Origin of the sequence: Chryseobacterium sp. Bi04 (genome assembly GCF_918698085.1) — a bacterium.
In the GTDB taxonomy this organism is placed as follows: Bacteria; Bacteroidota; Bacteroidia; order Flavobacteriales; family Weeksellaceae; genus Chryseobacterium.
This window is the reverse complement of record NZ_CAKKLP010000006.1, coordinates 173,015-280,276: the sequence shown is the minus strand read 5'-3', so window position 1 is coordinate 280,276 and position 107,262 is coordinate 173,015. Positions and strand designations below refer to the sequence as shown.

The 107,262-nt window shown below is 35.9% G+C and carries 103 protein-coding genes, 2 pseudogenes and 1 riboswitch (1 of these 106 running past the window's edge); of the genes and pseudogenes, 47 read left to right on the top strand and 58 right to left on the bottom strand.

What is annotated here, in order from left to right; translation table 11 throughout:
* Positions 1 to 188: 188 nt before the first annotated feature.
* The 5 genes from LQV47_RS12410 to LQV47_RS12390 all read left to right on the top strand — a co-directional run bounded on the left by LQV47_RS12410 (position 189) and on the right by LQV47_RS12390 (position 6,531).
* Positions 189 to 2,609: a TonB-dependent receptor gene (locus tag LQV47_RS12410; RefSeq protein ID WP_230037306.1), complete on the top strand. Its 2,421-nt coding sequence runs from the start codon at positions 189 to 191 to the stop codon at positions 2,607 to 2,609.
* A gap of 196 nt (positions 2,610 to 2,805) precedes the next feature.
* Complete coding sequence (locus LQV47_RS12405; protein ID WP_230037304.1) at positions 2,806 to 3,375, top strand: cob(I)yrinic acid a,c-diamide adenosyltransferase; 570 nt, start codon at positions 2,806 to 2,808, stop codon at positions 3,373 to 3,375.
* Positions 3,365 to 4,009, top strand: coding sequence for a thiamine diphosphokinase (locus LQV47_RS12400; RefSeq protein WP_230037302.1), 645 nt, complete (start codon positions 3,365 to 3,367; stop codon positions 4,007 to 4,009). Before LQV47_RS12405 ends, LQV47_RS12400 begins: the two co-directional genes overlap by 11 nt.
* 129 nt (positions 4,010 to 4,138) lie before the next feature.
* Positions 4,139 to 5,014, top strand: coding sequence for a tyrosine-protein phosphatase (locus LQV47_RS12395; protein ID WP_230037300.1), 876 nt, complete (start codon positions 4,139 to 4,141; stop codon positions 5,012 to 5,014).
* Between the two features lie 122 nt (positions 5,015 to 5,136).
* A complete protein-coding gene (locus LQV47_RS12390; RefSeq protein WP_230037298.1) occupies positions 5,137 to 6,531 on the top strand; it encodes an arginine decarboxylase in 1,395 nt (464 codons plus the stop codon).
* Positions 6,532 to 6,638: 107 nt separating this feature from the next.
* Here the strand turns inward: LQV47_RS12390 and LQV47_RS12385 are convergent, their stop codons facing one another.
* Positions 6,639 to 7,298, bottom strand: a complete 660-nt coding sequence (locus LQV47_RS12385) for an HAD family phosphatase (protein ID WP_230037296.1) — start codon at positions 7,296 to 7,298, stop codon at positions 6,639 to 6,641.
* 186 nt (positions 7,299 to 7,484) lie between these two features.
* Here LQV47_RS12385 and speB point away from each other — a divergent pair, with 186 nt between their 5' ends.
* The 3 genes from speB to LQV47_RS12370 all read left to right on the top strand — a co-directional run bounded on the left by speB (position 7,485) and on the right by LQV47_RS12370 (position 9,932).
* The gene (gene speB / locus LQV47_RS12380; protein ID WP_230037294.1) at positions 7,485 to 8,342 is read left to right on the top strand and encodes an agmatinase; all 858 of its coding nucleotides are present in this window, start codon (positions 7,485 to 7,487) and stop codon (positions 8,340 to 8,342) included.
* Between the two features lie 68 nt (positions 8,343 to 8,410).
* Positions 8,411 to 9,253, top strand: coding sequence for a methylated-DNA--[protein]-cysteine S-methyltransferase (locus tag LQV47_RS12375; RefSeq protein WP_230037292.1), 843 nt, complete (start codon positions 8,411 to 8,413; stop codon positions 9,251 to 9,253).
* Positions 9,254 to 9,320: 67 nt separating this feature from the next.
* The gene (locus tag LQV47_RS12370; RefSeq protein WP_230037291.1) at positions 9,321 to 9,932 is read left to right on the top strand and encodes an alpha-ketoglutarate-dependent dioxygenase AlkB; all 612 of its coding nucleotides are present in this window, start codon (positions 9,321 to 9,323) and stop codon (positions 9,930 to 9,932) included.
* Positions 9,933 to 10,024: 92 nt separating this feature from the next.
* Here the strand turns inward: LQV47_RS12370 and LQV47_RS12365 are convergent, their stop codons facing one another.
* The 7 genes from LQV47_RS12365 to LQV47_RS12335 form a co-directional block, all read right to left on the bottom strand.
* Entirely contained in the window at positions 10,025 to 11,884 is a 1,860-nt protein-coding gene (locus LQV47_RS12365) for a CocE/NonD family hydrolase (protein ID WP_230037289.1), read from the bottom strand.
* A 172-nt stretch (positions 11,885 to 12,056) separates the two neighbouring features.
* Positions 12,057 to 14,774, bottom strand: coding sequence for an outer membrane beta-barrel protein (locus tag LQV47_RS12360; RefSeq protein ID WP_230037286.1), 2,718 nt, complete (start codon positions 14,772 to 14,774; stop codon positions 12,057 to 12,059).
* 90 nt (positions 14,775 to 14,864) lie between these two features.
* A complete protein-coding gene (locus tag LQV47_RS12355; RefSeq protein ID WP_230037284.1) occupies positions 14,865 to 15,284 on the bottom strand; it encodes an SH3 domain-containing protein in 420 nt (139 codons plus the stop codon).
* A 6-nt stretch (positions 15,285 to 15,290) separates the two neighbouring features.
* Complete coding sequence (locus LQV47_RS12350) at positions 15,291 to 15,779, bottom strand: BON domain-containing protein (RefSeq protein WP_230037282.1); 489 nt, start codon at positions 15,777 to 15,779, stop codon at positions 15,291 to 15,293.
* 175 nt (positions 15,780 to 15,954) lie between these two features.
* Positions 15,955 to 16,866, bottom strand: coding sequence for a hypothetical protein (locus LQV47_RS12345; protein ID WP_230037280.1), 912 nt, complete (start codon positions 16,864 to 16,866; stop codon positions 15,955 to 15,957).
* A gap of 10 nt (positions 16,867 to 16,876) precedes the next feature.
* Complete coding sequence (locus tag LQV47_RS12340) at positions 16,877 to 17,719, bottom strand: hypothetical protein (RefSeq protein ID WP_230037278.1); 843 nt, start codon at positions 17,717 to 17,719, stop codon at positions 16,877 to 16,879.
* Positions 17,720 to 17,729: 10 nt separating this feature from the next.
* Positions 17,730 to 18,572: a hypothetical protein gene (locus LQV47_RS12335; protein WP_230037276.1), complete on the bottom strand. Its 843-nt coding sequence runs from the start codon at positions 18,570 to 18,572 to the stop codon at positions 17,730 to 17,732.
* A gap of 647 nt (positions 18,573 to 19,219) precedes the next feature.
* Between LQV47_RS12335 and LQV47_RS12330 the strand changes: the two genes are divergently transcribed.
* Both LQV47_RS12330 and LQV47_RS12325 read left to right on the top strand, forming a co-directional pair.
* The gene (locus LQV47_RS12330) at positions 19,220 to 20,470 is read left to right on the top strand and encodes a cation:dicarboxylase symporter family transporter (protein WP_230037274.1); all 1,251 of its coding nucleotides are present in this window, start codon (positions 19,220 to 19,222) and stop codon (positions 20,468 to 20,470) included.
* 10 nt (positions 20,471 to 20,480) lie between these two features.
* Positions 20,481 to 21,203: a phytanoyl-CoA dioxygenase family protein gene (locus tag LQV47_RS12325; protein ID WP_230037271.1), complete on the top strand. Its 723-nt coding sequence runs from the start codon at positions 20,481 to 20,483 to the stop codon at positions 21,201 to 21,203.
* A gap of 45 nt (positions 21,204 to 21,248) precedes the next feature.
* On the opposite strand, the gene LQV47_RS12320 is transcribed toward LQV47_RS12325, so the two are convergent.
* The gene (locus LQV47_RS12320; RefSeq protein ID WP_230037269.1) at positions 21,249 to 22,016 is read right to left on the bottom strand and encodes a hypothetical protein; all 768 of its coding nucleotides are present in this window, start codon (positions 22,014 to 22,016) and stop codon (positions 21,249 to 21,251) included.
* Positions 22,017 to 22,029: 13 nt separating this feature from the next.
* The gene (locus tag LQV47_RS12315; RefSeq protein WP_230037267.1) at positions 22,030 to 24,831 is read right to left on the bottom strand and encodes a GH92 family glycosyl hydrolase; all 2,802 of its coding nucleotides are present in this window, start codon (positions 24,829 to 24,831) and stop codon (positions 22,030 to 22,032) included.
* Positions 24,832 to 24,926: 95 nt separating this feature from the next.
* Here LQV47_RS12315 and LQV47_RS12310 point away from each other — a divergent pair, with 95 nt between their 5' ends.
* Positions 24,927 to 27,269, top strand: a complete 2,343-nt coding sequence (locus LQV47_RS12310; RefSeq protein WP_230037265.1) for a TonB-dependent receptor — start codon at positions 24,927 to 24,929, stop codon at positions 27,267 to 27,269.
* Between the two features lie 153 nt (positions 27,270 to 27,422).
* On the opposite strand, the gene LQV47_RS12305 is transcribed toward LQV47_RS12310, so the two are convergent.
* Entirely contained in the window at positions 27,423 to 27,878 is a 456-nt protein-coding gene (locus LQV47_RS12305) for a hypothetical protein (protein ID WP_230037263.1), read from the bottom strand.
* A gap of 147 nt (positions 27,879 to 28,025) precedes the next feature.
* Between LQV47_RS12305 and LQV47_RS12300 the strand changes: the two genes are divergently transcribed.
* Together LQV47_RS12300 and LQV47_RS12295 are read left to right on the top strand one after the other, a co-directional pair.
* Complete coding sequence (locus LQV47_RS12300; RefSeq protein WP_230037261.1) at positions 28,026 to 29,132, top strand: Mrp/NBP35 family ATP-binding protein; 1,107 nt, start codon at positions 28,026 to 28,028, stop codon at positions 29,130 to 29,132.
* 48 nt (positions 29,133 to 29,180) lie between these two features.
* On the top strand, positions 29,181 to 29,429 hold the full coding sequence (locus LQV47_RS12295) for a NifU family protein (RefSeq protein WP_002977212.1): 249 nt from the start codon (positions 29,181 to 29,183) through the stop codon (positions 29,427 to 29,429).
* A gap of 160 nt (positions 29,430 to 29,589) precedes the next feature.
* Here LQV47_RS12295 and LQV47_RS12290 read toward each other — a convergent pair whose 3' ends face one another.
* The 5 genes from LQV47_RS12290 to ppk1 all read right to left on the bottom strand — a co-directional run bounded on the left by LQV47_RS12290 (position 29,590) and on the right by ppk1 (position 36,906).
* Entirely contained in the window at positions 29,590 to 32,628 is a 3,039-nt protein-coding gene (locus LQV47_RS12290; RefSeq protein ID WP_230037259.1) for a choice-of-anchor I family protein, read from the bottom strand.
* Positions 32,629 to 32,760: 132 nt separating this feature from the next.
* The gene (locus tag LQV47_RS12285; RefSeq protein ID WP_209804973.1) at positions 32,761 to 32,913 is read right to left on the bottom strand and encodes a hypothetical protein; all 153 of its coding nucleotides are present in this window, start codon (positions 32,911 to 32,913) and stop codon (positions 32,761 to 32,763) included.
* On the bottom strand, positions 32,910 to 33,563 hold the full coding sequence (locus LQV47_RS12280; RefSeq protein WP_230037257.1) for an NAD-dependent epimerase/dehydratase family protein: 654 nt from the start codon (positions 33,561 to 33,563) through the stop codon (positions 32,910 to 32,912). Before LQV47_RS12280 ends, LQV47_RS12285 begins: the two co-directional genes overlap by 4 nt.
* 389 nt (positions 33,564 to 33,952) lie before the next feature.
* On the bottom strand, positions 33,953 to 34,837 hold the full coding sequence (locus LQV47_RS12275; protein WP_230037255.1) for an exopolyphosphatase: 885 nt from the start codon (positions 34,835 to 34,837) through the stop codon (positions 33,953 to 33,955).
* Positions 34,834 to 36,906: a polyphosphate kinase 1 gene (gene ppk1 / locus LQV47_RS12270; RefSeq protein WP_230037253.1), complete on the bottom strand. Its 2,073-nt coding sequence runs from the start codon at positions 36,904 to 36,906 to the stop codon at positions 34,834 to 34,836. Before ppk1 ends, LQV47_RS12275 begins: the two co-directional genes overlap by 4 nt.
* Before the next feature lie 615 nt (positions 36,907 to 37,521).
* On the opposite strand from ppk1, the gene dnaK reads away from it, so the two are divergent.
* A complete protein-coding gene (dnaK, locus tag LQV47_RS12265) occupies positions 37,522 to 39,423 on the top strand; it encodes a molecular chaperone DnaK (protein ID WP_209804968.1) in 1,902 nt (633 codons plus the stop codon).
* A gap of 117 nt (positions 39,424 to 39,540) precedes the next feature.
* On the opposite strand, the gene LQV47_RS12260 is transcribed toward dnaK, so the two are convergent.
* The 5 genes from LQV47_RS12260 to LQV47_RS12240 form a co-directional block, all read right to left on the bottom strand.
* The gene (locus LQV47_RS12260) at positions 39,541 to 40,164 is read right to left on the bottom strand and encodes a hypothetical protein (protein WP_230037251.1); all 624 of its coding nucleotides are present in this window, start codon (positions 40,162 to 40,164) and stop codon (positions 39,541 to 39,543) included.
* A gap of 43 nt (positions 40,165 to 40,207) precedes the next feature.
* Positions 40,208 to 40,582, bottom strand: coding sequence for a hypothetical protein (locus LQV47_RS12255; RefSeq protein WP_230037249.1), 375 nt, complete (start codon positions 40,580 to 40,582; stop codon positions 40,208 to 40,210).
* 494 nt (positions 40,583 to 41,076) lie between these two features.
* Positions 41,077 to 41,430, bottom strand: coding sequence for a cupin domain-containing protein (locus LQV47_RS12250; protein ID WP_230037248.1), 354 nt, complete (start codon positions 41,428 to 41,430; stop codon positions 41,077 to 41,079).
* Positions 41,431 to 41,452: 22 nt separating this feature from the next.
* Positions 41,453 to 41,869 carry a DoxX protein gene (locus LQV47_RS12245; RefSeq protein ID WP_230037246.1) on the bottom strand — a complete coding sequence of 139 codons (417 nt, stop codon included), beginning with the start codon at positions 41,867 to 41,869 and terminating at the stop codon, positions 41,453 to 41,455.
* 88 nt (positions 41,870 to 41,957) lie between these two features.
* Positions 41,958 to 42,746: a helix-turn-helix transcriptional regulator gene (locus LQV47_RS12240; protein WP_230037244.1), complete on the bottom strand. Its 789-nt coding sequence runs from the start codon at positions 42,744 to 42,746 to the stop codon at positions 41,958 to 41,960.
* A 518-nt stretch (positions 42,747 to 43,264) separates the two neighbouring features.
* Between LQV47_RS12240 and LQV47_RS12235 the strand changes: the two genes are divergently transcribed.
* Entirely contained in the window at positions 43,265 to 44,374 is a 1,110-nt protein-coding gene (locus LQV47_RS12235; RefSeq protein WP_230037242.1) for a heparan-alpha-glucosaminide N-acetyltransferase domain-containing protein, read from the top strand.
* A gap of 135 nt (positions 44,375 to 44,509) precedes the next feature.
* A complete protein-coding gene (locus LQV47_RS12230; RefSeq protein ID WP_230037240.1) occupies positions 44,510 to 45,028 on the top strand; it encodes a thioredoxin family protein in 519 nt (172 codons plus the stop codon).
* A 343-nt stretch (positions 45,029 to 45,371) separates the two neighbouring features.
* Here the strand turns inward: LQV47_RS12230 and LQV47_RS12225 are convergent, their stop codons facing one another.
* From LQV47_RS12225 to LQV47_RS12215, 3 genes are all read right to left on the bottom strand, one after another.
* Positions 45,372 to 45,767, bottom strand: coding sequence for a hypothetical protein (locus tag LQV47_RS12225; RefSeq protein WP_230037238.1), 396 nt, complete (start codon positions 45,765 to 45,767; stop codon positions 45,372 to 45,374).
* 262 nt (positions 45,768 to 46,029) lie between these two features.
* Positions 46,030 to 46,386, bottom strand: a complete 357-nt coding sequence (locus LQV47_RS12220; RefSeq protein ID WP_230037236.1) for a hypothetical protein — start codon at positions 46,384 to 46,386, stop codon at positions 46,030 to 46,032.
* Between the two features lie 12 nt (positions 46,387 to 46,398).
* Entirely contained in the window at positions 46,399 to 46,560 is a 162-nt protein-coding gene (locus tag LQV47_RS12215; protein ID WP_230037234.1) for a hypothetical protein, read from the bottom strand.
* Between the two features lie 437 nt (positions 46,561 to 46,997).
* Between LQV47_RS12215 and LQV47_RS12210 the strand changes: the two genes are divergently transcribed.
* Both LQV47_RS12210 and LQV47_RS12205 read left to right on the top strand, forming a co-directional pair.
* Entirely contained in the window at positions 46,998 to 48,011 is a 1,014-nt protein-coding gene (locus LQV47_RS12210; protein ID WP_230037232.1) for a nucleoid-associated protein, read from the top strand.
* A gap of 59 nt (positions 48,012 to 48,070) precedes the next feature.
* Positions 48,071 to 49,030 carry a hypothetical protein gene (locus LQV47_RS12205; RefSeq protein ID WP_230037230.1) on the top strand — a complete coding sequence of 320 codons (960 nt, stop codon included), beginning with the start codon at positions 48,071 to 48,073 and terminating at the stop codon, positions 49,028 to 49,030.
* A 101-nt stretch (positions 49,031 to 49,131) separates the two neighbouring features.
* Here the strand turns inward: LQV47_RS12205 and LQV47_RS12200 are convergent.
* Positions 49,132 to 49,242 (bottom strand): annotated as a pseudogene (locus LQV47_RS12200) (succinate dehydrogenase/fumarate reductase iron-sulfur subunit); the annotation flags it as partial.
* A gap of 243 nt (positions 49,243 to 49,485) precedes the next feature.
* Between LQV47_RS12200 and LQV47_RS12195 the strand changes: the two are divergent.
* The 3 genes from LQV47_RS12195 to LQV47_RS12185 all read left to right on the top strand — a co-directional run bounded on the left by LQV47_RS12195 (position 49,486) and on the right by LQV47_RS12185 (position 53,303).
* Entirely contained in the window at positions 49,486 to 51,678 is a 2,193-nt protein-coding gene (locus LQV47_RS12195; RefSeq protein ID WP_230037228.1) for an ATP-binding protein, read from the top strand.
* 26 nt (positions 51,679 to 51,704) lie between these two features.
* Positions 51,705 to 52,256 carry a biliverdin-producing heme oxygenase gene (locus LQV47_RS12190; RefSeq protein WP_230037226.1) on the top strand — a complete coding sequence of 184 codons (552 nt, stop codon included), beginning with the start codon at positions 51,705 to 51,707 and terminating at the stop codon, positions 52,254 to 52,256.
* 120 nt (positions 52,257 to 52,376) lie between these two features.
* Complete coding sequence (locus LQV47_RS12185) at positions 52,377 to 53,303, top strand: malate dehydrogenase (protein WP_209805069.1); 927 nt, start codon at positions 52,377 to 52,379, stop codon at positions 53,301 to 53,303.
* A 254-nt stretch (positions 53,304 to 53,557) separates the two neighbouring features.
* Here the strand turns inward: LQV47_RS12185 and LQV47_RS12180 are convergent, their stop codons facing one another.
* The 23 genes and pseudogenes from LQV47_RS12180 to LQV47_RS12080 form a co-directional block, all read right to left on the bottom strand.
* Positions 53,558 to 54,016 carry a hypothetical protein gene (locus LQV47_RS12180; protein WP_230037223.1) on the bottom strand — a complete coding sequence of 153 codons (459 nt, stop codon included), beginning with the start codon at positions 54,014 to 54,016 and terminating at the stop codon, positions 53,558 to 53,560.
* Positions 53,991 to 54,515 (bottom strand): hypothetical protein, encoded by a 525-nt coding sequence (locus LQV47_RS12175; RefSeq protein ID WP_230037221.1) that lies wholly within the window; start codon positions 54,513 to 54,515, stop codon positions 53,991 to 53,993. The genes LQV47_RS12180 and LQV47_RS12175 overlap by 26 nt, the downstream gene beginning before the upstream one ends.
* Before the next feature lie 2 nt (positions 54,516 to 54,517).
* Positions 54,518 to 54,952: an RHS repeat-associated core domain-containing protein gene (locus LQV47_RS12170; protein ID WP_290368651.1), complete on the bottom strand. Its 435-nt coding sequence runs from the start codon at positions 54,950 to 54,952 to the stop codon at positions 54,518 to 54,520.
* 132 nt (positions 54,953 to 55,084) lie between these two features.
* Entirely contained in the window at positions 55,085 to 55,210 is a 126-nt protein-coding gene (locus LQV47_RS22505) for a hypothetical protein (protein ID WP_290368648.1), read from the bottom strand.
* The gene (locus LQV47_RS12165) at positions 55,207 to 55,782 is read right to left on the bottom strand and encodes a hypothetical protein (RefSeq protein WP_230037217.1); all 576 of its coding nucleotides are present in this window, start codon (positions 55,780 to 55,782) and stop codon (positions 55,207 to 55,209) included. Before LQV47_RS12165 ends, LQV47_RS22505 begins: the two co-directional genes overlap by 4 nt.
* Positions 55,754 to 56,806 carry an RHS repeat-associated core domain-containing protein gene (locus LQV47_RS12160; protein ID WP_230037215.1) on the bottom strand — a complete coding sequence of 351 codons (1,053 nt, stop codon included), beginning with the start codon at positions 56,804 to 56,806 and terminating at the stop codon, positions 55,754 to 55,756. Before LQV47_RS12160 ends, LQV47_RS12165 begins: the two co-directional genes overlap by 29 nt.
* A gap of 65 nt (positions 56,807 to 56,871) precedes the next feature.
* Positions 56,872 to 57,171: a hypothetical protein gene (locus LQV47_RS12155; protein ID WP_230037213.1), complete on the bottom strand. Its 300-nt coding sequence runs from the start codon at positions 57,169 to 57,171 to the stop codon at positions 56,872 to 56,874.
* Position 57,172: 1 nt separating this feature from the next.
* On the bottom strand, positions 57,173 to 57,439 hold the full coding sequence (locus tag LQV47_RS12150) for a hypothetical protein (RefSeq protein ID WP_230037211.1): 267 nt from the start codon (positions 57,437 to 57,439) through the stop codon (positions 57,173 to 57,175).
* A complete protein-coding gene (locus LQV47_RS12145) occupies positions 57,396 to 58,091 on the bottom strand; it encodes an RHS repeat-associated core domain-containing protein (protein WP_290368650.1) in 696 nt (231 codons plus the stop codon). Before LQV47_RS12145 ends, LQV47_RS12150 begins: the two co-directional genes overlap by 44 nt.
* Before the next feature lie 294 nt (positions 58,092 to 58,385).
* Positions 58,386 to 58,913 carry a hypothetical protein gene (locus LQV47_RS12140; RefSeq protein ID WP_230037207.1) on the bottom strand — a complete coding sequence of 176 codons (528 nt, stop codon included), beginning with the start codon at positions 58,911 to 58,913 and terminating at the stop codon, positions 58,386 to 58,388.
* Positions 58,914 to 58,915: 2 nt separating this feature from the next.
* The gene (locus tag LQV47_RS12135; protein ID WP_290368649.1) at positions 58,916 to 59,635 is read right to left on the bottom strand and encodes a JAB-like toxin 1 domain-containing protein; all 720 of its coding nucleotides are present in this window, start codon (positions 59,633 to 59,635) and stop codon (positions 58,916 to 58,918) included.
* Positions 59,636 to 59,644: 9 nt separating this feature from the next.
* A pseudogene (locus LQV47_RS22500) lies at positions 59,645 to 59,761 on the bottom strand (RHS repeat-associated core domain-containing protein); the annotation flags it as partial.
* A gap of 101 nt (positions 59,762 to 59,862) precedes the next feature.
* A complete protein-coding gene (locus LQV47_RS12130) occupies positions 59,863 to 60,339 on the bottom strand; it encodes a hypothetical protein (RefSeq protein ID WP_230037203.1) in 477 nt (158 codons plus the stop codon).
* 5 nt (positions 60,340 to 60,344) lie between these two features.
* Positions 60,345 to 63,956, bottom strand: a complete 3,612-nt coding sequence (locus tag LQV47_RS12125) for a DUF6443 domain-containing protein (protein WP_230037201.1) — start codon at positions 63,954 to 63,956, stop codon at positions 60,345 to 60,347.
* Between the two features lie 5 nt (positions 63,957 to 63,961).
* On the bottom strand, positions 63,962 to 67,099 hold the full coding sequence (locus tag LQV47_RS12120; RefSeq protein ID WP_230037199.1) for a hypothetical protein: 3,138 nt from the start codon (positions 67,097 to 67,099) through the stop codon (positions 63,962 to 63,964).
* Positions 67,100 to 67,104: 5 nt separating this feature from the next.
* Positions 67,105 to 68,772 carry a T9SS type A sorting domain-containing protein gene (locus LQV47_RS12115; RefSeq protein WP_230037197.1) on the bottom strand — a complete coding sequence of 556 codons (1,668 nt, stop codon included), beginning with the start codon at positions 68,770 to 68,772 and terminating at the stop codon, positions 67,105 to 67,107.
* A gap of 284 nt (positions 68,773 to 69,056) precedes the next feature.
* Positions 69,057 to 69,974, bottom strand: a complete 918-nt coding sequence (locus LQV47_RS12110; protein WP_230037195.1) for an alpha/beta hydrolase — start codon at positions 69,972 to 69,974, stop codon at positions 69,057 to 69,059.
* Between the two features lie 165 nt (positions 69,975 to 70,139).
* Positions 70,140 to 70,694 carry a putative glycolipid-binding domain-containing protein gene (locus LQV47_RS12105; protein WP_230037193.1) on the bottom strand — a complete coding sequence of 185 codons (555 nt, stop codon included), beginning with the start codon at positions 70,692 to 70,694 and terminating at the stop codon, positions 70,140 to 70,142.
* 54 nt (positions 70,695 to 70,748) lie between these two features.
* Positions 70,749 to 71,321, bottom strand: a complete 573-nt coding sequence (locus tag LQV47_RS12100; protein ID WP_230037191.1) for a Crp/Fnr family transcriptional regulator — start codon at positions 71,319 to 71,321, stop codon at positions 70,749 to 70,751.
* 10 nt (positions 71,322 to 71,331) lie between these two features.
* Positions 71,332 to 72,402: a tetratricopeptide repeat protein gene (locus LQV47_RS12095; protein WP_230037189.1), complete on the bottom strand. Its 1,071-nt coding sequence runs from the start codon at positions 72,400 to 72,402 to the stop codon at positions 71,332 to 71,334.
* A gap of 59 nt (positions 72,403 to 72,461) precedes the next feature.
* Positions 72,462 to 72,998, bottom strand: a complete 537-nt coding sequence (locus tag LQV47_RS12090) for a GNAT family N-acetyltransferase (protein WP_230037187.1) — start codon at positions 72,996 to 72,998, stop codon at positions 72,462 to 72,464.
* Positions 72,999 to 73,022: 24 nt separating this feature from the next.
* Positions 73,023 to 73,412, bottom strand: coding sequence for a VOC family protein (locus LQV47_RS12085; protein ID WP_230037185.1), 390 nt, complete (start codon positions 73,410 to 73,412; stop codon positions 73,023 to 73,025).
* Between the two features lie 14 nt (positions 73,413 to 73,426).
* A complete protein-coding gene (locus LQV47_RS12080) occupies positions 73,427 to 74,212 on the bottom strand; it encodes a hypothetical protein (RefSeq protein WP_230037183.1) in 786 nt (261 codons plus the stop codon).
* Between the two features lie 104 nt (positions 74,213 to 74,316).
* On the opposite strand from LQV47_RS12080, the gene pafA reads away from it, so the two are divergent.
* From pafA to LQV47_RS12065, 3 genes are all read left to right on the top strand, one after another.
* Positions 74,317 to 75,963: an alkaline phosphatase PafA gene (pafA, locus tag LQV47_RS12075; protein WP_230037181.1), complete on the top strand. Its 1,647-nt coding sequence runs from the start codon at positions 74,317 to 74,319 to the stop codon at positions 75,961 to 75,963.
* Between the two features lie 169 nt (positions 75,964 to 76,132).
* Positions 76,133 to 76,311: riboswitch (cobalamin riboswitch) on the top strand.
* A 31-nt stretch (positions 76,312 to 76,342) separates the two neighbouring features.
* Positions 76,343 to 78,184 carry a TonB-dependent receptor gene (locus LQV47_RS12070; RefSeq protein ID WP_230037179.1) on the top strand — a complete coding sequence of 614 codons (1,842 nt, stop codon included), beginning with the start codon at positions 76,343 to 76,345 and terminating at the stop codon, positions 78,182 to 78,184.
* Between the two features lie 16 nt (positions 78,185 to 78,200).
* On the top strand, positions 78,201 to 79,262 hold the full coding sequence (locus LQV47_RS12065; RefSeq protein WP_230037177.1) for a hypothetical protein: 1,062 nt from the start codon (positions 78,201 to 78,203) through the stop codon (positions 79,260 to 79,262).
* 155 nt (positions 79,263 to 79,417) lie between these two features.
* Here LQV47_RS12065 and LQV47_RS12060 read toward each other — a convergent pair whose 3' ends face one another.
* The 9 genes from LQV47_RS12060 to LQV47_RS12020 all read right to left on the bottom strand — a co-directional run bounded on the left by LQV47_RS12060 (position 79,418) and on the right by LQV47_RS12020 (position 86,934).
* Positions 79,418 to 80,836, bottom strand: a complete 1,419-nt coding sequence (locus LQV47_RS12060; RefSeq protein WP_230037175.1) for an HD domain-containing protein — start codon at positions 80,834 to 80,836, stop codon at positions 79,418 to 79,420.
* 38 nt (positions 80,837 to 80,874) lie between these two features.
* Entirely contained in the window at positions 80,875 to 81,222 is a 348-nt protein-coding gene (locus LQV47_RS12055; RefSeq protein ID WP_230037174.1) for a nuclear transport factor 2 family protein, read from the bottom strand.
* A 96-nt stretch (positions 81,223 to 81,318) separates the two neighbouring features.
* Positions 81,319 to 81,867, bottom strand: a complete 549-nt coding sequence (locus LQV47_RS12050) for an L-threonylcarbamoyladenylate synthase (RefSeq protein WP_230037172.1) — start codon at positions 81,865 to 81,867, stop codon at positions 81,319 to 81,321.
* A gap of 350 nt (positions 81,868 to 82,217) precedes the next feature.
* Entirely contained in the window at positions 82,218 to 82,646 is a 429-nt protein-coding gene (gene tnpA, locus LQV47_RS12045; protein WP_230037170.1) for an IS200/IS605 family transposase, read from the bottom strand.
* Between the two features lie 610 nt (positions 82,647 to 83,256).
* Entirely contained in the window at positions 83,257 to 83,769 is a 513-nt protein-coding gene (locus LQV47_RS12040; protein WP_230037168.1) for a DinB family protein, read from the bottom strand.
* Positions 83,770 to 83,847: 78 nt separating this feature from the next.
* Positions 83,848 to 84,294, bottom strand: a complete 447-nt coding sequence (locus tag LQV47_RS12035) for a GNAT family N-acetyltransferase (RefSeq protein ID WP_230037166.1) — start codon at positions 84,292 to 84,294, stop codon at positions 83,848 to 83,850.
* 72 nt (positions 84,295 to 84,366) lie between these two features.
* Complete coding sequence (locus tag LQV47_RS12030; protein WP_047492187.1) at positions 84,367 to 85,506, bottom strand: cystathionine gamma-synthase; 1,140 nt, start codon at positions 85,504 to 85,506, stop codon at positions 84,367 to 84,369.
* 88 nt (positions 85,507 to 85,594) lie between these two features.
* The gene (gldC, locus tag LQV47_RS12025; RefSeq protein ID WP_123857252.1) at positions 85,595 to 85,918 is read right to left on the bottom strand and encodes a gliding motility protein GldC; all 324 of its coding nucleotides are present in this window, start codon (positions 85,916 to 85,918) and stop codon (positions 85,595 to 85,597) included.
* A 32-nt stretch (positions 85,919 to 85,950) separates the two neighbouring features.
* Entirely contained in the window at positions 85,951 to 86,934 is a 984-nt protein-coding gene (locus LQV47_RS12020; RefSeq protein WP_230037164.1) for a gliding motility protein GldB, read from the bottom strand.
* 51 nt (positions 86,935 to 86,985) lie between these two features.
* Between LQV47_RS12020 and LQV47_RS12015 the strand changes: the two genes are divergently transcribed.
* The 8 genes from LQV47_RS12015 to LQV47_RS11980 all read left to right on the top strand — a co-directional run bounded on the left by LQV47_RS12015 (position 86,986) and on the right by LQV47_RS11980 (position 91,409).
* Positions 86,986 to 87,624: a leucine-rich repeat domain-containing protein gene (locus LQV47_RS12015; RefSeq protein ID WP_230037162.1), complete on the top strand. Its 639-nt coding sequence runs from the start codon at positions 86,986 to 86,988 to the stop codon at positions 87,622 to 87,624.
* Between the two features lie 9 nt (positions 87,625 to 87,633).
* Positions 87,634 to 88,155 carry a GNAT family N-acetyltransferase gene (locus LQV47_RS12010; protein ID WP_230037160.1) on the top strand — a complete coding sequence of 174 codons (522 nt, stop codon included), beginning with the start codon at positions 87,634 to 87,636 and terminating at the stop codon, positions 88,153 to 88,155.
* Positions 88,156 to 88,162: 7 nt separating this feature from the next.
* Entirely contained in the window at positions 88,163 to 88,693 is a 531-nt protein-coding gene (locus tag LQV47_RS12005; RefSeq protein ID WP_230037158.1) for an N-acetyltransferase, read from the top strand.
* Between the two features lie 12 nt (positions 88,694 to 88,705).
* Positions 88,706 to 89,500, top strand: coding sequence for an NAD(+) synthase (nadE, locus tag LQV47_RS12000; protein WP_230037156.1), 795 nt, complete (start codon positions 88,706 to 88,708; stop codon positions 89,498 to 89,500).
* A 29-nt stretch (positions 89,501 to 89,529) separates the two neighbouring features.
* Positions 89,530 to 90,045: a ribonuclease domain-containing protein gene (locus tag LQV47_RS11995; RefSeq protein WP_230037154.1), complete on the top strand. Its 516-nt coding sequence runs from the start codon at positions 89,530 to 89,532 to the stop codon at positions 90,043 to 90,045.
* Positions 90,046 to 90,100: 55 nt separating this feature from the next.
* Positions 90,101 to 90,409, top strand: coding sequence for a GIY-YIG nuclease family protein (locus LQV47_RS11990; protein ID WP_230037152.1), 309 nt, complete (start codon positions 90,101 to 90,103; stop codon positions 90,407 to 90,409).
* 62 nt (positions 90,410 to 90,471) lie between these two features.
* Complete coding sequence (locus LQV47_RS11985; RefSeq protein WP_230037150.1) at positions 90,472 to 91,095, top strand: Zn-dependent protease; 624 nt, start codon at positions 90,472 to 90,474, stop codon at positions 91,093 to 91,095.
* Positions 91,092 to 91,409 (top strand): barstar family protein, encoded by a 318-nt coding sequence (locus LQV47_RS11980; protein ID WP_230037148.1) that lies wholly within the window; start codon positions 91,092 to 91,094, stop codon positions 91,407 to 91,409. The genes LQV47_RS11985 and LQV47_RS11980 overlap by 4 nt, the downstream gene beginning before the upstream one ends.
* A gap of 150 nt (positions 91,410 to 91,559) precedes the next feature.
* Here LQV47_RS11980 and LQV47_RS11975 read toward each other — a convergent pair whose 3' ends face one another.
* Positions 91,560 to 92,042, bottom strand: a complete 483-nt coding sequence (locus LQV47_RS11975; protein ID WP_230037146.1) for a cytidine deaminase — start codon at positions 92,040 to 92,042, stop codon at positions 91,560 to 91,562.
* 100 nt (positions 92,043 to 92,142) lie between these two features.
* On the opposite strand from LQV47_RS11975, the gene namA reads away from it, so the two are divergent.
* The 15 genes from namA to LQV47_RS11900 form a co-directional block, all read left to right on the top strand.
* The gene (gene namA, locus LQV47_RS11970) at positions 92,143 to 93,195 is read left to right on the top strand and encodes an NADPH dehydrogenase NamA (RefSeq protein WP_230037144.1); all 1,053 of its coding nucleotides are present in this window, start codon (positions 92,143 to 92,145) and stop codon (positions 93,193 to 93,195) included.
* A 20-nt stretch (positions 93,196 to 93,215) separates the two neighbouring features.
* Positions 93,216 to 93,500 (top strand): DUF2752 domain-containing protein, encoded by a 285-nt coding sequence (locus tag LQV47_RS11965; RefSeq protein WP_230037142.1) that lies wholly within the window; start codon positions 93,216 to 93,218, stop codon positions 93,498 to 93,500.
* Positions 93,501 to 93,731: 231 nt separating this feature from the next.
* Positions 93,732 to 94,136 (top strand): type VI secretion system tube protein TssD, encoded by a 405-nt coding sequence (gene tssD, locus LQV47_RS11960; protein ID WP_047492225.1) that lies wholly within the window; start codon positions 93,732 to 93,734, stop codon positions 94,134 to 94,136.
* Positions 94,137 to 94,274: 138 nt separating this feature from the next.
* On the top strand, positions 94,275 to 96,203 hold the full coding sequence (locus LQV47_RS11955; RefSeq protein ID WP_230037140.1) for a phage baseplate assembly protein V: 1,929 nt from the start codon (positions 94,275 to 94,277) through the stop codon (positions 96,201 to 96,203).
* A gap of 1 nt (position 96,204) precedes the next feature.
* On the top strand, positions 96,205 to 96,375 hold the full coding sequence (locus LQV47_RS11950) for a hypothetical protein (protein ID WP_230037138.1): 171 nt from the start codon (positions 96,205 to 96,207) through the stop codon (positions 96,373 to 96,375).
* A gap of 67 nt (positions 96,376 to 96,442) precedes the next feature.
* The gene (locus LQV47_RS11945; RefSeq protein WP_230037136.1) at positions 96,443 to 97,996 is read left to right on the top strand and encodes a DUF2235 domain-containing protein; all 1,554 of its coding nucleotides are present in this window, start codon (positions 96,443 to 96,445) and stop codon (positions 97,994 to 97,996) included.
* Positions 97,997 to 98,198: 202 nt separating this feature from the next.
* Positions 98,199 to 99,146, top strand: a complete 948-nt coding sequence (locus LQV47_RS11940; RefSeq protein ID WP_230037134.1) for a DUF2931 family protein — start codon at positions 98,199 to 98,201, stop codon at positions 99,144 to 99,146.
* A gap of 98 nt (positions 99,147 to 99,244) precedes the next feature.
* Positions 99,245 to 100,204: a DUF2931 family protein gene (locus LQV47_RS11935; RefSeq protein ID WP_230037132.1), complete on the top strand. Its 960-nt coding sequence runs from the start codon at positions 99,245 to 99,247 to the stop codon at positions 100,202 to 100,204.
* Between the two features lie 154 nt (positions 100,205 to 100,358).
* Positions 100,359 to 101,402: a LysM domain-containing protein gene (locus LQV47_RS11930; RefSeq protein ID WP_230037130.1), complete on the top strand. Its 1,044-nt coding sequence runs from the start codon at positions 100,359 to 100,361 to the stop codon at positions 101,400 to 101,402.
* Between the two features lie 13 nt (positions 101,403 to 101,415).
* Complete coding sequence (locus LQV47_RS11925) at positions 101,416 to 102,459, top strand: hypothetical protein (RefSeq protein WP_230037129.1); 1,044 nt, start codon at positions 101,416 to 101,418, stop codon at positions 102,457 to 102,459.
* 2 nt (positions 102,460 to 102,461) lie between these two features.
* Positions 102,462 to 102,974 (top strand): DUF4280 domain-containing protein, encoded by a 513-nt coding sequence (locus tag LQV47_RS11920; protein WP_230037127.1) that lies wholly within the window; start codon positions 102,462 to 102,464, stop codon positions 102,972 to 102,974.
* Entirely contained in the window at positions 102,959 to 105,751 is a 2,793-nt protein-coding gene (locus tag LQV47_RS11915) for an OmpA family protein (RefSeq protein ID WP_230037125.1), read from the top strand. Before LQV47_RS11920 ends, LQV47_RS11915 begins: the two co-directional genes overlap by 16 nt.
* A 1-nt stretch (position 105,752) precedes the next feature.
* Positions 105,753 to 106,358: a hypothetical protein gene (locus LQV47_RS11910; protein ID WP_230037123.1), complete on the top strand. Its 606-nt coding sequence runs from the start codon at positions 105,753 to 105,755 to the stop codon at positions 106,356 to 106,358.
* Between the two features lies 1 nt (position 106,359).
* Positions 106,360 to 107,079, top strand: coding sequence for a hypothetical protein (locus LQV47_RS11905; RefSeq protein ID WP_230037121.1), 720 nt, complete (start codon positions 106,360 to 106,362; stop codon positions 107,077 to 107,079).
* Between the two features lie 63 nt (positions 107,080 to 107,142).
* A protein-coding gene (locus LQV47_RS11900) for a hypothetical protein (RefSeq protein ID WP_230037119.1) crosses the window boundary here: on the top strand, positions 107,143 to 107,262 show its 5' portion. It continues 651 nt past the right edge of the window; the window shows 120 of its 771 coding nt (coding positions 1–120); its start codon is at positions 107,143 to 107,145; its stop codon lies beyond the right edge, outside the window.

Sequence of the window (107,262 nt, the reverse complement as noted above, 5' to 3'; positions counted from 1 at the left end):
ATATAAATTTGTTGCTATATTTCTTTTTTAGACTATTAATAAGCAATTTTATACTTTGTAAATCAGTTTTTTGTTTTTGTAAATAAATAATGTTTTGTTAATTATTGAATATAATTCTTATTATTTATTTTGTTTTTATGTTTAGTGTTTAATTTTTTTCTAAATTTATTTAATTATTAATACTTGACATGAAAAAGAAAATCTTTAAAAAAAAAATCTATGCATTAGTTTTAAGCGGAGCTGGTACTATGGCATATGCTCAGGAAACTGTAAAAGAAAACAATATAGATGAAGTTGTGGTTACTACGGGGAGAACTAAGCCCAGGACCATAATTACCTCTGCAATTCCTATTGATAATATTTCAGCTGTACAGCTAAAATCTACAGGGCAGGTTACCTTTGATAAAGCTTTGACGTATGCTGTACCCTCTTTTAATTCATCACAGCAAACCGTTTCTGATGCAACAGCTCATTTTGATCCTGCAGATTTAAGAGGATTAGGGCCTTCCAGAACATTAGTTTTGGTGAATGGGAAAAGAAAAAATCAAAGTGCTTTAATTTATGTAAATGATACACCGGGAAAAGGTGAGGTAGGTACGGATCTGAAAAGTATTCCGTCTGCCGCTTTACAGAATGTAGAGGTATTGAGAGATGGTGCATCTGCACAATATGGTTCTGATGCTATTGCAGGAGTAATTAATATTATTCTTAAGAACAGTGTTGGAAAAAGTACAGTCAATCTTTTTTCAGGTATTACTTCAGAGGGAGACGGTTTTAATATCGGAGCAGATTTTAATACAGGCATCCGGGTTGCAAAAAATGGAAGTTTGAACCTTACATTGGGATATTCTTCCCAAAATAAAACGAACCGTGCAGGATCTACTACAAAAGATGAACTTTTTGGGGTAGAGAATGCCTGGACGCAAGCCAATCCTGGATTAGGAATGACTATAGGACAGCCAGAGACAAAAGTTGCCAATATGTTTGTAAATTTTGAATTGCCAACAGGTGAAACGGGCAAATTCTATGCTTTTGGAGGGACAACTTACAGGAATGGGACAAGCTATAGTTTGTATAGAACCCCCTATTGGGTAACTTCAGATTTTGGTTTATTAACTCCAAAAGGACAGCCTTATAATGGATTTCAACCAGAATTTAAAACAGATGTTTATGATTATAACTTAACCTCCGGGTGGAAAGGCATGTTTGGAAAATGGAGTTTTGATGGGAGTGCAACCTTTGGCTCTAATGCTGTAGATTATGTTGTAGGAAATACCATTAATACGTCTTTGGGTGCAAATTCACCAACCCGTTTTAAGGCAGGTGGACATCAGTTTAGTAATATTATAGGAAACATAGATATCAACCGAGATTTTGGTGCGCTTGTTTTAGGAGCTGGTGTTGAAGTACGCAATGAAAACTATCAGGCAAAGGCAGGAGAGGAAGCATCCTATATAGGAACTGGAGCAGAATCATTTCCAGGGCTGCAGCCTCAGAATGAAGTCAATGAAAATCGTCAGAATATTGGAGCTTATGTGAATGCTGAATGGGATATTACAAAAAACTTATTACTTGGAGGAACCGTGAGGTATGAAAACTTTAGTGATTTTGGAAATAATGTTTCCTGGAAAGGAAATGCAAGATATAAGTTGTTAGATGATAAATTAGTGTTCCGTGGGTCTGTTTCTACAGGATTCCGTGCGCCTTCATTACACCAAATTTATTATTCTAATGTTCAAACCAAAATTACAGGGAATACAGTAGCTAATCAGGGTACTTTTAATAATGACTCTCAAATTGTAAGATCTGATCTTGGGGTACCAAAATTAAATGCTGAAAAAGCCTTTAATATTACTGGAGGATTTGCCGTAAAACCTTTTAAAAACCTTACTATTACAGCAGATTATTATAGAATAAAAATTAAAGACAGAGTACTTTTCTCAGGAGATATTGGTTACAAAACCGGTGCTCCTGGTAGTCCGGATACAACAAACCCTGTGGAAGTAATATTAGACAATAATAAAATAACCTCCTTGAAGTTTTTCACCAATGCTGTAAATACAGTTACTCAGGGAGTAGATTTTGTAGCTAATTATTATACTTCTGCTATTGGTAAAGGAAGATTGGGAATTATTGCTGCTTTCAATTATAACGAAACTAAAATAGTAGATAATATTGCTGTTCCACTTATCTTGGCTGAAAATGGTTACTCAGAAAACTTTTTTGATAGAAAAGAACAATCCAGAATTACTTCTGCAAGGCCAAAAACAAAAACTATTCTTAGTCTTTCATATGACATTTCAAAGTTTAACTTTAATCTTAATAATACTTATTTTGGTTCTGTTACATGGCAGCATGCAGCTGATCCTGCCAAAGATCAGACATTTTCTGGTAAGGTCGTTACAGACATAGTTTTAACATATAAAATCACGAATGACCTTAAAGTTTCCGGAGTAGTAAATAATTTATTTAATATTTATCCGGATATAATAGACAGTAAAGGAGATATAGTAACAGATCTTGGAGGAAGGTTCAAATATCCTTGGGAGGTCAATCAGTTTGGATTTAACGGAACAATTTTTCAGCTCAATGTTAATTATACTTTTTAATCTATAAATAAGGGAATTAACATTTGCTTTGTCATGCTTAACAAAGAGTAAACCATATCGAAAGGTATAAAACCTACCTATGCAAATATTAACTGACATTAATTCCTAATGTCAGTTAATATTTTTTTCAGATAGAATAGGGATTTATTACTATGTTTTACTTTTCAAATTGTACAAAAAAAAGTATTTTAGTAGTATGAAAATTTATACAAAAACAGGAGATAAAGGCCAAACGGCACTATACGGCGGAACAAGAGTTTCCAAAGCGAGTGCAAGAGTGGACAGCTACGGAAATATAGACGAGTTGAATTCATTCATCGGAATTTCAAAAAGTCATATTGAGGATGAAGAGGTTCTAAGACAATTGAAAAAAATTCAATTTGATTTATTCACAGTAGGTTCTGAAGCTGCAACACCAGTGGATAAATTGATGCTGGCAAATGGAAAATCACGTCTTCCTATCATTATTTCAGAAACAGAAATTGAAGAACTGGAGCAGTGGATGGATTCTTTTGATGAAAAACTGGAACCGCTTCAGTATTTTATCCTTCCCGGTGGAGGAAAATCCGCCACTTTCTTACATGCAGCAAGAACCATCTGCAGAAGAGCGGAACGTTCATTGGTATTCTTAAATGAGGCTGAAGAAGTACGTCCTGAACTTATTAAATATTTAAACAGATTATCAGATTATCTTTTCGTATTGGCAAGATACATCTCAAAATTGAACAACGAACCGGAAGAATACTGGAACCCGAATGAGAGATAAAGTATTACTTTTCATCAATGGAGAGGCTCCGAAATCTTTACCCAATCCTGAAAATTATGGTTTAATTGCCTGCACAGACGGGGCTTTTCACTATCTTAAAAGAATGGGTTTTCCCTTAGATAAGCTAGATTTTATTTCAGGTGATTTTGATTCGCATTCGGGATCAGATGAAGATATGTATGAAGAGAAATTTATTCTCACATTGGATCAGGATAAAACAGATTTTCATAAGGCATTGGAAATTATTCTGGAAAAAGGATTTTCTGATATAGATGTTTTTGGGGCAAGTGGAGGAGAACAGGATCATTTCCTTGGAAACCTTAGTGTTGCTTATGCATTTAAAGACCGTATGAGCCTCAGGTTTTACGATGAGTTTTCAGAATACTATTTTATCCCTAAAAATTTCACATTGGAAGGAGTGAAAAATAAGATGATTTCTCTTTATCCTTTTCCGTCAGCAGGTAATATAACAACTACAGGACTGAACTGGCCTTTAACCAATGGAGATTTAAGCATTACTACAAGAATAGGAACCCGGAATTTTGCTGTTAAAGATGAAGTTTCAGTGCAATATGAGTCAGGAGATCTGCTCATTTTTGTAGGGAGTAATGAAATAGAATATCCTTCAATATAGTAAAGCAGTCTTTTTACCGATAATGGAAATGGGCTTTAGCCTGCTTACCCGTAAATAACCATTCCAAAGCGTTGGGTATTAAAGTTTAAAAATTTTTTGTAACTTTTGTGGTGAAACAAAAAAGAACTATTGAATAAGTTTATCAAAATATCACTGGTCAGTCTTTCATTATGCAGTGCTTTTTCCTGTAAAACACTGCATAATGAAACACCGGAGTATGGGAAAAATGAAACGGAGAAAGTTATCAAGATCAAAAAAGTGATTAACTTCCGGACAGTAGGAAATATTAAAAATACGGATGGCCGTACCTTAAAACATGGCTTTTTTTACCGAAGCGGGCATCTTCATCAGCTCAAAAAAAGCTCTTTTGATGACATTCAAAGCCTGGGAATAAAAGAAATTATTGACCTTAGAAATTCTAAAGAAATTGCTCAGAAACCGGATCATCTTCCGGCAGAAATTAAGTACAAGAATTATTCTGCCTTTGAAGACCAGGGCGATCAGCTGGATCAGGCTAAAAAACTGGTGTTAAAAGGAAAAGTAAACGGTTCTGATGCAGATAAAAGAATGGTAGATTTCTATCGGGAATATGTCACAGAAAATCCGGAAACGATAAAGACCATTATTACAGAGATTTTAGAATCTAATGAACCTGTTCTCTACCACTGCACTGCCGGGAAAGACAGAACGGGGATTACTACAGCCTTGATCTTAACGATATTGAAATTTGATAAGGAAACTATTTACAATGAATACCTTTTATCCAATACCTTTAGAAAAGATCTTGTTCAGAAAAGACTCCGGCTGGCCAATAATTTACATTTTCTTTATCCAAAAATGGACATAAAAGTCCTGGAAAAGCTGAGCTGGGTTGAAAAAGGATATCTTGATGCAGCTTTTGGGGAGATTAATAAAAAGTACGGCTCAATGGATGTTTACATTCAGCAGGCCTTAGGGATCTCTGAAGCAAAAAGGAAGGAATATATTGAAAAGTTTACGTATTGATTATCAGATAGAAAAATATTTAGAAGAGACGATCAGGGTATTATAGAAAATTATAATAAATTTAACGCCCAAAAATCAAACTTTTTTAGCAATTTTGCATTTCTTAATTCACTTGTTTAGAAATGAAAATAAAGTACTCGGAACTTATTGATCAGACGTTATATTTCCCTACAGAGGAGTTTAATGTTTCTGAGAACAATTTGTTGTTCCACGATGTTCCATTAATGGATGTCGTAGAGCAATTTGGCACTCCGCTAAAGATTAGCTATCTGCCGAGAATTTCTCAAAATATTCAGAAAGCCAAAAGCTGGTTTAAAGAAGCTTTTGAAAAAACCGGATATAAAAAGAATTACACCTACTGCTACTGCACAAAATCCAGTCATTTTAACTTTGTACTGGAAGAAGCCCTTAAAAATGAAATTTCTATAGAGACTTCTTCTGCCTATGATATGGATATTGTAAAAGCTCTTTATGAAAAAGAGAAAGTAGATAAAAATATTGAAGTGATCTGTAATGGATTCAAAACGGATGATTACCTGATGAAGATTTCAGAGATGATCAATAATGGTTTTGAAAATATTACTCCGATCCTGGATAACTACCGGGAGTTGGATAAACTTACGGAAAGTATAGATTCTACTTTTAATATAGGGATCAGAATAGCTTCGGAAGAAGAACCGAAGTTTGAATTTTATACCTCGAGACTAGGGATAGGATATAAAGATATTATTCCTTATTACAGCCAGAAAATTGCTGAACACCCGAATGCAAGATTGAAAATGCTTCACTTCTTCATTAATACGGGGATTAAAGATACTTCATACTACTGGAACGAACTGTACAAGTGTCTTCGTGTATATGCACGTTTGAAGAAAATTGCTCCTGAAGTGGATTCCCTGAATATTGGAGGTGGTTTTCCTATTAAAACTTCTTTGAATTTTGATTATGATTACCAGTATATGGTAGAGGAAATTGTTTCTCAAATCAAGAAATTCTGTGAAGAAGAAGGAGTGGAAGAACCCAATATTTATACTGAATTCGGAAGCTTTACAGTTGGAGAAAGTGGGGCGAACCTTTATAAAATTATTTCTCAGAAACGTCAGAACGACAGAGAAAAGTGGAATATGATCGACTCTTCTTTCATGACTACACTTCCTGATACCTGGGCAATTTCAAGACACTTCATTATGCTTCCGCTCAACCGTTGGGAAGATTCTTATGAAAGAGTATTCCTGGGAGGGCTGACATGTGATTCCGATGATTATTACAACTCTGAACAGCATACCAATGCCATTTACCTTCCTGTTTTCAGTGATATAAAACCTTTATACATAGGATTTTTCCATACCGGAGCTTATCAGGAAACCATTGGAGGTTACGGTGGGGTACACCACTGCCTGATGCCTCAGCCGAGGCACGTCCTGATTCAAAAGGATGAGAACGGTGAGCTGCAGTATGAAATTTTCCGTGAAAAGCAGGAGCCAGAAGATGTGTTAAAACTTCTTGGTTACAAATAAATCTGTTATCAATAAAAACAGGCTTTAAGCTCTTTTGCAAAAAACAATTGGCTCAGTTAAAACCTATATAAAGCAAAAGCTCTCAAAATTTTTGAGAGCTTTTTATTTTAGAAATATTTTGAAACTTTATCCAGTTCTAACTCTTCGTAATCGGAAACTACAGTATCCGCTAATGTATAATCCTGATTTTTAGAATGTGGACTTCTGTAAGCGGCACAGAAGATTTCAGCTCTGTGTGCAGCAAGAATTCCATTGGTAGAATCTTCAATTACCATACAGTTTTCTACTGGTTCACCTGCCATTTCTGCCGCCAATAAGAAAACTTCAGGATGGGGTTTTGATTCTTTTAAATCTGCACCACTGATCTTCCCACTGAAGTAATTTTCAAGTTCGAATTTATCAAAAACCATATTGATAGTCGTCATGGTTGCAGAAGAAGCTAAGATCAGCTTTATCCCGTTTTCATGGTAATGCTCAATCAGTTTTCTTACCCCCGGAATTAAATCAAATTCGTCATCGTTATAGAAATAATCCTTAAAATGGGATCTTTTGATCGCTGAAATAGCTTCATGGGTCTGGCTTAAATGATATTTCTTAATTAATGCTTCACAAACTCTTTTGGTAGAAGCTCCGGTAAAAGACGTATATAAATCTTCGGAAACTGCAATTTCCAATTCATCAAAGGTTTTGAAATAAGCTTTTCTATGCAATGGTTCTGTATCTACAATAACTCCATCCATATCGAAAAGAACGGCTTTTAAAGGCATATTTTGAAAGTTTTTACAAAAATAACTTTAAAAATTTAAACATTAAATGATTTCAGGATTTAAAACTTGGCATAAGGGTAAAATTCATAACAAATCACCAATTATTTATAACTCAACTACTATTTTGTATCTTTGCAGAATCTTTTTAATTTTTCAATCATTTAATTTTTTAATTAATAATTATATATGAAAACATACGCAGGAATTCCCGAAGAAAACGCAACGTTAGAGAATTCGAAAGTAATGTTGGTAACTGTTCCTTATGATGGAACTTCAACATGGGGAAAAGGAGCTGATAAAGGCCCTGAGTTATTCTTAGATGCTTCTGAAAATATGGAGCTTTATGATATTGAAACAGGAACTGAACCTTACCTTGAAGGAGTATATTTAGCGGGTGAAGTTTCTGAAAACTCCAGCCCTGAAGCCATGACAGAAGCTGTTTATCAAAAAACAAAAGAGCTTTTGCAACATGAAGGAAAAGTATTTACCCTTTTCGGTGGAGAACACTCTGTGTCTATCGGATCTATCCGTGCTGTAGGGGAGAAATATGAAAATTTAACTGTTCTTCAGTTGGATGCTCATACAGATTTACGTCCTGAGTTTCATGGATCAACTTCTAACCATGCTTGTGCTGTTTTTGAAGCGAATCAGAAACATAACTTAGTTCAGGTGGGAATCCGCTCTATGGATGCTGAGGAAGTTGAATATCTGCCTGAAGGAAGAGTATTCTTTGCTCATGAAATAGCGAACAATGAAAACTGGGTTAATGATGTATTGGAAAAAGTATCAGGAAATGTGTATATCACCATTGACTTAGATGCTTTCGACCCTTCTATTGCACCATCTACAGGAACTCCGGAACCGGGTGGATTACAATGGTATCCAACATTGGAATTATTAAGAAAAGTATTTGAAAAATGTAACGTAGTGGCCTTTGATATTGTAGAATTAATGGATTCTCCAATGGCTAAGCCAACAGCTTTCTTGGCGGCTAAGTTATATTATAAGATGCTTGCGTACAACAATATTTATAACAACAACTAAATTCCGCAAGAATCGGATTTTTTCTGCCGTATATTCTTAGGAAATTTGTGAGGTAAAACAGAATAAAAATGTCCACACAAAATCAAATAGATTATAACAGAATTGCCAAAGCGATAGAATATATCCAGAGCAATTTCAGGCTTCAGCCAAGTTTGGAGGAAGTGGCAGAGAATATTCACTTGAGTCCGGCCCATTTTCAAAAGATCTTTACAGATTGGGCAGGAACAAGTCCGAAAAAATTTTTGCAGTTCATCAGTCTTGAACATGCTAAAAATTTATTGAAGGAAGAAAAGGCAAGCTTATTTGACACCGCGTATGAAACAGGGCTTTCCAGTACCAGCAGGCTTCATGATCTGTTTGTGAAAATAGAAGGAATGTCCCCTGCGGAGTATAAAAACGGAGGGAAAAGTCTTGTCATTAATTATAGCTTTTCAGAAAGCCCATTCGGGAATATAGGAGTGGCTTCCACAGAAAAGGGAATCTGCTATATGGCTTTTGAAAACGATAAAGAATCAGTATTAGGGAATTTGAAACATAAATTTCCTAATGCTTCTTTTCTTGAAAAACAGGATACACTTCAGAAGAATGCATTGTCCATATTTGATAAAGACTGGACAAAGCTCAATACCATCAAACTTCATTTAAAAGGAACCGATTTTCAGCTTAAAGTTTGGGAAAGCTTATTGACTATTCCGATGGGGAAACTGTCTACATACGGTACTTTGGCTGAAAAGATTGGAAACCCAAAGGCTTCCAGAGCTGTAGGAACTGCCATCGGAAGTAACCCGGTAGCATTTCTTATTCCGTGTCACCGTGTTATTCAGTCTACCGGACATCTTGGCGGGTACCGATGGGGTAGTGAGAGAAAACAGATGATTGTAGGCTGGGAGAGCTCACAACTTTACTCCTAAGTGTTTTGGCCACCATAACCTATTTACAAAAACATTACGTAATTTGTATTAACAAAAACAAAAATCAATGCTCAGTCTCTTCGACGAAACACCGGATTATCCCTTAAGTCTCCTTCCACACGATGGAACTGCTCTTTACTATGGAAAAGTTTTCTCAAAACAGGAATCTGACTTTTACTACGACTATTTGTTCCATCAGATTCCCTGGGAACATGATGAAGCAATGATATTCGGAAAACTGATTTTAACCAAGAGAAAGGTGGCATGGTTTGGCGAGAAAGCTTTTGAATACACCTATTCAAAGAGAACAAAATATGCAAAATACTGGACCCCTGAGCTATTGGAATTAAAAAAGAAGTGTGAAGAAGTGACAGGTGAAACGTACAATTCATGCCTTCTTAATTTATACCATGACGGAAGCGAGGGAATGGCTTATCACAGTGATGGAGAAACCGACCTTAAGAAACATGGCGCTATTGCTTCTCTTACTTTTGGAGCGGAGAGAAAGTTTTTATTTAAACATAAAACAACAAAAGAAAAGGTGGAAATCTTCCTTGAACAGGGAAGTCTGCTGGTTATGAAAGGAACAACTCAGGATTATTGGCTTCACAGGCTTCCTCCAAGTACAAAAGTAAAAACACCCAGGGTGAATCTTACCTTCAGAACCATTGAAGATTAGAAAAAATCACACCTATTGATCAGATGCACAATATCAGCTCAATCTGCAGGTGATAAAAAATAAAAGCTGTTCGGACGAACCGCTTTTTCTCTTTATTTTAAAACCTCAGCTTCAATAGAGCTGTCATCATAAATTTTAATTAATGCCTTAGTATAATCTTCCTTAGTAGCAAAATTAGGATTATCCAGGAACTTCTGCGGATTAACAGCAAACAGAGGAAACCAGGTACTGCTGATCTGGATCTGGATCTTATGTCCTTTTTTGAAAGTATGAACCACATCCTGAAGCCTGAAGTTGACCGCTGTTTTCTGATTCGGAACTAAAGCTTCACCTTTTTCTCTTGTATTTCTGAATCTTGCCGGCATAATTTCACTTCTTACCATCTGATGGTAGTTTCCATAGATTACGCCGTCTTTCTTTTCAGCAGGTTTGAAATCTTCAGGGTATACATCAATCAGTTTTACCGCAAAATCGGCATCTGTAGAAGTGGATGCAATATTCAGTTTGGCCATAATCTCTCCGGCAAATGCAATATCTTCTGTCAGAACATCTGTAGTGAACGTCAGTACATCGGGTCTTCCTACTGCAAATCTCTGATCTTCCGACATATAATTTTTAGGCGTAAAGCCGTTAAAATCTTTTAAGTGATCGGAACTTAAAACCGGGTTTTCAGGATCACTGTAATATTCTGAATATCCTGAGCCGGAAGTTTTCTTTAAGGTTTTGTTCGATAAATAGAAATTAACTTTCTGTGCATTTTTAGGAGGATAAGAAGCAAATTCTTTCCATTCTTTGGCTCCGGTATCATACATTAAGGCTTCAGGAAGTTCTGCATCTTCTTTTGTATTTCCTTTCAGATAGTGGTTAAAGAATTTGGTCTCAATATTTTTCTCATAGTAAGTGGCAATGCTGTCTCCGAAATAGGTTTCACTGTGGAAATGTTTTCCCTGTTCCTGAGACCAGCCGCCGTGAGAGAAAGGCCCCATTACAATAGTGTTTTTCGCTTTTGGACTTGTTTTTTCAATTGTTTTGTAAATATTCAAAGGACCGGAAAGGTCTTCAGCATCAAACCATCCGCCCACGGTCATTACAGCATGGTTGATATTTTTCAGGTGAGGAAGAAGATTTCTCTTCTGCCAGAATTCATCATAATTGGTATGATTCATAATTTCGGTCATGAAGAAATTGTCTTTGTAATACTTTTCATAGCCATCTTTCAGGGTGCCAAGCTCTCTGTAGAACTTTAATCCGTCTTCAGAGGTTTGCTTAACGAAAGAATCCATATACCATGCTTTATTCTCTGCTTTTGTCTTTTGAACTCCAAAAACAGGGAATGTTCTGAAATAGCCCAGCATAAATCTTCCGTTATGAAGGAAATCGTCATTCCAGAAATCAGAAATCGGAGCCTGGGGAGAAGAGGCTACCAAAGCCGGATGTTGGGCCAATGTACCCACAGCAGTATAAAAGCCCGGATACGAAGTTCCAAACTGTCCTGCTTTCCCATTGTTATCTTTAACGTTTTTCAAAAGCCATTCTATCGTATCATAGGTATCTGTACTTTCATCCACATCTTTTTTTGTTTTACGCTCTACCTGAGGGGTCATATTGGTAAAAGTACCTTCGCTCATATATCTTCCACGGACATCCTGATAGACGAAGATGTATTTGTCTTTCATCAGATAGGAGTTCGGGCCTACCTTTGTTTTATATTCATTTTCTCCATAAGGAGCTACGCTGTAGCAGGTTCTCTGCATCAGGAAAGGATATTTGTTTTTATTTGAGATATCTTTCGGAATATAGACAGATGTGAAAAGTTTCACCCCGTCACGCATAGGAATATAAAATTCTTTCTTGGTGAAATTATCTTTAACGAAATTGTCTTTCTGTTCCGTTTTTTGAGCTTTCCCAAGAAAGAAAAAAAGAATACATAACACTGAAATATGGATTTTCATAAAAAAAATTTACGGCTAAATTAAAAATAAAAATAAAGCCACCATGTTTTATCTCAAGAATCTTCTTGAAAATACCCATCAATTCAGATATTTGCTGTGTTTATGGAAGGGGAAACTCAGTTCTTCAAGTGAGATGCTCATAAAAATCATATTTTTTTTAAAAAATACAATATTATTTATTTTTCGGTTTTTTACCTGCAAATTTATTAAGTTTCATACTCAGCGAAAACATAATATAGCGCTTTAGAATCAGATCTTCACGGTCTTCAAAATAAGAATCAGTGATCGTTCTCCTTACACTTTGATTTTGATTTAAGACATCATAAATTTTTACTTTTGCCGTCAGCTGCTTTTTGAAAAAAGAATATCCCAGACTGGTGTTCCAAAAATAGAAATCCTTTTTGAATCCGGGAGCAATATTGGAACTGGTATTGTACTCGAAGTCATTTCCGAAAACAAGCCTGTTTTGAAAGAGGTAGTTGGTAAGTTCCAGCTTTAAAGACTGATTCATTGTATTTACCTGGTCTATATTATAATTGGAATATTTTGAGAAATTATATCCAATTTTATAGGAGGGTTTAATACTAAACTTTTCCTTAATTTCAAAGCTCAGATTCAATCCCGGATTCATACTATATGAGTTGCTTTTAAAAGCCTGTCCATTGATAAAACCATTATTGTAGGTATAATTCATATTGAATCTTGGGCTAATGGTGAGTTTTTTGTCCTGCCACTTGAAAATCTTGGTTAAACCTGTACCAATGGTAACATTTTTATTTCCGCTTACATTATCATAAGTAACAATCTGTTTTCCGGCCTCATCATATTTGGTGTAATTGATGACGTCATTATTTCTGTAGGTAAAGCCTATATTGATATAGTAGTTGAAATTTTTGATAATATTAAACCTGTTAAAGGAAAGGTTAGTGTTAGTCATCCAGGTGTTTTTCAAATCAGGATTTCCTGTATAGGAGATCAGCGGATCGGATTCATCTTTATAAGGAGTCAGTTGTTCTGCCCCAGGAATATTGAAGCTTGAAGAATTGTATAAAGTAAGGTTTGTACGTTCTGAAAAAGTATACTGAAAATTTACTGTATATCTTGGAAGCACAAAATTTTTCTGAAGATCATATGACTGTCCTTTGAAAACAGAACTTACCTTCATATCTGAGATATCAAGATTTACACCGCTCCAGATATTATACTTCTTTTTGAAGAGAGAAAAAGAAAGCTCAGGAGAAACCTGGTTAATTCTTTGATTCATACTGTTTGAAAGCAGTGTATTGTATTTGGAATATTGTCCTGTAACAGGATCAAAATCACTGAAATCTCTCGAATCTCGTGACAATTTTGAACTGTATTCCAATTGAAGGCTTACCATTGCGGAATCTGAGATAGGTTCTGTATACCCTGCGCTGAAACTGTAATTGTTACTTTGTGATTTATTCTTCTGTAGCTGATCCCGGTTGTCTGTGGTAAGGCCGGATTCATTGTAGAATGTATTTTGCGACTGATTGATATTATCACTGTTGGACTCAGAAATACTGGTGTTGATGGTGGCCGAAATTGACCTTCCTTTTTTTCTTAAGTTTTTCGAAAAATAAATAGTAGGACTAAAAGCATTACTTTCTCCACGGGTACTGCTGGAAGATGTACTTTCATTAAGCAGCTTATCATCCCTTAAAGTGGATGACTGAGATCTGCTGAAGCTGAAATTTTCAGATTTTGAAAAAGATGGAGATATATAAATATTGGTCAGAGAATCCAGTTTTATCCGTGCTGAACTGTCAAAATTATATGCTCTGGATTCAGTGTCACCATTGCTTTCAGAATTGGTTTTGAGTGTATAGCTGGGAAGAAGGGTCGTTCTTGAAACTTTAGACCGGGTTTCCATAGTAGAATTGGAGTATTTTAGACTGAGATTATCCAGATCTGCATCTTTTCCGAGCTTATCATTGTAGTTAAGTCCAATAGTGGTAGATCTTTGAATCCCATTGCCACCTGTTTGAGTACCTGAGCCTCTGATACGGCCCATATTATCAAAAACATCATCAGCAGAAACGCTTTTCGAATTGATATTGTTGGAAGAAGCTAAAAGACTGATTTTAGTGTCTCCTTTAAAATAACTTAGAAGCGTACTGCCTTCATACCGCTTATCAGAGCCGTAGCCAAGGGTAATCCTTGAAAGAAATCCTTTGTTCTTCTTTTCATCAATAGTAAAGTTGATCGTAGTATTCTGAGATTTTGGAGGTTTCCCACTAAGCTCTTCTTCTTTTGTTTTTGTGGTGGTAAACTGAATATTTTTAATAATATCTGCCGGAAGATTCTGTAAAGCCATTTTACCATCTTTATCAAAGAATGGTTTTCCATTGACCATAACCTGATCTACATCTTTCCCATTAACTGTAATTTTATCGTCATTACCGACTTCTACTCCGGGAATTTGCTTTAAAAGCTCCAGAATTTTGCTGTCAGGGCGTACCTTAATCGCTGATGCATTGAATTCTATGGTGTCATTTTTTATTTTTACGGGAGAGACTGTAATTTTGACCTCATCAATATTGATCACGGCTTTTTTCTCAAGTTCTATAGTACCCAAAGATAAAGACTGGTCAATTTTTTCAAATTTCCTGGAATAGGAAAGGTTTCCAGCGTCAATTCTGAGAACAGACGGTTCTTTTGCCTCATCAATTTTTAATGAAAATTTTCCCTCCTTATTGGTAGCAGTATAATTGACAATAGATGAATCTTTTGTCTTCAGCAGATATACCGTTAGATTTTCTACAGGTTTTTTTTCCAGGTCCGATACTATTCCGTCAATATGCAGTTTCTGGGCATGTACAATCACGATATTGCATACGAAAAGCAATAGCAGTAAGATTTTCTTCATTTAGCTTTTTCAAAGGGTAAAAATAAAAAAACATCCCAATATAGGGATGTTTCTCAGTATATTTCTGAAATTAATTTTCGTAAAATTAAATTATGCTCTCAAATATCTTGAATACGCATATCCTTCCTGACCGTCAGCAGTTTTCACTTTCCACCAGTCGTCAGAAGTCTGCTCAATTAAAGTTACTGAAGAACCTTTTGCTGCTTTTCCTACAACAGCAGCTTCCGTAGAAGGCTCTTGTCTGATATTCAGGTTAGAATCCTCTGTTGCTATTGTCAGAGAAGCACCTGCAGCAAGACCTGCTACCTGTACATCAATATTGATATCTGAAGAAGAATAGGTAGAGTCAATAGCACCTAAAGCGTTCCATACTGCATCTTTTGCAGCGGTGCTTGAAGCATTTCCGGAAACATAAAGTATTCCGTCCTGCTCCTGAACCTGAAGGTTTGAAATTCCTGCAGACTGAGCTGCTGAAACTACACTTGAATATTTATTTTGTAATTCGCTCATCTTAAATTATTTTACAGTTAGGTTATTGTTATATTTTCCAATTTTCAGGGCATCTACAGATTCTTTGATCTTTCTTGCCTGTAAACCTGAAACATTTCCTGTAAGAGTAAGCTGTCCGTTTACAACTTCTACTTTTACAGTTGGAAAATCTTTTACAGCATCCTGAACTTTTTTCTGAACAGCAGGGTCTACAGCTGATGCAGTTTCCACTGGTGCTGCAGGCGCAGGTGCTGCTATAGTAGACATATCCATTACGTCTTTTACTCCACTGATCGCTTTTAATTGTGTGATCATTGCATCCTTAGACTGCTGATCTGCAAAAGTTCCGCTTAAGTGAGCTACACCTTCTTTTACTTCAACAGAAGCATTGGGATTAGAAGTTACTACAGTTGTAGCCTGAGTCTGAAGATCGGCATCAGATACTTTCTTTTTACAAGAAACTGCTCCGAAAGATACAGCTACAGCTAATGCAGCCATTGCGATAGTTTTTTTCATATTGTATATTTATTAATGTTGTTATACAATCAAATGTAATAATAAAATTTGTACCAAAAGAATAAAAAATCAATAAATGTTTCTTAAATTTTTTACAATATTTTATATATCAGGGATTTAATTTTAAACGTATAAATCTTTTCTAAGGTACTTCCGGTTAATTACAGAATGTTTTTTACTGTTCAACTATGGTAAGAGAATTATAGGCTCCGTTTCCTGAAATATCAAATTGGCTGACTGTTCCGTCAAATGCTACTGTAATCCAAACAAAAGGTCTTAATTTATCTCCTTTATTTAAATATACACTTACTGTACAAGCCGAGCCTACAGGTACTGCATTAGGGCTCCCTCCCGTATCGGAAGCATATCCGTTATTGGTTTTTACCCTTTGAGTGATAGTACCCGCCGGATTTCTAACTTCCCAAATGGCTTCTGTTTGATTGTTAGCCCCTGTATTCACCTGACTGGATTGTAATGCGTAAGTAAAAGTCGCAAAGTATACACCATCACGTGGTGCTATAAATTCACCTGTAGCCGGTGTAAAATTAGCCGTTGGTACCCCTGAATCAGAATCTAATTTTTCAGCCCAATTAGTTAAATAGGAAGATCTTCTTTGAACCACACCAGATTTAGTCCCTATTTCCGAAGGTACCGCACTTTCAAATACATAGGTATCCTGAGTAATCTTACTTGCCATTACGATAATACGGGGTTTTCCTTTAGGAAAAAAACTAACCCAACTGGAACCGTCGGAAAATTCTAAATAGCCTTTTACCCCAATGGCAGGACTTGCAACATATCGTAATGTGCCTGCGCCTGCCTCGGCAGCTGTTTTCGTTGTATTCCCGATAGCCACAGAGCCATTGGTACCACTGCGAAGATCCATGGCTACTTTTGGATTGGCAACGAGTACCCCCATTCTTCCGGAATTATCAACTACAATATTGCCTGCATTTGTTTTAATTTCTACAGGATTTGCCGGATTGGGTACTCCAATTCCTATTTGAGCATTGATACAGGTCACTGTAAGTGATACAGTAAGTAAAGTACTAATACATCTTTTTATTTTATTTTTTGATACCATCATTACCTGTTTTTTATAATTCGCTGATGCTTAAATTATTCAATTTGCTGTCATTTAGTGTGTTTCGCGCGCTGCCGATATTATGCCTTACGCTAAACTTTATAGTATCATCTTTCTTAAGATTGAAAATAGCATTACAATTTCCACTTATATAATTACTTACTGCACCAGCCTGAAAAGCAGGATAAGAATTTATTGTTTTAAATACCGGAATATTATTAGAGCTTTGGCTGCTTTCTATTGCCGTTTCTATAAATGTATTTTTAGGGATATTCCCATTAGCCAATGTGATGCTAAAAGAAACCAAATAGAACCCATCGCGTGGAGCTTTGAAAATTCCGCTGGAAGGATCGAAATCTCCGCCGGTACCAGCACCTAAATCAACTGTTTCTGCCCAACCGGTAATCACTGTTGATGTAGAAGTTGGAATGCTCTGGGTAGCGCTTTTATTAGCATTTACAAGGGCCTTAGTGGGAGGAGTAAGTGGTAATGCTATCCATTGCTCACCATCAGAATACTCTAAAAATCCACCGGAATTGTAACGTATAGCCCCTCCACCTGCTGCTGCAGGGCTTTGGGTATTAGTGCCCAGGCCAATAATTCTCTCGTTACCCGCAGATCGGAGGTCAACCTTAGTAACCGGATTTAAAAGGCCAACACCTAACTGCCCTGTTGATGTAACAACGATGTCATTAGATATTTTTGTGGCATCAGGTGCAGAGCCATCATCTTTTCCTGCGTCAATATGTAACGGTTGTGTAGGATTCGGAATAAAAAAACCTACCTGTGCACTTATTTTAATTATAGAGAAAAGTAAAGCACAAGTGAATAATTTATATATTATATTGATTTTCATACTCTATATCTTAATGTTCTATTATTGTTAAATTATTAAACCCATCATCTGGATTTGCAGGATTTGAAGAGTCAGTTGTAACCCTAAGAGGAATAGCACTTGAAGAAAGGTTTTGATATAATCTGACGCTCACCCTGGTTCCTGCATCCAACGTAAGAGTAACAGTACTTGATCCTCCAGCCTGTGTGGAGCGTGTAGCATTAGCATCATCAGATGAACCGGTCATAGATTGACCGAAAGTTTTATAGACACTCGCCAGAACGGTGCTTGTAGCAGGATTATAAAACTGGGATTCTACTCTGGAACCATCAGTAATAACAGTACCGTTAAAGTTAAATGTTAGTAAAAAAGTATAGGTTCCGTTACGGGGAGCAGTAAATTCTCCTGAACTAGGATTAAAGCTATTACTCATGTCGCGTACCTCATTCCAATTAATAATAGTGGTTGCCGAAGCTGTTGGTATTGATTGGCTTGCAATCTTACGAACCACTATCACTGCCTTTTGAGGGGCAACATAAGCTTTATGCCACACCGTACCATCAGAGACTTCAATTTTGGCTCCTACTGGTGTATTATTTACATCATAGCGTACGGCACCTGCACCTGCTGCGCTTGCCGGCATAGTGGTAGTACCTATACCCAGAGAATTTTCATTTGCCGCTGATCTCATATCTAGCTGAACCTGAGGAGTAAGAACTCCCGCTCCAATAAAGCCCGTTGCTTTATTTATGATAATATCATTGGAAAGCTGTGTGGGTGTTGGTATTCCTGAAGTTGGATTATCCTTGGCTCCGTCTACGTGAAACATTCCTTGTGGATTATTTGTTCCTATACCAATTTGTGCATTAAACACATTTATAAAAAAACAAAAGGGAAGTAGCAATATTTTGCGTGTTTTTTTTTCCATATTCTTGTGTAAAATTTGAAGTAATTAATTAAATTTAATAGGTTGTTAATCATTACTTATCAACCAGTTTATTTTAAAAATTTTATAAACTGGTTTTAAAAATCAAAAAATGTACATTAATCTGATGAATAATATTTTGATTTAATTGATGCAATACCTTTAAACTATTGCATTAGAGGGAATACGCAAAGTTTAAAGGTTAAAATTAATTGTACAGCATGTTCTTAAAATCAGATATGGTACTCATCGTAATAAATTTAATTTCTTGTAATTAATGTGTTTTTAGAATCTTTTCAATGTAAACGTTGTGTTCTAACTGTTTTGTAATATATTTTATGCAAAACTGATGATTTTTTGCAGTCAATCAAAAAATAGTGAATCGATATATTTCGAGATACTTGTAGATTTTAGTACTGAAATAATATCCTTTTAGTTGACTGATGATTAGTTGAATACATTATGACCAATCTTTTCTTTTTTATATTTCCTGAATAGCCGAAAGGTTATTAAAATCCTCCCCAAAAATTAATCCGTTTTGAAGAAAATCTTATGCCAACTGAAAAACCATTATATTTGCGCAAATTGAACTATATATGAAAGGACAGAATAAACTTTTTATAGCAATTATCATTGCACTTATCCTGGGAGTAGGAATTGGAGGAATAGTACATGTAAAATATCCGGAAAGTGCGGAACCTTTTTCCAAGAATATAAAATTATTGGGAACTGTTTTTATCAGATTGGTACAGATGATCATTGCACCACTGGTATTTACCACTCTGGTTGTTGGGATAGCCAAAATGAGTGATATCAAAATGATTGGAAGGGTAGGAACAAAAGCCATGCTTTGGTTTATTTCTGCTTCTCTGGTTTCCCTTTTTATAGGGCTGATGCTGGTAAACTGGCTGGAACCGGGGCATGTTACAAAGTTGCCTATCCAGGACGTTGCTTCTGCTGAAGACCTTCTGAAAAGCAGTAAAAGTTTTTCTATGGAAGACTTTGTGAAACATATGATTCCTAAAAGTTTATTCGAGGCTTTTGCAACCAATGAAGTATTGCAGATTGTAGTATTTGCTATCATGTTTGGTGTGGCTTTGGCCAATCTGGGCGAAGAATATGCTCAGCCTGTAGTTAAACTTTTCGATATTATTGCCCACGCTATCCTTAAAATGGTGGGATATATCATGTGGTTTGCTCCTTTTGGAGTATTAGGAGCTATTGCAGCGGTAGTGGCTACCAATGGATTTGAAATATTTAAAGTCTATGCCATTTACTTAAGAGACTTCTTCTTTGCATTAGGAGTTCTATGGCTGGTTCTTTTACTGGTAGGGTATCTGATCTTAGGAAACCGTCTTTTCGATTTGTTGAAAAGAATTAAAGAGCCTTTATTGATTGCGTTTTCTACCACAAGTTCGGAAGCTGTATTCCCAAAATTGGTGGAAGAGCTTGAAAAATTCGGATGTAACAGCAGAGTAGTATCTTTTATTCTGCCTTTAGGATATTCTTTCAACCTGGATGGAAGTATGATGTATATGACATTTGCCTCTATCTTCATTGCCCAGATCTACGGAATCGAAATGACACTGGGACAGCAAATCACGATGCTGTTAGTATTAATGCTTACTTCAAAGGGAATTGCCGGTGTTCCAAGAGCTTCACTGGTGATTATTGTGGCCACCTGTTCCATGTTTGGTATTCCACCGGAAGGGATTGCTTTAATTCTGCCAATTGACCACTTCTGTGATATGGGAAGAAGTATGACAAACGTATTAGGAAATACGCTGGCTACTTCTGCAGTCTCTAAGTGGGAAGGACAGCTAACTGAGCCCTTAGATAAAATTTAAAGATTTATCAATGAGTTTAAAAAACTTAGAAATATATAAAAGCCATATTCTTGAATATGGCTTTACTGTTATAAACACTATTTTTTCAGAGGAGGAAGTTGGCGAAATAATCAATGTTCTCAACAACATAGACACCTCAAGAGAGAACTTCAGAAAATCTGAAGACCTGTTTGCCATAAGACAGTTTTTAAAGGAACTTCCGGAAATTAAAGACCTCATCTTTAATGAAAATATTAAAAGAGTAGTTAATGAAATCTTTGGCGGAAAATATTTTGTGGTAAAAAGCATTTATTTTGACAAACCTGAAACCTCCAACTGGTACGTGGCCTATCATCAGGATCTCACTATTTCTGTGGATAAAAAACTGGAATTACAGGGGTTTGGACCCTGGACTACAAAACAAAATCAGTTTGCCGTTCAGCCTCCGTTGAATATTTTAGAAAATATCTATACCCTCAGGATTCATCTGGATGATACGGATGAAAATAATGGAGCCCTAAAAGTGGTTCCAAAATCCCATTCCAAAGGAATTTACAGACCTGAAACAATTGATTGGAATGTAGAAACTGAAGAAATAGGCAATGTGGAAAAAGGGGGGATTATGATTATGAAACCTCTTACCCTTCATGGTTCCAACAGGACAACCAACGGAAGGAAAAGAAGAGTGATACACATAGAATTTTCTGACATGGAACTTCCGGAAGTCCTGCAATGGTCTGAAAGAATGAATTGATAAAAAACAACCCCTCTTCAAATTCTTAAGAGGGGTTGTTTAGCTCTAATCACTGTACACTACTTCACTGTCAGGGTCTTCAATACTTTCCTTATCGTAACAGAAAAACAGTAGAAATTCTTTTTGTTCAGCTTCTGATGAAGTCCTTGATACGTCAACTTTAAATTTCGTTTTCAGAATATTTTTGATAGTTTCCTCTTTACTGCCAAAACCTGCAATAGGTGTAACTTCCTGAATTTCGGATAAATTATTCACTTTTACTTTATAAACTGCAAATTGCTGCTTTGGGCTGAAATCGCTGATCTTAGATAAATCAGATTTATTACCGGTTGGAGTTTTCTCGTAGCAGGTAGCAAACTGCAGATCTTGAAAACCTGATTTATTTTCTTCTAAATAAGAAATCTTTTTACCCAAATGTTCAAACCTTGAATGCTCATTTTCTGTTGCTATATTTTGTAGTTTAGACTTTGGAGTACAAAATGTGACGAAATGATCATTACCGGATTTATCTAAAAAGATCAGGTATCTTTCTTTAGGTTTAAGATTCATTTCACATGCTGCAGATGATGATTTTCCAATCACCCCGCTTACCCTGATTGTTTTGAATGCTTTTCCCTTAAAAACTTTTTCGAACTGAATATCAGCTTTATACATTCTGTATTCTTTACTTTGACCATATACTTTTACTATTTTGATAACACCTATTACATCAGCATCCTGATAGTTTTGAGAAAGGGACATGCCCATACAGCTGCAGGCAGATACTTTTGCAATACTTAAAAGTAAAAAAATAAATAACGATAGTTTTTTCATTGATAGTATAGTTTTATTTTGCGGAAATTTCATCAATAAAAATATAAGCCTCACCTCCGGCTCCCTGATGCCATTCCGGAAGTTTTCCGGAATAATAAGCTTTTACTTTGAGATATCTGGCTTCGGTAGGAAGTATTTCCGTTGTAAAGTCTTGTATCTGAACTTTTTCATCTTTAGGATCGATCATATTATCTATTGTTTTCAAAAGAATAAAGTCTTTACCGTTCATGGAGACATAATATTCTACTTTTTTGGGCATCAGGATCCAGGCTTTACTGTCCTGAAGATAGGTAGAAGATAGCTTTGTGATCTGCTGAGGAGATTGGAAATCAATAATTGCTTCAAAATTCTGCCCCTGATATCCATGCCATTCCCCTTTTCGCCAGTTGATATCCCCTCTTATTCCATCAATTAATGCCAGTTTTCCATTAGCTGTATACTGAGGAGTAGCTTTTGAAAGGATGTTGATATCCCAATAATTCGGTCTTCTGTTAAAATTGGCTACTGTCGCAGAGCTTTTCTCACCATTTTTCTCGGCATAAGCGATAACCTGAGTCGTTTTCGTGATAGAGAAAGGTCCTTTATAAGGAATGAATGTTTTTCTTTTATTGGCTTCACTTTCATCCATAGTCATATAATACACTTTATCACCGGGGTGTAATGGAGTAATCTCAACCTTTGTGGAAAAGTCAAAAATACGGTCAGCTGAAATGATCGGGGAAGCTGTAATCTGATCATATTTGAAATCTTTAAATGATTTTACATTCTCAAATCCCAGTTTTTTAAGTGCTGCCTTACCTGTATTTTTAGTAATGGTTTTCGTAGTTCCGTCTTCAAGATGAATGGTAACCTCATCAAAATAAGGAGTAGTGGTTTCCCATTCGGGTAATCCCGGGGTTACAGCGTAAATTCCCATTGAGCTTAGCACATACCAGGCACTCATCTGACCGCAGTCTTCGTTTCCAATAAGTCCGTCCGGTGTATTTTTATAGAAATTATCAAGGATGTATTTAATTTTAGCATCTGTTTTTTCAGGTTTATCTACAAAATTGTAGAGATAAGCAATATGATGACTCGGTTCATTTCCCTGCGCATACTGGCCCATTAACCCTGTAATGTCTACCTGCTCTCTGCCTGTTGTTTTATCCGGAGCGGTGAAGATGGCATCAATGAACTTTTCAAATTTCTCCTTTCCGCCATGAGCTGCAATAAGACCCGGAATATCCTGTTGCACGGAATACGAATAATGCCATGAATTTCCTTCCGTATAATTATTGTTTACCTCTCTCGGATCGAAAGGTTCATACCATTTTCCATTCTTTCTGGGTTGCATAAATCCGTTCGTAGGATTATAGAGGTTTTTCCAGTTTTGAGAACGTTTCATGAAATACTGATAATCTTCTTTCTTACCCAAAATTTTAGCCATTTGGGCAATACACCAGTCATCATAGGCATATTCTACCGTTTTGGAAACACTCTCAGACTCATCATCGATGCTGATGTAATTATTATGCTTGTAGGCATTCAACCCAAAAATATCCAGCATCGCAGAATTTTTAGACGCCAGAAAAGCTTTTTCGTAATCAAACCCCTGGATTCCTTTAGCCATAGCATCGGCAATTACAGAAACAGCATGATAACCGATCATGCATTCCGTTTCATTGGAAGACAGTTCCCATACAGGAAGTTTTCCTCCCTGTTCAGATTGTTTGACGAAGGTATTGACGAAATCGGCAGTTCTCTTTCTGTCGATTAAAGTCATCAGAGGATGTGCTCCCCTGAAGGTATCCCAAAGCGAAAATACAGTGTAGTAATCGAAGTCTTTGGCTGTGTACAATTTATTGTCACGGCCTCTGTATTTTCCATCAGCATCCATATTGATATTAGGCTGTGTGAAAACATGGTACAATGCCGTATAAAAAACAGAAAGTTTGTTTTTATCATCAGACTTTACCTCTATTTTTGAAAGCTCTTTGTCCCAATCCGTTTCAGCCTGTTTTTTTACTGTTTCAAAATCATTCGTCTGTCCTTCTGCCAGCATGTTTTTTTCTGCCCCTTCATAGCCTGTAGGAGAAATGGAAACTTTTATATTGATTTTTTCTCCTTTTTTAACATCAGCAGAAAAGGCCAACGCCAGTTTTGTTCCGGTATACAGGTTGGCTTCCTGTTTTCCGTTAACTTCCTTCTTAGAGATTTTCACAGGCTTAGAAAATTCAATTCTGGAGTAGATATACTGATTGGTTGCCCAGGCTTCACTTCTCCTGAAAACTTCAATGGTTTTATTGTCAATGATTTTTACTTCACCTTCCAGTAACTTGTCTCTATGGTTGAGGTCCAGAATAATATTAGCATTTCCGGCATTATTGAAAGTATACTCATGGTAACCAACTCTTTTGGTCGTGGTAAGGCGGACGTTGATGTTGTTCTTATCTAATTTTACAGTATAGAATCCGGCAGTAGCTTTTTCGTTCTTATGTGAAAATTTTGAAGAATAGTCTTTACTATTCAGACTCGGATTGCCCATCGTAGGCATGAGCATAATATCTCCGTAATCAGAAACCCCGGTTCCATTCAGGTGAGTATGGGAAAAACCATAGATCACCGAATCCGAATAATGATATCCGCTGCATCCGTCCCAGCTTCCGTCTATTCTGGTATCCGGAGAAAGCTGTACCATCCCGAAAGGAACTATAGCCCCGGGAAATGTATGACCATGACCTCCTGTTCCTATAAACGGATTGACATACTGTGAATAGTTCTGAGCGGAAATAAGCTGGGTCATAAATAAAGAAAACGTGATGAGCCTTTTTTTCATATTCTAATTTTATAATAGCGAATATATTGAAAAACGGTAAAACAGATGTAATAAAAGAAGGGTATAGCTTGTCCTATAAAAAACGATAATAATTCATGAAGAAAATATTTCTGTCAGGAATACTCCTGCTTCCGGCAATTGCTTTTTCACAAAGTATAACGGGAAAGATCACACAAACCGGAAATGACGTTTCCTACGTTGAAGTGGTAGCTGCCAAAGGTGAGAAGAAACAGACTGTTATTTCGGATGAAAAAGGAAATTATTCACTGAAGCTTTTGGAGAAAGGAAATTACCACATACAGCTTATACAAGAGGGTGTGGAAGTATTCAATAAGGATATTACGGTAAATGGAGACCTGAAACAGGATTTTTTTATTGAAAAAAAGAAAGAAAAACAGATTGAAGGGATTAGTCTTACCGCCAGAAAAAAACTGATTGAGAGAAAGGCTGACCGACTGGTTTTCAATGTTGCCAATTCCTTTGCCTCACAGGGAATGGATGGGGCAGATGCCCTTGCAACCACACCATTGGTTAAAATAGATGATAATACAGGAGTTTCCATTGTTGGAAAAAGTGGAGTGTCAGTAATGGTGAACGACAGGATACTGAACTTTTCACCTACTGAGCTTGTGACCTATCTGAAAAGCCTTCGATCTGAAAATATCGAAAAAATAGAAGTTATTACGTCGCCTCCTGCAAAATATGAAGCACAGGGAAACAGCGGACTGATCAATATTGTGTTAAAGAAGAATCAGAATCTGGGATGGAGTGGGAGCCTTACAACAAGTCTTCAGCAGCAAACTTATACAGGGACTTCCAATAGTGTAACGGTCAATTATCAGAACGAGAAGTTACGTTCTTCATTGAAATTAAGACAGAATAAATATGACAAACATTCATACGAAAATTACTGGATAGAAGGGGCCGATGGTCTTAAAAGTAATGATAACAGAAAAGATTTTGGTCACGGGCTGGGCGCTAACGTAAGCGTTGATTATCAGTTGAGCAATAAATCAAATGTAGGCTTTATCTATGATTATGGATTCGGCCACTCCAATATGAATATCACCAATACGTCGAACTATTTTCAGAATGACAACTATACGAATACACTGCTTACCTATGCAGAACACAGAGCGACAGGTAAGCAGCATACAGCCAGTGCCTATTATGATCTGAAGTTCGGGAAACAGGATCATAAGCTAAGTATTACAGGAAATTATTTCTCCAATGTTCCTGAAACGACCATTGATTTTACAACAACGGAGAGTCTGGGAGACCGTTTTGTGGTAAAATCTCCTTCAACGGTAAATTATAAAATCTATTCCGGGCAGGCTGATCTTACTTTACCCTATCAGTTTGCAAAAACCGAAACAGGCGTGAAGTTCACTAATTTTGATAATAATTCCAATATATCCTATCAGAATCTCATCAATGGAAATTATGTGACAGATCCATTAAAAAGCAATCAGTTTGAATATAATGAGAAAAACTATGCTGCCTATATCAGCCTTGAAAAATCATTCAATGAAAAATGGTCTGCAAAAGCAGGTCTCCGCTATGAATACTCTGTTGTTAACGGAAATTCTTTAACCTCAGGACAGCAGACAGAGAATTCTTATGGAAAATTCTTTCCAACGGCTTATGTTACCTATAAAAATAATGAAAACCATACCTTCAATCTTAATTATTCCAAAAGGATCAACAGGCCCGGATTCCGGGCGATCAATCCATACCGCTGGTACATCAATATCAATTCTTACTTTACCGGAAATCCATTTCTGAAGCCTTCTATCAATCATAATTTTGAATTTTCCTATGTCTACAAGGGAAAACTCTCAGCATCTGCTTATTTTCAGAGAACTTTGGACGCGTTTGGTCAGCTGGCCAACCTGAAAAATGAAAACAGGATCAGTACTTTTGAAAACTACTACAATCAAAACAGTATGGGAATTTCACTCAACTATTCAGATACTTTTTTCAAAAGATGGGAAGCTAATTATTCAGCTAATTATTCTTATATGAATACGGATGTTTTTGCAACCGATGCCGTTTCCAGAAAAGGAAACAGCTATGATTTCGATGTTCAGAATACTCTATCACTTAATAGGAACAAAACCATTCAGCTGATTCTCAATTATTGGTTCCGGTTACCTTCAAATTCAGGGAATGTATATATGGATTTTGCCGGAAATTTTACGTCAGGGCTTAAGTTGAGCTTTATGGAAAGGAACCTTCAGGTGAATGTAATGGTTTCCGATATTTTTAAGCAGGGAAAAAGTGTTGGCAAAATTTATTATACAACAGGAACCCATTCTTACAATAATTATTATGATGCCAGAAGACTGACAGTATCGGCTACCTATACTTTTGGAAATAAAAAGGTAAAAGGAGCCAGCCGTAATGTAAATTTTGATGAAAAGAACAGAGCAAATTAGGAAAGAAAGCTTGAAAAAGTCAGTTGTTATTGGACTTGATGGCTGAAAATTATTGGATATTCTTTTAAATTCAAACCTTATAGGTTTCCAAAACCTATAAGGTTTAGCATAAGGTTAGCAAAAATAGCTTTCAAAAAAAATCCGGAATAATATCTATACTTCTCCCTCAAAGAAATCTTGAAGATATTCTTCTTTACAGGCTTCTTCCCTTGAGGAACCCAGGTATTTTTTCCATGCCCGGGATTCATAATATACAATTCCCATTTCCCAGACACAGTAAGTGGGGAGATGGGTTTTATTTCTGTTCCAGATTTCAAATGTTCCTGAGCCGTCATGGTATACACTTTCCCATAATTCATTTTCACTTCGCCATGTGCAGACCAAAAGAAGGTAGTTTTCACCACACCGGTGCATGATGACAAAGCCAAGGTCATCTATTTCCTGAAAATTTTCTTCGGCATTTTCTATCGCGAGCTGGGCCTTACGGATGTCTTGAGAAGAAATTTCTGAAAGGTTTCCGGCAAGGTCATACCATTTGAACCTGGTCTTTCCAACGTTGAAAATTCCTTTGTGAGAAGCATATTTGGATGGGTAAGCAGTATTTCTCATACATTATTTTGTGTGAAGGATAAAAAGTCAGAATAAAAAAAAGGACAAACAAATTTTTAATCATCTGATTTATCACCTGATATTATAGATTTTATTGATTCTAAATTACCGAAAAAATCCGTAAATTTGTAAACAATTTATATTTATATGTTGACGAAAGAAAAGGTTCAAAATTTCCTTAAAGAAATAGAAGTAGACGATTTAGTGAATAATTTTCAGATTATGGGTGAAGATGTTTATATTGACATGACCGCTCATTCGCCTGCAATGCATGAAAAGAAAAAACTGGAGGCTGCAATGAAGCAGGCTTTTGCCAGTGAGTTTGGAGAAAATGTTCATTTAAAACTTAAAATCGTTTCTCCGGAGCCTAGTGAAATTCAGCAAAGCCAGATCAAAGGAAAACAAATTCCCGGGATTCAAAATATTATCGCTATTGCTTCCGGAAAAGGAGGAGTAGGAAAGTCTACTGTTTCTGCAAATATGGCAGTGACATTGGCTAAAATGGGCTTTAAAGTTGGGTTATTGGATGCTGATATTTACGGACCATCAGTACCTACCATGTTCGATACAGAAGGAGCAAAACCCATTTCTGTAGATGTAGGTGGTAAAAGCATGATGAAACCTATTGAAAATTATGGGGTGAAAATGCTTTCTATAGGATATTTCTCAGGAGCTAATCAGGCTGTTGTATGGAGAGGTCCTATGGCTTCAAAAGCATTGAACCAGATGATCAGAGATGCTGCATGGGGAGAGTTGGATTTCTTATTAATAGATCTTCCTCCGGGAACTGGTGATATTCACTTATCAATTATCCAGGAAGTTCCTGTTACAGGAGCGGTGATTGTGAGTACACCTCAGCATGTTGCACTGGCAGATGTAAGAAAAGGTATTGCGATGTTCCAGATGGAAAGTATTAATATTCCTGTTCTTGGATTAATAGAAAATATGGCGTATTTTACACCGGATGAACTTCCTGAGAATAAATACTATATCTTTGGAAACCAGGGAGCACAGTATCTTGCTGAAGATCTTGGAATTCCTGTATTGGGAGAAATTCCTTTGATCCAGAGTATCAGAGAAGCCGGAGATGTAGGAAGACCTGCAGCGCTTCAGGAGGGCTCTAAAATTGCAGAAATCTATACAGAAACGGCAAGAAAAATGGTTGAAAGCTTAGTAGAAAGAAATAAGAATATTCCTCCTACTGAAGCGGTAAAGATTACCACAATGGCAGGATGCTCACCCAAAGCAAAATAATAATAACTTTCAATTACATTTGAAAAAACCGAATTGAACTGAAAAAATATGGAAACAAATATAACGCACGAAGATACAGTAACACGAGTAATGGAAGCTCTGGAAAGCATCAGGCCGTTTTTGAATAAGGACGGAGGTGATATTGAGCTTATTGATGTGAAAGATAACCAGGTTTTTGTGAAACTTTTAGGTAACTGTTCCGGATGTTCATTGAATTTTTCAACTCTTAAATTAGGTGTTGAAAATACCATTAAACAGCATGCCCCGGAAATTGAAAAAGTAATCAACGTAGAGTAAAAACTACATCGGAGATATTTTTAAGACAGATCTTTTTTTAAGGTCTGTCTTTTTTATTGGTTGATATAAAGCAGGTTTGTCATATGAATTATTTACATTAAGCATAAAAGTAAAAGCTCCAGGTATTTCCGGAGCTTTTGAATTCAATAATAAATGTAAATTACTTTACCATAATTCTCTTAAGATGTCCTTCAGAAGTTTTCACAAGGTAAGCTCCTGTAGAAAGACCGGAAGTGCTGATGGTTAAGGCATTCTTTTCTTTTCCGATCAGCTTTCCTGACATATCATACAGCTCATAATCCTGTTTTCTGTTAAAGTAAAGAATATTTCCTTTGTTTACAGGATTGGGGAATACATTGAATGTTGCTGTTTCAGATTTTATTTCGCCGGTTCCCAGGGTGGGTGATGGGCCTACTTCATAGATAGATAAGGTACCACTGATCTCATTGGCAACAATAACATAGCCTTTATGGATTGTCATATTTTCAGGGGCGATATAGATAATACCTTCAGGTCCGTTATCTCCACCATAGGCAGAAGTAGAACGGGAATGCTTATAATCTGTAAAAGTAGGGTTATCAGGATCTGTAATATTGTAAACCATTACTCCTCCTGTTCTTTCCAGCGTAATGAAAGCGAAGGTTTGTCCGTTGATTGTTCCTAAGGCTACCCCTTCCGGTTCCGGACCTTTTGCACGGCTTCTGTTTTTAACGGCATTGGATTCATTATCAACATTGAAAAGCAATGAATAATGGGCGGCAATATATCTTTCAAACTGATCTCCACTGTCATAAGCTCTTTGTTTTGTATCTGTATTGAAAATAGAGAATGAACGTGCCCCTAATGCTGAGATTTCTTCAAAATCTGTATCTCCATCTGTATTTCCAGTAGCCGATGAAACCCTAAATCTACCCAAATTATGAGTAGCTTTTAATAGAGCGGCCTGAGGAAAAATAGCAGGATCTAAAGTATAATTATTAGCACCTACTGTAGTTCTTTCGCTGTATCCTGAAAGATCTTTTTCATCCCCTTCATTGGCTGTTACAATATAATGGGTATTTCCTACTTTATAGTTCTGTACAGCATCAGGAGTGTAATAAGCTTTTACGGGCCAGTTGGCAATTAATACTTCTCCATTATTATCGGAGGCATCAAAGCCATTACCCGGGAGGCTCATATCTTTTTTGCCCAATCCCCAAATCCCTGTAATAGATTGGGTGGTAAGGTCAATTTCTGCAATGGCATTGTTTTCCTGAAGCGTTACCCAGGCTTTTTGACTGTCTGCACTTACTGTGACATATTCAGGCTCTAAATCCTGAGAAAGGGTATTGTTGGTTCTTACTTTTCTTAATCCGGTTGCTGCTAAGGCTGAAACCTGAGCATCAAAACTGTTGAAATTAAGAGTAGTCACATGAGTTTGCGTAAGGTTACCAATTCCTCCTGAAATATCAATGATGCTTATGGTGCCCTCAGGATCTACGGTGTAAGCATCATTTGGCTCTCCTTCATTAGCCGTAATCACCTTTGTTCCGTCGGGAGTGAAGGTAATCATATCCGGTAAAGCTCCTACAGTAACTTGCTTCAGGAAATTTCCGTTATTATCAAAAAACACTACGGAACCGTTCTGTTGCGGATTGGTATTTGGAGATGCTGCAGCTATGATTCCGTTTTTCACGGCGATACTTGTAATTCCGCCATAGGGAGCCATATTGACTGTTTTGATAACCGAGGGAGTGGAAGGATTACTGAAATCAATAATATCAAACACATCTGTAATAGAGCTGATTGTAAATAAACGCTGTGTGGAAGGATCGTGAACTACAATTTCTGTGGAACTGTTATTATTTCCTGAAGGATCAAAACTTCCGATATAATTCAGCTGTATCTGATTAGACGGAGCCGGGGCCGGTTTATCATTGTCTATAATATAAACTGTTGCAGAATGATCTCCCGAAATGGTTGCTCCGGTTGGATTTTCGAGGCTTACCACAAAATATTCTGCCTGCTGTTCTTCCGTTGCATCATCAATAATAGGAATATTGACAGTATAACTTGTTGTGGAAGGTGTAATAGTGATGGTCTGGTTGGCTAAACTAAAATCATTGCTGTCAGCTGTGCTGAATGGGGCAGGCTTAACAACTAAATTAACTGTCGCCGTTGAGGGGTTGGCTACGTTAATTTTGAATGCCAGGTTTCCTGTATTTTCATTGACTTTTATGAAATTCTTATCCAATGAAATTGTAGTTCCGGCAGCTGTAAAGGTGCTGGAAGTCGCTGATGTAACTCTATTATCACTGAAATCTTCAATGGTATTCGGTGTAAGCGCTGCATAATAAGTCTGCCCCGGCACTAAGCCGGAAGTTGGGATGATGGTGATGATATTGTTGCTGAAAGCTGTACTAAAGGGAACTTGTGTACCAGTAGAGTTTCCCAGACGAAGCTCTACCAGGTTTTGTGCATTAGAATCGTTAATCGCGGAATTATCTGCCAATCTTACATTTTCATTAAAAGAAATAGTAGGGTGAACAGTTGTAGAAGCATTATTTGTGTTGTTTGTAGGGAAATACGTGACTGTGGGAGGAGGAGTGTCAACGCCTCCTGTTGAAGTTGCATCTACAGTAAAATTATCAAAACGGTTGTTTCCGCCTGTTCCTCCTCCTGTTGCAGAGAATTCAACTTTTAATTTAAAATTCGGGTTATTGGAAACACCTGCTACCGCTGAGAAATCAAAACTAATGAGCTGTGGATTGGCATCCTGAGGATTTACAGTCTGATAGGGAGTAAAGGTAGTTCCATCTGTAGAATAAGACCATGCCTGTGTTCCTGCTCCCTGGCCTGATCTTCTTGTCGTGAATTTTATATTCACATTGTCATACCCTGTTGTAGGAAGGTTAAATTGTAATGCACCCCCAATAGGGTTATTAAATCTTAAATGAGTTCCGGAGAGATCCCCATTTCTGGCATTCAGATTACCAATATCGAAGTTTTGTCCTGTACCATTTGCAAAATCTATGACACTGCTGCCACCCGCCAACGCATTCAGTGAGCCGTTAGCCAGTGTGGAAGAAGGTGTAGTGATGGAAGCTGCAGAAGCATTGTTATTAAAATTCCAGTAATGAATAAGGGTCTGTCCGAAAAGCCCGCTTTGAAAGAAGAATGCGGCAATGACAGATCCTTTTAATAAGTAGTTGTTGATCATTTTTTACTTTTATTAGATAAATGCAAAAATGAACTTTATGTTTGTCAACTATCTTAAGGGAATTTTAAGAAATGTTTAAAAAATAGGTTTGTAAAATATTAAATATATGATAGAGGTTAATAAATCATGGAATTATTTATTGACAGACTGACCGGAAAAATTGAGGATACTTCCGGATTTACTTCCTTCCAGAGGGTGTTGCTGCATATAGAAAAATCCTGACACTGCAGTCAGGAGTAAGAGTACAAAAATAACCAGAACAATTCTTTTTAACATGTCTCTCATATCGCTAAATTTTTAATATCTCTAATCTCTAAAGTGGAAGTTGGGTATCCTTTTTGTACAGCATTGATCATTGCTCTTCCCACTTCGTGTAAAGATAATGATTTTGACGGTAAAAAAACAGGAAAAAACCAAATAAAAGGTTTGAAAAACCATTTTACATTCAATTGGCCTTCAATAGGTTTCATAAAACCGGGACGAAAGTTGTAAACATCTTTAAAATTCATCTTTTTTAAAGCATTTTCTGTTTTCCCTTTCACTCTTGCCCACATCATTTTTCCACTTTCCGTACTATCAGTCTGAGCTCCTGAAACATAATTAAAGACCATTTGCGGATTTTGATTCAGGACAGCTTTTGCTATATGAAGGGTGGTATCGTAGGTAATTTTAGTATAATCTTCCTCGCTCATTCCAACGCTGCTGATACCGGCACAGAAAAAACAGGCGTCATAGCCTTTCAGTTTTTCATCATTGATATCTATTGACAAAAAGTCAGAAACAAGATATTCCTTTAGTTTTGAATGCTGCTTTCCTGAAGGTTTTCTGCTTATGCTCAATATTTCAGAAACGTTCGGGTTTTCCAGGCATTCCATTAAAACACCTTCACCTACCATTCCGGTAGCTCCTGTAAGAATTATTTTGATCGGAGTCATTGTATTGCTATTGATAGTTGTAAGACGAATGAGAGATAGGAATTACTTTAAAGTTAGGGATTTTAATTTAAAGAATAAAAAATAAGTAATAAAGAGTAAAGAGTAAAGAGTAAAGAGTAAAGAGTAAAGAGTAAAGATATTGCTGTTAAAATTCAATAGGAGCGGACTTTAGTCCGCTTTCATCTGGAAACATATCTCCTCTGGCTTCAGCCAAAACTTAATTTTAGATAATAAATAAACATTCCCAGCCCTGATTGCAGCGGCATCCTTTTTCCGGAATGGCTGTAAAGCGGCTGCAGAAAAAGATACAGCGGAAAGCAGGAAATAGCTTCTGAAAAACGAAAAACCGGAACAATAGAGCCCGGTTTTCAAATATTATGCTGTGAAAATTATTTTTTATGCTGTAACTGGCTGTATATATTCTGGATCAATCCATCGGCCACAGAAATCTTAGGAACGAAAATCCTATTGATATCTGACCAGGACATTATATTATTGAAAATACGCAGGGCAGGAACTAAAACATCTGCTCTGTCTTCTCTCAGGCTGTAGTTTGTCATCCTTTCATCTACTGAAAGTTCATTAAATTCCTTATATACCTTTTTAAGATGAGATAAAGACATTGGTTTGCCTTCTTTTGTTTTGCTCATGGAGAAAATCTTGTTGATATTTCCTCCTGAACCTATAGCCACAATCGGCTTTTTACTGATAATATTTTTTTTGATCTCCTCTTTCATCTCTTTCCAGTTGTCTGCGGTGACCAGATTATTAAGCAGGCGGATTGTCCCGATATTGAAGGATCTTTCATAGAGCATTTTACCGTTTTCGTAGAAGGTAAGTTCTGTAGAACCTCCGCCTACATCAATGTATAGATAGGCAAAATCTTTATCAAGCCCTTCAGCTACATGGTTCTCATAAATCAGGGTAGCTTCTTCATCTCCGGAAATAATTTCTATATTGATTCCTGATGTTTCCTGAACCTGTCTGATGATTTCATTACCGTTTGCTGCATCACGCATGGCACTTGTAGCACAGGCTCTGTAATGGTCTACTTTATAGATATTCATAAGGTCGCTAAAGATCTTCATGGCATCAATGACCATTTTCTCTCTTTCGCTGCCTATTTTGCCAATGGTGAAAACATCCATCCCCAATCTCAGAGGGATTCTCAAAAGATTGAGCTTAATGAATTCAGGTTTTCTATTATTTATTTTTACTTCATTAATAAGAAGTCGGGCTGCATTACTTCCTATGTCTATCGCTGCGATCTTCATTTTTTATTAGTTTTAGCTTTTAAATATTTATAGGTTTCTATTTGAGAACGGCATTCTTTCTTGTCATTTCTTACATATTCATTGCTCAGTTTCTTATCTAAAATCCTTGCCTTTACATTGTCACTAAGCTGAATATTCAGTATGTCTTTTAATTCTTTTTTAAGGTTTTTGTCTGTAATTCTGGCTGCAGCCTCAATTCTGTAATCAAGATTTCTGGTCATCCAGTCTGCAGAGGAAATATACATATCTTCACTCCCTTTATTATAGAAATACATTACTCTGGCATGTTCCAGATATTCATCAACGATACTTATCGCTTTTATTTTTTCTTTAAAATCTTTTTGGTTAACGGCACAATAGATTCCTCTTACGATGAGCCTTGTAACCACTCCTGCCTTTGCGGCCTCATACAGTTTTTCGATCAGGGATCTGTCGCTGAGAGAATTGGCCTTAACAATAATTTCGGCTCTTCTTCCTGCTTTAGCTTCTTCAATCTCTTTATCAATATGATGAACAATCTTTTCACGCATAAATTGTGGGCAAACCAATAAATTTTTGCAGGTTTTCAGTACCGGGAGATAATCATCTTTTGGTTTTTTCAATACACTGAATACTTTATTAATGTCTGCCATAATGCCACGGTCAGTGGTCAGCAATAAATGGTCTCCGTAGATTTTTGCTGTTTTTTCATTGAAATTTCCAGTGCTGACAAATCCATATTGGATGGTTTTATTGTGGGCTCTTTTTTTGATGACACAAAGCTTGGCATGAACCTTTTTGTTCGGAAGTCCTACCAGTACTGTAATTCCTTCAGGTTCCAGCATATCCTTCCATTTCAGATTGGATTCTTCATCAAATCTTGCCTGAAGCTCCAGCATGACCGTTACTTCTTTGCCATTTCTTGCAGCATAGATCAGGGCATTAATGATTTTGGAGCTGCTTGCCATGCGGTAGGCGGTGATCTGTATAGATTTTACATCCGGGTCCATTGCGGCTTCACGCAGAAGATCGATTACCGGATTGTATTTATGATAAGGGAAGCTGAGAAGGACATCGTCTTTTAAAATAACATCTGTCACTCTTTCTCCATGTTCAAAAGCCTGATGGGTAAAAGAAGTTCTTTCTACCGGTCTTTCATAGGTTTCAAAAACATCAGGAAAGTCCATGAAATGCTTGAAGTTATGGATTTTTCCTCCCGGAATAATACTGTCTTTTTTAGTAAGGTTAAGCTTTCTGATCAGGAGCTCCAGCAGGGCCTTATCCATATCTTTATCAAAAACAAAACGGGTGGGTTTTCCTTTTCTTCTGTTTTTGAGACCTTTTTCTATTTTTTCTGCAAAGTTGGTACGGATGTCATTATCCAGGTCCAGTTCAGCATCTTTTGTAACTTTAAAGGCATTGGCTGCAAATTCATCATAGCCAAAATATGAGAAAATGTGAGGTAGATTGAACGTGATGACATCTTCCAGCAGCATTACATTTTTCTCTTCAGGATCTTCGGTAGGAAGGAGTACAAATCTTCCGACAAAGCGGGAAGGTATTTCAATAATGGCATAATTGCTGGAATACTGCCAGTCTTTTTTTCTCATGGCAACACCCAGATAAAGGCTTTTGTCCCTCAAATAAGGCATGGGAGTGTTTTCATGAAGCAAAATAGGAATTACATTAGATTCTACCACTTCATCAAAATAGTTTCTGACAAATTCTTTTTGCTTTGCGGTCAGATTTTTAGAATTTTTAATGAAAACTTTATGATCAGCCATCTCTGCCTGAATTTTTTTCCAGGTTTTATCGAAATTCAACTGATGCCTCATTACAATATCATTAATGTGCTGAAGAATTTTGGAAGGGGGCTGATAGAAAGATTCAGCGATCACTTTTTCCTTAAAATCCATGGCACGCTTTAATCCGGCAACACGTACTCTGAAGAATTCATCCAGGTTGTTGGAAAAAATTCCGAGGAAACGTATTCTTAAATGAAGAGGAACTTTCTCATCCATAGCTTCCTGTAAAACTCTTTCATTGAAGGCAAGCCATGTAATATCTCGCGGATTAAAGTGTAATGACATTCTTAAATGTATATAATTTATCAAAAATAATAATTCGTAAAGTTTCTGACTCTATTTATAAGGTTAAACTTTGATTAATTTTTAAAGAAGAGTGAATTATTGCTTTTTGGTTGATAATAATTATCTGTAGATGATCGTGAATCAATATATTTTTATTTTATAATAATTAAATTTCATGAAAAAAACAATTGTACTGAGCTTATTGCATGGGACAACAAAATATAACCCAATCATATGCAGCAGTTTGATGCTGTAATAAAGCTGAAAGCACAGTATGTTTTTGAGCATTATCCGGCTTCTGTAAGATATTATTCTGGAAAGATAATATATAAAAACATCAGGATCTATGTTTTTCAATACTTTGAGTTTGAAGGATGCTTGTAGCATATAACTTCAATGAGAATATAATAGGCTATATTTTAAATTTTCCTTCACAGATCCGGGGAGATTGGCTGCTGTTTAGCTGAAAAAATTTCCATATTAATCTATAGAAAACCTCGATATACCGGGGTTTTTATTTTTATTGTGTCATTTTGTCATAATTCTTTGAATGGTACAGATATTGAGAAATTGAGAGTATAAATTAAACTTAAAAATTAGAAAAAATAAAATATTATGAGTAAAATAATTGGAATTGACTTAGGTACAACCAACTCTTGTGTTGCTGTTATGGAGGGTAAAGACCCTGTTGTTATCCCAAATGCTGAAGGTAAAAGAACAACACCTTCTATTGTAGCATTTACAGAAGATGGTGAAAGAAAAGTAGGTGATCCTGCAAAAAGACAGGCTGTAACGAATCCAAAGAAAACTGTATACTCTATCAAAAGATTTATCGGAACTCATTTTAAAGAAGATGCTAAAGAAATTTCAAGAGTACCTTATGAAGTAGTAAGCGGACCAAACGATACGGTAAAAGTAAAAATTGACGATAGAGAATATACTCCACAGGAAATTTCTGCAATGACGCTTCAGAAAATGAAGAAAACTGCTGAAGATTACCTTGGACAAGAAGTAACAAGAGCGGTAATTACTGTTCCTGCCTACTTCAATGACGCGCAAAGACAGGCTACTAAAGAGGCTGGTGAAATTGCAGGTCTTAAAGTAGAAAGAATTATCAATGAGCCTACAGCTGCAGCGTTAGCTTATGGTCTTGATAAAAACCATAAAGATCAGAAAATCGCAGTATATGATCTTGGTGGTGGTACTTTCGATATCTCTATCCTTGATTTGGGAGATGGTGTATTTGAAGTATTGTCTACAAACGGAGATACTCACTTAGGAGGTGATGACTTTGATGATGTGATCATCAACTGGATGGCTGATGAGTTCAAAGCTGAGGAAGGTGTAGATTTAAAAACTGATGCTATTGCTCTTCAAAGATTGAAAGAAGCTGCTGAAAAAGCAAAAGTTGAGTTATCTTCTTCTGCTCAGACTGAAATCAACTTACCATACATCACAGCTACAGCTACAGGTCCTAAACACTTAGTGAAGTCTTTAACTAAAGCTAAATTTGAGCAGTTATCTGCTGATTTAGTAAGAAGATCTATGGAGCCGGTTGCTAAAGCATTAAAAGATGCAGGTTTATCAACTTCTGATATTGACGAAGTAATCTTGGTAGGAGGTTCTACAAGAATCCCTATTATCCAGGAAGAAGTAGAAAAATTCTTCGGTAAAAAACCATCTAAAGGTGTTAACCCGGATGAGGTTGTTGCTATTGGTGCAGCTATCCAGGGAGGTGTATTGACGGGAGACGTAAAAGACGTATTACTTCTTGACGTTACACCACTTTCTTTAGGTATTGAAACTATGGGTTCTGTATTCACTAAATTAATTGAAGCGAATACTACAATTCCAACTAAAAAGTCTGAGGTGTTCTCTACAGCTTCTGACAATCAGCCAGCGGTAAGCATCAGAGTAGGACAGGGAGAAAGATCTATGTTCAACGACAACAAAGAAATCGGTAGATTTGATCTTACAGATATTCCACCAGCACCAAGAGGAGTTCCTCAAATTGAAGTAACTTTCGATATTGATGCCAACGGTATCTTAAGTGTATCTGCTAAAGATAAAGGAACAGGTAAGGAGCAGACTATCAAAATTCAGGCTTCTTCAGGTCTTTCTGATGAGGAAATTGAAAGAATGAAAAAAGAAGCTCAGGAGAACTCTGCAGCGGATGCCAAGAAAAAAGAGGAAGTTGAAATCTTCAACAAAGCAGACGGATTGATCTTCCAGACTGAAAAGCAATTGAAAGAATTCGGTGAAAAGCTTTCTGCTGATAAAAAGGCAGCTATCGAAGCAGCTCACACAGAATTGAAAACAGCTTTTGAAGCTAAAAATGTTGATGATGTAAAAGCTAAAACTGAAGCTTTAGATGCAGCATGGATGGCAGCTTCTGAAGAATTGTATGCAGCAGGTCAACAGCCGGGTGCTGATGCAGGAGCAGGAGCTCAAAATCCTGGAGGTAACAATGCAGGAGGTGAAGATGTACAGGATGCAGACTTCGAAGAAGTAAAATAATTTTTTTAATATTATAATAAACCCCCAGTTTTTACTTGGGGGTTTTTTTAGTTTCAGAATGTCTCTATTCCGGAAGAGTGATCAACTAATAGAGATCACCAATTCTTTATTCGGAATTTATAATTTTACAGCAGGTGATTCTAATATTTTAACAGTTGAATTGGCGATAGTTTTTATGATTCCTTTCTCATCCATAGGAATAGAACTATCTCTTAGTAAACCTTTGGTGATATCACTGTTATTTATTTCATACCTATAGCCCGGTGTACATAAAACATAAGTACCATTTACAGTTATTGGAACTGTGTAATTCACTTCCGAGCTTTGCATCTTTGTAAATACTTTAATGCTTTTTTTACTATTAGCAGGTATCTTTGTTTTATAGGAGCTGGTTAAGGTTTTTTCGTTTGTAGTATCTTCTCCCCAAGACTTCTCTCCACCCACTATCCATTCTACAGTAACTTGCCCTTCAAGAACTAATGGAACACCTGCTTTATAAGTTACAGAGGTTTTCAGGCTACCTGAATATTTTGTATTCCAAGTGTATTTATAACCTGTTTTATAAGAATAGGTTACCGTAATTTCACTGTCTTCATTACTGCTATTCATTACTTCTGTTGAAAAAACTTCATCAGGTAATTCCAACTGATTAGGATTAGCTACAAGTTCCGGTTTTCCTAACTTTACATAAGTGTCTGCTTTCCACCAGTTTTTTTCTTCTTTAATATTCTTACGATTCAAAGCAAAATCACGGGTAAAAAGTACGGCATCAGGATTAGGATTTTCACCTCCGGGGGTTAAAGATTTCAGCTGTTTTTATGATCTCTTGTATCTCAGCCCTGCCATTGTTAGTATCGCTCAAATCCCACCCCATTTGTGATAAGAATTTTTCTGTAAAAGGAATTTTGATGTCCGATTGTTCCATAGATTTTGCGGATGTGGAAATTTTAAGACTTTTTTTGAGGTCTGGCATCAAATCAATTTCTTTTACCAATGTCCAACCTCTAGCTAGCAATTCCTTTTCTGTTTTATTTCCAGCATTTTTAGAGCTAATAGGTTTTTCATTTTCTAACATGCCAGTACTGTCAGTTCGTGAACAGGAAACAATAGATAATACTGTGACCCCTATATATAGAGATCTTAAATAATTTTTTTTCATAGTATTTTAGCTATGAGGTAACAACCCTTTTAAATTGTGTTTATAGTATAAAAGAGGAAAATAAAAGAAATTAACTTGTTATAATAAAGCTTATTTTAGAATCATACTTACCTTACAAAATAAAATCAGTATGGATTTTTATAATACCTGCATTTTATACTTACAAATGTAGTATATAATTCTCATTCATTTGAAAAATAAATTAAGTTAAATTGTTTATTTACAGTATGTTGTGTTTTATTATAATTTTGTTTTAAAATAAACATGCTTAGTTGTTATTATAAGTAGAACTTATTTATATCCTAGCTTTTTCGGTATTATTTTTTATTTCAAATTGGAGATAGGCTTCGAAGAAGTAAAATAATAAAGATTACCATTTAATTATATCAAATCTGAAGTAGAAGGTTTTTTTGTACTTCGGATTTTTTTGTTGTTAGCGAGTTAATTGTAGCAATTGTCATATGAAACTCCTTCCACTAGAGAAGATAGCCCAATTAAAGTATTTCCACTTCTTCAGGAACGATAAAGAGAATAGTACAGCCATTTTCAGAGGTTACGGAATGCTTAAAAGTGGGCGGTGTATACAGATAATCTCCTTTTTCCAATGGAGTACCTGCAATATGAGCATTCCCTTCTAAGATGTAAAGTTCTTCCCCTGCAGGATGATTGTGGTAAGGGTAACTTGCTCCGGGTTCAAATTTTAATACAATAGTTGTAGAGCGGTTTTTCTCCGGATCAAATTTCAGAGATTTCACAAAAATGCCCTCGTAGTGAATTCCTTTTTCAATGAGAGGCTGCCATTCTTTCTGTTCTGTTTTTACGATATAATCGTGAATGTTTGTGTTCATTATAATATATTTTAAATTGTTATTACTGTAAAAGTTGTTCCAAGGTCCATTTGTAATGGGAGAAAGTACTCAGCAGGAAGGCTCCGGCGCTGAATACAAAAACCGAATAATCCAGAGGTTCTTTAACCCCAAAAGAAATACTCATGGCAACAGCAAATAATAGGGTGAGTATGGATGCACAAAGGGAAACTTTGTTTATACGGTATCCTACAAGAAGTAAGATCCCGATAGATAGCTCGGCAACTGTTGATAATACTGCAATTGCTGGTACCAGATACTGAGGCAAAAAAGAATTGGTTTCCGCGGTATAGTGTACAAAGTTTTTCCAGCCGGAAGATTGAGAACCCCAAAGATTCAATCTGCTTGCTGTGGCCGATAAAAATCCTGCTGATAATGCTATTCTTAATAGAAAAACGGCTATGTCCTGTTGAATTTTCATACTTATTTGAGGTCTTAATTATAAGTACAAAGTTCAGGGAAAGAGACCTCCTAAAGAATAGACAATTCCAGGAAAAGCATATAATATCTTAGTTTTTTACTGCCTTCTGATAATCTTTTGGAGAGTGGGAAGTATGCTTCTTAAAGAAATTAGAAAAATAAAAAGGATCATTAAACCCAAGCTGGTAAGCAATTTCTTTTACGCTCAGCTTTTCATAAAGTAATAATCTTTTCGCTTCGGAAACGATAAGGCTATAGATGACATTTTGTGCTGTTTTATGGGTATGGAGTTTTGAAACTTCATTCAGTTTAGCTTCGGTAGTTCCCAATATATCTGCAAAACGGGCTACCGGATAATTGTCAGCAAAATGACTCCGTACGCTTTCGAGAAATTTTAAAAACAGAGCGTTGGGTTTCCATATTTCATCTCCGTTTGCCATTTTACTGCGGTTGATTTCCACCAATAATAATTCAATTAAAGAATGGGTGGAGATCAGATATTGGTAGGGTTTTTCTTCAATTTCTTTTTCAATCCGGCTGAGTGTTTCTGTAAAAAATGATGGATGCTGAATACTAATCATTTCATTCATTCCGAAATGGCAAAAAAGACCGTTGTGGAAAATAAGTTCAATATCACGGTCACTTTTACTGAAAAAATCCAGGGTAAATTCCAGGGCAGTCAGTTCTCCTTCTACCATGATTAGCTGATGGAACTGTCCTGAAGTAATGGTGATGGTTTGACCGGCTTTCAGGATAAAGGTGTTTTCATCAATCAGAATTTCTGCATTTCCGCTTTCACACCAGAAGAGTGTATATTTTATAACCCGTCTTGGCTCCGGATGGCCTGCCTGATGTGAATATCTTTTTATTTCAATCATAATATGAATGTGGGTATATAGATAAATTCTGATTTTCTGCCTTTGGTTTAGCTGAGTCCAAATTACAAAATCGCTAATATAAAAATATTAGGTATAAATTATTTTTTAAACTTTTTTATGAAGAAGATAAGATCTTTATGAAATCGGTAGGTTAGTTTTGAAAACAATTAAAGCTTTCATTAAAGCTATAAAATACTCACTGATAATTTTGTTAAAGTATTTAATTGTCTAGTATTCAGTATGTTGTTGATTTTGATGAAAATAATATTAATAAAATCAATTATTTACTTTTAATTTATATATTTGTTTTTATTTAGAATAAATAAAAAATATTGTTATAAAAATAAAAATACAGACAATCCATGTAAAATAAGGAATTCATGACCAAGTGGATGGGTTGTTATCAAAAAAATAAACGAAGGAAAGTTTTACATCACTACAAAAATGGCAGCAGGATAACCTCAAAAGTGTAATTCCCCATGCGATGTGCAGCGTTCGCTTTAAAAACTAAAAAAATTATGGAACAGCAAAGTAAAAGAATTCTGGCACTGGATTTAATAAAAGGAATGAGTGTTATAGGAATGGTCATTATACATACCTTACTCATATTTGCGAATGTAAAATCGCAATCGGAGTCGGTTATTGGAAGTTTTATTGTGTTTTTGGGAAGAGGAACTTCCATTTTTCTGATCTGTATGGGAGTAACGTTTATGACGTCGAGTCATCAAAGCCTTAAAAGTTCAATACAACGGGGTGGCCTGCTTTTATTAGCCGCTCTTTTCATGAATTTCATGAAATTTATGATTCCTGTGCTGTTTGGTTTTGCTCCGGATAATTTTATCCAGAAGTACGGATGGCATGCTCCAATAGAACAGCAATATGTATATCTGGTGCTGTTGGGAGATATTTTACAATTGGCAGGAATGTCTTTAGTCTTTGTTGGTTTTATTCGGAAATATGTACACAACAAATACATTATTCTGGCTATAGGATTACTGGTAGCACTGGTTTCCAGAGAAGTGAGCGGAATCAATATAGATTATCCTGTTATTAATTATGTCTTAGACCTTCTTTTTAATAATGACTATCCCGCCTATGTCTATTTTCCGGTTTTCCCATGGATGTCTTTTATTATTATCGGGATGTTTTTTGGTAAATGGTTTCTGGAACTTAATTATAACAGCAAACAACTGTTTAAAAATATGTTATATGTAGGACTGCTGTTTATAGCCATTGGTGCTCCTTTGGTTTTCTTTTATGGTGAATACCATTATAATGGTTTTTATCACATGGGACCGGGAGGTGTTATTTATTTTGCAGGATGGACATTAGTTTTTCTATGGCTTATTTTTAGGATCACCCTAAATATGAAAGAAAATAATGCGGTCAGAATTTTAAAATACTGCAGTAAAAACCTGACCTCAATGTATATGATACAGTGGATATTAATTTCCTGGGGTAAAGGTATCTTCGGATATAGACAACATGGAATTGGGTACGTACTTGTACTGATCCTGTTTTATATTGTTCTTACCTTTGCAGTTCAGATCTCATTGGATATACTAAGAAAGAAGAAAACATTAGTTCTCTTTAGAAGAGCTTCGATGGATGAAACGGCTTTGAAATAATACTGAAGATTTAATGGGGTTTCAGAAAAAAGGGATATCTCACCGGATATTAACTTTTACAAGAAATACATTAACCGGATCACTATATTCCTTGTAAAATACCTACATTCGTATAGATAAAAAACAAAAATAGTAATGAGATATTCTAAAATTATTGTGGTGGCAGCCTTAGTGTTGTTTCAGTTAGGAATGGCACAGGAGAAGGCAGGTACAGTATTAAACAAAGCGCTTACAGAAGCTAAAGTAAGCCATAAAAATGTGTTGCTGGTATTTCATGCTTCATGGTGCAAATGGTGTAAAGTGATGGAGGCAAACATGAATCTTCCGGAAACCAAACCTATTTTTGAAAAGAAGTTTGTTACCGCATATGTTGATGTTCAGGAAAGAGGAGATAAGAAGTCGTTGGAAAATCCCGGCGGACAGGAGCTGATGAACAAATACAAGGGGGAGAATGCCGGACTCCCTTTCTGGCTGATTCTAAATCCAAAAGGGGAAGTACTTGCCGATTCTTTTGATGATAAGAAACAAAATCTGGGATCACCCTCTACACCTGAGGAAGTTGCTGTTTTTGCTGCGAAGCTGAAGAAAAGTTCAAAACTGAGTAAAGAAGAACTTCAGGTCATCGAAAATGTTTTTACTAAAAAAGATAAATAGAAAGAAATCCCGGGTCAGACGCCCGTGACTTTTTATATGGCTTATTCAGTGACATAGTCGCCTTTATTTGCTTTTTACAATAGAACATCCGATTATTATTCTTTTGCGTAAATAAAAGGATATTTCCATCCTATTTTCAAGTGAAAATATAAAAATCACATATTTTATTCAGCATAGATTTCTGAATGTCATCCAAACAAGAAGTTTTAGACTTAATCCAATTTGCTTAGTCCATAACTTTTGAGACTGGATCGTTTTTTTACTGTCTTACCCTAATACCTATAAAAATATAACTCCCCGAACAACAAAAATTGCCCGGGGAGTCTTTTCAAATTAAACTATTTTATTTACCAAAGTAGATCTTATCCTGCTTTTGCTGCTCAGTATAGATGATCTGGAAACTTACAGGCATATAACGGTAGAGAAGCTTCCAATGCTGGATTTTAGCATGCTTTTTAAAGCTCTCAAAAGACCTGATAAAGATATTTTCGATCATTGTTCTTACATAGGAATTTCCATTCCTGTAAATCCCGTCCATGAGTTTGATGTGATGGGCGATAATGTTGATCTTAGATTCCTGCAAAAGACCCTTCAGGTAATTAACGGTAGCCTGCATGATCCCAGCAAAATTATCCTGAACAGATAACTGTGTGATTTCCCTGCGAAGGGGCGGATAGAAAAATTTTAAGTATTCAACAGCTATTTTTTGATTAATAGTTTGCATTTGTACTTTCATCATAATTTAGAATTTTTCAAACACTTTGTATTGTAGCGAAATGTATACCAAAATTTATAAACATGCTGCAAAAATAAAAACACTTACAAGCACCGCAATGTGAGTGAGTAATATCTCGGAATTATGCCTGTTAGTAGTGGTTTTCCAGGTTTTCCAATCTGAAATTTTTCTTATTTTATTTTTCATAATCTATTGATTGTGAGTTATTTTAATTTTTGTTTAATTTAAACACTTTGTAATGAAACGGGTCAAAAATGTAATAAACTTATATCCCGTGACTGTAAATTTGTCTCGAATAGATCTTTTGAAGGTCTGTGGAAATATGACTAAAGATCATTTTTTTATATTCCTCACTGCAGAATGCAGTAAAATTGTCCAGAGAATAGATAAAAGTATTCTCAATAGCATTTTTTAGGACTGTATCTCCATTGCTGTACATGGTATCCATCTTCTGTAAGCTCCTCCACAACAGATTTCTGTCATTCTGACGGATCATATTTTTAATACGTTCGGTAAAAGCCCGGACTAAAGCGTAGGGATTTTGATTTTTTTCCTCTTTCAGTTCACTTTCAAAGTCGGGAACGAGTTCTGTGATTTCCTGTGCAGCCTGTAAATAGTTCATATTATTATGATTTTAATTGTTTTGTTCCAGCATTTTGATGATAGCACCAAAAATAAAAATGCTTAAAAAAGCAAAGAAAAGCAGGTGATAAGGTTTCAGCCATTGCGGAGTTTTCGGTCCTCTGCTTTTCAGTCTTCTCAGCTTGTCTATTCTGTTTAATGTTTTTAAGTCCATTTTTGTATGTTTTGAAACTAATGATACTAATGGTGTACCTTTGAATATTGATCTGATGTATTGTGCTGAAAATGAATTATTTGATTTGTTTTGGTTTAAATTTTATAAGAGAGAAAGCATTTCAAAATGATAAGGATTTTATCAAAATGGAAAATAAATAAGGCTTAGATCCTAAGATGGAACAATATTTTATGGTATGAAGATGAGGTTCGGGTTAGCTATGGTATGGGTTTTTGAAAATATTTGAATTGTACTTGAGGTGAGCTTTTTATACGAGATCATTTTTAAACTTTATTAAGTGAGTTGAAACGTTGCTATAAAAGCTTTTTTGTCTTTTTGGTTAGAAATTCCAGTATAAGCAATGACAAAATCAATACTGTTTTTAAGTTTCGTGGAAAGGATAGAATGAATATCTTTGCAGTCCAAATATTCAGAAGATGTTTTCAAAAATTATAGTACACAGAGTAGGCAATAAAATCAATGGAGATTCCTTAACGCTTTCCCAGGAGGAATTGAAGCTGGAGGAAGGAATGGCAGAATTGCTTGAAGATTACTTTTTAGGATCATTCAAATCAGAAGAAACTTTTCATTTTTACAGTGACACCTATCTGGTGAATAATCCGGTTTACAGTGCGGTTTCTGAAATTTTTGAAGATAAGTCCAAATTTATATGGGAGTCTGAAAATATTGCAAAACACCTTTTCGAAGCAGCGGAGAACCCTAGAGTTCAAAGTGGAGAGCTGTTCATTGTACTTTTTGAAGATGAAAGTGACCGTCCGGACAGAGTGGATAAGATAGGGATCTTTAAAACCGAAAAAAGAGAATCTTTCCTGAAAATTAATCCTACAGAAGAAACATTTGATATTGAAAAAGATCAGGGAATCGGCTTATCCAAAATTGATAAGGCAGCTTTAATCTATAATAATGATAAAAACACCGGCTATGTACTTTCTGTAGTTGACAACAACAAAAACGGAGATATGTACTACTGGTTTGAAGATTTCCTGAAAGTAAAACAGCGTGATGATGAGTATTTCCATACTCAGGAAGCATTAATGGTTTACAAAGATTATATCACCAAGCAGCTTCCTCAGGAATTTGAAGTTTCTAAAGCTGATCAGGCAGATTTCCTTAATAAGTCTATCAATTTCTTCAAGGAGAAAGAAGAATTTAAACTGGATGAGTTTGCCAGTGAAGTGTTGGGAGACGAGCACGTCATTGAAAGTTTTGTGAATTTTAAAACAGATTATGAGCAGGACATGCAGGTGAATATTGCTGAGGAATTCCCGATCAGTGAAGCAGCGGTAAAGAAAACCCAGAGGCATTTTAAAAGCATCATTAAACTTGATAAAAATTTCCACATCTATATCCACGGTGACAGACAGAAAATTGAAACAGGAGAGGATGATAAAGGAAAATACTACAGACTTTATTTTGAAAAAGAGGTATAATAGAAATCAATTCATTAAATAAATATCATAACTTTATTGCTGATTACAAAATAGCAGTTATGAAGTTTATGATTGTTTTCTGGGGAGCTTTCCTCTTTTTCTTCTGCGTACCTTTTCCGATTTTCATTTATATGATGACTGAGGAAGGCGCAACAGGACCGAGAAATTCGTTAGCGGTGAGCTATGGATATCTCGGTCTTTCTTTATTCATATGGGGATATATTCTCGTATTCTTCATTAATATTCTTTTCATTAAAACCTTTAAGCAGAGGAACACCATTCATTCCATTCTGAGAAATGGTATTCCCAGAGAGGCTAAAGTGATGCGTTACCAGCTTTTAAAATACTTTCCGAAAACCAATATGAATGCCATTCAGATTGTTCTTTCATTTCCCAACCTTAGGAATACCATGATTGAACATGAGATGATGTTTCATGATTCCAGGCCACAGGAAAAAAGGTTTGATGTAGGAAATCGTGTGAAGGTATTGCTGAATCCTGATGTTTCGCAGGAACCTTACTTTATTTTAAGCGACCAAAAGGTTGGTTTCAATGCATCAGGAATGATTGTAAGAATAGTATTTATCATATTGTTAATCGCTTATATTATTGGTCTTTACTCTTATTTCTATAGGCGGGAATCTTTTGATTTTGGCTGGCAGTTTCTCACTTTTATGCATCCTATTATTTTCAGTGGAGTGATGACCCTTATTTATGTATTGGTTTTTCAGATGATTGTAGGGAAATTTTTTAAGAATAAAAAAGAAGGACGTATCCTCTTTGTTGGAAGAAGTGCCGAAGCACAGATTATCAGTGTCAACCAGACGGGACTGACGATAAATGACCAGCCGCAGATTATGTTTCAGGTCAGCTTTAAGGATTTCAGGGGCAAAGAGCACATTGCCGTCTATAAAAAGGTGGTCAGACTTCTGGATCTTTCTTCAGTACCCAAAACAGGAACGATAGAGATTATGTATGATGAAGATGATCCGGATAAAATTACGATCCCGGGAATTTAAATCAATTAATTCCGAAAATCAATATTCAACTAAAGATAAAAAAGAGCGAATTTGTTCATTACAAATTCGCTCTTTTTATCATCTATACGTTATTCGTTTAGTTACTTTTTCCTGAAAAACAGGGCCCTGTTATATTCAAAATTCATTCTGGCGATATTGAGTACAGAAATTCCTTGTGGACATTCCACTTCACAGGCCTCTGTGTTGGAGCAGATATGTAATTCATGTTATGAATCATGAACTATAGATTGAAAACGTTATTACTGGATTTTTTTTTGTATATTTTAGAGATATCTTATTAAACAGGGGTAAAATAAAGAATGTTTCAACGCTGTTTTTAGTCGGAAGAAGCGCAAAATATACAGAGATTATTGTTTGAAACAAAGGAAAATAGGTACCACACCGGCCACGCTGTAGAAAAAAAGACTTATCTTTGATAGATTGACTGACATATTATGAATTTTGTAGAGTGCCATGAGGAGCCTATCCATATTCCAGGCTATATACAGAGTTTTGGCTATTTGATTGGCATTGATGCGGAATCCCATTCCATTACTTTTTTCAGCAGGAATATTCTGAATATATTTACTATTGAGAGTTCAGATGAACTTTTCAACAGAAAGCTCACGGACTTTCCTGAAAGCTTTCAAAGTATTATCGATTCAGATATTTATACTTCGCTGAATACATTTACCAGGAGGGAGAATGAAACCTACTTCGACAAAATTTTTATTAATGATAAAGAATATCACTTTTCTGTTTTTAAAAGCGGAAGGTATATCTTCTTAGAATTTGAAGAAGTCCTGATTAATCCCAATAAGCGGATTTCCAATAAATATGACAATTTTTATACCATAGATAACCAGCAGGATCTTTGGAACCATCTGTTGGAAACACTTTCCAAGGTTGTGAATTATGACCGGATAATGGTATATAAATTTATGATGGATGGCTCTGGAAAAGTGATTGCTGAAAAGAAAGGGAACGGTATGGAAAGTTTTCTGGGACTCCATTATCCGGAATCGGATATACCCAAGCAGGCCCGGGCGCTTTATCTTAAAAAAAGGAAAAGGATATTCAGTAATATTAATGCTGAAACGGTTCCGCTTTTAAGTAAAACAGAGAAACATATCGATCTCAGCCTTTCTGCGTCAAGGGGTATGTCTCCTATCCATGGGCAGTATCTTAAAAACTCGGGGGTATCTTCCAGTTTCAGTATTTCCATTATCATTGATGATCACCTTTGGGGATTGGTTACCTGTCAGAATGTTGAGGCTAAGCATATTGATCTTGAAGATAGGGTACAGGCCGGTATTTTTACGGCTCTGGCGGCAAATGCCTATTCATCATTTAAATCTAAAAATGAACTGAATTACCGACTGGAACTGAACGAGAAGCTATCCCATCTGAAAACGGATTTTTTAAAACATCATAATTTACTGGACTCGCTGTCCGAAAATAAAACGGAAATAAGGGATTTACCTGAAGCCGACGGCCTTGTTGTGATTTCAGATGAAAATATAGTAACAGACGGAATTACTCCGGATTATGATACGATTAACAAAATCGTTGATTGGGCTTTTGAAAACTGCGAAAACACGATTTATGTAAACAGAAGCTTTCTTAAGGATCAAGGTGAAAATTTAGGCTTGTCTGAGAATGCGGCAGGTGTGATTATCTATTTTATTGACAGGGAAAAAAAAGAAATGCTGATCTGGTTCCGGAAAGAGTTTGATGAGCATATTAACTGGGCTGGAAATCCGGAAAAGAATATTGATATTATTTCCCAAAATGGAGAAGAAAAACGAATTGTTTCTCCCAGAACATCATTCCAGATTTTTACAGAAAATATAAAAGGCCATTCTAAAAGATGGAATTCCCGAAATGTAAGTTCTGTTCATGCAATCCGTGATCTGATCCTGGAAAGCTCCCATAAAAATTATATTGCAATCAAAAGACTGAATGATGAGCTTAAAAAAGTAAATGAAGAGCTGGACAGTTTTTCTTATACCATTTCTCATGATTTAGGAACTCCTCTTACTGTTATGAAGCTTAATGCTCAAATGCTTTTGGGAAATTTAGCTGATGATTCTGAAAAAAGTAAAGGGAAGATCAATACGATTATTGAGGAAATTGATACTATGGCGGAGATGATGCATGATGTATTGCAGCTTAGCCGTGCCAAGCACAGTGAAATTCAGCTTGAAAGCCTGAAAATAGGCCATACCATTCATAAGATTTCTGAAAATGCCAAGATGACGTACGGCAGCTCGAAAAGTGAAATCATCATTAAAAATTGCCCTGATGTGATGGGAGACAAAACCATGCTTCATCAGGTATTTTTAAATATTATCAACAATGCCGTAAAATACTCTTCCCATAAAGATCAGCCGAAAGTGGAGATTGAAGGGGTAGAGGATGGCTCTGTTATTGTATATCGGATTTCAGATAACGGCATTGGAATTCCTGAGGAAGAGAAGCATAAAATGTTTAAGATTTTCAACAGGATGGAAAATGCGAAAAAATTTAAAGGAAATGGAATAGGGCTGTCTATTGTTCATCGGATTATGAAAAGAATTGGCGGAAATGTGGATTTTGAGAGCAATAAAGAAGGGACTTCTTTCATTTTAACGTTTAAAAAGCCTTAAATTTGAGAAACTTTTAAAACGTTATTATGGTATCAGAATATTTAAAACAGAATACAGCCAGCTATCACGATGCAGCGGAAAAGCTTTTTAATTCTGAAAAAATTTTTAATAAAACATTCACGTTAGAAGATTATAAAAAGATCATTCATACCAATTATCTGATGCTTCTTCACAGTGAGGATAAGATATTCAACAGTCTTTCTGATAAATATTCGCAAAAGCTTCAGCTTAACGAGAGAAAAAAACTCTCTCTTATTGAAAAAGACCTGAAAAGCCTTTCCCTAACCAACCAGGAAGTTTCTCATGATCTGGAATTTAATAATGAACATGAAGCCTTAGGAGCGATGTATGTGATTGAAGGTTCTACATTGGGAGGAAACGTAATCGCTAAGCAGCTTTCAAAGACGGAAGGTTTTGATGAGGTTACTTTCAATTTCTTTGGATGCTACCAGGAAAATACAGGCCCGATGTGGAAGAATTTTAAGGAGGTGCTGGATACTGAAGTTCATGAAGAAAACTACAATGAAGTGCTGTCCGGCGCGAAAAAATTATACTCGTTTTTACTGAACGTCAATTAATTTCTTTTAATACCTAATAAAATTCCTGAAAAATTGCCCACTTTTTCAGGAATTGTTAAATTTGGGGAGTTTCAATTTTAAACTTAACTTAAAAAATAAATAATTTAAAAAGTATACCATATGAAAGTAACTGTAGTAGGTGCAGGCGCTGTAGGAGCAAGCTGTGCAGAATACATCGCAATGAAGAACTTCTGTTCAGAAGTAGTTTTAGTAGATATTAAAGAAGGATTTGCTGAAGGTAAAGCAATGGATTTGATGCAGACAGCGTCGCTGAACGGATTCGATACAAAAATTACCGGAACAACAGGAGATTACAGCAAAACTGCAGGTTCTCATGTAGCAGTAATCACTTCAGGTATTCCCAGAAAACCTGGAATGACAAGAGAAGAGTTGATTGGTATCAACGCAGGAATCGTAAAAGATGTTACTGAAAATTTAGTGAAACATTCTCCGGAAGTAATCATCATCGTAGTTTCCAACCCAATGGATACGATGGCTTATTTAGTGCATAAAACTTCAGGCCTTCCTAAGCACAAAATCATCGGAATGGGTGGTGCTTTGGATTCTGCAAGATTCAAATACAGATTGGCTGAAGCATTAGAAAGCCCTATTTCTGATGTGGACGGAATGGTAATCGCTGCTCACAGTGATACAGGTATGCTTCCATTATTGAGCAAAGCAACAAGAAACGGAGTTCCTGTAACTGAATTCTTAGACGAAGAGCAACAAAAATATGTAATTGAAGAAACTAAAGTGGGTGGAGCTACGCTTACTAAACTATTAGGAACTTCAGCCTGGTATGCACCGGGTGCAGCTGTTTCTGTAATGGTTCAGGCTATTGCATGTGACCAAAAGAAAATGATCCCTTGTTCTTTAATGCTTGAAGGTGAGTACGGTCAAAACGATATCTGCTTAGGAGTTCCTGCTATCATCGGGGCAAACGGAGTAGAAAAAATCGTAAACGTTACTTTAACTGCTGAAGAGCAATTGAAATTCGCTGAAGCTGCCAATGCAGTAAGAGAAGTGAACGGAGATTTGAAATTCTAATCATTACCCGGCTTTTAGCTGGCTTGAAAATATAAACAGACTGTTCAGAGAAGAACAGTCTGTTTTTTTTGTATTATATTGGAAGTATTTTTTTAATCCATAAAGGTGACTCTTTATGCTCTTTTAGTCAACCTTTTTCAAGACTAGGCATCACTCAAAGTCGAAGACTTTGCGAAGTGGTGTTTATATTATGCCACATGATACAATCGTGCGGGAGCGGGGTTTTATTTAGTATCATACTAGCAAAATGAATTTCACTTACATATTCCAGTATCTATATGAAGACCACTTTTATGAAAATCTACTATATAAAGTTCTTTTGATCTACAGTATTTTTTTTTGTATTCTTTTTGATCCAGATTATAAATCTTTATTATTAGAAAAGAGGTATCCTTAAACAGGCCTGATTCAAGAGATATATTATAACTATAAAGTTTAGTTGGGTTTTCTTTGTTTCCATACGCATTAAATTGTAATATCATATTTTCTTTAAAAATATCATTGGTATTAATGTCAATTTCTTTTCCCGGAGAATATGTATATTTATATTTATTAGTGAAATTTTTATTGTAAAACTCTAGTCCCACAGGGCTTGTAATAATTTCATCATTTATAAAAATTATTAAATTAACTTTTTGACTGTAAATTGTAACTGATACAAAAAACACTAGTAAATTTATTATTTTATTAAGGTTTGATTTGACCATTTTCATAATTAGATAATATTTTATTAACTGTAGATAATTCAATTCTCATAGTTTCGCTTCCACTTCTGTCATAAAATACAGCACCTTGTTTATTATTTGGATCGATAAAAGAACCATCTGCGTTTACTTGTACTGAATTTTTTTCCAAGTTACCTGCAATAATATTTGTGTCACGTTTAGCAAAATCCGCTGTATCAGCAGCAGAGGGATCTGTTGCAGTCAAAGTATAGACACTGAATTTCCCCGCAGTTGCAGTGCTCTCTACTGTTGTTGCTGTTGGATGGGTATGAAGTACAATATCAGATTTTATATCGTTTTTAATACCGTGCTGACTCTTTATGTCAAAACTATTAACTTCTGCTTTAGCAAGACCACTATTTATAGAAGTTTTACCACCTTCTGTAAATGTAGTTCTATTACCTGTTAAGTCAATATCCGCTCTAACTTCGTGCTGCCAACCTTTAGAATCAGGGCTAATTCTGTGGTTTGAAGGAGAATTTGTCATGTTTATGATCTAGAAATAGCACTTAAAGATGCTAATCCTCCAGCAACCTCTTGTTTAGCTGCTGTTACATAACTACTCTTACTTCCTTGACTTATGTATATTTTCCCATCTCTTTTCCCATCACTTCCTAAATACCTTCCTGAAGTACCAAAGAAATCTCCGAATGGAGCTCTACCATCAGGGTCAATGTATCGGATAGGATTATTAAAAGCATAGTTATAAGGACTATGCCTTCTCATCTTTTCTGCCATAGGATCTACCGTTCCCCATCTACCCAGATCCGGCATATAGAATCTTGCTCCATAATCATACATTCCTGTCTCCTGTAGCTCCTTCCCATTGTATTTATAATTTTTATATGTACTCGGTCCAAAGAAAGATGCTCCAGTATTTAAATGACTCATTCCGAATGGATAATAATCATTAGAATCTGTAATTTCAAGAGCGCCTGTGCTGTTTCTTCCGAAACTTATTCTTGCATTTCCAAGTTGATTCTTGTATTGGGTAAATATAACTAATTGTTAATAAAAAAAATGCCACACGAAAGGATTCGTGCGGCAGTGTGGGGTTTAATTTCTTTTATTAGGCTTTAGCTTCTTATTCTCTTCTTCTAAAGATTCATTCTGCTTTTTCAACAGTGTAATATAATCGTTCAGATTATCTAAAATATGATTGGGAATACTGCAATGTTTCATTTAGTATCATCTAGTAGAGCTGACACACAATCTCTGACATTCTGTATACCTAGCTTTTGTTTAATTTCTCTCATATCCTCTTTCATATTTTTCATAGGATTACTATTGCAAAAAAAAGATATTTTTGCATTTTCATTATAATTAAATGTCCAGCTTCCAACATCATTTATTATATTATCATCAAGTTTATTTAGAAAAAAAGCGCTAGTCTTCTTAGTGTTTTTAAAATTTGATAACAAAATATTTTTATTCTCATCATTATCTGCATAGATAATGACTTTATAGCCTCTGTATTCAATTATTGAATTTTGATCGCTAATTTTCCCCATACAATCAAAACAATTATTATTTATATGAATATTTTTTTCTTTAAGATTTCCTTCTTCATTATCCATTCCTAATTGCAGAAATGTTTTAGTAGGAGTGAAAATCTTATTTCTTGGAGAATAATAGTCAATGTAAGTATCAACAATGTTATTCACGTTAAATTTTTGTGCAGAACAACTTAAAGTTGCTAATGATATAACACATAAAAACATCATTCTATTCAATATTTGCATTTGAGCCATCATATTTAATATATTTTTTTAAAAAGGTTGAGTATACTCTAAGTTTAATATCCTCATGAGTTCTTGCTACGTTAATGTCACATTTTTTACCTAAACCACAATCAAAAGTATTCACTCTAAATCCTTTTGCTCCATAATCAAATCCACTTGGAGACAGTTGATAGCCAGGAGGGTGATTATGATCTTGTGCTGTTAAATTACTTTGAAAAAAGTTATCCCCTCCTACTGAGAAATTAGACATATATCCCGTTCCTTTAGGATCAAGTGGAGAAGTACTAGGTAAACGATAAGTTGATATTACAGAAAAATTATTACCCGAAGTAGATGATTTATAAGTAGAATTTGCTGTTTCTACATTCGTATTATTGTAAAAATACTCGGCAACTTCTGATGCTTTTGATTCATTATTGTGGAAACTTAATGTAGATAGTTTGTCACTACTATGACCTTCATTATCTGTAATCGGTGAACTTAATGTTTTTTCCTGAGAGTTATTTTTAACATAACCTTTTTCACCAACTTCAACACCTCCATCATTGTCTGCTTTAAGATTTCCGTTTTTATCAAAATTCTTTTCAGCATAAATAACATCTGTTTTAGATTCTGCCATCCAAGTGAGATTTCCAGATTTATCTAACTTATATACGTCTGTACCTTGTCTTCCATCCGGGTCAATATACCTCAAAGGATTATTAAATGCATAATTGTATGGTGACCATCTTCTCATTTTCTCCGCCAGCGGGTCAACAACACCCCATCTTCCCAGATCCGGCATATAGAACCTTGCCCCGTAATCATACATTCCGGTCTCCTGCAACTCCTTCCCGTTGTATTTATAATTTTTATACGTACTCGGTCCAAAGAAAGCTGCGCCAGTATTTAAATGACTCATCCCAAAAGGATAATAATCATTGGAATCTGTAATTTCAAGAGCTCCTGTGCTGTTTCTTCCGAAACTTATTCTTGTATTTCCAAGTTGATTCTTGTATTGGTAAATATAACTAATTGTTAATGAAAAATGCCACACGAAAGGATTCGTGCGGCGTAGGGGAAACCTCTTTTGTCCTAAAAAAGATAGAAATCCCACCTCTATTAACTAAAAACTAGATAATTGTCAACTTCATTGTACTTTTCATCTAAAACAGATACATAGTAACCTAAATTTATTTCATTTGATAATAAATTCAATCTTACCTCAATAAGGTAAGAATCACTGTTTATAGCTGAATATTTAAATTTCACTGAATCTTTTTCAATTTGAAGGTCAAATACAGATATATCAATTTCATCTGATAAAAAAGAGTTTTCACTTTTTTCAATGCATCTTTTGTAAGATTTAATTGCGTTGAGATAGTAATCTTCTAGTATTTCACTATTCATTTTTTTCTTCATATTAATGTCCTGTTATATAATCAAATATAATATGTCCAGTAGCATTAGGATTTCCATAAATTCTTATATCACCTCCTTTACCTAATATTTTAATTTTGTATGTATAACCTGTAGATTTTGCCTCAGTAGCTGTTAATTTTATTATTCCTTGAGCATCTACAGGTGCTACAATACCTTTTCCAATTGCTGCTGCGACCTTTTTTTGTATAGCTGTATCAAGCTTGTTAAATTCTTTCCTTACAACCCCATCCTGAAGTTTTTCCAGCATTTTTTTTAGCAAGTGATTTTCCTACTGCCCTCAAAGAACTTTTTAATGGTCCTCTACCTATATCTGGCATTTCCAGCAATATCATAGTATCTTCATCACTTGTCGGCATCTTTCGTTTGTCTGGCCCCGAATCAAATAAAGAGGCAAAACTAAAACCACTACCATATCTACTATTGTAATAAAAATCTATATATCCCTGGTTTACTTCATAATTAGAATTCCCATCTAAACTAGTTTTATTAGAATCATAATATTTAGCATAAGTTTTTGCTTTTGCAAAATCATGTCCATTGACTAAAACAGTTTCATTAACTCCATCATTAACATTTACTTCTTCTCCTGTTCTTTTATGCTTATAAATTGTTGCAACCGTTTCAGGTTGTTGGGCAATCATACCTGTCGGGTCATTATAAAAAATAGGATTATTATCTGCATAACTATACGGCTGGAATGTTTCATCACTTAATGGATCATGTACTCCCCATCTACCTAAGTTAGGCATGTAAGACCTCGCCCCATAATCATACATCCCAGTTTCCTGCAACTCCTTGCCGTTGTACTTATAATTTTTATATGTACTCGGTCCAAAGAAAGATGCTCCAGTATTTAAATAACTCATTCCAAAAGGGTAATAATTATTAGAATCTGTAATTTCAAGAGCGCCTGTGATATTTCTTCCGCAAGAAAACCTTACATTTCCCCAACTGGTCTATGTAGTACTGGTAAATATAAATACTTTATAATTCCCAATAATAAACTCAAAAACATTTCTGTATTAAAATTTTGTTTAGAATACAAATCAATCACTTTAGAATGTAAAAACCTCACTTTTTATGAGGTTTTGTTATATCAGCTCAAAGTTATAAACTTTGTGCAGCTAGAGGAATTCTTCAAATAGGCTATCTAAATTTGAGACAGCCTACTGATATTTATTATATACATACTTTTATTCTTCGTAGTCCTTTGAAAACTTAACACCTTTCTTTTCTAAAATATTTTTTATAGTCTCAGCTTTTTCTTGAGGCGATACTTGTATAACTTCATTTTTATAATCGAAAGTAAGCAACCACATACTAGTGTTATAAGAAAACGGATAAGAAGCTAAATTAAAGTTTTCATAGGGAACTTCCTGTACATTCTTAAATGCATTTTTTAACATGATTGTTTCATCCAGTACTTCATCAATTATTATCCTATAATTATAAAGTTTATAGACTTTTGTATACTTAAAACCAGACATTAGTTCTGGATTCATAAAATATACGTTTAACCTATATTTGTTTTCATTTTGTATTTTACTTGCACCAACAATTAATATATTGTCACTTACATTTACATAGCGCTCTTTGTTTTTGAAGTCAATATAACTTTCGATAAATGGTATTACTACTTTGGGGTCAATCTTTTTATCTTGTGCTCTACAAGAAAATAGAATCAATATACCTCCTAAAATAAATATCAATTTTGTTTTCATAATTAATTTATTTTTCTGTTACTACCTGTATATGTTGCTGTTGAACCATTAAAATTGACATATCCCTTTCCTGATGTTGGCCATTTCCAAGTGCTATAAACATTGGTAGTTTTAAATATTGGATTTTTGCTTGATACATCAGCATCGACATAGCCTCCAGTAATGATTTTATAAAAAATAGGATTATTATTTCTATCAAATCCATAATCAAATCCTCCAGGAGCTATACTTTCTCCTAAAGGATGAGAATGGTCAAAATCAACACTTTTTGTTTGGCTAATGAAGTGATTACCATTTCCTCCTGTTAGATTTACATAAGGAATAGCAAAATAAGCACTAACACTTACATTAGTAACATGGCTAGTAGTTATAACATTTGAAGAAAAACCATCTTCAAAATTGAACGTATCTCTAGTAAATTCAACACTAGTATTTTCCGCAGCAAAGTCAAAAAATTGTTTAGCCGCATCATCGTTTTGTATTTGTAGATACGTATAAATATTACTTCCTTTTGAGCCTTCGTGTCCTGGCGTTTTAAAATTAATATCTTTAGCTTCTCCTATTTGTGAGTCTCCTGTAGGATTAGTTTCTATTACATTGGTACGAGCAATTTGTATAGATTTAGATCCATCTTCGTTGGTAACAGTATCATAGGCATTATTGTCTTTTGTTCTTTCTATATTACCATTATTAAAAATCTTAATCTTATCTTCCGCTTGCATTCCATCCGGATCAATAAATCGGATGGGATTATTATAGGCATAATTATAAGTACTCCATCGTCTAGAAGTTTCTGCCAGCGGATCCACCACACCCCATCTACCCAAGTCCGGCATATAAAACCTCGCTCCATAATCATAAGACCATTACAGTTGTAATGACTTTATTGTTATTTTATTCAAAAGACATGAGTACGATGCTCACGCCAGCAAGAAAAGATTTGTTTTATCTATTTGGAATCTTCTTTAGGAGGTTTAGGCATATTAGGATAACCAACTGAATTACCATGATTGGGTACGGCGTGATACAGCTTGTTCTCAAACGTTTTCTTATACAATTCTATGTAATCAGAATTATTCAATTCAAAATAATCTATTTTTATTGATTCAGTATTAAATGGAACTTTATACTTTGCAGAATTTCTAAAATATAAATTTAATGTGTCATTAGAAAAACTATATATAAAAGGATCCAAACCTTGTAAACTATTAGTCTTATCAAAATCTTTTACATCCACTATTTTTTTATTTGTTATTAATGTAAATTGTTTATCCCCAGTAATACCTAAGTTAATTGTCGATATATATATATGTTCTCCTTTGCTAGAAACTATTTCACTTTGATTTAATTGCTGGCTCCCTAGCTTATTACTACAAGATATTATACTTAATAAAAATAATAATGTTATATAAATGTTACTTTTCATAATGTTTATTTTTTGTTAGCATTTTCACCTGCTTTTATACCTTCCAAAATTCTTCTTCCAGAATATGGTTCTTCACCATAATATGGAGCTGGACCATAACTATTACCAAAGAATAATACACTGGCAATAGCATTATAATTAAGAATCGAGTGTGGTGCAGTCAGTAATCCCCTTTGATAAGCTCCTGCCATCTTCATATATGTTGAACCGCTTATGTAAAAACCTTTAAGTGTGGAAGTTACTCCATTTAATCCTGCTAAATAATTACCAGCAGATCTGCCGGTAGTATATTTACCATTTAATAATCTACCAGTCATAGGACCTTCAGAGGCCCAATCTTTATTATTCTTAATATCAAGTGGTTGGTTTAACTTAGATTCTTCCATTGTTTGCTCTAGCCCTGCCTTTTTGGAGTGTTCATTAGCATCTGCTATTAATGGATCCCAACTTTGTTCTGCTCCAAAATGTATTGTTCCATCTGCCATATTCGTATCTGGATTAATAAATTCGTCCCAATATTCAGTTTCTCCCATTTTTTCTCCTCCAGCTGCCGTATTGCTTTCAGAATTATATGATTTATCTAACTCTTTCAATGTTTCTTGAGTATTTCCAGAGTGCTTATAAACCCCATTATCCCCATCATTGGAAACCATAACAACATTTCCAAATTTATCTGTATGAGTACTTTCCACCCCACGACCATCAGGATCTATAAAATTTATTGGATTATTTACCGTATAGTTGTAAGTTGAATATCTTCTATATTCTTCCGCCAGCGGATCTACGACACCCCATCTACCCAGATCCGGCATATACATTCTTGCACCATAATCATACATACCCGTCTCCTGCAACTCCTTCCCATTATACTTATAATTTTTATACGTACTCGGTCCAAAGAAAGCTGCTCCAGTATTTAAATGACTCATCCCAAAAGGGTAATAATCATTGGAATCTGTAATTTCAAGAGCGCCTGTGCTGTTTCTTCCGTAAGAAACCCTTACATTTCCTAAATGATCCTGATATTGGTAAATATACTGATCTTTTTCATAATCATAAAACCCTTCTGATGTTGGAAAAAATTTTAATTCTACGGTCTTTATTGCAGGGGTTGCGGAAACTTTTCGTGGTTCCACAGAAAACGCCTCTATTTCCATTGCTTTTCTCATGGGAGACATGGCAAAATCCGCAGGTTCTTCCTCTCCAGTACCACCTCCGCCCGGTGAACCGCCTCCTGTTGTTTCCATACGACTGTACTGAAATCCATCTAAATAATCAGTATCGGTAGTAACTGTTACCGTTCCGTTAATACCATCATTCGATTCAATGATTCTTTTATGCAATTTTACTCCGTCAGCCCGGTACAGGTAATTCATATTGTAATTAGAACCACGGGTTATTGAATTAGGTAAATTCAAATGGTTATAACCAATTCCTGCGATCTGTTTATCCTGCATATCTTTCATATTGCCATTGAGATCATAGCTGATTGTATTTCCCCCGCCTTCGTATCCCGCCTGATTGTTGGTGCTGTCCTGAATATTAGTCAGTCTGTTTCCGGAATAGGTATAGGTGAGATTATCAATAACTGTTGCTGTATTTATTCCCGCTTTGAATACTGAAGTTCTATAAAGGGTGGTAATATTTCCATTTAAATCATAGGCTAAAGATTCTATATTTTCTTTACTGTTCGGATTATTAGGATTCTGATAATAGCCTGCACTTAGCCTATTTAAACTATCATATGCATATCCATACCTTTTGGGAGTAATGGGTGGGTTAGCTCCAATACTCCGTACAGACCTCCAGTCTACTTCTGCAATATTTCCGTTGTATCTTGGTTTTACATTCTTCCCGGGAAATTGTATAGCATCGGGGTTTTCGATACCTTCTCTCTGGTTGTATTTAATTTTATAAGCAAATAATTTTCCGCCTAAATCAACAACAGGCATTTGGTTTTTATTAATATCGGTCATCCAGCCCCTGATATTATAATCGTAATCAATGCTTTGAAGGTTGTTTCCTACTTTTTTATTGCTGAGCTGGGAAAGTTCATTGTACGTATTTTCAGTCAGAAGCTGCTCTGGATTGCCATCTACCTGATGCCAGTGTTCCTTCACCCTGTTTTGGGAATCATAAACAAAACGCTCCTGAATGGTTATGCCTGACTCCCCAGTTTTCCTCAGGTGATAGGTATTGGTGTTTTGTGGAACTCCTGCAAAATCCAGCATGGATTCTGTTTTGGTATAGCCTCCCAAATGGTTGATAGAATATGTTCCTATAGCTCTTGCTTTATTATCATAATAAGTGTAGGTTTTGCTCCAGTTATCATCTTCAACATTCTTCACCAGACTCATGACAGGAAGCCCTTTCGTACTTCTTCCATCTGTACCAGGCGTTTCCGGCAATACGGTTTGCCCCTGAATAGTTGCTGGAAAAGATGGATTGAAGCTGTAAGCAGGATAAGTATCATAATAATTAATGCTTAAAACCTGTACCAGATTAGCAGGAAGAGCCCTGTTGGTATAATAGATAGGCATCCCGTTTATGGTAAAGAATGCTTTACTTCGCTTTTCGTTGATATAGACAGCTGCTGTTACATTGGTCTGAAGGGTCTGTCGTGTAGCATTATTATTGGTAATACCATTCAAAATCACTCTGCCAAACTCATCATATTTCATCAGCAGCCATTTTCCCTGAGCTTTAAGATTTGCATCCTGAGACATTACGAGCTGGTCAGCCTTATTGTATACCATATATTCCCAGCCTTTTCCGGGAATTTTCTTTTCTACCAGACGGTTTTTCTCATCATAACGGTATTGATAACACAAGTCACTGAGTGCTGGGTTCACATCTGTAAGAGTGGAGGCTGTGGGAGGAATCACAAAAGCTAACTGGTCATATTCATTGTATACATAATAAGTGTCTGCATTGCCTGAAGCATTGATTAATTTTCTTACCAGAATGACCTGTCCTTTCCCGTTTTTAAATTCTATGGTTTTGTTTCCGTCTTCATCAGTCACCGTATTTTTATAGAGCTTAGACTCGGAGTAGATTCCTGTTGACGGTGGAAGTTCACTTTTGGTAGCTGCATTTTCCCACGTCGTAGTAGTGGTAAACATTTTTACAGCATCAGCGGCTGTATTGGCTTCATAATCAAACTTCACAGGCTTACCGGCCCAGTCATTTCCCACCTGGATCTGCTGCTGGATTCTGTTCAAAGGTGAGTTCTCCAATACTTTCTCTGAAAATATTTTTTCTGAACCATAAGGTGTATTGGCCGCATTCGATAAAGGATTAGGAACAATAGCTCCATTCAAGGTTTGAGACTGGGGAACGGGCAAATAATCTTTTACCTGTCTTCCAAAGCCGTCATATTCGATATGGGTAACAACATCTCGTCCTAGTGGAGATGCTTTTACATTAACCACCTGCTTAGGTCTTCCTAATCCGTCAAAATACTGTACAGTTTCAGCAGATTTTGTAGCAGTAGCTCCATTGTAATCAAGATAGATTTTAGCCTGGATATAGTTTTCAGTATTAGGAAGCGGAGTGAGCTGTGCCTGTAAATTTCCTGTTACCAACAGTACTCCTATGGGAATTATTATCTTTTTCATCGGTATTAGTTTTTATAGTTGTACTTCATTTCCTTTACTACTTTTCCATTCGCATCAGCTACTTTTATCAGCCTTCCTGCTAAATCATAAGTATAAAATTCTGTGATCCCTGTTGGCGGAGTGATACTTCTGGCTCCCACCAGCGGATCATAGGTATAGGTAGTGACCGGGGAGTTAGGAAACTGAGCTCGGAATGCTTTCAATACATTTAATAAAGCGGTTTCATCATTATTGGACCCTGCTGCTTCATCAGTATCAGAAGCACTGACAATAGCACTGGCAGCAGATGAAACCTGAGCATAGGCCATTCCTTCTATTTTAGCGATAGGCTGGGTATTATTATATCCCCAGATAATGGCTGTTGGAATACCGTCTTTTGTGGTATACTGTTGTAAGTTTCCGTTTGAGTCATATTTATCGTAGGTAACTTCTGTTGATTGTGCTCCGGTATCAATTCCATAAGAAATTACTGAAGTAGGAAACAAAGTTGCTGGATCATCATATTTGGTTTCAGTTTTTGAAAACATTTTTCCGGCAGGATCACTTGCATTCTGCTTCTTTGTAACAATGGTTTGCAAAGGAATACCAATCATATTGGCATTGATCAACTTTTGATTGCCTTTTTCATAAGCATACTGATACAAAGTCTGTTGGCTGGAACCAGAAGTTTCAACATCTATCATCATCGGATTGGTATGTTTATAATTGGTATCATAAGTATAATTGGTAATCTCATCAATACCATTACTATTATTGGCTAAATAATTAGTGGTTTTCATCATTTTCTTCTTTACCCAGGCAGATGATATTTCATATCGGTTAACCGTAAACGTTGTAAAATTGGCAGCAATCGCTTTGATTCCAATCACATAAGGTCTTATCGGCAGAGTTGGAAATCCTGCACTATAATCGTTGGAAAGACTATTGAAATGATTATCAAAATCATAGGTGATAACATCTTTTTTCAGCAGCTTTTTCTGAGAATCATAATAATTTCGTCCGATTAAAATCCCACGGGCAAACTGATTGTTGGCATAAGTGAATATGGGGCTTCTGGCATTTTTAGCATTGGTATGACTAAGATTCATGTATTCATCTGTAGTTTCGTAACTTTCTGCTGCATTACTGATATTTTTGACTCTGGTTGTCACTTTATCATACACTGTAGGTTTTCCATTGATGGTTGTAATATTGAAGTTTCCGGTATTGCTGATCACCATCTGTTCACAGCTGTATCCTGCCACCTTATCCTCTGCCACTTCCTGGATATAAGAATAGTCTATATCATCCCCCATATATTTTCCGGTGGATTTGCCATTTGCATCTTTATAAATAAACTCAGTTTCGTAAGCCAGCGTATTACCGTCGTTTTTCATTATTTTTTCTACCCGGATTCCCCCTACAGATTTATTGTATTCTTTATTTTCAGATATACTGTCAACCCATTCCACATTCAAAGTAGCATACTGGCTACTGTTTACGTTTCCTACTTTTCTGATCCTTATTTTATAGGAAGGTTTCTTGTCCACAATCATTTCGTATTGTTTGTTGATCAGGAATGTTTGAAGGACTGTATTGTTATTGTCCAGTAACTCCCCTACAAAATGAGGTCCCTCTGGCAGGCTCCCTTCTGAACCTTCTGCAGGGCTGGTAGTACTTTGAAAAGTAATCTTAAAATCTACCTTATTTCCGTCTCTGCTCACATTGAAAACACCGCCTAAAGGTTCCAGGTTTGAAATAAGGAATTCCTTTTTCCCCATTTGTGTTTCTACTCCGCTAAAATAAAAATCATCCAATCCGTATTCCAGGTTCATTGTTCCCCCAGTCGGATATTGGATCTCTTTTAAGCTCCCTGATACCGCATAATTAATATCAGGTTTCTTATCATCCCCATAGCCATAGGTCTTATCATCATATGTTATATAGGGGATTCCCTGGTTAAAGGTCTTTCCGTTATAGAATCCCACATAATCAGTCTGGTCAGAAAGTCTGTTTGGTAAAGGATAATTTTCATAATACTGTAGTTTATATTTTGAGTTATCTTTAAGGTTCACCACCTCCTTAAGCTTCAACCTCTTAGTCAGATAGGGAAAGTCAGCTTCAAAACCCGGCACTGCCGGTGAATCTGTACTCACAAAGTACTCTTTAACCAGGCTAAAATCTGATACCAACGATTTCTGTGGATTTCTCACCTCTACTTTACTTAAAGAAAGTCCATTATTAATATCCTCCCGGCTATTATACAGGAATTTGATCTCACTTCCTTCAAATTCAATACTTTGCAGTACATTTTCTAAAAGAACTCTTGTTCTTGTAACAAACTCTTCATAAGTAGTCCCATTTTCAACAGTACAGGCCCTACCTATTTTTAATCCTTTATAAAAACTACTCAGATAATTGTAATTGCTGGTCAGGTAGTTAAATTTTATTTCTTTTCCTGTTGGTAAAAGAATTCTGGTAATGACAAAATCTGTAGTATTGAAATCCTGAGGATCAGGTGCATTACCACCTCCAACATTTTGAGTCTGATTTCCTGGTTTAAAATAATATTTTATCCCCTGATTATCTGTAAAAATAAATGAGTCTTCAATCTTTACCGTGCTAAAGGGAATCTGAATGATTTTCCCTGCACTGTCATAATAAAACTCTCCCGAGCTGCCACCTATAGCATAAGAATAGATGTCCGGTTGAGTATCCGGTGCTCCCAGTCCATTTTTGAGGGTCATGGCAAGGGTATAATCATTTGGGTTCCCCTGAACAGGGTTAAAATTATCCGGATTAATATATTGTATCTTTCCTTTGTCTTCCCTTCCAAAAATTTGCTTGGATAGTGAAAGTCCCCCAACAGATAATGCCCATCCAAGACCGACTTTTGAAGCGGTTTCTTTTACTTTCACTCCTGAAGCGTGATATTTTAAAGAAATAGGTAAACTAAAATCACCTACTTTAATGGTATACAAAGGAATATCAATACCCACCGCTCCGGTATGGGTAGAAGTAGGGATATCAATATGTTTGGATAGCTGACTTGCATCCGGAGATTTTATAGTGAGGTTATATTTACTGTCTTTCGCATCTACAGATTGTGCATAGCCTAGGGCGCATCCACAGATGATCAGAGAAGCTGCAATTACTTTTTTCATCGTGTTTATTTTTTAATCAATTTAGCATTCGCCGTTTTATTGTTATCCGTTTTTATGGTCACCAAATAAGCACCCTGTACAAGAGCCTGTGTATTGATCTTGGTAACATTGTTTTTAGTTTTTATACTCTGAAGCTGCCTTCCGCTCATATCGTGCAGCATAATTTCTGCTTCTTTAAAATCGAAGCCGATTTCCACATAAGCATAATCGGATACAGGGTTCGGGTAGATCTTAATGTCATGTTTTTCTATTAACTGATCTACCTGTTTGTCTCCCAGCTTCACGATCTTCCAGTTTTCTTTTCCTAATTCCTCAGCACTGGTTCCTGCGAGAATAATAGAGCCATCTCTGTTAAGTCTCAAATCTGAAAGTCTTTCCTCTTTTTTTCTCGAGTCTCCACTCACATGTTTTCTCCATTGCTCATTACCATTGCCATCCAGATACAACATCCAGAAAGTCTCATCATCCTTCTCTATTCTTCCTTCTGCCTGGGTATACCCTCCCAGCAATATTCCTTTGGTGGCATCTTGATTCTTGGCTCTCGGCTCTTGGTTCTTGATTCTTGATTCTTGACTTTGTATCACATTCATCCCCATTAAAATATCCCTGTTCTTGAAATTGTAGGATTTCTGCCAGATCTCTTCACCTCTTTCATTCAGTGAGATCAGCCACAGGTCTGTTCCTTCTTCTATGCCCACTGATTTATTTCCGGATCTTTCGGATCTGGATTCTCCTCCGATGATAAAACCGGTTGAAGTTAAAGCCAGGGTTCTGATATGATCATCGTCTTTTCCTCCAAAGTTCTTTTCCCATTCTAGTTTTCCATTTTTATCTAGTTTGACAATCCAGTAGTCGCCTTCACCGAAATTGCTGCTGGCTTTTGGCAGCTGGCTAATGGCTGTTGAGACAGCAGGCCTTTCAGTCGAAGGTGTAATCTCAGGATTCCCAACTCCGGAACCCGAGCCCTGAACCTCGGAACTCCTTGAATAGATTCCTAACAATGCTCCGCCGTCTTTCGTGGGGATCATTTTTTCTACTTCGTCCAAGCCTCTTCCTCCCAGAATAAGCTGAGACAATTCTTTTCCGTCTTTATCGAGTCTGGTGATCCAGACATCTTTTGAACCGTAACCTTTGGATGAGTTTTGAATATTTCCGGCAATAAAAAAGCCTAAGTCCGTGGTTTGAATGACAGCTTTGGCTTCTTCATCTGAAGATGTTCCCAAGGTTTTCTGCCACAGTTCATCACCAAATTCATTCAGCCTGATCAGCCAGATATCCGATCCCCCTTTGGAATCTTCTTTTTTATCAAGTCCTTTGCTTGAATACGTGGTTCCTGAAACCAGAGATCCTCCATCCTGAGTGGTCACCGTTGCGGATAAATAATCGTGGTTTTGTCCGGCAAAATATTTCTCCCAAACCTGCTCTCCCTGTTGGTTGAGTTTTACCAAATGGAAATCGTAGCCGTTGTTTTGTTTTTGGCTACCAGTAGCTGGCGACTGGCTTTTAGCCTGAATAGAGCTTCCTGTGATCAGGTATTGCTGATCAATAGTTGTGATCACTTGATTGAGAAAATCCTGCGTGGAAGATTTGATATCTTTCTGCCAAATCACTTCCTGGGCAGAAAGGCTCAGAGCTGTGCACAGAAACCATGCACCGAGATAAAGTTTTTTCATTCTCTGTTTTTTAAGTTATTTTAATTTTGCTGCAAAAATATTACTTTTAGCTCACTGTGAAAAGATTTATTTTATCATATTGATATGAGATTTATTACAATTTGACATTTTTGTTTTCCCCCACTTCTGTAATGAAACAAAGGTAATCTGATAAAGCGACAAAATATGTCGTATTATCTACAATCTTGGCATAAATGTCAGGGTAAAAATGATGTGTTCTAAGAAAATTTTAACTGAAAAGGATAAATATAAATACATGAACAGTTTTGGGGAAAAATAAATTTTTACCTGTGGTGATTCACAAAGTTCCATACGGAATTGATAAACTCACTGTTTTTTTCATAATACAAAAGATGTCCGCCATCGATGGAAACCACTTTTTGATTTGGAAATTGGAATGTTTGATAATGCTTGGTTCCTACGGCTTTGTCTTTTTTTCCTGTAATAATTAATACAGGGACTTTAATGTCTTTTGTAAGAGGTGTGTAGTCAGTATAATATTCAGGATATTCTTTGGGCTTTGTGATCACTGCCATTCCAAAATCGATGATCCTTGGATGAAGAGAATCTATTTTGTCCATTTGTTTAATGGTTTCGATATCATCCGTAAGAAATTTATACCCGATACGCTTTTTTCTCATTAAGCTGCTTACTTTTGAAATTTCTGACTGAAGGCTGTCTTTGGAAATGTCTTCGGCAGGGAAGTGAAGGAGTTCATTTCCATACTCTATCTGTTCTCTTACCGATTCATCATTGAGGAAATGTAACGTGATATTGGCGAGGATAAGTCCTTTTGTGTATTGAGGATATTTTTTAGCATAATTAACTGCAATAATTCCTCCAAAAGAATGTGCGAGAAGGAAAACTTTATTCAGTTTCATATGCTGTCTCAGTTCTTCAATATCCTGGATCATTTTGTCAAGATGATAATTCTCTGCCTGACCTGATCCACCGGAACCACGTTGATCCATATAGATCATTTTCATATTTTTTTCAAGGTTGTTTCCGCCCATCAGTTCAAATGAAGGATATCCCTGTCCGGGACCTCCGGGAACATAGATACAGGCTTCCCCTTTTCCGGAGACTTTATATTTGAGTCTGATATGGTCAGCGGTTTCAAAAAAGCCTTCAGAACTGTTGTTCTGAGCAGAAACAGAAATTATAGATAGAAAAAAACAGATAAATATCGAGATGGTTTTCATATACTAATAACAGTTGGGAGAACCTGTTTATTACTTTTCGATATATTATTTTTTCATACATCCAAGCATTGGAGGTTTCCTGTTAAACCTGATTAATTCTGTCAAAAAATATGTGATAGAGAGATTCTCAGACAGTTAAGGAACCGGATGAAATTTCAGGTTGCTTTAAGTGAGCTCAGCGATTTTTTTAAAGAGTCCGGGATAATGGATGACCAATCCATTTTCATCCACTACAATGTCAGCTTTAAAATCGGTTTCAATATTTTTGTACAGATATCCGGCGGTGCTTGTTTTGGTATACTGTTGCTTGGCTGGTTTAATATGATTGTTTAAAATATCAATATAAATAACCTTGATCTTCTGCGAGTGGTTTTCAGTTAGAATCAAATTATTGATCGGCAATGTATTGGTAAATGGGGTTAAAGAGATATCAATATATTTGAATCCTTTCAATTCAGGATGTATCATATTATTGATCTCCCAATGATCCTGTTGTTTTTTTCCTGTTATTTTGGTCTTTATGGTATTGATCTCAGATTCAATTAAAAATTCCAGCATTGTCCAGTCTTTATCAATGATGAGTTTATAATCTACAGCATAAATTTTATCATGATAACAGCCAATGATTTTTGACAGTACAGTATAGTTTTTACCATTTTCTTGTATGTTAACATATTCGAGAGACTGATAAATTATTCCTTGCCATATTAATGTTTTCATTTTGTTTCGGTTTAATGTAATGTCAGTGTTAGAGTATATTGAATGGAATATTGATTAATGGGAAATTCTTCGTTTCCTGATCCTGCTTAATGTTTCCCTTGCTACGCCTAAGAAAGAGGCCAGTTGGGTAAGTGATACCCGCTGCAGCATTTCGGGGTATCTGTTTTCAAGATATTCTAATCTTTCCCAGGCAGAATAAAGTTTGAAAAGATTGGAAAACTCTTCCTGTTTTGTGGCAAACTGACGGATACAATGACGTCCCAGGCTTTCAATTTCATGAAATTCTTTAGCCATTGTAAACAATTTTTCTTTATTGAAAATAACCGTATGTACTTCTTCACATGCTGCCATATTGAACTCAGATGGTTGTCCGCTGCCAAAGCTGCTGATATTGGTAGCTATTTCATTTTCAAAGAAAAAGCCGGTATTTTTTATCACTCCGTCTATCTCATAATACGTTTTACAAAATCCTTTATCAATAAAAAATAGAGAATGGCAGATCTCTCCCTCCTGCAGCATAAGTTCATTTTTTTTAAAACTTTTTTCAGACAGGGCAGGCTGGAGCAAAGACCAGCTTTCATCAGAAAAAGGAGTGAGAGAACGGAGATAGGTCAGAAGATTTGTCATATGTCAGCTATTATTCTTTAATCTGGTCAGACACGAAGAGATTATTCTTGTTGATATTTAGAATATTTTCGTTTGTAGTATACCAGTGAACAAATTGATCATATTCAGCTTTATTATTTTCCTGCCAGTTTTTAAATGCTTTCTGATCACCAATTTGGAAAATATAATGATTGTATGCGTTAAATACATTATGATCTTCCATTGTTTTATGATAACTAAGGAGTACATTAGGATTATCTATATAATCTTTTGTATAATATTCTTTCAGAAACTGTCTTCTGATTTCAGATAAGGTATTGAGATTAATTTCTTTTTGATTAATTATAGAAAGGGCAAAGTTTTTAGCAAAAACAATGCAGAATGGGAATTTTTTATTTTTATCATATTGTTGGGCATCTATTACAGCTGGACATAAGTTTGTTTTTATCCCTTCATTATCAAACTTTACTGCCTTTTTATAATTTTCGTATAAAAGCATACTTATTTCTTTGGTACGCGATGTCGTACGTTCCAGATTTACAAATATTTCCCCATAAATAAGCCCAGACAGAAGATCATTAGAATTTAAATAAATTTGTGAGACCCTATAATAATTTGATGGATATGAAGGTTCTGCTTTTATGCCTTTCTCATACGTTTTAATAGCTTCATTGAATTTTCCTTCAAATTCCAAAACCACTCCTTTTTCAAGATATAGTTTTCCTGAAGCCGGAAATTTTTTAAGCCCTTCATTATAGACGCTTATTGCTTTTTCAGGATTATTGGAAAGATCGTAAGCGCTGCCAAGCAATGCGTAGTAATAGTCGTCAATATTAGAGTGATCTTTTGCCTTGTTAAGTTCTGAAATAGCCAAAGTGTAATCCTTTTTTTTGATATATGCTAAGGCAATTTCATAGGGGTAAGTATAGTCCTTTGGGTCTATTTTTTCACAGTCTTTCAAAATGGAGATTCCTTCATCATATTTTTCTGCATCAATTAATTTTATTGCGTCATGAACTTCTTTACATTTAAATGTCTTTTTTTGAGCATTCGTCAGTTGAAAAAAGCTTAAGGTGACCAGAAAAAGGGTAGTACGTAACATTAACTTTCAGGTATTAGTTTATTACAAAAATGCATTTTTTTAATTTAAAAAGGAAAAAACTATTCCAGATCCAACGTCATAAAAAGGGCAATCTCGTCAGAATTATTATACAATCTTGTGTTCATGCCGGTAATATTGAAGCCCATTCTTCTGTAAAATTGTATCGCAGGGTAATTGGTATTCTGGGTTTCAAGTTCAATAACCCGGCAGTTTAATCTTCGGGCTTCTTTAATGGTATTTTTGATCAGTTGTATACCGGCACCCTGTCTTCGGTGTTTCTCATGGATCAGGATGTTTTCGATATAAAAACTGTTGTTCCAGGTTCTTTGCTCACCAATAATCCAGCCTACCAGCTCATGATCAATATAAGCTCCGAAGGAATTTCCTTTTTTAATGATTGTATTAAAGGTTTCAAGTTCATCAGAATCAGTTTCCCATAGTTTGGTATAGGATAAAGCTTTTTCTTTTACCGTAAATTCGAAAACGCCGCCATATTCTATAGAAGATACGGAATATATGGTATCCGTAGTATAGCCGTTGTGCCCCCAGTCTGTGGTAGGATTGTTGGTAAGCCTTTCCAGTTTTTTTATTTCCATAAGATGATGTTAATAGGAAGTTTATTACATTTCAGTACAGATTTCAACCAGGTAATTATCAAGGTCTTTAATATACGCTGTTTTTTGTCCCCAGGGTTTTACCGTGATGTTTTCATACAGAACGGCACCATTTTTAACTGCTTTTTCTACCAGTGTTTCCACGTCATCCGTAGTAAAGCCCAATTCTATTCCGAAAGGTTGGGCTTCTGATTTCGAGGTTAAAAATCCCTTTTTTAAATTGGAGCTGGCCAGGCTGATCGATGCAAAAGAAATAGTAGTTTCTCCGGTAAGAAGCTCACCATAATCTTTTTCAGGAGTAATGAATTTTATTTCTGTATCAAAAGTGTTTTTGTAGAAATTTATTGATTTTTCTACCTCTTCTACATACAGGATAACATATTTAAATTTAATCATATTATTGGATGATATTATTTTTTCTTGATAATATAGTCTTCGTCTACCATCAGTTCGATATAAGGCCCATTAAGCGGATAATATTTCATACCTCCAAAATGACCGAAATGAAACGGGTATTTTTGACTAAGATCCCTTACTTTAGCTCCAAAGGTGTTGATATCAATATCTATAACCTGATCTTTATATTGCCTTCCATTAGTAAAGAAGAGCATAAGGTTACATTGATCACCAAAGTAGAAATCGTGGTAGTAAAATACGCTGAGGTTCTCTTCATGGCATATTGCAACCAAATCATTAATGAAATCCTTTTTACATGCCAGCGGAATATTACAGTCAACTCTTATTGAAAAATTTTCGGCATTATTCTGTCTGAAGTCTGAACCTGTCATCTGAATAAACCGGTGTTCTATAGTCCTGAATATTTTCCTTTCCGGAAGATAGTTTTTGGTATACTGAATTTCAAAAGGAATCTGCTCATCTAAAAGTATGGCATTTTGATCTGTCAACAGTTTTTCAATTTCAGCAGCTAACTGAAAGTAGTAGTCAAAAAGCTGATCATTTCCCATAGTCATCATCACCTGATTGCCATTGATTTTTAGCTGTAAATAGGTGTAAGGGAATTCTGCTTTTAAAATTTCCAGCCTGTAGAGGAAATTTTCAATATCATCCATCTGAACTTTTGTCTCCAGCCCGGCAGGATTGTCGGCATGGCCGCCATATCCCTGCAAGAACTTAAAATATTTAAAATGATATAAATTTTCAGGAAATTTAAAATACCAGTATACTCCTAAAATCATGGATGAATTGATTGGTGAATTGAATATTGATCAAAATTAAATAAAATTTCACACTCCAAAACATTCAAAACCCTTAAATTTGTGGTCAATAAAAATTTACTTGGATGCTTAGGAAAATTTCAATTGCGGCAGCTGCTGTTTTGTCCGTAGTTACAATCAATGCGCAGAAGAATAAAAATACTCAACTGGAAAGACCGAAATTAGTGGTAGGTTTGGTGGTAGACCAAATGCGTTGGGATTATCTATACCGTTTTTATGGTAAATATGGAAATGACGGTTTCAAAAGACTGTTGAATACAGGATATTCTTTAAATAATGTACATATTCCTTATGTCCCTACGATTACCGCTTTAGGACATACATGTATCTATACCGGGTCTGTACCTGCAATCCACGGAATTGCCGGAAACGACTGGACAGATAAGGAAACGGGTAAAGGGGTGTACTGTACGGCAGATGACAGCGTTCAGCCAGTAGGAACTACCAATACTAAAACAGGAAGCCATTCTCCAAAAAACCTTTGGTCTACAACCGTAACCGATGAGTTGAGACTGGCCACGAACTTCCAGGGTAAAGTGATAGGAGTTTCTCTTAAAGACCGTGCTTCTATTCTTCCTGCAGGTCATACTCCGAATGGAGCTTTCTGGTTTGACGACAGTACCGGGAACTTTATTACAAGTACATGGTATATGAAAGAGCTTCCACAATGGATACAATCATTCAATGCTCAGAATTTACCTGAAAAATTAGTAGCCAACGGCTGGAATACTTTACTTCCAATCAATCAGTATACAGAAAGTTCACCTGACAATTCTTCATGGGAAGGTCTATTGGGAAGTGCAAAAACACCTACATTCCCATATACCAATCTGGCGAAAGATTATCAGACAAAGAAAGATAATATCCGTTATACACCTTTTGGAAATACATTGACATTAAAGCTGGCTGAAGCTTCTGTAGAAGGAGAGCAGTTAGGGGGAGACCATATTACAGATTTCTTAGCAATCAATTTAGCTTCTACGGATTATGCAGGTCATAAATACGGACCGAACTCTATTGAGGTTGAAGATGTCTATATCAGACTGGATCAGGATTTGGCTCAGTTTTTCAGCTACCTGGATTCAAAAGTAGGAAAAGGGCAGTATACGGTTTTCCTTTCAGCTGACCATGGAGGGGCTCATTCTGTAGGATTCCTTAAAGAGCATAAAATTACTACAGGCTTTTTTGGAGAAGGCATGGAAAAAAATCTTAATCAGAAACTGAAAGAAAAATTTGGTGCTGATAACCTGATCAATGCTATAGACAATTATCAGGTATATTTTGACAGAAAAGTATTGGCAGATACTAAACTTGAGCTGGATGATGTGAGAAATTTTGCGGTAAAAGAACTTGAAAAAGATCCTACTGTTTTATATGCTGTTTCTGTAGACAGAGTTCAGGAAGCCAGTATTCCGGAGCCTATCAAACAAAGAATTATCAATGGGATCAACAGACAGAGAAGCGGAGATATTCAGTTGATTTCTCATGACTCTATGCTTCCTCCTTATTCTAAAACAGGAACTACACACAGTGTTTGGAACTCTTATGATTCCCATATTCCATTGATTTTTATGGGTTGGGGAGTTCAGCAGGGAGAAAGCAATAAAGAATACCACATGACAGATATTGCACCTACGGTTTCTTCTTTATTGAAAATCCAGTTTCCAAGTGGAAATGTTGGAAATCCAATTACAGAAGTGATGGGTAAATAAATTAAATAACATCAGTATATATAAATGGCTGCTTTCAACTATTGGAAGCAGCTTTTTGTTTTTATAGTATTCATCAAGGCCGGTTGCTGTACAGGATTTTCTAATACTTATGAATAAGACGTAATTTTTTACCTGTTATTTCACTTTTTGTCTAATACATTTAAAAAGCTATCTTTGCAAAAATTATGGTTTCCAATATATTGGAATGAAAAGGGAATCGGGTGGAACTCCCGGACTGTCCCCGCAACTGTAAATCGCAACAAAAGTTTCTGTAAAAAACCACTGTGTAAAAACGGGAAGGTACAGAAGGCGAAAGTCAGGAGACCTGCCAGAATAATAATCAAAATATATATTGCTTTCGGAGGAAGAGTAAATTAGTATGGATATAAAAAGATCTTTAGTACTGCTTTTTTCGTCTTATGGCTGCTTTCTTTTTGGACAAGAGAAGGCCTTGGATACTATTTATGTATTCGACAGCCAGATGAACAAAGTAAAGCTCTTTCATCATGTAACGAATATTACCAATGAAGATGCTGAAAAAAACTCAACTAACCTTTCCGAATTACTGAGATTTCAATCTCCTGTGTATATCAAAGAAAATGGACGGGGTGCTGTTTCTTCACCTTCTTTCAGGGGAACTACCGCCCAGCAGACTGCTTTTGTATGGAATGGAATTAATATTAACTCCAGTTTTTTAGGACAGGGAGATATCAATAATATGGCTTTGTTTGGATATGACCAGATCGGAATTAAACCTGGTGGAGGTAGTGTTATTTATGGCAGTGGCGCCATTGGGGGAAGTATTCATTTGAATAACAGCCTTGATTTTAATAAAGGTTTCCATGCTTTCCTGTTTTCAGAATTTGCGTCTTTTAATACTTATAATAATGTTGTTAAAGGTTCTTACAGCAATGATAAGTTCAGCTTTAAAGTTTCCGGAAGCCATTCTATAAGCCAGAATGATTATGAAGTAGAAGAAGCGGGCGGAAAGAAGTATACGAATGACAACGGAAAGTATTACAATACCAATTTCAATATAGCAGCAGCTTATAAAATTGCTCCCCATCATCAGATCTCATGGATATCGGAGACTTTTAACGGAAAACAGCATTATCCTGTTCGTTTTGGTGATCTGGAAACCAAGACAAAGTATCATACCCAGAATTTCAGAAACCTGATGGCCTGGGATTGGAATACCACGCGCTTCAGCAATTCATTTAAAGCAGCCTATACTGAGGAAAATTTTCAGTATTTTGGAGATATTACAGGACCGGAAACCAGTGGAGGTGCCGGAAAGAATTATATTTTGAAAAATGATTTCAATTACTTCCTCAATTCAAAATGGAATATCAATATTATCGGGGAATTTCAAGTGAATAAAGGTAAGGGAGAAGGAAGCTCAAAAGTAGGTGATATCAGTAGGAATGCTGGATCTATTGCCGGGTTACTTCGTTATTTTCCTACCAAAGACTTACGGTTTGAAGCCGGAATCAAGAAAGATTTTGTGGAAGACTTCAGCTCGCCGGTCTTATTTTCTTTTTCAGGAAAATGGAATGCCACCCAATGGTATGATGTAGGGCTAAGTGTTTCAAGAAACTTCAGAGCTCCTTCATTTAATGATCTTTACTGGACGCCGGGAGGAAATCTGGATTTAAAGCCAGAAACTTCTTATCAGTTTGAATGGAGTAACCAGTTTAAATTAGGAAATTTTAAATTATCTATAGCTCCTTACTATATGAATATCCGTGATATGATCCGATGGCTTCCAACAATTTCCGGGTATTATGGAGCTAGTAATACCAATAGGGTAGAGTCATATGGAGTAGAGTCGCAGCTGGAATTTGAAAAAAAATTCGGGAAGCATATGTTGAAATCAAATCTTGGGTATTCTTATACGAAATCTAAGGACCTTGATATTCAGAAACAACTTATGTATGTGCCTTTACATAAACTTACAGGAAGTATAGACTACCGACATGATTTTGTGAAAGTATATGTACAGGGAATGTTTAACGGGCTTACCTATACAGATTCCAATGAAAAAAGAAGTGATGCCTTAGATTCTTATTTTGTGATGAATGCCGGAGCCAGCGCTGCATTTCTTAAAAACTACAGCCTGGGTTTTAAAGTAAATAATATTTTAAATGAAACTTATTATACGATGCTTTCCTATCCGTTACCCGGACGAAATTACAGTATAAGCCTTACTATCAATTTTTAAAATAAATTAATTATATATGAATATCAGAAAAATTTTACCTCTTGCATTTGCTTCCATGTTACTTTTCAATGTTTCATGTAGCAGCGATAACGACGACATTGTAGAACAGCCAATTACTTATGAAGCTGGAGTGCTTATTTCCAATGAAGGGGGATTTACAACCACTACTGCTGAAGTTTCTTTCGTAAGCAGTAATCTTGCTAATCTGTATGACAAAATTTATGCTTCTAATAACAGTGGTGAGCCTCTAGGAAAAGTTCTTCAGAGTATAGGTTTTCAAGGGGATCGTGCTTATTTAGTATCTAATGTTCCTAATAAAATTGACATTGTCAACAGATATACTTTCAAAAAACAGGCTACTGTAACGGCTAACCTTGATGGAGCAAGATATATTGCTTTCTCAGGAAACCAATATTATGTAACCAACAATAACTTTACAACAAATAAAAGAAAGCTGAATGTTTACAATACAGGCGACAATTCTTTTGTAAAGAGTATTGATTTTACAAATGCTGCTGAAAAAGTGGTGGAAGCTGAAGGGAAAATTGTAGTACAGACTGATGGTACAGGATATGACTCCACTTGGAATCCAATTGCAACAGGATATACTATCTCTGTGGTAAATCCGACTACAAATACAGTGAGCCAAACAGTAACTCTTCCTGCCAACGGAATTATTAAAGATCTTATTTCTTATAAAGGAACTGCTTATGCATTGGTTTCCGGGGATACCAATTCTTATATCTATAAGATCAATACTGCAGACGGAACATTTACAGCAACAACAACTCTTCCTATCCCTAAAGTTCAGAAGCTTAGAGCGGAAGATAACAAATTCTATTTTATTACAGATACCAACAAAATATACGGAATGACTATTGGTGCTGCTGTACCTACGGCTCCTATTATGACCGCTACAGGTAATGTCTATGGATTTGATGTAATTGACGGCAGAATCTTTGCTTCTGATGCAAGTTTTTCAGCAGACAGCAAAGTGAATGTTTACAGCGCAAACAATGGAACTTTATTGAGAAGTTTCACAGCAGGAATCGGAACAAACGGTTTCTATAAAAACTAACATACAAGGCTTTGGCCTGTATACATAAATTTTATTTTTTCATCATTTGTGTTTTTTTTCGGTCGGTCTCATAGAGCCGGCCGATTTTGATTCACATATTAAAATAAAAACCCCGGGCTGGAAATCTTTCCAGCCCGGGGTTTTATGATTTAAACTTATATTTTTAATCCTAATTTTTCTGCTTCAGCAATCACAAATTTTGTTGCCTCGTCTTTTTCATTAGGAATTTCTCCTTCAAGAATAGCTTCCTTTACTTTCTCCTTTAAGATACCGATTTCACGGCCAGGTTTAAGCTGGAACATTTCCATGATTTCTTCTCCGGTAATAGGAGGCTGAAAATTCCTTACCTGATCCTTTTCCTCTACTTCTTTGATTTTGACAGCCACATATTCGAAATTCTTTTTAAATTTATCCTGTTTTTTAGAATTTTTTGTAGTAATATCCGCTTTACAAAGGGTAAAAAGATCTTCAAGGTTTTCACCGGCATCAAATAGCAGTCTTCGTAATGCCGAATCAGAGGCATCATCTGTGATCAGGGCAATAGGTCGGGAGGAAAGCTTTACCATTTTCTGAACATACTTCATATCGCTTCCTAAAGGCAGTTTAAGCCTTTGAAAAAGAGCTTTTACCATTTTTGAACCTAAGAATTCATGTCCGTGGAATGTCCATCCTGTTCCTTCAACAAATTTTTTAGTAGGAGCTTTTCCCACATCGTGAAGAAGTGCTGACCAACGCAGCCAAAGATTATCTGTATTCACAGAAATATTGTCTACAACTTCTAGGGTATGGTAGAAGTTATCTTTATGGGTCTGTCCTTCCACTTCTTCTACACCCTTAAGTTCTATAAGCTCAGGAATAATAAGTTTTAAAAGGCCTGTTTGCTCCATTAGGCTTAATCCTACAGAAGGTTTTTCAGAAAGCATGATTTTGTTAAATTCCACCATGATTCTTTCCATAGAAACAATTTCAATTCTTTTGGCTTCCTGTCTGATGGCCTCCAAAGAATTTTCTTCAATGGTAAAGTGTAATGTAGAAGCAAACCTTACCGCTCTCATCATCCTCAATGGATCATCAGAATAAGTTTGTGCAGGCTCTAGCGGAGTTCTTAAAATTCCTTTCTCCAGATCCTCAATTCCATGAAATGGATCAATCAGTTCTCCGAAATTATCTTTATGTAAAGAAATGGCCATGGCGTTGATGGTAAAATCTCTTCTTTTCTGATCGTCCTCCAATGTTCCGCCCTCCACTTCAGGCTTGCGGCTGTTTTCAGTATAACTTTCCTTTCTCGCTCCCACAAATTCCAGATCAAGATCCTTGTATTTGATCATAGCCGTTCCATAGGTTTTAAAAACAGAAACTTTTAGGTTAGGATCAATATCCTGAGCGACTGTCTGAGCAAGCTCAATACCACTTTGTTCGGTGACAAAATCTATATCTGTAGAAGCTTTTCTTTTCATTAAAAGGTCCCGGACATAGCCTCCGACAATGTATACGGACTGATTATTTTTTTCCGCAGCCTCAGAAATTATTTTGAAAAGTTTTAAATTTTTATTTTGGGTAAGATTAATTTTCATCGTTAGTAAATAGCGTCAAGTTGTACTCATATCACCCATTAATCATAATGAGCATACATTTTATTAATTTTTCCTTCTTCATTAAAAAACATGACTTCAACAGCCTGTTTGTCCATAATAGATTTGTAGAATAATGCCACAGAATCAACTCCTGCAGTAGATTGTATCAGCTCAAAGTGAAGATCAGGAAACTTTTCCAGGGCCTTCCTCCAGTAATCACGAACGGCTTGTTTTCCCTGTAAAGAGCTTTCCTTTCCTCCTGTAGCCATAGAAATCATTGGTGTTGTGATTTCAATATCTTCAGAATAATGAGATAGAATAGCTTCTAAATCATGAGAATTCCAGACATGTATCCACTCCCGGGCAAAATCTTTATGGTTTATCATATATTGTAATGAGTTGGAATTTTGCAAAGATAGAACTAAAAAAAGAAATCCTGCTGATATGAACAGACAAGACTCTAAAATAGACATCAATACTTTTTATTCACGAAGAACTTTGATTCGGTTGTCACTCCATATTTTGATCACCGAAGATCCTGAATATTTTGAAACTTTATCTCTGTCTTCTTCCACTGCATAATCTACAAGACTGATCATCTCATCTGAAATATCTGAAAACTTCAACGGACTTTTCTCACCACTAAAATTAGCTGAGGTAGAAACCAATGGTTTATTCAGTTTTGTAATTAGTTTTTTACAAAAGTCATTTTTTACCAATCTTATACCAATACTGCCGTCTTCGGCAAGTAATTCTTTGGGCAGTCCGCGGGGATTTTCATAAACAATGGTAACGGGTTTTTCACTAAGATCAATAATTTCCCATGCCATTTCCGGAACATCCACCAGGTCCTGAAGCCTTTTTTCAGACTCCACCAGAATGATCATGGATTTATTTTTTTCACGCTTCTTAATGTCAAAAATTTTATTGATAGCCTCTATATTGGTAGCATCACAACCAATTCCCCAAATAGTATCTGTAGGATACAGAATTGTTCCGCCGGATTTTAATATTTCGATAATATGTTCCATAATGGTATTGAATTCAAAACAGTCTATAAAGGTAGAGAATCTGGGAATTTCGGGCAAAGAATTGAGGAATAAATGATATTGTATTTTAATTTTTTTAGGTTTCGGCTAAAGCCAATGGAAGATTTTTAATGAAACAACGGGTTAAAGCCTAGTGATGGTCGGAAGAAAATCCGAGCACGACTAGACTTTAGCCCGTTCCTATTGATGATTGTATGTTTTATATTAATGATGTATGATTATACATGTAAATATATGCTTTCAAAATAATTATGCGTTATGTTCTTAATTCAATAGAAATGGGCTTTAGCCCATTTTAACAAAGAATAGGTGCATTTGGCTTTAGCCCAAACCTATTTTTTAAAATTATATTTTTCAATGAATTCCAGATACTCTTCAGTAAAACTCTTTTTCTGATGATGTCTTTCCTGATTTTTAATATAATTTCTTACCTGATCTACCATTGATTCGGAAATGGAAACTGCAAAATATTCATCCTGCCATGAAAACTTATCTTTTGTAAACTTATTTTTATTGATCCAATAAGAAGATTCTCCTTTTATTAATTGGGCTATTTTTTCAATATTTTGATCTGAACCTAAAGAAATAAGACAGTGACAATGGTCTGAATATCCATTGATCATATCTAAAAATATTCCTTTTTGTGTAGCATATTCTTTGATATGTTTCCATACTTTTATTCTTACATCAAAGGTATTAAGAAAGGGATCTCTATTTTTTGTAGAGAAAACAAGATGAATGAAAATTTTGATAAAGGACATTTGTGTTGTTTTAACCAAAAATAATATTTTTTTATTAAGTTTCGGCTAAAGCCAATGGAATATTTTTTAATAAAAAACGGGCTAAAGCCCCGTTCCTATTGATGATCTATGCGTTTTAATTAATAATGTAAGATTGAATTATACAAATATGTATTTTCAAAAATTATTATACGTCATTTGTTAAATTTAATAGAAATAGATTTTATTGCTATAGAAGATTAATCTGGTTTATATAGACAATATTCAACCAACAATACGGATATAGTTTTAAGAGAAGGATCTCTATTTTTTGTAGAGAAAACAAGATGAATGAAAATTTTGATAAAAGACATTTGTGTTGTTTTAACCAAAAATAATATTTTTTTATTAAGTTTCGGCTAAAGCCAATGGAATATTTTTTAATAAAAAAACGGGCTAAAGCCCGTTCCTATTGATGATTGTATGTTTTATATTAATGATGTATGATTATACATGTAAATATATGCTTTCAAAATAATTATGCGTTATGTTCTTAATTCAATAGAAATGGGCTTTAGCCCATTTAACAAAGGATATGTGCATTGGCTTTAGCCCAAACTTATATCTTCGACAATAAAACTCTAATGTATCATTACATCCATCCCAATTTAGATAAATATCTTTCCTCAATAATATTCAAATGGTGATAGTTGTGTCCAACGATCAATTTTCCAATGGTTTCTACTGAAATTTCGTTGCCATTAGCAATCCCTTTGTTTTGTAAAACGGAGGGACTGAGACTTTCTAATAAGATCTGAGAAGATTTTCTTACCAGTTTATATTCTTCCAGCAGAGACTCTAATGTTCTTTCATCTGCAAAAGAGTTATTGGCATATTCATTTTCATCAAATCCCGGAAGATTATTTTTGTCACCTCTTGCAAAAGCCAATATTCGGTATTGAAAAACTCTTTCGGTATCTGATAGATGTAATAGAAGCCCTTTCAATGTCCATTTCCCTTCAGCATAGGCAAATCTGGATTGTTCTTCCGTAAGATTGGAATAAATTCCTATTGTTTTCTCTTCTGATATTTTTAATTCAGCTAATAAATCCCCTGTTGGGACCTGATCTAAATATCTTTGAATATATTTCTGAAAATCTGTCATATTTTTAATTTTTTTACGTTAGATAGATTTTGTAATGCTGTGAGGTCGCACGCTATACATCGTACATTATACAAAAAATCATGAATTGCTCCACTCATAGAAATTGACGGAGTCATACAATTCAAAACCACAGGCAGGGTATAATTGATTTCCGATATCATTACTTTTACCTGTTTCCAGTAATATACCACAGGCTTTTGATGATCTGCATAGGTCTTTAGATGCTTCGATCAGTGCTTTAGAATATCCTTTTCCTCTGTGATTTTCATTGACGTATAAGTCATTCAGCAGCCAGTAACGCTGCATTCTCGTGGATGAAAATAGGGGGTATAATTGTACAAAACCTGTCAGTTCTCCATTCTTTTCTGCAACAAAAATTTCAGAGTCTTTATTTTCAAGTCTTTCCTGAAGAAATTTTTCGGCTGAAGGAATATCTGATTCTTTATGATAAAAAATCCGGTACTGGTCAAATAATGCCGCTAATTGAATGAGGTCGTTAACGACCGCTTTTCTTATATTTTTCATAGATATTTGGTGATCATAGGTGAAATAAAAAGGAGTATTTAAATGATAAACACTCCTTTTTACTATTGTATATTAAGAAAAAGCTTTCTCCAGATCTGCAATAAGGTCTTCAGCATCTTCAATACCAACGCTTAAACGAACTAAGTCATCTGTAATTCCTAATTCAGCACGTTTTTCTGCCGGAATAGAAGCGTGAGTCATTAAAGCCGGGTGATTGGCTAAAGATTCTACACCACCTAAAGATTCAGCTAATGTAAATACTCTTACTTTCTCTAAAAACTTGATGGCATCTTCTTTTTTTCCGGATTTGAAAGTAAATGATACCATTCCTCCCGATTCTTTCATCTGAGATTTTGCAAGCTCATACTGTGGGTGAGATTCTAATCCAGGGTAGATTACTTTATCTACAGCAGGATGGGTTTCAAGGTATTTTGCTACCGCAAGCCCGTTGTCAGAATGTCTCTGCATTCTTAATGCTAAAGTCTTAATCCCTCTCAATACAAGATAAGAATCATGAGGTCCTAAAATACCGCCGCTTGCAAACTGAATAAAGTGAAGTTTTTCTCCCAATTCAGCATCTTTAGCAATCAGTGCACCTGCAATTACGTCAGAATGTCCTCCTAAATATTTTGTAGCAGAATGCATCACAATATCAGCTCCTAAATCAATTGGTCTTTGGATGTAAGGCGTAGCAAAAGTATTGTCTACAGCTACTAAAATATCTTTTCCCTTAGCAATTTCTACTACGGCTTTGATATCTACCAACTTCATCAATGGATTCGTTGGCGTTTCTACCCAGATTAATTTTGTTTTATCAGTAATTACGTCAGCAATTTTAGAAACATCATCAAAGTTCACGAAAGTAAACTTCAGTTGATATTTTTCAAAAAGTCTTGTAAACATTCTGTAGGTTCCACCGTAAAGATCATCTACAGCAATAACTTCATCGCCTGGATTTAATAATTTTAAAACACAGTCGATAGCAGCAAGACCTGACCCGAAAGCGAGTCCTCTCGCTCCATTCTCAATACTTGCCAAAGAGTCTTCCAATGCCTGTCTTGTAGGGTTGGCAGCCCTTGAATATTCATATCCGGAATGTACTCCCGGGCTTTTCTGTGCAAAGGTAGACGTTAAAAATACAGGTACATTTACAGAACCTGTTGCAGATTCATGATGCTGCCCTCCGTGAATTACTTTTGTATTAAAATTCATATTTATATAATTTGATATTTTGAATGGATTATTTGAAAATGAAAGGGTGTTTACCATCATTTCAAATGATCCCATTTCCAAATTGTTGTTATTTTATTGCTGACTTTACTGCAAATTCTTCTGCAATTTCTTCCATCCACTGCGCTACATCTTCCTCTCCGGTAGCTCTCTGATAGGTACTTCCTAAAGAAACTAAGATCTGGTGGATAAACATTTTCATTTGATCTACAGGCATTTCTTTTGTCCAAAGGTCTATTCTTAAAGCTTCCATTGCTTTATCATCCCACACAGAGATCATGGTTGCTTTAGTTTCTTCTTTCTCCACTCCGCCATCCTGTGCATTCCATGTTATATTTTCAGGAATGTGGTTTTCATCCAGCTCTACATCTATCGTAATCTGAGTCTTTCTCATTTTTTCTATTTTTCTAAATTCTAAATTTTCTATTATTTAAGTTTCGGTTTATAACCGGACTGATTGAAGATTGTTGTCGCGTCCATTTTCAGGAAGGCCGTCAGCTTCGTTTCAGGTTTTTCTTTAAGATAAGCTTTACAAATCTGCCACCCTGTAAAAATTCCAATTTGTGGTGAAGATTCATTATCAATTTCTGTATAAAATTTGGAGAAAGGTCCCGGAGCAATAAAACGTTCTCCTAATCTTGGATCGTCTCCAAAGAGCAGATTGCTTTCCACAAAATAATTCCAGATATTGGCTTCATTTACCTTAGCCCATTCATACTGTTTCTGGGTATAATTCATTTTCAGGTAATCAGGGAAATCCGGTAAGAAAGCATCCTGAAGAGTCATTACCTTTCCGTTCAGGATCACCTGGTCAATAAATTTCTGGTGATCCGGAGATTCTGTAACAATATTTTCAGCAAATAACTGTGAAACCTTAGGAACAATATTCTGAGGGTTCATCGATTTCTGGAAATAAAGCTCCAATCCTTTATAATGAGCATTGCCGTCACCCATAAAACCTGTAATATCTATAAACAGGAGATTCCCTTTTTCATCATAAAAAATAGGGTCCTGTACCATCTGTAATGCGGATGAGAAAAGATATACTTTAGGACTTTTGAACTGTGGAAAATAATACTTGATATGTGAAAATAAATCCTGCAGTTCTTTCTGAAGTTTTACCCCATCAATTTTTCCAATCGCTTCTTTATAGATTTTTATTTCTTCAGCATCAGCTCTTCTTTTCTGAAAGTCAGCATCTGAAACACTTCCCTGAAACCAGGGAAACTTAGCTTTAAACTGCTTCAGCGGAGTATCCGGATTGTAAAATTCTTTTGAAATATCCGTTACTTCAACTTTTTCAGCGGTATTTTTTATCTCTACCTTCCATAGATTTTCCGGTTCTTTTTTGCAGGAATCCAATCCCAGAACTAAAACAGAAGAAAGCGCAATCAATCTAAAAATCTTCATTATTTTTACATGAAATTAAGTGTACAAAAATAAGGATTAAAAAGACAATTAATGATGAAAATTAAAATATTTACAGCACTATGCTTTATTTGGGGATTTTCTTTTTTCCACGGCCAAAAGCTTGAGTTTAAAGATAAAAACTTTGAAAAAGCAGTTCTTGAAAATTTTGACCTGAATAAGAACGGAATACTGGAGAAAACTGAAACAGGCTTGATCACAAACTTATTTTTAGTTCAGAAAGGAATTACATCAGCGGAGGATTTACGTTTTTTTGAACATGTAAAAATGATTATTCTGGATGATAATGTTATTTCCAATATAGCCATAAGCAATATGGACAAGCTGGAACTGTTCTCATGCACAGGATGTAAGATTACTTCTTTCACAGCAGAAAATCTGAAAAGTATGACCTCGCTGTATCTGGACAATAATCTTTTGGAAACGATTTCATTAAAAGGCACTCCAAAAATTGATCAATTAACATTATCTTTAAATCAATTAAAAACGATCGATTTGACCCCATTTAAAAAATTAAGAAAGTTAAATCTTGAACATAATAAACTCCAAAAACTGGATATTTCGGAAAATGTTGATCTGCAGACGGTGAACGTTGGCGGAAATAAGATGAAAGAAGCAGATATAAAGAAGGGACTGAAAACCAATATTACTATTTTTGGAACCGAACAATAAACTGATGATATGAGAATAGAGACCGACCGACTGATTTTAAGACGACTTGAGGATACTGATTGTGAACGGATGTTTATTTTGCATTCTGATCCTGAAGTGATGAAATATCTTGAAAAGCCTATAACACATATTCAGGAGTCAAAAGATATGATAAAAATGATTCAGAAGCAGTATGAAGAAAATGGAGTGGGAAGACTTGCCGTTATTGAAAAAGAAAGTGGACTGATGATAGGCTGGAGCGGGCTGAAATTATTAACAGAACCTATCAATAACCATGTCAATACGCTGGATCTTGGATATCGTTTCATTCCTGAATTCTGGGGGAAAGGTTATGCTATGGAAACAGCAAAAGCTGCTCTTCATTATGGTTTTAATGAATTGAATGCAGATTTTATTTATGCTTATGCAGATTCCGGAAATACAGGATCCAATTATATTTTAGGAAAACTGGGATTTGAACGGACCGGAGAATTTGAAGATTCTGGGGCGATCTGTTTTTGGTATAAACTGAAACGTGAACAATATATTTAATAATAGTATGACCATACGCAAGGAGGAAGAAAAAGACCATAAAAAAGTATTTCAGCTTATAGAAGAAGCTTTCAGGAATATGGAGCATAGTGATCATCAGGAACATTTTCTTGTTGAGAAATTAAGAAAATCTGATGCTTTTATCCCTGAACTGTCATTGGTAGCAGAAAATGAACATGGTGAGATTACCGGCCATATTCTTTTTACAAAAATTAAAATAGATAATGGCTCAGAATCTTATGAATCGCTGGCATTAGCTCCTGTTTCAGTAAAGCCCGAGTTTCAGAATAAAGGAGTGGGCGGCAAGCTTATTCTTCAGGGACATTCGATAGCCAGAGCACTAGGATATTCTTCAATTATACTTATCGGCCATGAAAATTATTATCCAAAGTTTGGTTACGAAAAAACCAGTAAATTTGGGATCACTTTTCCGTTTGAAATTCCGGAAGAAAACGGAATGGCTATTGAATTGACAGAGAACGGATTAAAAAATAAAAAAGGGATGGTGAAATACCCTAAAGAATTTGGAATAGATTAAAAAATATAAGCAATGCAGACACAAAAAGTGATAGATCATATTGTAAGCTGGTTAAAAGATTATGCAACAAAGGCTAAAGTAAACGGTTATGTATTAGGCGTTTCCGGAGGTGTGGATTCCGGAGTGGTTTCTACACTGGCGGCGATGACCGGCCTGAAAACCTTATTGATCGAAATGCCCATCCGCCAAAAAGCGGATCAGGTAGATAGAGCAAGGGAACATATGAATGATTTGAAATCAAGATTCCCGAATGTAGAAGTGATGTCTGTGGATCTTACGCCTGCATTTGAAGAGCTTTATAAAACTTTTGATGTAAAGGATGATTTATATCCTAATGAAAAATTAGCTTTTGCCAATACAAGATCCCGTTTAAGAATGCTTACCCTTTATTATTATGGGCAGCTCAATGGGCTTTTAGTATGCGGCACAGGAAATAAAGTTGAAGATTTCGGAATCGGATTTTATACAAAATACGGAGATGGTGGAGTAGATGTTTCTCCCATTGCAGACCTTTATAAAACAGAAGTTTATGCCCTTGCGAAAGGATTGAACCTTATTAAAAGTATTCAGGAAGCCATTCCTACGGATGGACTTTGGGATGTAGACCGCACAGATGAACAGCAGATTGGAGCTACGTATCCGGAACTGGAGAAAATTCAAAAAGAATATGGCACCAAAACGGCAGAAGATTACGAAGGAAGAGATAAAGAAGTTTTTTTAATCTTCGACAGAATGCATAAAGCCGCCAAACATAAAATGGACCCTATTCCAATTTGTGATATTCCGGAAGAGTGGAGAAGCGAATAAAATTATTGCATCATTAATAAAGTATTGCCATGAACAGTAAAATAAGATCAGTGTTTTTTATATGCCTGGGACTTCTTTTTGGAATGTCTGTCATGTATATTTACAATAATTTTATTGCAGATAAAAAAGACCAGGCCACTACAAAAAAAGAAACGGTAAGCTACGGAAGTACATCTGCTCAAGACGGCTACAATAACGGAACTTCACCAGCCCAGGTTTCAATTGATCAGCTGACAGAAGAAAAAACCGTTATTACCTATGTGAAACAAAACCATAGGCTACCTAATTACTATCTTACAAAAAATGAGGCCCGAAAACTGGGATGGAATCCTTCAAAAGGAAATCTTTGTGAAGTGCTTCCCGGAAAAGCTATTGGAGGAGATAAATTCGGAAACCGGGAAGGACGGTTGCCGGGTGGCGAAAAATACTTTGAAGCCGATGTCAATTATCAGTGCGGAGGTAGAAATGCAGACAGAATCATATACACAGAAAATGGAGACGTCTACCTTACTAAGAATCATTATAAGAGTTTTGACAAACAGTAAATAGTCATTGCGAGGAACGAAAGTGACGAAGCAATCTCTAAAATATGATGAAAAGATGAAAGCAGGTTTTATTTATATTATGACCAATAAAAATCATACAACTCTTTATACAGGAGTTACTTCAAACTTGCCAAAACGAGTTCAGCAACATAAAGAAGCATATTATTCCCAAAGTTTTACATCAAGATATAATTTGTATATACTCGTTTATTGGGAAGCTTTTCAGGAAATTGGAGATGCTATTTTTCGGGAAAAACAAATAAAAGCAGGTTCAAGACAGAAGAAATTGGATCTTATCAACTCTATAAATCCTGAGTGGAGGGATTTAACAGATGACATTCAAAATATTATGGATGTTTTTTGAGATTGCTTTGTCGCTTTGCTCCTCGCAATGACAGAAGTGGTTTATTTTAAATTATTGTAATTTTGAAAAATAATAATCTCTTTTATCTGCTATTGGCTTTATTCCTGATTATCTCGTGTTCGGAAAAACAGAAGATGAGGATAAATCAAGAGCAGAAACCCGCGATTACCATCCTTATACAGCCATTTAAAGATGTTAAACCTGAAAGTTTGGAAACCGTGGCAGAAGGAATTAGGGAAGTTTATCCGAATGTCAAAATGCTTGATGCTATAGATTTTCCGGAAAATACTTATTATAAAGAGAGAAACCGGTACAGGGCTGATTCAATTATTAAATTCCTGAGTAAAAGGACAAAAGACGATTTTGTGACAATAGGACTAACCTCGAAAGATATTATTGCTACCAGAGGGGAAATCAGAGACTTTGGGATTATGGGATTGGGATATACCCCCGGAAAAGCCTGTGTAGCGTCAAAATTTAGATTAAGTAAAGAAAATTCTGATGAGCAGTTTTTTAAAATAGCCATTCATGAGCTTGGCCATACGCAGGGGCTTCCACATTGCCCGGAAAAAATGTGTTTTATGAGAAGTGCAGAGGGTAAAAATCCCACCAATGAGGAAACCGGATTCTGCAAGAAATGTAAAAGTTTTTTAATCAAAAAAAATTGGAAATTCAGTTCAATATGAAGACAGTATATATAGATTTTACAGACATAGGCGATTATGAAGATTTTTATGCCCAATTAAAGGAAAAGATTCAGCTTCCTGAACATTTTGGGGATAATCTTGATGCGCTTTATGATACCATTACAGGAGACCTGGAAATGCCGCTCCACATTGAATTCGTAAATATGACAGTAGATCAGCTTGAGATTTTTGAAGATCTGCTTACCAGTTTGGAAGATGCTGAAGAAGAAGTTGAAGACTTTAGTTTCAGTTATTACCTGGAGCAATATGAAGACGAAGACGATGAGGATATAGAATCAGACGAAGAAAAATAAACGAAAATAAAAAGAGGTTGTTTCAAAAATAGAAACAGCCTCTTTTTTTGGATCTGTGATTTTACTTACCATGTGATGCAAAATTGATTGAAAAATAAAAACCTGCAGAAAACTCCACAGGCTTTATAAGTTTATTTGTGCATTTACATCCTATAAGAACGTTGAATCAAAATAAAAAGGAAGCAGATCTTTTACAGCGTGTACTTTTACCACCTCATCATTCATGCTTGAAAAATAGAGATCAATGTCTTCACTTTGCTTTGTTTCATATTCTATTAAACTCTGACGGCATGCCCCGCAAGGAGGAATCGGCGGATTATTCTCATGAAATTCTTTAGGACCTCCTACTACAAAGATCTTTTTTATTTTCACATCCGGAAAATTAGCAGCTACCCAAAAAAGAGTAGTTCTTTCGGCACAAAGCCCTGACGGAAATGCAGCATTCTCCTGATTATTGCCGGAATAGATCTCTCCATTTTCCAATAATACGGAACACCCTACCAAAAATTGGGAATAAGGTGCATAAGCGTTTTCACGAGCCGCTTTGGCTCTTGCTAATAATGTATTTTCTATATCATTCAGTTCACTGCTATTTTTAAAATATTCGTAACTGATCTGTATGTCTTTTTTCATATATTGTAGACTAAAAAAGGGGGGTAAAATTACTTCTTTTTAATGAAGTGGGCAATATTTATTCTTCTGGAGTTAATTTGAATTTTTTAAAAATGATAAAATGTTATATACACCAATACAATTCAGAAATGTAGAGTTAAAAAACCGATGGGTAATGTCACCTATGTGTATGTATTCATGTGAAAACGGAATGGCCAATGATTTTCATTTTGTACATTATGGAAGCAGAGCACAGGGAGGAACAGGACTGATTATGATAGAGGCTACAGGAGTAGAACCCCGGGGAAGGATTACCAATCATTGTATGGGAATCTGGAATGATGAGCAGGCGGGCAAACTGCAGAAAATAGTAGAATTTGTGCATACTCACTCGGAGTCTAAGATAGGAATCCAGCTGGCACATGCCGGTAGGAAAGGTTCTACATGGAACAATCATCAGATCTCCGTTGAAGAAGGCTGGGAAACGATTGCCCCGAGTCCTATTCCGTATCATCCGTCAGAAAGAATTCCGCATGTATTGTCTACTGATGAGGTGAAAGAACTGGTGTTAAACTTTAAAGAAGCAGCAAGAAGAGCTGTAAAAGCAGGTTTTGATATTATTGAACTTCATGGGGCACACGGATATCTTATCCATCAGTTTCTGTCACCACTTTCCAATATAAGAACCGATGAATATGGCGGAAGTTTTGAAAACAGGATTCGGTTTCTGATGGAAATTGTAGAGGCTGTAAATGAAGAACTGAATGAAGAAACGGCGCTTTTTGTAAGGATTTCCGGAACAGAATATGCCGAAAATGGCTGGGATATTAAAAGCAGTGTTGCTTTAGCTAAAGTTTTAAAAGAGCATTCCGTTGATCTGGTAGACGTATCAAGCGGAGGAAATATTCATGGAGCTAAAATTTCTGTTTTTGATGGCTATCAGGTTCCGTTTTCTTCACAGATAAGAAATGAGGCTGCTGTTAAAACAGGTGCTGTAGGGTTGATTACTGAAGTTAAACAGGCTGAAGAAATCCTTCAGAATGGAGATGCTGATCTTATATTTGTAGCACGGGAAATCCTTAGGAATCCATACATTGCGGTTCAGGGATCATTTGAGATGAAAGAAGACTGCTTTTTTCCTCATCAGTATACCAGGGCGAAAATATCATCATAAGTACTTGTAATACTGCAGAAATGAATATTGAAGACTTTATGCTGACCTGTCCCAGTAAAAAATTTCTGGGAGTAGAATGCCTTGGATGTGGCGCTCAAAGAGCTATTGTACTGGTATTTGAAGGGAAGTTTTCTGAAGCTTTTCATATGTACCCTGCAGTATATACTTTATTATTGTTTTTTTTTACACTGGGTTGGAGTTTCATCGACAAGAAAAGAAAATATGGCGTTGCGTTAGGAATTATGGTGGTAACAAATCTTTTAATTATGATTGCTGCATATATTTATAAGCATAGTGTTTTTTGAAACCGTTTAATGTCCTGCAATGAGTTGTTATTCATTCCATAGTGGTCTACAGAAGACTAAAAGCCAATATGAAGCATTCCTTTTGTTTGTTTTATTGCCTGTAAAAAGTCGTAGAACTACTACAATTTATGAAACTGTTGCTTAAAAACTTTTTAGATTAGAACATGAACTCTATCTTTGTTATGTAAATCCTATTATACGGGAACAATCATTAAGGATAAAATTTAAGAAATGGCAGGAAATTCAAGAGGAATCTTAAAATTCAATGGAGGTGAAGGTCAAAAGCTACTAAAGCTTAATTACAGCGTATCAAGAGCTACGGATGTTTCAGGACGTGTAGCATCTGATCCGACAAACGCCCTTATTAAAGTAACAATTGAAGCAACAGAAAAATCTGATGTTTTGGAAAGCTTACTCAACAGTAAATACAAACCTACCAACGGGGAAATAAATTTCAATAAATCTCATGAAGAGGGAACATTGATCTCTTTAAAATGGGAGAACGGATATGTGATCCAGCATGAAGTAGATTTTGATGCTTTAGACAGCAACAATATGCTGATCAGCTTTGTAGTTAGTGCAGAGAGTATTACGTATGGAAATTCATCTTATGACGGACTTTGGCCTATGAGCTAAGTCTTCAGTACTGAAATATAAAAGGCTGTCCTCTTAAGACGGTCTTTTTTTACCCATTGTAACCTGATTTCAGGGATGATTATTTACTGGAATCCATTTTATAAAAAAATTAAAAACCTTAACAAATCACTACAAAATATGTCAATCACATCTGGAAGAGGTGCAGGATCTTTTCGTCCGACACAAAATGCAGACGGTGTATCTGAAAATCACCATACTGGAATTAACCGCCTGGTAAAGCTTTCTTTGGTTATAGAAGGAAAGATAATCAAATACTATAAACACTTTAAGCTTAAGCAAAGCACAAGACGCCACCATGAATTTACGCTTACCCTGGCACACGATGCGCTGGGAGACCGGCAAACCCATTCACTGGAAGAAGCCAATAAGTTTTTGGGTAAACGTCTTACGGCAGTACTCTCTTATAAAGATATAGACAACAGCCCGGAAAGAACTTTTGTAGGAGTTATTACAGGAGTGGGATTCAGCCAGGAGAAAATGAGCTTGGGAAATGTTGTGCTTACGGGTTGTAGTCCAACCATTCTGCTTGATGGAGCGCCTCATATTCAGAGCTTTGGAGGAACTCAGCCTGTCAATATGGGAATTATTGCTGATGAAGTGATTAAACAGGGAATTGATAAAGGCCGTTTTGATATCAGGGTGGATGCCAATAATTTTTCACAGATTATTTACAGCAGCCAATATGATGAAACCCACTACAATTATCTGGCGAGGATGGCAGAAGCCTATGGAGAGCAGTTTTATTATGATGGGGAAGTGCTTCATTTCGGAAAATTGCCTCCACAAAACAAACCTATTGTATTGACTTACGGAAGCAGTGCCAACGATATAAAGGTTGACCTCAAAGCTGTTCACACCAGACCGCAATTCTACGGGTACAACAGTAATAAAAATGAAAAACTGACTTCGGGATCTACGCCTATTAAACATGTGGGAGATCTGGCTAAAACAGCATACAGCCATAACGATTCTATCTATAAAACACCGGCATTGCAAATAGCACCCGTAAAAGCATCTACACATCTTGATGTGGAATATTCACAGAAAAGTGCTTCAGGAAGTGAAGCGGTAAATGTTTTTTCTGTCTCGGGAAATACAACCGTTCCCTTTCTGCATCCGGGATGTGTGGTAGATATGCAGATGCGTAAACCAGATTCTAATGAAACATCTTATTTCACAAGAATTATGATTACAGAGGCAGAACATGAAATTGATACTATAGGTCATTATCAGGGAAGCTTCGTAGGAATAGCTTCAGATACGGGATTTCTTCCAAAACCGGAATACACGGTTCCAAAAGCAGAGCCACAGACGGCAACGGTAATTTCCAATACAGATCCTGAAGGGCAAGGGAGGATACAGGTGAGATTCGACTGGCAGACTAATGATACCACGCACTTTATCCGAATGATGAGTCCTGACGCCGGAGGAACGGATCAGATTTCTCAAAACAGAGGCTATGTAGCAATTCCTGAAGTAGGAGACCAGGTGATGGTTAATTTTGTTCACAGTCATCCGGACAGACCTTTCGTAATGGGAGGAATGTTTCATGGAGGGGTGGCGCTGGGTGGCGGCGTTAATAATCATTTGAAATCAATCCAAACCCGAAGTGGGATCAGAATCTTAATGAATGATCAGGAAGGAAGTGTAACGATCCTTGATCCAAGTGGCAATAGCTATTTTATGGATGGTAAAGGAAATATCAGCATGAAAGCTCCGAAAAATTTCACATTAAATGCCGGTGAGAATATCAATATCAGTGCAGGAAAGGAAATTTCTGTGAGTGCAGGGGCAAGTATTACCAGTACCGCCAATGAAGATATTATTTCTACCGCCGGAAAAGATATGAAACTTACGGCATCAGGGGATATCACAGAATCTTCGGATACCAGAACGGAAATGGTGGAAAAAGAGTTTAGAAGACAGTCTGAAACTTCTAATGAAATAGCAGGTGAAATTTCTATGTTCAGCGAACTTGAGAATATGACCATGCAGAGCGGAAAAATTGTGGAATTCAACAGTGCTGAAAAATCAAAATTGTTCTGATATGGCCATTATAAAGACAGCAACCAATATAAAAATAACGGTCAAAGATTCCTATCATCTGAACGCGGGGAAAAAAGTTGAAAAAATAGCAAAGAAGATCAACGTTGAAGCACAAAGAGAAAATCTTGTGTTAGCAAGTAATAAGAAAATCATGTCTCATGGGAATAAATAAATTTACAGCTAAAGTTAATAAAGACAATTCCAAACTATTTCTGTCAATCAATTTTTAGAGAAAAACTATGCATAATAATCAATTTGGAAATTATACACCGCCAGCACCGCCAAAAGGAGAAATCAATATTAGAATTGGTGTCTTTTTCGATGGAACCCAAAATAACAGGAGTAATACCAGAGCTGCAGGAAATGAACCGAAGTATTATCCAACTGAGGAAGAAAAACAGAAATATAAAAAATATTCTAATAAAGAAGATGATAGTTATGTAAATGATCTGTCCAATGTGGCAAGAAAAGAATACTGGTATAAAAAGAACGATGATGAATATGTAGGGAAAATATATATAGAAGGAATAGGAACACAGGACCTTAAAGGAGATAGTGATAAGATTACAGAGCATTTAGGTGTGGCATTTGGATCCGGTGAAATGGGAGTTCGGGCGAAAGTGAGAAAAGGTTGTGAGGAGGTTGTAAAGAAGGTTGTTCAATTGAAGAAAGATAAACGGGTGAATACCTTAACCCTTGATGTTTTTGGATTTAGCAGAGGGGCGGCTGCTGCAAGAAATTTTGTTTATGAAGTGCATAAACCCAAATATAGCCCACTTACATATGTGGCTCCTGTACAAGGTGCGGAACCTATCTCTACTGATAGCGATGGGTATTATACGGAATTAAAAGAATTTCCGGCAAGAGGACATTTGGGAATACAGTTACAGGAGAAAAATCTAAAGATTACAACCATAACCATTCGTTTTCTGGGATTGTATGATACGGTTTCTTCTTATGATCCAACGGCAACTAATAAGACGATAAGTCCTAACTTTAGTAATGATGTTGCTGAATTGAAATTAAATACATTAAAAGCAAAAAAGATTATCCATTTTTGTGCATCAGATGAACACAGGGAAAATTTTATGTTGACTTTAACCAGGAATGCCGGAGGAAATGATTTTTTTCTTCCTGGGGTACATTCTGATGTAGGAGGATGTTACACTCACAATATGAAAGAATTGAACCGGCAGATTATGGACTTTGATAATACATGGGGAGATGGTTTAAGTGATGAGGACTATAATAAAATTTTAAATGCTGATCTGGATCACCTGATAGAGCAGGGATGGTTTAAACAAGAGGAGGTTGTAAGGCCCAATTCTTGGCATGAAACCTATATCAATAGAAAAGGAATAAGCAATAGATATAGTTTTGTCACATTACATCTGCTTGCTGAGATGGTGAATGAAAATTATCCTTCTACCATAGATTTTGAACAGATAGAAAAGAATTATAAGATCCCTAATGGAGCAGGAGATGAATACTATTCACTGGATCTGACCAAGGTGAAATCCAGGCTTAAAGAATATTTAAACGGTGCCAAACCAAAGATGATGTATTATACCAATAAGGAAATCGAACAGTTCAGAATTCAGTTGAAACAGAAAAAGATGACTACTGAACGGTTTAATACCATTGTAAATGATCATAATATGCTGATGGTTCTTAGAAACAGATATCTTCATTGGAATTCAAGATTTGCGGAAATCGGATACAAACCCAATTATACTTTGGATAAAAAGAATTTAAAAGTAACCAGATGGCGTAGAATTGCTCCTGATTCATAAATAATATATGTAAAAAGAGCATAATTTCCCTTCAATATTTTTCGTTGAAATGTTTCAACAGGGATCATGTAAAGCGGATCTCTATGTTCTTTTTTAGAACAAATTTTATTAAATAATATAATACCTTAATTATTGAGATATGAAAAAACTACTTATTTATATACTAATATTTCAATGTTTTCTGATCTCATGTCAAAAAAATATGGATAAATACGAATGGATGCCAACAGAAAGTTCTCCTAAAATGTATCCTATGAATATACATCAGGGAACATTGGTGTTAGAAGATGGAAGCAATGTATATATTCCATCTTCAGGAATTTCAAACGAGATATGGGGACATATAGGTTCTACGCACGTACAGGGGAGTTCTTTAAAGGCAATACCTGTAAAGCTGGAGCTTACCTGGGCCTCATTTATGGAGAAAAAATTCTATAAAGGAAGTTGGGACCTGCCTGTGGACAAAATAAAAGAACTTTTCAATAAAGGGCTCATCAACTGGCGTACAAATGTCAAAGAAAACTATTCTTACATTGTTGTTGGTTGTGCTCCAGGAGGCGTAGTTGTAGTATGGATGTATGGAGATGATCAGCAGGTAGAAATTGCACGTTTTCAGGCGAAGGAAACAACCATCAGTATGGCAGAATACGTACCGGGAAATCCTACTATTTCATCTGATGAGTTTTTTGATATCAGCAGTTCCGTACCAGCAGCCTATGAGAATATGAAGAAAAAAGGAATTCCCTATGGTGTATGGGATATCTATCGTGAAAAATATTCATGGAAGCCGGAGATACAGATTCCTGGCTATACATTAGATCATGTTATTTTTGAAATGTTCAATGGGGAAATGGAAACTTTATTTGGAAACACATTGACCAATAATCAATTCAAATCAAGAGCAATTCCAAGATACTTCTCTTTTTTATTTTCGAATTCAAAAGGTGATAAATATGTCTTTGAAGTAAAATATGCTGATGAAGACGAAATGCTTGAATTATTTAAAAATGCAGATAAAAACAAACCTATAGAGATTATATTACAGATGAATGGAGATCTGAATGATAAAAAATTGGTCTTCAAACAGGAAGGTAAAGAAATTCTGATTAAAAAAATAGACATGGATAACTTTTGGAAATATGAAGAATGATTTCTTTAAATTTCAAAAATAAATCTGGAATGCAGTTTAAAACGAATATAATTTATTGTTTACTTTTCATCAGTACCTTAATCTCATGCCAAAATAAAATGGAAAAATACAAATGGCTTCCCACGGAAAGTTCACCTCTTCTATATCCTATGAATATTTATAAAGGTCATCTTTTTCTTGAAGATGGCAGCAGTGTATATATTCCCTGTTCGGGTAGTTCTCATACAGGTTGGGGCTATAGTGGCTCTATGCATACTCAGGGAAGTGATTTAAAAGCTGTTCCCGTTAAGCTTGAGGTAACCTGGGCGTCATTTTTAGAAAATAAATTTTATACCGGTAGCTGGGATTTGCCTGTAGATAAAATAAAAGAACTTTTTAAAGAAGGAACCGTTAATTGGAGAACCAATGAAAAAGAAGGGTATTCCTCTGTTGTCGTAGGTCTGGCCCCGGGAGGCGTGGTAGTAGTCTGGATGTATGGTAATGACCAACAGGTAGAAATAGGACGATATCAGGCAAAAGAAACTTCTGTATCTATGAAAGATTATGTCCCCGGAAATCCTACAATAACACAGGAAGAATATTTTGATATGAGTAAATCTGTTCCTGAGGCCTATGAAAACATGAAGAAAAATGGAATTCAGTTTGGGATTTGGGATACCTACCGTAAAAAATACAACTGGAGAACCAGCATAGAAATTCCTAATCATACTTTCAAAAATGTAACATTGGAAATGTATAACGGAGAGGAGGAAACATTGTTTAATGAGACCATTGACAAAAATCCTTTTAAAGAAAGGGCGGTTCCCCGTCTGTTATCTTATTTATTTGAAGACAAAAATGGTAAGCAAACAGTTTTTGAAGTAAGATACTTCGATGAAGAAGAGATATTTTCATTATTTAAAAAAGCAGATGAAAATAAACCTATAGAAATTGTCCTTCGTATGAATGAAGATCTGACCAATAGAAGGCTGATCTTAAAACAGGGAAATAACGAGTTTCCTATACAGAAAATTGATTATGACAATATGTGGAAACTTAAAAAATATAAATCAAAATAGTATAAAACCGGGTTACATGATAATCTGCATAATATGAAGACGCATGTAATGATAGGAGTTGAAAAGCAAATATTGAAATTATGGGCATAACTTTGTTGGTAATACCCTCTCAGAAAGGAATGCCTGTAGAGAAATAAAGTACGAAGATGATTGTATGCAGAAATTTAATAAACATATCGTTCAAAAAGGGGAAACCTTAAAAAGCATTGCTGCCTTTTATAGCCTGGATGTGGATGCTTTAAAGCTATTTCATAATAATCTTTGTCAGGTAAAAGATATGATCCTTATAGAATTGACGGGGCAGAAAGAGCTTTTCATTCCAAGGACGGCAGTAGCAGATAAAAATAAGCTGGTAAAGTTGGGGAGAGGAAAAAGCCTGACCTTTCAGCCGGGTCATTCATTTTTTAAATATGGGGTGATCATCAATCTGGAAACAGGAGATCATAAAAATGAACTGAAATATGAAACGTCAGTACGCTGGCTTAAAAGTGAAAATAACCTGCATTTTTTTGAAATAGACCGAACTTCCAATCTTTTTCTGAACGAAGAAGAAGTAAATGAAATAGCAGATACACTGGCTTATAAAACATCAAAAGTTTTATACCCTCTACAGGTAAGTGTAGATCAGTATGCTAAATTCAATGCTGTTGAAAACCTTTCCGTTTTCAATGAGCGGTGGCCGGATGTTAAAAATGAAGTCTATAAAGAATTTGAAGGAGAAGTAGTAGACGAATATTGCAGAAAGATTGAAGAGATACTGGATGAGCCGGATGCACTCAGTCTGTATCTTAAAAATGATTATTTCATCAGGACACTATTTTTCGGAGTCTATCAGAGTTTTGGGCAGAATTATCAGATTGGGGGAACAGAGAGTTTTCCTGTTGTAAACAACCCGATAGAGCCCCGGTATAAAATAAAGCTGGAAATTGACCCCCTGAAAGATGAATATGACCTTGTGAATATTGAGGGAGAAGGTAAATTACATGATGAAAGAGATGTACATGATTTTATCAACGAATCCCCTTTCTCTTTAATTATTGAAGATGACCCGGTAATAAATAATCAGGGAGATTTCAGGATAAAATATTATCTGGATGGGAAACTCCAGCTTCCGGAATCCATGTATTTGGAATGCAGCATCATGCTCAAAGAAAAGAAAAAAATATCAGTAGTAGTAGCCGCTCTGCCGGAACAGTAAAAAACAAAATAATATGAAAATAAAATTAAATCATAAACTTCTTACACTGCTTTTTATAGCATATTATGGCCTGTATTTCGGGCAGAAAGTAGAATTTACCGTACCCAAAAGTATTGAAACATTACAGAATTCTATATTTTATTTCAGTAATGACTTTACAAAAGATGAAGCCAAAGCAGCAGCGGCATCTGATGATGATTTCTCCACAACTGTTGATCTTTATAATTTAAAATACGATACAGACTACAAAAATCCTTATCTGAAACCGGCATTAAAAAATGGAGCAAAGCCGAAGCAGTTTATTCAGCAGGCAGTATGGAATGTAACCATGAAAAAAGTGTCCGGGAAAAGCACGAAAGTAAGTGTTTTTCTTGAAACTGTTACTCCGGATCGTTGGTCAAAAAAAGATATTGATGTAAAACAGACCCAATCTACAGGAAAAGTAGAGCAGGAAATCAAAGAGTTTCTTTTAAATTATGAGGAACCAAAGGTTTCAGAGGCTTTAGAAGCAGCGGCAGATGCAGCTGATATTGCGGCCACAGAAGCCATGGCCACAGCTCAGGTTGCTGATTTTGAAGCCAGAAATGCAATAGAGAAAGTAACATCAAAAAAATTACAGAGCGTATTCAGTAAAAAACAGTTTATTGCTCTGCCAACAACATCCGGAAACTTTACTAAGCTTTTACAGATACAGCCCAGCGAACTTGAATGTGGGGATTGTAAAAACGGAAAATATTCCAGTTGGGATTTTGATGATTTTAATATGATCTATGCCCAGATGACAACAGGATTAGAATATTATGCCCTGCAGTATTATGGCAATCAAAAAGTTTCAGGATTACCATATGGCCTGGTATTCAATGACAGTTCACCTTCTGAATGTAAAACAAAATTTGCAAGATATAATGCCCAGCTTTACCAGACAACAGTGGATACCGATAAAAACTCATCAAAAGCACTTACAGTAGTTACTTTTAAGATCAACACCAGTTTTGTTCGTCTTGAATTTGGAAATGAATATTTAACCAGACTTGTTATCTCAAACAAAGAATTCTAACCATGGCCGAAAAACATATTGTAGTACAGGGTGCGATGTGCAAATGTCAGTTTGGACAAGCCCCGGATAAACTGAAAGTGCTTACACACCAAAAAGAATATGCGAATGATAAAAGTGCTTCCAAAAAACTGATCGCTACCACGAAGGAAATAGGAGGCGCCACTTTTGAAAAAAATACATTCGGGAACTGCACAAAAAACGGAGGTCCGCCGCCGCCATGCAAAATAATGGTGACCGAATGGCAGAAGTTTTATGATAAAGTACAGCTTAGTAACGGTGGGTTTATTATTCTGGAAGACAGTAAAGCGGTCTGTGCTGTGGCAGGAACCCCATGTATTGAGATCATAGACCATGGGCAGAGAGCTGAAGCCGGCCAGCAGAATTTTAAAAATGCTGATAAAGACGTACAACAGCAGATCAATCCTTTGGTGAATGCTGAAGAAATGTATAAAAAAGAACCTGTTTATGACACATCAGGTGATAATTCAAAGAATACAGGATGGCAAAAGGAATAAAGAAAATAAATATAGCTACAGCTGAAGACAATACAAAAGTGGTAGCCACCCAGGGCGACTTTATTGGAGTTGAGCCCGGAAAACCTATCTGGTTTCAGGTTTCAGAATGGTTTCCCGGTACCCCTGAGGCAGACAAAAAAAAGGAAGTAATCTGGATCCGGCAAGACAGTGCACGCCAAAAAGTGATTAATCAGCTTAGAAGACCCGCTGGCTATGTATACAGCTATACATTCACCAAAAAAGAATGTGGGATTCTTTCTTATTATATAGAAGCAAGCCTGGGCGGAAAACCGGATAAAGTAAATAAAGTAGGGAAATATATCTTTGGACATTGCCCCCCAAGGATTGTAGACTCCAGATGGAGTACTAAGGAAGGGGGAAAAGATGTCAGACAGACCTTTTACTTCAGCTATGGGCATATTATTCATCTTTACCTGGGAACAGAAGGACTGAATGGAAGAAAAGACCTTATCGTTGAGATCTACAGAAGAATCAGAACAGGAAGAGGGGCAAAAGATGATCCTATGATGAGAAGATGGGCGGATGTGGAAGTCAACGATGGGGAGATTAATGTTAAAGTTCAGAATACATCACAATGGAAAGGAGTCATCAAGGATATAAAAGATGTGGAAGAGCTGTACGTAAAGGTTAAAGATCCAAAGACCGGAAAATATATTGTAGACGATAATAATGATGACATCCACGCAAGGTTTTTAAGGATGAAAAACGAGCTGGTAGCTGCAGCTCCCCAACCGCCTCAGAATGTTGTTCCTACCAAGATCTATGCGCCGGATAAAAACCTGGCAAGATATGAACCCTGCAAATTTGAGACGATACAGATCAGTGACATCGTTTTTGAAAAAGACAAAGAAGTTAAAAAGCCAATCACACTTTTTAATAAAGGAGTTGGTGTTAAGAATATTGCAGAAAGGGAAACCATACATGCCACCATTTTTTATGAATTCAATTCTGCAGTCATTGAAGGTGACGGAGAAAAGAAACTGAATAATATTCTTCGTTTCTTACTGGAGCATCAACATTCTACAATAACCGTAGATGGATATGCCTGTGTGATTGGTAAGATGCAGTACAATCAAAGCCTTTCTCAGAAAAGATCAGATATTGTAAAGAAATTTTTTACTGACGGAGGATTGGACAGCAAAAGAATAAAATCCCTGGGAAAAGGAGAAGTACATGCTACAGATGATAAGAACGGTAAGGACAACGTAAAATATAAGGACGAAAAAGAATATAAAAATAACCGAAGAGTAGATATCTATTTTGATTATTATCCGCACGATGCAAATACCATTATTTATCATACCATTGCCCCTTCTTCGTCCACCAAAAGGAATATAACGATAGATGTATCAGCATTTGATACGAAAGCCTGTTTCAGGAATAATGACCTTCATACCAAAGAGATCAGATTACTGGATGTAGGCCAGGCTATTGATGCCGGAGATAAGGAGAAAAAATTTGCCCCACCCACATTCGATTATCCGGTATATTCAGATTTATCCAGAGCAAATGCCCTTCCGCTGCAGTATATCTGGCCGGAAGCAACCACTCCGAATAAAATACAGATGTATGCCCACAGCTGCAGATTTTATAGCAATAAAAAGCGAACTACGGTTTTAATAAAAGCCTATCCCGATATCAAATGGGATTTCCATTTTTTCCTGAATCTGAGTAATGATCTAAGCGTTAAATGGCAAAACCTTTCTGCTGCAAGACATAAGGAAATGCAGGAAAAAGCCGGAAAAATAGGAGCAGAAAAAAGATGGAAACAGACCGAAGTAGATTTTGGGGTGACAATGGAAGCCAACTGGGACAGAACAGCCGCTGATAAATATAACGGTCATGCTGATGCCACCTTAAAATTTGAAGATAAAATAAAATGGATGTATAAAGTCTTTAGCTCCCTGAAAGAATTTTCAAAAGGAGTGACAGACCAAACCAAAGGTAAAATCAGAAAAAAAAGTTTTACCAGTAAAATGCCATTAACAATAGAAATGAAGCCACCCAATTTCTGCCTGGGAGCAGAATGGATGCTGGAAAGAGGCAAGAAAAATAAAAAATCCCTTTCCACTATTGGAACAGATCTGGAGTTTTATTTCAAAGCTTCTCCAATTGTAGGGATAGAAATCACTATAGACCTCCTTGATATGCTGATTCAGGCCGGAGTAGGAGTGGTAAGTGGCGGAACAGCCAACGTTGCCGCTAAAGTGATCCTTGATGAGGTGAGAGCCTGGCTGGCTGATGAAGACCATCCGATATCTTTGAATATGTATATTGACCTGAAGGTATTTGGAAATATTTCCGGAGAATCAAAGATCCATTTTAATACCAATTCAGATGAAAGTAGTGGAAATGGAAAACTGGAAACCCAGATTGGTATTGAATTGGATGCCGGTATTGAAGTAAAAGCAAAATTTGTAATCATTGTGGCGGAAGCTTATGCCGAAGGGAAAATAAAAGCAACCGGTAAAGCAACTGCTACTTTTGGGCATAATCTTATTTATGATCAGAAGAGCAGCACCCAGAAAACGCTGTACTACAAACCGGATCTGAAATTTGATGGCCTGGTCGCTACTGTAGTTGTGAAGGCAAGTGTTGGCTTATATATTAAAAAAGGAATTTTAAAAGGAGACAGAAAAATGGACCTTGCAGATTTTGATAAAACATACGAAATCCTTCCGGAATTCGATATTATAGAAAAGCTGGAGAAATATACCGGATTCTCTCCAACGATACCGTTCATTCAGCAGGGATAATATGAAAAAAATAATAGTAACAGGAGTGCTTATGCTGTTTAATTTTTGCAGCTCACAGTCAAAAACAGATCTGACAGCTTTAGAATTGGGAGCGGCCAATGAAATAGTGATAAAAAACACCACAAAGCAAGTTGACCTTGAACAGACTACTGGCTTCCTCTATTACAATACTTACAAAGTAGACCAATATCAGTATGGAGATATCAGTTTTTTGCAGGATTACCCTAAAGAAAGAAAGTACATAAAAAGTGAGATTGGATTTTTAGTGGAAAATCAGGAACATAATATACTGGCAGGATACTATATAATGACCAAAAACTTTAAAGAAAGTGAGGCGTTGTCAGCTGCATTAAAGAAAAAGTATGGTGAGCCTAAAATAATTATTGAAGCTACCGACAGATGGCCATATTCAGGATATTACTGGCAGGGCACTAAAGATGGTTTTGATATTATGATGGAGCAGGTGAAAAAGAAAATTAATGTTGATCAGAAAGAAATAAAAGGTCTTGAAACCAACCTGTATTTTATAAAAAAAGGATCACATTACGGAAATATGAAAGACAGAGAGACTGTATTGCAGAGCTTTATAACCAGACATGAACAATAATATGAAAAATTTAAAATACGCATTAATACCAATAATCTGTATGGGATTTACATCATGTAACCAACAGGACAAGAAAAGCAGTGAAGCTCAAATTGAAGCCCGGAATGATACTCAAACGGGACCTTTCAATCTTGCTGCTCTTACGATGGGACAAAATATCAATGATATTTTAAAATCAGGTGGGATGACCGCTAAAGATACCGTACAAACCGATGAGGTGACGCTGATTGGAAATGAGAGATTAGCTTTTTCTTCTGAAGCATTATTACATTTTAACGGGATCAGTTTAGATGGGAAAAATAATAAAAATACCAATAAAGTCCTTTTACACTTTGGAAAAGTAGACCAGGAAATTGGACCTCTCGCTAATGAAAAGGATGACGAGCTGGGAATGTATCAGCTGGATATTTATACCGAACCTGAAAAAAAAGCCCTTTTTGAAAACTTAAACAAAACCCTTCAGAAACCTGTTTTTACTACAGTACATGAAAGTTTTGAATCAGAAGTCAAAGACAATGAGATCATACAGACTCAAAATAAACTCAGACAGGAAGTGGCCATATGGAAAAATAAAGGAATGATCTATTATTACTGTGAAACCAAAATAGATAATAAACCTGATGAATACAGATGTAACTTATTTGTGTTTAAAAATAAAGAATGGAAAGATCTGCTGAAAGGATCAGGATATCAGGATCTCGATAAAATTTCTCTCAATTGATATGAACAGAGGATATCGTAATTTCAATACAATAAAACCAGTAAAAAATAGTATATATTTCCCATGCAGCAGCCTTATTATGTAATTGACTTCAGTGCATCAGCATGTATGTTTGAGATCAGGATCAATGATTATCCTGTTATCCATATGAATGCTACCAATCAGGTATCTACTATGATTCCT

What these genes read in the sequence shown, in the direction of transcription:
- LQV47_RS12410 (WP_230037306.1), top strand. Translation starts at nt 189, where the DNA reads ATGAAAAAGAAAATCTTTAAAAAAAAAATCTATGCATTAGTTTTAAGC.
- LQV47_RS12405 (WP_230037304.1), top strand. Translation starts at nt 2,806, where the DNA reads ATGAAAATTTATACAAAAACAGGAGATAAAGGCCAAACGGCACTATAC.
- LQV47_RS12400 (WP_230037302.1), top strand. Translation starts at nt 3,365, where the DNA reads ATGAGAGATAAAGTATTACTTTTCATCAATGGAGAGGCTCCGAAATCT.
- LQV47_RS12390 (WP_230037298.1), top strand. Translation starts at nt 5,137, where the DNA reads ATGAAAATAAAGTACTCGGAACTTATTGATCAGACGTTATATTTCCCT.
- LQV47_RS12385 (WP_230037296.1), bottom strand. Translation starts at nt 7,298, where the DNA reads ATGCCTTTAAAAGCCGTTCTTTTCGATATGGATGGAGTTATTGTAGAT.
- speB (WP_230037294.1), top strand. Translation starts at nt 7,485, where the DNA reads ATGAAAACATACGCAGGAATTCCCGAAGAAAACGCAACGTTAGAGAAT.
- LQV47_RS12375 (WP_230037292.1), top strand. Translation starts at nt 8,411, where the DNA reads ATGTCCACACAAAATCAAATAGATTATAACAGAATTGCCAAAGCGATA.
- LQV47_RS12370 (WP_230037291.1), top strand. Translation starts at nt 9,321, where the DNA reads ATGCTCAGTCTCTTCGACGAAACACCGGATTATCCCTTAAGTCTCCTT.
- LQV47_RS12365 (WP_230037289.1), bottom strand. Translation starts at nt 11,884, where the DNA reads ATGAAAATCCATATTTCAGTGTTATGTATTCTTTTTTTCTTTCTTGGG.
- LQV47_RS12360 (WP_230037286.1), bottom strand. Translation starts at nt 14,774, where the DNA reads ATGAAGAAAATCTTACTGCTATTGCTTTTCGTATGCAATATCGTGATT.
- LQV47_RS12355 (WP_230037284.1), bottom strand. Translation starts at nt 15,284, where the DNA reads ATGAGCGAATTACAAAATAAATATTCAAGTGTAGTTTCAGCAGCTCAG.
- LQV47_RS12350 (WP_230037282.1), bottom strand. Translation starts at nt 15,779, where the DNA reads ATGAAAAAAACTATCGCAATGGCTGCATTAGCTGTAGCTGTATCTTTC.
- LQV47_RS12345 (WP_230037280.1), bottom strand. Translation starts at nt 16,866, where the DNA reads ATGATGGTATCAAAAAATAAAATAAAAAGATGTATTAGTACTTTACTT.
- LQV47_RS12340 (WP_230037278.1), bottom strand. Translation starts at nt 17,719, where the DNA reads ATGAAAATCAATATAATATATAAATTATTCACTTGTGCTTTACTTTTC.
- LQV47_RS12330 (WP_230037274.1), top strand. Translation starts at nt 19,220, where the DNA reads ATGAAAGGACAGAATAAACTTTTTATAGCAATTATCATTGCACTTATC.
- LQV47_RS12325 (WP_230037271.1), top strand. Translation starts at nt 20,481, where the DNA reads ATGAGTTTAAAAAACTTAGAAATATATAAAAGCCATATTCTTGAATAT.
- LQV47_RS12320 (WP_230037269.1), bottom strand. Translation starts at nt 22,016, where the DNA reads ATGAAAAAACTATCGTTATTTATTTTTTTACTTTTAAGTATTGCAAAA.
- LQV47_RS12315 (WP_230037267.1), bottom strand. Translation starts at nt 24,831, where the DNA reads ATGAAAAAAAGGCTCATCACGTTTTCTTTATTTATGACCCAGCTTATT.
- LQV47_RS12310 (WP_230037265.1), top strand. Translation starts at nt 24,927, where the DNA reads ATGAAGAAAATATTTCTGTCAGGAATACTCCTGCTTCCGGCAATTGCT.
- LQV47_RS12305 (WP_230037263.1), bottom strand. Translation starts at nt 27,878, where the DNA reads ATGAGAAATACTGCTTACCCATCCAAATATGCTTCTCACAAAGGAATT.
- LQV47_RS12300 (WP_230037261.1), top strand. Translation starts at nt 28,026, where the DNA reads ATGTTGACGAAAGAAAAGGTTCAAAATTTCCTTAAAGAAATAGAAGTA.
- LQV47_RS12295 (WP_002977212.1), top strand. Translation starts at nt 29,181, where the DNA reads ATGGAAACAAATATAACGCACGAAGATACAGTAACACGAGTAATGGAA.
- LQV47_RS12290 (WP_230037259.1), bottom strand. Translation starts at nt 32,628, where the DNA reads ATGATCAACAACTACTTATTAAAAGGATCTGTCATTGCCGCATTCTTC.
- LQV47_RS12285 (WP_209804973.1), bottom strand. Translation starts at nt 32,913, where the DNA reads ATGAGAGACATGTTAAAAAGAATTGTTCTGGTTATTTTTGTACTCTTA.
- LQV47_RS12280 (WP_230037257.1), bottom strand. Translation starts at nt 33,563, where the DNA reads ATGACTCCGATCAAAATAATTCTTACAGGAGCTACCGGAATGGTAGGT.
- LQV47_RS12275 (WP_230037255.1), bottom strand. Translation starts at nt 34,837, where the DNA reads ATGAAGATCGCAGCGATAGACATAGGAAGTAATGCAGCCCGACTTCTT.
- ppk1 (WP_230037253.1), bottom strand. Translation starts at nt 36,906, where the DNA reads ATGTCATTACACTTTAATCCGCGAGATATTACATGGCTTGCCTTCAAT.
- dnaK (WP_209804968.1), top strand. Translation starts at nt 37,522, where the DNA reads ATGAGTAAAATAATTGGAATTGACTTAGGTACAACCAACTCTTGTGTT.
- LQV47_RS12255 (WP_230037249.1), bottom strand. Translation starts at nt 40,582, where the DNA reads ATGAAAAAAAATTATTTAAGATCTCTATATATAGGGGTCACAGTATTA.
- LQV47_RS12250 (WP_230037248.1), bottom strand. Translation starts at nt 41,430, where the DNA reads ATGAACACAAACATTCACGATTATATCGTAAAAACAGAACAGAAAGAA.
- LQV47_RS12245 (WP_230037246.1), bottom strand. Translation starts at nt 41,869, where the DNA reads ATGAAAATTCAACAGGACATAGCCGTTTTTCTATTAAGAATAGCATTA.
- LQV47_RS12240 (WP_230037244.1), bottom strand. Translation starts at nt 42,746, where the DNA reads ATGATTGAAATAAAAAGATATTCACATCAGGCAGGCCATCCGGAGCCA.
- LQV47_RS12235 (WP_230037242.1), top strand. Translation starts at nt 43,265, where the DNA reads ATGGAACAGCAAAGTAAAAGAATTCTGGCACTGGATTTAATAAAAGGA.
- LQV47_RS12230 (WP_230037240.1), top strand. Translation starts at nt 44,510, where the DNA reads ATGAGATATTCTAAAATTATTGTGGTGGCAGCCTTAGTGTTGTTTCAG.
- LQV47_RS12225 (WP_230037238.1), bottom strand. Translation starts at nt 45,767, where the DNA reads ATGATGAAAGTACAAATGCAAACTATTAATCAAAAAATAGCTGTTGAA.
- LQV47_RS12220 (WP_230037236.1), bottom strand. Translation starts at nt 46,386, where the DNA reads ATGAACTATTTACAGGCTGCACAGGAAATCACAGAACTCGTTCCCGAC.
- LQV47_RS12215 (WP_230037234.1), bottom strand. Translation starts at nt 46,560, where the DNA reads ATGGACTTAAAAACATTAAACAGAATAGACAAGCTGAGAAGACTGAAA.
- LQV47_RS12210 (WP_230037232.1), top strand. Translation starts at nt 46,998, where the DNA reads ATGTTTTCAAAAATTATAGTACACAGAGTAGGCAATAAAATCAATGGA.
- LQV47_RS12205 (WP_230037230.1), top strand. Translation starts at nt 48,071, where the DNA reads ATGAAGTTTATGATTGTTTTCTGGGGAGCTTTCCTCTTTTTCTTCTGC.
- LQV47_RS12195 (WP_230037228.1), top strand. Translation starts at nt 49,486, where the DNA reads ATGAATTTTGTAGAGTGCCATGAGGAGCCTATCCATATTCCAGGCTAT.
- LQV47_RS12190 (WP_230037226.1), top strand. Translation starts at nt 51,705, where the DNA reads ATGGTATCAGAATATTTAAAACAGAATACAGCCAGCTATCACGATGCA.
- LQV47_RS12185 (WP_209805069.1), top strand. Translation starts at nt 52,377, where the DNA reads ATGAAAGTAACTGTAGTAGGTGCAGGCGCTGTAGGAGCAAGCTGTGCA.
- LQV47_RS12180 (WP_230037223.1), bottom strand. Translation starts at nt 54,016, where the DNA reads ATGAAAATGGTCAAATCAAACCTTAATAAAATAATAAATTTACTAGTG.
- LQV47_RS12175 (WP_230037221.1), bottom strand. Translation starts at nt 54,515, where the DNA reads ATGACAAATTCTCCTTCAAACCACAGAATTAGCCCTGATTCTAAAGGT.
- LQV47_RS22505 (WP_290368648.1), bottom strand. Translation starts at nt 55,210, where the DNA reads ATGAAACATTGCAGTATTCCCAATCATATTTTAGATAATCTGAACGAT.
- LQV47_RS12165 (WP_230037217.1), bottom strand. Translation starts at nt 55,782, where the DNA reads ATGATGGCTCAAATGCAAATATTGAATAGAATGATGTTTTTATGTGTT.
- LQV47_RS12155 (WP_230037213.1), bottom strand. Translation starts at nt 57,171, where the DNA reads ATGAAGAAAAAAATGAATAGTGAAATACTAGAAGATTACTATCTCAAC.
- LQV47_RS12150 (WP_230037211.1), bottom strand. Translation starts at nt 57,439, where the DNA reads ATGCTGGAAAAACTTCAGGATGGGGTTGTAAGGAAAGAATTTAACAAG.
- LQV47_RS12140 (WP_230037207.1), bottom strand. Translation starts at nt 58,913, where the DNA reads ATGAAAACAAAATTGATATTTATTTTAGGAGGTATATTGATTCTATTT.
- LQV47_RS12135 (WP_290368649.1), bottom strand. Translation starts at nt 59,635, where the DNA reads ATGCAAGCGGAAGATAAGATTAAGATTTTTAATAATGGTAATATAGAA.
- LQV47_RS12130 (WP_230037203.1), bottom strand. Translation starts at nt 60,339, where the DNA reads ATGAAAAGTAACATTTATATAACATTATTATTTTTATTAAGTATAATA.
- LQV47_RS12125 (WP_230037201.1), bottom strand. Translation starts at nt 63,956, where the DNA reads ATGAAAAAGATAATAATTCCCATAGGAGTACTGTTGGTAACAGGAAAT.
- LQV47_RS12120 (WP_230037199.1), bottom strand. Translation starts at nt 67,099, where the DNA reads ATGAAAAAAGTAATTGCAGCTTCTCTGATCATCTGTGGATGCGCCCTA.
- LQV47_RS12115 (WP_230037197.1), bottom strand. Translation starts at nt 68,772, where the DNA reads ATGAAAAAACTTTATCTCGGTGCATGGTTTCTGTGCACAGCTCTGAGC.
- LQV47_RS12110 (WP_230037195.1), bottom strand. Translation starts at nt 69,974, where the DNA reads ATGAAAACCATCTCGATATTTATCTGTTTTTTTCTATCTATAATTTCT.
- LQV47_RS12105 (WP_230037193.1), bottom strand. Translation starts at nt 70,694, where the DNA reads ATGAAAACATTAATATGGCAAGGAATAATTTATCAGTCTCTCGAATAT.
- LQV47_RS12100 (WP_230037191.1), bottom strand. Translation starts at nt 71,321, where the DNA reads ATGACAAATCTTCTGACCTATCTCCGTTCTCTCACTCCTTTTTCTGAT.
- LQV47_RS12095 (WP_230037189.1), bottom strand. Translation starts at nt 72,402, where the DNA reads ATGTTACGTACTACCCTTTTTCTGGTCACCTTAAGCTTTTTTCAACTG.
- LQV47_RS12090 (WP_230037187.1), bottom strand. Translation starts at nt 72,998, where the DNA reads ATGGAAATAAAAAAACTGGAAAGGCTTACCAACAATCCTACCACAGAC.
- LQV47_RS12085 (WP_230037185.1), bottom strand. Translation starts at nt 73,412, where the DNA reads ATGATTAAATTTAAATATGTTATCCTGTATGTAGAAGAGGTAGAAAAA.
- LQV47_RS12080 (WP_230037183.1), bottom strand. Translation starts at nt 74,212, where the DNA reads ATGATTTTAGGAGTATACTGGTATTTTAAATTTCCTGAAAATTTATAT.
- pafA (WP_230037181.1), top strand. Translation starts at nt 74,317, where the DNA reads ATGCTTAGGAAAATTTCAATTGCGGCAGCTGCTGTTTTGTCCGTAGTT.
- LQV47_RS12070 (WP_230037179.1), top strand. Translation starts at nt 76,343, where the DNA reads ATGGATATAAAAAGATCTTTAGTACTGCTTTTTTCGTCTTATGGCTGC.
- LQV47_RS12065 (WP_230037177.1), top strand. Translation starts at nt 78,201, where the DNA reads ATGAATATCAGAAAAATTTTACCTCTTGCATTTGCTTCCATGTTACTT.
- LQV47_RS12060 (WP_230037175.1), bottom strand. Translation starts at nt 80,836, where the DNA reads ATGAAAATTAATCTTACCCAAAATAAAAATTTAAAACTTTTCAAAATA.
- LQV47_RS12055 (WP_230037174.1), bottom strand. Translation starts at nt 81,222, where the DNA reads ATGATAAACCATAAAGATTTTGCCCGGGAGTGGATACATGTCTGGAAT.
- LQV47_RS12050 (WP_230037172.1), bottom strand. Translation starts at nt 81,867, where the DNA reads ATGGAACATATTATCGAAATATTAAAATCCGGCGGAACAATTCTGTAT.
- tnpA (WP_230037170.1), bottom strand. Translation starts at nt 82,646, where the DNA reads ATGTCCTTTATCAAAATTTTCATTCATCTTGTTTTCTCTACAAAAAAT.
- LQV47_RS12040 (WP_230037168.1), bottom strand. Translation starts at nt 83,769, where the DNA reads ATGACAGATTTTCAGAAATATATTCAAAGATATTTAGATCAGGTCCCA.
- LQV47_RS12035 (WP_230037166.1), bottom strand. Translation starts at nt 84,294, where the DNA reads ATGAAAAATATAAGAAAAGCGGTCGTTAACGACCTCATTCAATTAGCG.
- LQV47_RS12030 (WP_047492187.1), bottom strand. Translation starts at nt 85,506, where the DNA reads ATGAATTTTAATACAAAAGTAATTCACGGAGGGCAGCATCATGAATCT.
- gldC (WP_123857252.1), bottom strand. Translation starts at nt 85,918, where the DNA reads ATGAGAAAGACTCAGATTACGATAGATGTAGAGCTGGATGAAAACCAC.
- LQV47_RS12020 (WP_230037164.1), bottom strand. Translation starts at nt 86,934, where the DNA reads ATGAAGATTTTTAGATTGATTGCGCTTTCTTCTGTTTTAGTTCTGGGA.
- LQV47_RS12015 (WP_230037162.1), top strand. Translation starts at nt 86,986, where the DNA reads ATGATGAAAATTAAAATATTTACAGCACTATGCTTTATTTGGGGATTT.
- LQV47_RS12010 (WP_230037160.1), top strand. Translation starts at nt 87,634, where the DNA reads ATGAGAATAGAGACCGACCGACTGATTTTAAGACGACTTGAGGATACT.
- LQV47_RS12005 (WP_230037158.1), top strand. Translation starts at nt 88,163, where the DNA reads ATGACCATACGCAAGGAGGAAGAAAAAGACCATAAAAAAGTATTTCAG.
- nadE (WP_230037156.1), top strand. Translation starts at nt 88,706, where the DNA reads ATGCAGACACAAAAAGTGATAGATCATATTGTAAGCTGGTTAAAAGAT.
- LQV47_RS11995 (WP_230037154.1), top strand. Translation starts at nt 89,530, where the DNA reads ATGAACAGTAAAATAAGATCAGTGTTTTTTATATGCCTGGGACTTCTT.
- LQV47_RS11990 (WP_230037152.1), top strand. Translation starts at nt 90,101, where the DNA reads ATGAAAGCAGGTTTTATTTATATTATGACCAATAAAAATCATACAACT.
- LQV47_RS11980 (WP_230037148.1), top strand. Translation starts at nt 91,092, where the DNA reads ATGAAGACAGTATATATAGATTTTACAGACATAGGCGATTATGAAGAT.
- LQV47_RS11975 (WP_230037146.1), bottom strand. Translation starts at nt 92,042, where the DNA reads ATGAAAAAAGACATACAGATCAGTTACGAATATTTTAAAAATAGCAGT.
- namA (WP_230037144.1), top strand. Translation starts at nt 92,143, where the DNA reads ATGTTATATACACCAATACAATTCAGAAATGTAGAGTTAAAAAACCGA.
- LQV47_RS11965 (WP_230037142.1), top strand. Translation starts at nt 93,216, where the DNA reads ATGAATATTGAAGACTTTATGCTGACCTGTCCCAGTAAAAAATTTCTG.
- tssD (WP_047492225.1), top strand. Translation starts at nt 93,732, where the DNA reads ATGGCAGGAAATTCAAGAGGAATCTTAAAATTCAATGGAGGTGAAGGT.
- LQV47_RS11955 (WP_230037140.1), top strand. Translation starts at nt 94,275, where the DNA reads ATGTCAATCACATCTGGAAGAGGTGCAGGATCTTTTCGTCCGACACAA.
- LQV47_RS11950 (WP_230037138.1), top strand. Translation starts at nt 96,205, where the DNA reads ATGGCCATTATAAAGACAGCAACCAATATAAAAATAACGGTCAAAGAT.
- LQV47_RS11945 (WP_230037136.1), top strand. Translation starts at nt 96,443, where the DNA reads ATGCATAATAATCAATTTGGAAATTATACACCGCCAGCACCGCCAAAA.
- LQV47_RS11940 (WP_230037134.1), top strand. Translation starts at nt 98,199, where the DNA reads ATGGATAAATACGAATGGATGCCAACAGAAAGTTCTCCTAAAATGTAT.
- LQV47_RS11935 (WP_230037132.1), top strand. Translation starts at nt 99,245, where the DNA reads ATGGAAAAATACAAATGGCTTCCCACGGAAAGTTCACCTCTTCTATAT.
- LQV47_RS11930 (WP_230037130.1), top strand. Translation starts at nt 100,359, where the DNA reads ATGCAGAAATTTAATAAACATATCGTTCAAAAAGGGGAAACCTTAAAA.
- LQV47_RS11925 (WP_230037129.1), top strand. Translation starts at nt 101,416, where the DNA reads ATGAAAATAAAATTAAATCATAAACTTCTTACACTGCTTTTTATAGCA.
- LQV47_RS11920 (WP_230037127.1), top strand. Translation starts at nt 102,462, where the DNA reads ATGGCCGAAAAACATATTGTAGTACAGGGTGCGATGTGCAAATGTCAG.
- LQV47_RS11915 (WP_230037125.1), top strand. Translation starts at nt 102,959, where the DNA reads ATGGCAAAAGGAATAAAGAAAATAAATATAGCTACAGCTGAAGACAAT.
- LQV47_RS11910 (WP_230037123.1), top strand. Translation starts at nt 105,753, where the DNA reads ATGAAAAAAATAATAGTAACAGGAGTGCTTATGCTGTTTAATTTTTGC.
- LQV47_RS11905 (WP_230037121.1), top strand. Translation starts at nt 106,360, where the DNA reads ATGAAAAATTTAAAATACGCATTAATACCAATAATCTGTATGGGATTT.